Here is a 115,343-nt window from a genome sequence, read left to right on the forward strand (position 1 = left end):
TCCAATCAATTCGTACACAGCATACTAAGTGAACGCAATTTTCCTTCGTAGATATAATAGGAAATAGTAGCGAAGGGGAAATATGGAGACTCCTCGAAAATGAAAATACACATTTTCTTCGTGCGATGCCTTGCTGACGATGCTTTCCTTGTGCTGCGGGAAGAGAGGCCTAGATGTGACCCCGGAAAGCGGAATATTTCCCCGTAGCGGTGATTTACGCTGCCTCTATATTCTAAGTTACGTCGCAGTATATCTCTTTTGCGAATTAATGAGTAACCCAAACATATATAGTAGAACATTAAAAAAGCCATGCTCCTTAGAGAAGCATGGCTCTTGATTTATATTTTTGATTTACTCTTTTTACTTTCTATTCGCTTATCATGCTCTGAGATAATATAAGCACAGGTTGCGTCCCCGGTTATATTCAAGGAAGTTCGCAGCATGTCCAATAATCGGTCAACACCAATAATTAGAGCAATACCTTCTACAGGAAGACCAATTTGCTTTAATACCATTGAAAGCATAATTAAACCCACCCCTGGTACACCAGCAGTTCCGATACTTGCTAGTGTTGCAGTTAGAATGATCATAAGAATATCATTGAAGCCCAAGGAAATGGCATATACTTGCGCAATAAACACCGTAGCAACTGCCTGCATAATTGCAGTGCCATCCATATTAATTGTCGCTCCAAGTGGCTGAACAAAGCTACTAATGGACTTTTTTACACCAAGTCGTTCTTGGGCCATCTTCATGGATACAGGCAATGTAGCACTGGAACTCGACGTACTAAAGGCAACAGACATTGCCGGGAAAAATTCCTTATAAAACTTTAGTGGACTAGCCTTACCAATTCCCTTGATTGCCAGGCTGTATGTAACTGCACCGTGAATAATCAAGGACAAAATTACTGCAACCATATACATAAACATGGAACCTAGTGCATCTAATCCTGCATCACCAATTGCTGATGCAATAAGCGCAAACGCACCATATGGAGCCGTTCTCATAATACCATTAACAAGGAAAATCAAAATATCATTTGCTTGCTCAAATAAACGATAAATGCCTGCCGTTTTTTCTCCCAGAACAGCAAGGGCAACCCCAATGAATATGGCAAATGCAATAATTTGCAGCATATCTCCAGATGTCATCGCTTCTAGTGGATTCGATGGAATAATATTAACCAAGGTCTCCATAATTGGCGGCGGGGATTCTGCTGAATAATCCGCATTACTTGTGTCAAAAACACCTGCTTTTCCTGGTTCCAGCAAATAACCTACTCCTAAGCCAATACTTAAGGCGATAGCAGTGGTAACAAGGTAGAATACAATTGTTTGCATACCTATTCTTCCTAGCTTTGCAGGATCACCAAGCCCTGCAGTACCTAAAACAATAGACACAAATACGATAGGTACAACAATCATCATGATGAGGTTTAAGAATATCTGGCCAACAGGCTCAAGTGCATATTTATTTACTCCGTGAAATAGATCTGGAGAAGAAAAGCTTAGACCGATCCCTACAATTACCCCTAAAGCGAGAGCAATTAGTATCTTTTTAGTTAGACTCATAGCTGCAATCCTTTCTATTTGTAGATTAGTAGATTAAAAAAACGAAAGGTAAATCTTTTGTATTGGGTAGGATGGTTGGGTAACTGGTTGGAAGTACGTATTGGAATTGGCGCCCCCGGCAGGATTCGAACCTGCGACACACGGTTTAGGAAACCGATGCTCTATCCCCTGAGCTACGGGGGCTTATATTAGATGGTCCATTAAATCAGAGAAGGATGCTGCAATTTTATCAGCACTATTCATTATACAAAAAGGTGACATAAAAGAAAAGAGTAATCTTTACCAAATGGTATCTAGGACTTTTATATGTTAAAATAATTTACATCTGTTTTTAATTTTGGATTGGATTGGAGGAGTCTGTATGACAGGAGTTCCCTTTATGGCAATCGAAGGGCCGATAGGTATTGGGAAAACCTCCCTTGCAAAAAAACTTTCTGTTCATTATGATGTCCATTTATTAAGAGAAATTGTCGAGGAAAACCCATTTCTCGGTAAATTCTATGAAGATATAGATGAGTGGAGCTTTCAAACGGAAATGTTCTTTTTATGCAATAGATTTAAACAATTGGAAGATATAGAGAAAAAGTATCTCAAAGAGAATAAGGCAGTTATTGCTGACTACCATATATCAAAAAATATGATATTTGCAAAACGAACGCTTCAAGCTGATAAAATTGATAAATACGAACAAATTTATCATATTCTTACGGATGATATGCCTGTTCCAAATATGATGATTTATTTACATGCAAGTCTTGATACCATTTTGGACCGTATTCATAAGCGTGGTAGGGATATTGAACAAAATATTAAGCCTTCCTATTTAGCACAGCTGGCACAGGATTATGAGGATTATATGAATGAATTTGAAATTCTCCACCCCGACATTCCAGTTATTCGTATTAATGGAGATGAAATAGATTTTGTCCAAAATCAGAATGACCTCGAGGCAATCATCTCACTTGTTGATAAAAATATGAACAAAATGAATACCCAAAAAATGAAATAGTAATAGACCGTCCTAATTTTAATTAATCCTATTTTTTAGTAAAAGGAGAACAAAAAATGAATTTGAGAGATAAATACCTCATTCCAAATGACAGCATTATCACCATTGCTGGAACAGTAGGTGTAGGTAAATCAACGATGACTAATGCCTTAGCTGATGCATTGCAATTTAAAACTTCCTTTGAAAAGGTTGAAACTAATCCATATTTGGAGAAGTTTTATGCTGACTTTGAACGTTGGAGTTTTCATCTGCAAATCTATTTCCTTGCAGAACGTTTTAAAGAACAAAAGAAGATATTTGAGTATGGGGGCGGCTTTATCCAGGATCGTTCCATTTATGAGGACACGGGAATCTTTGCTAAGATGCATTATGATAATGGGACAATGTCACAGACAGATTATGAGACCTATACAAATTTATTTGACGCGATGGTTATGACACCCTACTTCCCGCATCCAGACCTGCTTATTTATTTAGAGGGTTCATTTGATGAAGTGATGCAACGCATTCAACTGCGCGGAAGGGAAATGGAAAAGAATACACCTATAGCGTATTGGGAAGAAATGTATACCCGCTACCAAAATTGGATTGACAATTTTAATGCCTGTCCTATTCTTAGAATAAATATATCTGATTATGATTTAATGAAAGAGAAAAATTCCGTAGAACCAATTCTCGAGAAGATTGGCCATTTTATTCAACAATCCAGACGCTGGAAAACACGGGAAAGCATACGATAAAAAATGGGGCATTGGCATGTAGATTTTTAGTAGTTGGAGGAAACTGCAAACTAGTGTGGGGAAAATCTGCCGGAGAATAGATTAATCGGCAATAGAGCTGGAATATCCGCTGGAGGATAGATTAATCAGCAGCAGAGCTGGAATATCCGCCGGAGAACAAATTAATCAGCAGCAGAGCTGGAATATCCGCCGGAGAATAGATTAATCAGCAGTAGAGCTGGAATATCCGCCGAAGAATAGATTAATCGGCAGCAGAGCTAGAATATCCGCCGGAGAATAGATTAATCGGCAGCAGAGCTGGAATATCCGCTGGAGGATAGATTAATCAGCAACAGAGCTGGAATATCCGCCGAAGAATAGATTAATCAGCAATAGAGCTGGAATATCCGCCGAAGAACAAGATAATCGGTAGGAGACATTCGCAAACTAGCTACCATACGTTTTTTCCCGAATTACTAAATCACTGAGCAACTCCAATATATATATTAGAACCACTAAGTAAAACTAAAAATCTCTTATAAAAAAGCTGTTTGATGCACAGGGAAAATCCAGTTACATCAAACAGCTATTATTATTTATCATCTTTTGAATTTGAAGTATCGTCTTTAACATCCTTCTTTTCCTTGCTATTCGTCTCGTCATCGCTCATTAAGTCATTGGCTGAATTTTTAAACTCACGCAATGTCTGACCTGCTGCTTTTCCGATCTCTGGTAACTTTTTTGGACCAAAGATGATGAGAGCCAAAACAATAATAAGAATCAAGCCAGGAACACCTATACTGCCTATTCCCATTGCTTTCACCTCCATTAGTAGACCAGTCTTATTAAAACGTATCATTACAAGACCAAAAATTATTAACTAATAAGCATAGTCTATATTTGTATTGTATCATGGTTTAATAGGACTAGCATACCCCAAATAAAGAAAATAAAAGCACTTATTATTCCGTATAACTTACGAATGAGAATACAAATAATTTAATGAAAAACATTTTTATACTGAGATGATTATTTTTTTAGAAGCATATTACCTTTGCACCTTCAGCATCTTATTTTTCTCTAACGTTATTTACTTTTCCCCAGCTCAATGGATCGATCATGTGCGCTTTTCACACATTCCATTACAGCGCGTTGAAAGTCATTCCGTTGTAATGCTTCAATCCCCGCTTGAGTCGTTCCTGCTGGACTCGTAATTTTCTTTCTCAATACTTCCGCTGATTCCCCAGAAGACTTTAACATTTCTCCTGCTCCTAAAACAGTTTGGGTAATTAACGCTTTAGCAGTGGAAGGATCTAATCCCGACTCTACTGCAGCTTTTTCCATTGCTTCAACAAGAAAATAAATATATGCAGGCCCACTTCCTGAAATACCTGTCACAATGTGCATTTCATCCTCTTTTACAATTGCTGTCGTGCCTATCGTTGCAAAGAGAGCCTCTGCTTCTTTGACATGACTTTCTGTAGCATGGTTACCCGCAGCAATTGCAGTTGCTGAAAATCCGATAGATGCAGATGTATTCGGCATTGCACGAATTACCGGTGCGTTTTTACCGACCAATTTACTAATATAGTCCGTAGATATGCCGGCAATGACAGAAATAATGACTTGCTCTGGTTGAATATAAGGTCTGATCGACTCTACCGCCGCTTCCAAGTCATATGGTTTGGTTGCCAGAATAATGATATCTGTCCCCTCAATTACCCTTTCTTTATCTGCAATACTTTGGATTTGATATTTTTTTTCTAATCGTTCCATGCGTTCTTTATTATTTTTGTTTGTCACGATTACATTCTCTTTATTAAATATATTTGCTTTAACAATACCAGATATAATAGCTTCTGCCATAGACCCGGCTCCGATAAATGCTATTTTTTTCATAATTTGCCCTCCTGATTTTAAAATAAAAAAAATCCCTTCATCCCTCAATATAAGGACGAAAAGATTTCCGCGGTACCACCTATTTTGGCATGCGTAAACATGCCCGACTTTTATTGATAACACAGCTTACTGTGGTTAGGTTTAATCTAACAACTCCCAGGTAGGTTCATACATGTCTATATCGATGGAATCTTTCAGCCGATGAATTCCAATCTCTTTCGATCGAACAATGTATTACTGGTCTGATCATCGTTTGTTTATTTACTTGTATAAGTATGTAATATAAGCGTTGTAATTAAAAATGTCAAGCATGCATGCAAATTTAGATGAAATAAGCTACTATAGAGGAGAAAAGTAACATGGAATGGAAGAGGCGAATACGAATGAGTGATCAAAACCTCCAGCAACTAATAAACGTCAAAAATGAAATGACTCGTTTTATGATGACATATAAGTTTGGCATGGATGAGATGAATACGAAGCTGAATATATTGAAGGAAGAATTTCAGCACTTTCATGAATACAATCCTATTGAACATATAAAAACAAGGCTTAAATCTCCTGAAAGTATTTTTAAAAAAATGTACCGAAAAAACTTAGAGATTACCCTGCTATCTATTAAAGAGAATATCCAAGATATTGTTGGCATACGAATCGTATGTTCATTTATTTCTGATATATATAGAATCAGTGAAATGTTAAAGCAACAAAAAGATATTACGTTTATCAAATTTAAAGATTACATAAAGCATCCGAAGTCAACTGGCTATCAAAGCTTGCATATCATTGTTTCTATTCCTGTCTATATGTCTGATCGAAAAGAAGAAGTTTTTGTAGAGATTCAAATTCGGACAGTGGCCATGGACTTTTGGGCAAGCTTAGAGCATAAAATTTATTATAAATATAATAAGGAAATACCAGAAAGATTAACAAAGGAGCTTGTTGATGCAGCAAGGGTGGCTTCAGAGCTTGATCACAGAATGGAACAGTTGCATAAAGAAGTAAATCATATTAAAGAAGCAGAACAAGAACGTGAGCTGCAAGTACTTCAAGTGAACAACGAAAATTTCCACCTTCCCATGGGATTATTAACATCTTTTATAAAGGAAGAGGAATAGAAGATTGCTATCCTTTTTCTTATTTGGCTAAAAAGGATCTATGGCAAATGTTGAGGTAAAACGTATTTTGTTCTTTCATAGTTGAAGGTAGAAGATACTTCTCCAATTATTAAATACCTTTAATCAATTAATACCATATACCAATTGATGGGGATGGAAGATGGCAATTTAAGAACGCAACGTCCTGGGGCTGGGGCTGCGCTTACTCGCCCCACCAACCCCCTCTGTGGAACGATTGCATGACCAACGTCCTCGAAAAAGAAAACCACTTTTTCATCGTGCGATGTTTCTCTTAGAAGCTTTCCTTGTCCTGTTAGCCCACGAAATAGCATGAGCTGAAGACACTAAACGGAGCGAAGTGTATTTCCCGAATCACTGAATAACCACAATATATATTTAAACACTAAAAAAACCGTTACAAATGTAACGGTTTTTCATATCTCCAAAATTTATGCGCTTAGTTAAAATGGAGGAGGTAGAGGGATTCGAACCCCCGCGCGGTTTGACCCGCCTGTCGGTTTTCAAGACCGATCCCTTCAGCCAGACTTGGGTATACCTCCGTGACGACAAGATATAATATATCATGCATCATTTTTACTGTCAATTATTTTTGTAGATTTTTTTATTCATAAGTGAAAGTCTTAATTTTCTTTATAGTTAAAGAGATGGAATATGAATACTTCCATCCCTTTATTTGTAAACTAATGCCTAATTTACTTCGTGCGTTTATCAAATTCTTCTTTAATTTTAGGGTAGATTTCCTTATTCGTAAGTAGCTCAAGAATTGTCAGCGCAATTGCTTTTGCACCAGTAATTAAAGCTTGATCACCCTTTTCTGATCGTGCAGCTTCCCTAAATTCCACTGTATGTCCAATTAAGTCACTAGAACCAATTTTAATGTGAGGATGAATTGTCGGAACAACTTGACTTATATTACCTGCATCTGTGGAACCGAGGGCTGTTTTTTTCTCTAATTTAACCTTTTCCCCTAATCCTTCAACCACTTCTTTGAATACCTGATCGAAAGAATCGTTAAGAATAAAGTTGTCTACCTCGTTTTGAAAGGCCGTAACTTTTACAGTCGCACCAGTAGTCAAAGCAGCTCCTTCGGCAATTGCCTTTACCTTTTTAGTTACTTCATCTAATACTGGTCTGGAGGCTGCCCGCAAATAAAATTTTGCTTTCGCATATGCTGGTACAATATTAGGAGCATCCCCTCCATGTGTGATAATGCCATGGATGCGTACATCTGATGGTAAATGCTGGCGCAGTGCATTAATACCGTTAAACAACTGTAATACACCATCTAATGCATTAATCCCTTTTTCCGGGTGGGCAGAAGCATGAGCAGGTTTCCCAAAGAATTCAAAGTCCAATGGATCAACAGCCAGGGTAGGGCCAGTCAGACTTGTATCAGCCCCTGGATGGAGCATAATAGCTGCATCCAGGTCTTTGACTAAACCAGCTTTAACAAAGCTTCCTTTTGCACTTCCATTAGGACCTCCTTCTTCTGCGGGTGTACCAAGTACGACAAGCTCTCCTCCTATTTCATCAATAACCTTACTTAAAGCAACAGCGGCTGCCACACTCGTTGTACCAATAATATTATGGCCGCAAGCATGCCCTATTTCCGGTAAGGCATCATATTCAGCTAGGAAACCAATTGTCAGACCATCGAGTATTCCTTTTTTTCTTGCCAGAAAAGCAGTTTCATGACCAGCTACACCTTTTTCAACCAGAAATCCTTCTTCAACAAGAATGTTAACTAATTGTTCTGAAGCAAAATATTCTTCATTACCTATTTCAGGCCGATCATGAATGGCATGACTTGTTTGAATATAGCGCTCTTTATTTTCCTCAATATTTTCAGAAATACGTTTTTTGATTTCTTCTAAACTCTTAGCTATTACTGTCATTTTTTTCACCTCTACCTTTTCTTTTAAATTAATGTCCGATTTCACTTAATGGAACAAAGGTTGGAATGGAATTACCATCACGCTCTTCAATGATAAAATCTGCTACATCCTCTGTTTGATATATCTCAGCTAGTTTTTTAAGTGTTTTATTATCTTTGTCTTTTTCCTGAACAGCAATAATGTTAATGTATGGTGTCGCTGTCTCATCCTCATGGTAGATGGAATCCTCCAATGGACTGTAACCTGCATCTACAGCAATACCGTTGTTTATAATAGAAGCGTCTACATCTGGTAGTACTCTCGGTGTTTGCCCTGCAACCAACAATTCAAAATTTAAGTTTTTAGGATTCTCAACAATTTTATCAAGGGAGCCATTCCCATCGAAGCCTTCTTCCAACTTAATTAAACCTGCATCCTGTAATAACAGTAATCCACGACCCATGTTCGTTGCTTCATTTGGTAATGCAATCGTTCCTCCCTCAGGAATACTCTCAACACTATCATGCTTTTCAGAATACAATCCCATTGGTGCAATAACCGTAGTGGCTATAGGTGTTAAATCCAATTCATGCTCTTTAATAAATGCATCAAAATAGGAAACGGTCTGGAAAGCATTTGCATCAATTTCTCCTTCAGCTAGTGCCATGTTTGGTTGCACATAATCAGAGAAACGAACAATTTCAACATCTATCCCCTCCTCCTTGGCTTTTTCAGCAACATAATCCCAAATAGTTGTATCTGAACCACTAATACCTACCTTTACTTTTGTAGCAGCCTCGCCGCTTGAGCAAGCGCTAATAACAAGGGTTACGAATGAAAGTAATAAAAATAGACCAAATTTCTTCATGTTTGTTCTCTCCTTTTATGTTTATCTTCTTCTTATTTTTTTTGATAAAATGTTTCCTGATGACTGTAATCCTTGAACCATAACGACAAGAATACCAACCGTAATCAGCATGACTGTTGTATCAAATCGCTGATAACCAAACGTTATTGCCAAATCTCCGAGACCGCCACCACCAACAGCTCCAGCCATGGCCGATGCACCTACAAGACCGATGGTTGCAATGGTGATTCCCAGTAATAGCGAGCTTAAGGCTTCCGGAATGAGAAAGCGTGTGATTATCTGTCTAGGTGTGGCGCCCATTGCCTGTGCTGCTTCCATTACTCCTGGGTCAACCTCCAACAATGAATTTTCAATTAACCTGGCTATATATGGCCCTGCATAAAGCACCATCGGGACAATTGCAGCAGCAGTACCTATGGAAGTGCCTACAACTAAACGGGTAAATGGGATAACAGCTACCATCAGAATAATGAAAGGGATGGATCTAAAAATATTTACGACTGCGTTTAATAGATTAAATAATTGCTTATTTTCCCATAGATGGCCTTTTCGAGTAATAACAAGTAAAATGCCAAGAGGTAAACCAATAACGACAGAGAAAAGTAAAGAAAAACTCACCATTGCTACCGTTTCCCATAATGCTTCTATGATTTGTTGCCAATCAACTAACATTACCCAACACTTCCTTTACAGTTACTTTTTGTTGATGAATATGCATAATCACTCGCTGGATTTCCTTTTCCTCTCCCGCAAACTTAACAATTAAATTTCCAAACGGGGTCCCTTGTAATTCTGTAATACTACCGAATAATACATTTACCTCTACATCATATTGCTTTGCTATTTGTGATAGTAGTGGAGCTCCGGTAGCTTCACCAACGAATACGATCCGATAGATTTGATGGGACTCATCCTGTGCTCGAATAAGCTGATATACGGATTCTGGAATATCATCATGCATAACCGAGCTTACAAAATTGTGAGCTACTTCGGTTTTTGGCTGTGAAAATACCTCAAAGACGGATCCCGCTTCAACTACTTTCCCTCCATCAAGTACAGCTACTTTGTCACAAATCTCTCGAATAACGCCCATTTCATGGGTAATAATTAAAATGGTAATGTTATATTCCTGATTAATTTTCTTTAAAAGCTTTAATATCGAATTCGTCGTTTCCGGATCAAGTGCTGAAGTAGCTTCATCACATAACAGCACGGAAGGCTGAGTTGCTAAGGCTCTTGCAATTCCCACTCTTTGCTTCTGCCCACCAGATAGCTGATCTGGATAACTTTCTGCTTTGTCTTCTAAACCGACAAACTCTAATAATTCACTAACCCGTTTTTTAACCTCTTCTTTCGGTGTATTGGATAAAAGTAACGGCATTGCTACATTGGTAAAAACAGTTTTGGAGTTTAATAGATTAAAATGTTGAAAGATCATCCAATATTCCGTTTTGCTTCCCTCAGCTCTTTAGGCGAAAGTGAAAGTAAGTCCTGGCCGTTCACAGTTACCTTTCCTGAAGTTGGGCGTTCCAATAAGTTTACACAACGGATCAGCGAGCTCTTTCCAGCACCACTAAAACCAATAACTCCGTAAATTTCTCCCTTTTCAATATGTAAATTGACATCATCTAATGCCTTAATTTCCTGTGCTGTACCATCATAAATTTTTGTCACATGTTCAAATGTAATCATTTTTTTCCTCCTTCTAAAAATATAAAAATGCCTCTTCTTAGAAAGATAAGAAGAGGCATTTAGGAACATGCTCTTCTTATCTTTCAGGCATACGCCTGCTGGAATTGGCACGGTACTTAATCAGTCCGTTGCCGAGGTATCAAAGGGCCAGTCCCTCCACCTCTCTGGATAAGAAGTATAACTATTTAATTTTTTACTATGCGTACCACACATCGGGCATCCATCACATTACTCTAAAAAAACAAAAATCCCTCCTTATGAAATAAGAAGAGATTTGTATATAACGAACCAAAACTCTTCTTATTTACCAAGCTGTTGCTTGTTGGATTTGGCACAGTACTATAAAAGTCCGCTGCCGAGGTATCAAAGGGCCAATTCCCTCCACCTCTCTGAATAAGAAGTTTTTTTATTATTTAATTTAGTATGGTATTGACTTTACTATCAATTTTAAAATTTGTCAAACATTTTTTTATTTAATTATTTCTTTTCCACCCATATAAGCACGTAAAGCGGTAGGTACAATAACAGAACCGTCTTCCTGCTGGTAATTTTCTAAGATCGCTGCAACTGTGCGGCCAATTGCCAGACCAGAGCCATTCAATGTATGAACATATTCTGGCTTACCATTTGCGTCTCTTCGAAAACGAATACCTGCACGTCTCGCCTGGAAATCTTCAAAGTTAGAGCAAGAAGAAATCTCTCTGTACGTATTCTGGCTCGGAATCCATACTTCAATATCGTATTTTTTAGCGGCTGTAAATCCAAGGTCACCTGTACACATACTCATCACGCGATAAGGTAGGTTTAATAGCTGTAACACCTTCTCCGCATTTCCAGTAAGTGTCTCCAAGGTTTCATAAGAATCCTCCGGTTTTGCAAAGTGAACGAGTTCCACTTTATTGAACTGATGCTGACGGATTAATCCACGTGTATCGCGTCCTGCAGATCCAGCTTCAGAACGGAAACAGCTGCTGAAAGCTACATATTTCTTAGGTAGCTCTTCTGGTTTAAAAATCTCATCACGATGGAAGTTGGTTACCGGCACCTCTGCTGTTGGAACCATAAAATAATCCCATTCTTCCAGTTTAAATGCATCTTCTTCAAACTTTGGAAGCTGGCCTGTGCCTGTCATGCTTGTACGGTTCACAATTTTCGGTGGAAGCATTTCTTCATAGCCGTGCTCATCTGCATGCAAGTCCATCATAAAATTTAATAATGCACGTTCCAATCTGGCGCCTAGTCCTTTGTAAAATACGAAACGGCTTCCAGTTACCTTTCCTGCTCTTTCAAAATCAAGTATATCCAAGTTTGTCGCAATATCCCAGTGTGCTTGTGCATCAAAGTCAAAATCCTTCACTACACCCCAATTACGTACTTCAATATTGTCCTCTTCGTCTTCTCCAACCGGCACACTTTCATGGGGGATGTTTGGAATAGATAGCATCATATGTTGCAATTGTTCCTCAATTTCTTTCAGCTGTTTATCAAGTTCAGAAATCTCATCCCCAACCTTACGCATTTCTTTAATGGCAGGCTCTGCATCTTTCTTCTCTTTTTTTAATACAGAAATTTGTTTGGTAGCTTCATTCCGCTTGGCCTTTAGTTTTTCTGTTTCGGAGATTAGCTCTCTACGCTTCGTATCAAGCTCTTCAAACTTATCAAGCTCCGTTAAATCCTCTCCACGATGTGCCAGCTTTTCTTTTACTTGTTGAAAATTATTTCTTAAATACTTCATGTCTAACATAATTAATTCCTCCTTTATTTGTATAGGTATACTATTGAAATATATTCTTATTGGACAAAACTGCTGGGATTCTTGCTCGGTTTGTCCATTAGACTCGCTCTATTGGACACATTTGCTGTGATTCTGCTGTTTTTGTCCATTAGACTCGTTCTATTGGACATATTTGCTGTGATTCCTGCTCGGTTTGTCCATTAGACTCGCTCTATTAGACACATTTGCTATGATTTCTGCTGATTTTGTCCATTAGACTCGTTCTATGGGACACAGTTGCTGGGATTCCTGCTGGTTTTGTCCATTAGACTCGCCTCATTACTCAAAATCAAAAACAAAAAACTCCCGTCCCTATAAATAGGGACGAGAGTATAATTCCCGCGTTGCCACCCTTGTTGAAGAGAAAAACTCTTCCGGCTCACAGTTCGTAACGGTACATAGCCGGGTCTACTTACTTACGGACGCGCCGGGTTCCATAGACCAGTTCAAGGATGGATTCATAATACTCTTACATCGATTTTCACCAACCATCGACTCTCTAAAGCAAGCGATATTATTACTACTTCCTGTCATTACTTTTTATATTAACTATCATCATATCCAATTTCATATTAGGATGCAAGTGTTTGTATTGATTGTTCCACCATAGCAACAAAATATGCAATAAATCGGTTATCATCTGTTAGTTCCGGATGAAATGCTGTACAAATATAATGCCCTTGTTGTGCTGCAACAATACGTTCATTATACCTCGCGAGCACATGAACATCTGATCCAGTCTCGACAATATAAGGTGCACGGATAAATACAGCGTTGAAATCTTCTGCCACATCAGTTATAGCCAATTCTGCTTCGAAGCTGGCTACTTGGCGGCCAAATGCATTGCGGGCAACCTTCATATCCATTAGCCCAAGATGTGCTTGGTCCTGGTTTTCTATTTCATTAGCCATTAGGATAAGTCCAGCACACGTGCCGAAAATTGGTTTTCCTTTTTCACCAAATTCCTGAATAGCATCAAAGAAGCCATAGCTGTCAATCAATCGGCGCATCGTTGTGCTTTCCCCGCCCGGAAGTATTAAGCCATCAATGGTATCCAGCTGTTCTGTCCGTTTTATTTCCACAGCGTGTGCTCCACATGCTTCAATAGAACGAATATGCTCCCGAACGGCTCCTTGTAGTGCAAGTACTCCAATTGTTGCCATCATACATTCCTTCTTTCTATTCGCTGCGATCCTGCATACGATCATGTGCGGCAATAGTACTCATTTCAAGACCCTTCATAGCAGTTCCTAATCCTTTGGAAAGCTCTGAAATTAACTTATAATCCTGAAAATGTGTTGTTGCCTCAACAATAGCTTTTGCAAATTTCTCAGGGTTGTCCGATTTAAAGATACCAGAACCAACAAATACTCCATCTGCACCTAGCTCCATCATTAGTGCAGCATCACTAGGAGTGGCAATTCCACCTGCTGCAAAGTTAACTACAGGTAAACGTCCCTCTTCGCGAATTTGAATTAACAATTCAAATGGCGCACCAATTTCCTTAGCAAATGTCATTACTTCATCTCTTGACATAGCAGTTAACTTGCGGATTTCAGATTGCACCTCACGCATATGGCGTACAGCTTCTACAATATTCCCTGTACCTGGTTCCCCTTTTGTACGAAGCATGGAAGCTCCTTCTCCAATGCGTCGTGCAGCTTCACCCAAATTACGGCATCCACAAACAAAAGGAACTGTATAGTCGGATTTATTGAGGTGGAATATGTCATCTGCAGGTGTTAATACTTCACTCTCGTCAATATAATCAACACCCATTGCTTCCAACACACGTGCCTCCACAATATGTCCAATACGGGCTTTAGCCATTACTGGAATGGAGACTGCATTTAATACTTCTTCTGTAATAGTTGGGTCAGCCATTCTGGCAACCCCGCCTGCTGCACGAATATCAGAAGGCACTCTTTCTAAAGCCATAACAGCGACTGCCCCTGCTGCCTCGGCGATTTTTGCTTGCTCGGCATTAACTACGTCCATAATGACGCCGCCTTTTTGCATTTCAGCCATTCCTCGTTTAACTCTCTCTGTACCTGTATTCGTCATGGTAATTCCCCCTGTAAAGTTTTATTTTTTATATTAAAATAACCCTTTAATCCAATCAACGACAGTTGTAAATAAATCAACAAAGAAATCGCCAATTGCACCTAAAGTTAGCATAAACCAGTTTGACTTCTCAACAGCTTCATTTGTAACTAAATCAATGGTATTACCTTTATCTTTAGTAATATAGCCATAGTCTTTATCTCCTTTAAAGACTACTTCAGCAGTACCTATCTTTTCACCTTTCTTAATAGGTGCCAGGAGTTCTCCTTCTTTATTTAACTTATCTTTATCAAGATTATATTTAATGCTATATTGTTTTTCCTGCCCTGATTTCACAGGAATAGTAACAGATTTATTTGTAGAAATATTTACCTTTTCTTCTTTACCTTTTGCAACAGGTAAGGTGGTCTCATCCTTTAGCTGATACCCTTCTGGAAATAGTTCTTTGGTTTCAAATTTAGAAAAACCATAATCAAATAGCTTGGCTGTTTCCTGGAATCGCTCTTCTTCACTTCCAGTTTTCATAACAACAGAGATCAGACGGTTACCGTTTCGTTCTGCTGAACCAGTGAAACAGTATCCAGCTAAATCGGTATAACCGGTTTTCAGCCCGTCCACACCTTCATAGAAAAACTGCTTTAAAAAAGTTGTGTCATGTGGCAACATATGGTTCCAGTTACGTATTTTCTGACCATCAAAATCAGTTACGGGAATACTGGAAATATCCAAAGCCTCCGGATAATCCTTAATAAGCTTGTACGCAAGCAATGCAGCTGATTCAGCTGATAATAAATTGGTTGCATTAGGATCTGTGCCTTCTGGATAATTATCACCTAGAGAGGCATTATCCAATCCTGTCGAGTTAACGAATTTAAAATCCGGCAAGCCCATTTCCTTACCTTTTTTATTCATCATTTTAACGAATTCGCCTTCGGATCCCGCTATTAATTCAGCAAGCGCGATTGTTGTTGCATTGTCCGAATTAATGGCCATCGCTTTATATAAATCTTTCACAGTATAGTCTTGACTCTGCTTTAAGCCCACTCCAGAGAAAGAAGTATTTGCAGAAATACTGTATGGGTAATCACTGATTTGCGTAGTTGTATCCCATGATATGTCGCCTTTTTCAATCGCTTCCCACACTAAATATTCTGTCATCATTTTCGTCATACTAGCTGGAGGAAGTGCTTGGTCCGCATTTTTTGAATACAAAATTTTACCTGTTTCCACATCAACTAAAATGGCGGAATCTGCTTTGATGTCCAATGTCTCTGCTGCTTTTGTCGAAAATGGCTGAACCATTATTGTTATCACTGCTACCATAACTGCAAGGATGAATGATAACCCTTTTTTAAAATTGTGTTTCAACTTTCTGTACCTCCAACTTGTATTTTATCTATTTTATGTACATCTCAAAGTATGCACTTCATCATTTTACCACATAAAATATTAAAAAAATAGACAGGGAATAGTCCCAGTCTACATTTTTTTCAGTTAAGAAAAATTCCCTATTTAATTTTTGAAAGCAGTTCTTTTCCTTCCTAAAAGAAGAATACGAGACTGGGACATAACTAACATAGCGCTATTCTAAAGACGAACGTTCTAAATTGTGGAAGCCCCGCTCCGGAAAAACGCTCCGCTAATTTCTTGCAAAAGAAATCCGAACCATCATTCATTAGTAGTACGAATCGGTTCGGATTTTCATTGTATAAAATTTCTTTTATTTCAGCCTCTAAAAATTAAACAGAATAGTTTGGTGCTTCCTTCGTTATTTGTACATCATGTGGATGACTTTCGCGAAGACCTGCATTTGTAATTCGAATAAATCGTGCATCGTTACGTAAGGCGTCAATGGTTTCTGTTCCACAATAACCCATACCTGCACGTAAGCCACCTAATAATTGATGAACAGTGTCAGCTAGTGGGCCCTTATAAGCAACTCTTCCTTCAATGCCTTCTGGTACAAGCTTTTTAGCTTCAGAAGATTCCTGGAAGTAACGATCTTTAGAGCCTGCCTTCATAGCTCCAACTGAGCCCATTCCGCGGTACACCTTATATTGTCTGCCTTGGAAAATTTCTGTTTCACCTGGGCTTTCACTCACACCAGCAAACATACTTCCAAGCATTACTGCATGAGCTCCAGCCGCCAATGCTTTTACAATATCTCCAGAATATTTAATTCCCCCATCGGCAATAACCGGTACACCATAAGAGGAGGCTGCTTCTGCACAATCATGAACAGCAGTAATTTGTGGCACACCAACACCTGCCACAACACGTGTTGTACAGATGGAACCAGGTCCAATACCTACTTTTACAATGGAAGCACCAGCTTGAATCAATTCCACTGTTGCCTCAGCAGTAGCTACATTTCCTGCAATAATATCCAAGTCCGGATATGCTTTACGTACAGCTTTTACCTGCTCAATTACTCCTTGGGAATGTCCGTGAGCTGTGTCAATTACAATAACATCTACACCAGCATCTACAAGCTTTTCAATCCGTTTCATGGCATCTCCAGTAACACCAACGGCTGCTCCTGCTAATAATCTGCCATGGACATCTTTCGCAGAGTTAGGAAATTCAATGACCTTTTCAATATCCTTAATGGTAATTAACCCTTTAAGTACATTTTGCTCATCCACTAATGGCAATTTTTCAATTTTATATTGTTGGAGGAGTTTTTCTGCTTCCTCTAATGTTGTTCCTACAGGAGCAGTGACAAGCTTTTCACTCGTCATTACTTCGGAAATGGCGATAGAATAATCTTGAATAAAACGAAGATCGCGATTTGTCAAAATTCCCACCAATTGCTGTTCCTCAAAAGAATTCACTATAGGAACGCCAGAGATACGGAATTTGCCCATTAAATGTTCTGCATCATAAACTTGATGTTCAGGGGTTAAGAAAAATGGATTCGTAATAACGCCGCTTTCTGAACGTTTTACTCTATCAACTTGTTCTGCCTGTTCCTCAATGGACATATTTTTATGAATAATGCCTAATCCACCCTGGCGTGCCATTGCAATCGCCAATTCAGCTTCCGTTACTGTATCCATTCCCGCACTAAGCAATGGCATATTAAGTTTAAGGTTTGCAGTTAAACTAGTACTTACCTTTACATCCTTTGGAAGTATTTCTGATTTAGCTGGCATTAGTAAAACATCATCAAATGTTAGACCTTCTTTTGCAAATTTGTCTGCTCTCATAATTATCCTCCTCCATCATAATAATACTGTTTTAAATTTCCCCAAAATGTTGTAGATGTATGCTGTTTATAAACTGGGTAAAACTAAGTCTGTAATGGTATTTTTATATACAATACGCGAACATACTAGCTTTTTCAACAACATAACGTTCAAAAATTAAAGTAAATAGATTCTGAATAATGTAACAAAAAAGTAAGTGTCTTTAAGGACGGCAGGATAGTTTCGCCTTATCCTTGGGATGCCTGACTGACTACACCTTGCAGGCATCCAATAAGCTTATCAGGTAGGTACAACTCATATATTATATTTTCAAGCTGAGAGGGTCTTATAATGAATGAAATAAATACTTTTTTAACTTATTTGCAATCACAGCAGACAGCCCAGAAATACTTACACCACTGTTATCAGCATTTGGAAGATACAGATGCACAGAATAGGAGCTATGAGAACTGTAATACATTTATTTATTATTTAGATCATGGCCAGCGATTTTATGAAAATGGGCGCAAGGCAGATGCCTTGTTACAACCCGTTTTGTATTTTTATGGAATGGTACATTTAGTAAAAGCCTGTTTGTTAACAAAGAGACCCTATTATCCAGAATCTGCTGCCTTATTGGCACATGGGGTAACCGCAAGAAAACGCAAAAAGAAAAATTACTCCTTTTTAAAAGATGAAGTAAAAATACAGCATAATGGCTTGTATCCTTATTTCTCCGAGCATCTCTTCTCTCATAAAAAACATCCGTTTGAGAAAAGGAGCATGGAATCATTACTTGCCTTATTACCGGAAATGATTCCTTTATTTGATTTACAAAAAAAAGTAGAGCTTTTCCCTGTTGGAAAACTCTACTCCAATTTATTGCAATTTCCGACTACCATTTTGGATAGCTATCATTTGACGGAGAAGGCTTTTATAAATAAGATTTCCGGCTATGTACCTGATATGAAATATGTCGATACAGATGATAACTATATTCGTATTGAACTAACCGCTCCTATAAAAGAAGCCAATGGGCCGTTTTATGCCAATAGGGCGGATTCCCAGCTTTTCTTCCCCAGCAGAAGAGAACAATTTCTGCCTATACCAGAAGTAATGATTCATTATCTGGTTTTATATAATCTAAGTATGTTATGCAGATATGAAGCAGAGTGGTGGGGTGATTTATTTTCAACAAAACCGGAAATCGATTATCCTTTTATTCGCTGTTTTCTCCAGTTGACAGCAGATAAAATCCCTTTTCTCCTAGGAAAATATCTTTATGCATTACATTAAAAAGCTAAGATATAGTTTTATTACTTAGGATAGCTTGTATATAGAGGGAGGGGTTATTCTGTAATGAAATTAATTCCTCCGTACCATCTATTTTTATGATTGGGCGTGTAGGCTGATTAGGCTCAATAAACACAATTTCACCTGTTCGTAAATCAGATAATTGAACTCTGGATCCATTCGAAAAGTTAGCTATCCCCTCCATAAATGTATGTACTACTCGGGGGTCAAGCTTCAAATACTGATCCTTTTGCAATTGCTCCACAACATGGAAGGAGGATTGGCTACCCTGATATGGACGGGAACAGGTCATTGCATGATATTGATCTGCAACTGCAATAATCCTTGCATACATATGGATTTTCTTTTGCGTCAGGCCAAGCGGATATCCACTTCCATCCATTCGTTCATGATGTTGCAAAATAGCTAATTTCACTTGTTTTGTAAGCATAGAGCTATTCTCAACAAAGCGATAGGAGTAAGTAGGGTGCTTCTTGATTGAAGCCATTTCTGCATGTGTTAGTGACCCTTTTTTTACTATGATAGCTGGATCTATCTTTGCCATGCCGCTATCACTTAAAAAACCTGCCAATCCAATTTGCAGATATTCCCCGTGACGGTATCCCATTTTTCTGCCTATATAGGCAGAAATAATCCCAACTGCAACACAATGATGATAGAAATAATCCTTGCTTATCGCCAGATTGCTGAGAGAGAAGACCTCATTATCCCACTCATCCAAGCGTTCCAACAGTGGAATCATTAATTTACGAACTGCAGGGAGATCAAGTGGAACACCATTCTGCCAACCTGAAAATAATTTCTTGAATTCTTCTACAGTCTGGTTATAAAGATCTTTAACAGAAAGCTTTGTACTATTTTCTATATTACTTGCTTTTTCTTTTGCTGGTCCTTCTTGTCTTAAAATAGAGGATGGCTCAAACATTTCGCCAGTCGCAAGCTTTGCAGCTACTTCTACTGACGGGACAAGGAATTTCTTTAATACGGTAATATGTTCTTCTGTCAATGTTGTTTTTTGTGGTATGAGATCCTTGCTTGTTTTACCTTTTACCCCTTTAATTAAGACACAACCTGGCACCAGCTGAGTTGGTTCTACTCGCATATAATTGCCCCCAATTATAGTAAATATAGGAAAAGCGGAAGCGCCTTGACCGTTCAGGCATACGAACAAAATATGGCCAAAACTTTATCGTTTCCTAAGAGATAAAAACGCCCGCATAGCCATGACTACAGGTGGAATTCGTTTCTCCCCTTCGTACGCTAATTGCGGGCGCTCAAACGGGATGTAACTGGATAAGTCTTTATCTTAGTTGTACATCCTATTTTATATAACCAATGCTCTATTATTCTTCTGTATTCTCATCTGTTTCAGCTGTATTTTCTTCTGTTGCTTCGGCTTGATTCTCTGTATTTACATCTGTTGTCTCTTCCAGATTCTCTACAGACTCTTCTTCCTCTTCATCGGCATCCACTCTTGCTACAGTGGCAACCTCCTCATTTTCTTGTAAACGAATCAGGCGGACTCCCATTGTATTTCTACCTGTTTCAGATATATCTTTTACCGGAATACGAATCAGAACTCCCGCAACCGTAATCATCATCAAATCCTCATCACCAGATACAGCCTTTACAGCAACAACAAGACCCGTTTTTTCTGTTAAATTACAAGTAAATACCCCTTTACCACCTCGATTGGTTCTGCGATATTCACTTTCAGGTGTCTGTTTACCGTATCCTTTATTTGTAACATGTAAGATGTTCGAATCCTCTTGAAGTATTTCCATAGAAACTACTTCATCCCCATCACGTAAAGAAATACCTTTAACACCTGCAGCTGTTCTCCCCATGGAGCGGATTTGTTCCTCTTCAAAGCGGATAAGATATCCATTTTTCGTAGCAATCATAATATCCTGCTTACCATCTGTCAGACGAACAGAGATTAATTCATCTTCATCACGCAACCCAACAGCGATTAAACCACCTTTGCGGATGTTTGCAAATTGTGTAAGTGTTGTACGTTTTGAAATCCCATACTTAGTTGTAAAGAATAGGTAGTTATCATCACTGAATTCATTTACAGAAATAACAGCATTGACCCATTCTCCCTTTTCTATTTGCAGCATGTTAATAATTGGAATTCCTTTTGCAGTTCGGCTGAATTCAGGAACTTCATACCCTTTTGCTTTGTAGACCTTTCCTTTGTTCGTAAAGAAAAGCACTGTGTCATGGGTAGAAGTAGATACTAAATGTTCCACAAAGTCATCTTCATTTGTCCCCATTCCCTGAATTCCACGACCACCTCGTTTCTGTGTACGGTACGTAGAGGAAGGCAGACGTTTAATATATCCTTGATGTGTCAACGTGATAACAATATTTTCTTCAGGGATAAGGTCTTCGTCTTCAAAGAAGTCTGCTCCACCTAATACGATATCCGTCCGGCGTGGGTCGTTAAATCGTTCTTTAATTTCAGTAAGCTCTTCACGAATGATTTCCAATACTTTCTCTTCATCCGCTAAAATTGCCTTTAGCTCTTCAATTAATTGAAGCAATTCATTATATTCATTTTCAATTTTTTCACGTTCAAGACCAGTCAACCGTTGTAAACGCATGTCCAGAATTGCCTGTGCTTGCTTCTCCGATAATTCGAATTTCTCCATAAGTCCATTACGTGCAACATCAGCTGTTTTAGAATTACGTATTAATGAAATAACCTCATCCAAATGATCAAGTGCAATACGCAGTCCTTCCAGAATATGTGCACGTGCCTCTGCCTTACGAAGTTCAAACGCAGTTCTGCGCTTGATAATGACAATCTGGTGATCCAGATAATGTTCCAGACACTGTTTAATTGTCAGTACTTTTGGTTGTCCATCAACTAATGCCAATAAATTTATTCCAAAAGAAGTTTGCAGTGCCGTATGTTTATATAGATTATTAAGTACTACATTGGCATTTACATCACGACGTAATTCCATGACAACCCGTAAACCATTTCGATCTGATTCATCTCGTAAATCGGTAATCCCATCAATCCGCTTATCACGAACAAGCTCAGCAATCTTTTCAATCAGTTTTGCCTTATTAACCTGATATGGTAGCTCTGTTGCGATAATAGTAGATTTCCCATTCGGCCTTTCTTCAATATGAACTTTTGCACGAATCGTAATCGAGCCTTTGCCAGTTTCATATGCTTTCCGTATTCCACTGCGGCCAAGGATCTCACCAGATGTTGGAAAATCCGGTCCATGAATATAATCTTCCATCAATTCATCAATGGTGATCTCCGGATTTCTGCTGACTGCCAATACAGCATCAATCGTTTCGCCTAGGTTATGTGGTGGGATATTTGTCGCCATCCCAACAGCAATCCCTGCAGCTCCGTTCACAAGCAAGTTAGGGAAACGAGCTGGAAAGACAACTGGCTCCCGCTCTGATCCATCATAATTATCCTGATAGCCAATTGTATCTTTATTTATATCTCGTAAAAGCTCCATAGAGATTTTAGACATTCTTGCTTCTGTATAACGCATAGCTGCAGCTGAGTCACCATCTACAGAACCAAAATTACCATGCCCATCCACGAGCATATTCCGGTAACTGAAATCTTGAGCCATACGAACCATTGCTTCATAAACCGCTGAGTCACCATGGGGATGGTATTTACCAATAACCTCTCCGACAATACGGGCAGATTTTTTGTATGCTTTATCTGCATGCATACCTAAATCGTTCATTGCATATAATATTCTACGATGAACGGGTTTTAAACCATCACGTACGTCTGGCAAGGCACGCGATACAATAACACTCATCGCATAGTCCAGAAAAGATGTCCGCATTTCCTGACTAATATTAATTTCTTGTACATTTGGACGCTGTTGATCAGCCATTGACTTACTACCTCCTAACAAAAGCGCAACCCTCTTAAACGGAAGCGCATTTGTTTAATCAAAAAAGAATCGTACTTTGCTTTTTATATATCTAAATTCTTAACATATTGAGCATTGTCTTGAATGAAATTCCTGCGAGGCTCTACCTTGTCCCCCATTAGTACATCAAATACCTGGTCTGCATCAATGGCGTCGGATAAATCAACCTGAAGTAACAGACGGTTCTCAGGATCCATTGTAGTTTCCCAAAGCTGGGAGGCATTCATCTCCCCAAGACCTTTATAGCGCTGTAAGCCAGGCTTTGGAGCTTTTGGCAACTCATCAAGGATACGTTCCATTTCTTTATCATTATATGCGTAATGTACAGCCTTCCCTTGTTGCACCTTATAAAGAGGTGGTTGAGCAATATAAATGTAACCATGCTCAATTAAAGGACGCATATAGCGATAGAAAAAGGTTAATAACAATGTCCGGATATGGGCCCCATCAACGTCAGCATCAGTCATTATTACTATTTTATGGTATCTGGCTTTTGTAATATCAAAGTCTTCTGCTATTCCAGTCCCAAGCGCAGTAATCATTGCTCTTACTTCATTATTGGAGAGGATTTTATCCAATCGGGCTTTCTCCACATTGAGGATTTTACCTTTTAACGGGAGGATCGCCTGAAAATGACGGTCACGCCCCTGCTTAGCAGACCCACCTGCTGAGTCACCCTCAACAATATAAAGTTCACTGATTTTCGCGTCCTTGGAAGAACAATCAGCAAGCTTACCTGGTAGATTGGATATTTCTAAAGCACTTTTCCTCCTTGTTAGTTCCCTGGCTTTTTTAGCAGCCATACGGGCTCTTGAGGCCATCAGCCCTTTTTCCACAATGATCTTTCCAACTGTAGGATTTTCAAAAAGGAATTTAGAAAATGTTTCACTGAATATGGAATCTGTTACAGAACGAACTTCACTGTTACCAAGCTTTGTCTTTGTCTGTCCTTCAAATTGCGGATCCGGGTGTTTGACGGAAACGATCGCAGTTAAACCTTCCCGCACATCTTCACCAGATAAGTTAGGGTCGTTCTCTTTAAATAAATTGTTCTTTCTTGCATAGTCATTGATTACACGGGTAAGTCCTGTACGGAATCCTGACTCATGCGTACCACCTTCATACGTATGAATATTATTGGCAAAAGAGTAAAGGTTGCTGGAAAAACCATCGTTATACTGAATGGCTACTTCTACAGCTATCCCTTCTTCCTCACCTTCCGAATAAAACGGGGCATGAAGTACTTCTTTTGTACGGTTTATATACTCTACATACGAACTGATTCCGCCTTCATAATAGTAGCTGACTGGCTCTTCACCCGTACGCTTGTCCTCAATAGTTATCGTAATTCCTTTATTTAAAAATGCCAGCTCTCTCAATCGCTGGGCCAATATATCAAATTGATATTCAGTTGTTTCAGTAAAAATCTCTGGATCAGGTATAAAATGGACGGTTGTGCCAGTTACATCTGTTTCGCCGACAACTTCAATTTCCCCTTGAGGAACTCCTTTTTCAAATGCTAGAAAATGGATTTTGTTATCTAAATGTACGTGTACCTCCATACGAGTCGAAAGTGCATTAACTACAGAGGCACCAACACCATGTAGACCACCAGAAACTTTGTAGCCGCCACCGCCAAATTTACCACCTGCATGAAGTACGGTCATAATAACTTCAAGAGCAGGTCGCCCTGTTTTTTTCTGAATACCAACAGGAATTCCGCGCCCATTATCTTTTACCGTAATACTGTTATCTTCTTCAATGATAACCTGAATATGGTCGCAATAGCCTGCAAGAGCCTCGTCAATACTGTTATCAACAATTTCCCATACGAGATGGTGAAGCCCTTTTTCACTAGTTGAACCGATATACATACCAGGTCTTTTACGTACTGCTTCCAAGCCTTCTAAGACTTGAATTTGATCCGCATCATATGCTTGTTCATTCATAATTTTGTCTTCCATTGACATGATTTCACATCCATTTCTTTTACTAAGACATCTATTGGATAATCTTCCAAAGATATGTTTAAAGGTTTCATCGCTGTATAGGCTAACAATCAAATTACAGACTAAATTGTTTTAAAATCAATCTTCATCTAACTCTAACTCTTTGATTTCATCTGAAAAATCATCAACTTTACTAATTGTTGAGATCATACTTGCTCGTTTTTTTAGTGTAGAGACAGATAGAGAACTATAGTAAATTTTGTTTGTCGTAATCATGACCGATTTTGCCTCTGAAACTGGCCCACTGACTATTTTGTGTTTAGTGGCATGATCCATCATTTCTTCCATAATGGTTGAAGAGGAAATTAGATTAAAATCTATGATTGCTACTACTTCCTCTGATCTAATAACCGTATCATTACCTAAATGTATAAACATGGTATTTCCTCCCAAAATTATGTGTCTACTATACCGTCTCTAACCTTAAATAATTCTGCCTTCTCCAATGTTTGATGGTTAATTCCATCAACACTTGTTGTAGAAACAAAGGTTTGTACCTTACCTTGAATTGTATTCAGTAAATGGGACTGTCGATAATCATCCAATTCACTTAGTACATCATCCAATAGAAGAACGGGGTATTCACCGACCTCGTTGTATATTAATTCAATTTCTGCCAATTTTACAGATAAGGCTGTGGTTCGCTGTTGTCCTTGGGAGCCATATACTTGGACATTTTTCTTATTCACGTAAAAGAGGAGATCGTCACGATGCGGCCCAATTAATGTGGTCCCACGTTCAATCTCTTTTTCTTGTATTTCATAAAACTTCTCGAGATATGCTGTTACTATTTTCTCCCTATCAGCAGCTTCTGATACTTCTATTGTTGGAGAATATCTTAATTCTAACTCCTCCAGTTGTCTGCTAATGCCATGATGGATCGGGCTTGCCCATTTTTGTAATAAATCTATAAAAACAAACCTTCTCTCCAATAGGGTCGCGGCGTGTTCTACCAATTGCTCTGTCAACACTTGCAGCATCGTTCTATCTTGTTCCTTCCTTCGCTGCAACTGCTTTAATAAATAGTTTCGTTGCTTCAGGACTTTTTGATACTGCCCTAAATGATAGATATATTTAGGCTGAATTTGGCCTAACTCCATATCGACAAAGCGTCTGCGGATTTGAGGGGCACCTTTGACCAGACTTAAATCTTCCGGAGCAAACATGACTACGTTCAGAGCGCCAATATAGTCACTTAAACGTTTTTGCTCTAAACGATTTAGCTTGGCCTTTTTACCTTTAGAAGAAATAACGATTTCCAGAGGAAACGAGCGATTTCGTTTTGTAATCCTACCTTCTATTTTAGCATATTCCTGCTCCCATTGGATTAATTCTTTTTCTCTGGGAGTACGATGTGATTTAGTAAAGGCTAACAAATAGATGGCTTCCATTAAATTTGTTTTTCCTTGGGCATTTTCGCCGATGATAACATTTATCTTGTCATCAAATTCGATATCTAATTTATCGTAATTCCGAAAATTCCTTAATTGTAATTGGTCTATATGCATTATTCGCCCTCTTTTACCACGATATAAGAGCCGATCCCTTCAATTTCCACAACATCGTTGGGATAAAGCTTCCTCCCTCGTCTATGTTCCTGCTCGCCGTTTACTAATACACCTTCTTCCTGAAGATATGATTTCACCATTCCGCCGGATTCCAGAATGTTGGCAAGCTTAATAAATTGCCCTAATGCAATATATTCCGTTTTTATTTCAATTTGTTCATGCATATATCTCACCAAATCTCTATATTATTTTTACTATTATCAACAAGTATTACCTTTATTTCATTTATAAACCTATTTTACTAAAGTTTTTGCAATAAGGGAAGGTAAGACCCTTAATTACCTCAAAAAGGCCTATTCGGGCTTAAATTTGGCTTTTTGGATGTCTACAGCACCAAATTACTCCTTGGCATCCAGAATTTTTGGGATAGCGAAAAGACAATCTAACGAAAATTTATTAATTTAGGAAGAGTGGAGGATTAAATAATACACATGGAAACTTTTATGTTTAATTAACAAGCAAATATTGATTAAAAACTTTATTTTATCTACTTTCATTTTTTAAGAGCCGGCGTAAAATGCGAACTAAAGTATATCTCATTTTGAGCAAGAGGATGGACCCCATTGATTTCCGCTGCAGGGGGACGCTTTCACACCTCCGCTACGCTCCGTTTAGTGTCAACTTCCTTAGTATTTTATTATCTAACCACTTTACCAGTGGAGGAAAAACACGAAGACTCCTGTGGGAAAAGCAACAGCTGAAGATCCCGCAGGAAGTGATTTTCTTCCGAGGAAGCTGAAGCGTTGCCCACGGAAAGCGAAGTGTATTTTCCGAAACGGTCATTTACAAACAAATAAGTTAGTTCGCTTTATCTATAAGTGGAATTAATGAATAACCCAACATCTATTTATAGTTAAGTTCATACTAAAAAAGCTTATCCACATGTGGATAAGCTTTTTTACTGGTTAAAGACTAGTTTAACTGATTAAAACGTACGTACTGGTAAGATAAGTTGTAAAATTGGATCTTCATTTGCAGGTCGAATAATGAATGGGCGCATAGCTCCTGTAAACTCTACTTTTACTTCTTCATACTCAATTGCTTTTAGTGCATCAATCATATATTTGGAGCTGAAAGAAATTTTTAATTCTTCGCCTTCCATGGATTGTACCACGATTTCTTCTGAAACAGTACCTACTTCCGGGGAATTCCCTGTAATATTAATTACATGATCCCCTTGAGTGTTTAAACGAACAACATTATTTCTTTCTTCTTTGGCTAAAAGAGATGCACGATCAATCGTGTTTAGTAATTCTTTTGTTTTAGCATACAATACCGTTTTACTTTGCTCCGGAATTAAGCGAGAAGTTTCCGGGTAGTTACCATCTAATAAACGTGAGAGAAAATTAAGGTTCTTTGCACGGAAAAGAATTTGGTTATTTGTCACACTTATTTCAACTGGTTCTTCCGTATCATCGAGAATTTTATTTAATTCATTAAGGCTTTTACCAGGAACAACTACTGAAGGAAATGCTGTGTTCGAATCACTTACTGGTACTTCGCGGGAAGCAAGACGGTGACTGTCTGTAGCAGTAAATGTTAAATTTCCTTCTTCCAGTTTAATATGAACCCCTGTTAAGATGGGCCGTGTTTCCATTGTTGAAACAGCGAATACAGTTTGCTTTATTAAACTTTTAAGTAAATCTGTTGGTAATTCAAAGCTATCATCTGTTTGCAGTTTAGGAAGCTGAGGATATTCCTCTGCATCTTGTCCATTAAGATTAAATTCAGCTTTACCAGAGCGAATAGTGACCTTTAAGTTTTCATCAGCCTCGATCTCAACTGTTTTTTCTGGTAATTTACGAACAATATCAGGAAAATATTTTGCTTGTAAGACAATACTGCCTTCTTCAATTTGCTCTACATTTACATTTCCATCTTCCTCAGCTGGTATATAGGATTCAATGGATATATCAGAATCACTTCCTGTTAGTGTAATTCCATGTTGTTTCACTTCAATTTTCATTCCAGTTAATATCGGTACAACTGTTCTTGAAGATATTGCTTTCATTACATCCTGTATGCTTGCAATTAATTGATCACGTTGAATAATAAATTTCATTAATAAATCCTCCTATTGGAAGTTCTTTATATATATTTTATTTATAAAAATATAGTAATAACAGTAATAAGGCCTGTGTTTATGTGGATAAGTTAAATTTGAGTATGTCACTGCTAGTTATACACATGTGGACAACATGTTCACAAAGTTGCACCTTTTTACACACTATTCACACGTGTATAAACCTTTCATTTCGAATTAAAACTTCTATTATTGCTTAAAAAGATTTTAATTGCTCTTTAAGTTCTTCAATTTCCCTCGTTAAATTTGCATCGTTTTCCATCATTTTAGAGATTTTCTCATGTGCATGAATAACAGTTGTATGATCACGTCCGCCAAACTCTTCACCAATTTTAGGCAAAGAGGAATCTGTTAATTCTCTTGAAAGGTACATTGCGATTTGTCTTGGAAATGCAATTGATTTAGTACGTTTTTTTGCAATAAAGTCTTCCATCCGCACATTATATTTCTCTCCAACCATCTCTTGAATACTTTGAATGGTAATAAGTCTCGGTTTGCTGCTAGGGATAATATCCTTTAAAGCATCAGCTGCCAATGATGCGTTTATATCCTGATTAACAAGAGAAGAATAGGCTACAACTCGGATCAGTGCACCTTCTAATTCCCGAATGTTTGTATCAATTTGATTTGCAATATAAAGCATTACTTCATTTGGAATATCCAGACCTTCCGCTTTTGCTTTTTTCGACAGGATTGCAATTCTTGTTTCCAGATCTGGGGGAGTAATATCCGTAATCAATCCCCATTCAAAGCGAGAGCGTAATCGATCCTCCAATGTAGGTATTTCCTTAGGTGGCCGATCACTGGAAATAATGATTTGCTTACTTTCTTCATGTAGTGTATTAAAAGTATGGAAAAATTCCTCCTGGGTTGATTCTTTTCCAGCAATAAACTGAATATCATCAATTAGAAGAACATCTACATTTCGATACTTATTTCGAAAGTTCACTGTTTTATTATCCATAATTGCATTAATAAATTCATTGGTAAACTTCTCAGAGGACAAGTAAACTACTTTTGCATTGGGATCATGTTCTCGAACATAATGGCCAATCGCATGCATTAAATGTGTTTTACCAAGACCTACGCCTCCGTAAATGAAAAGGGGATTATAGGCTTCAGCAGGTGCTTCCGCAACAGCTAAGGAAGCTGCATGAGCAAAACGGTTTCCAGCTCCAATGACAAAGGTATCAAACGTATATTTAGAATTGAGCATTGATTTTGGCATGTCATTCGAATTTGCTGCTTTTGGCGCAGGTTTTGGTGTTGCATCTACCTCATTCTCCGCCCCCGCCGTATCTGGAATAATAAATTTTGTATCTAATTTGGACCCGGTAATATCCAGGATAATATCAGAAATTAACTGTGTATATTGATTCTCCAGCCAGTCTCTCGCGAAATCGTTTGGTGCGGAAATAATTAGCGTATTTTCTTCAATAGCAACAGCTTTTGTATTCTTTAACCAAGTATCAAAGCTAGGTTTACTAATTTTTTCTTCAATTTTTTCTAATGTAGCCACCCATAGCTCGTTAATATTTTCCAATCTGGAGTTCACTCCTTTCTACTTTTAGTGATATAAAAAGCCTCTCTCAATCTATGTAGACGGAAAGGCAACACATTTTAATTAATTTTGGTACATTATTCTATTTTTTATTGTGGATAATAAATGGAAGTACTATCAAGTATATAGTAGACTTATAAACCTTATCCACAGTTATGTTTATAACCTTATGAAGAAGGTGTGGAATAAGTATCCACATCTTATCCACAATCTGTGTATAAGTAAAATTTGTTTTTCATTTTTGGATGAGTTAAACACAAATATAATACCAAATAGAAGCAGGAAATGCAATGGTTTATCGACACTTATCCACAAATTCAACCTGTTGTATACAATTTCTATCCACACCCCTATATTTTGTGATTTTCTTGTCGATAAATGATGTGGATAATAAAAATGGCTCGAAAATTAGCGAACAAGTACTGTGGATAAACTTTTTTTGAAAGTAAGTTGACAGATTGCCGTTTTATTACGTATAATTACAAAGACTGTCTACTGGATTAGTTTTAATTTGGATATTTCATCCCTTGGGGAGGTGCAAGATAAAATGAAAAGAACGTTTCAACCAAATAATCGTAAACGGAAAAAGGTACACGGCTTTAGAACTCGCATGAGTACTAAAAACGGACGTAAAGTTTTGGCTCGTCGCCGTCGTAAAGGAAGAAAAGTATTATCTGCATAGGCCACTGAAGCGTCAGTGGTCTTTTTTTCAATATAAGATCGATTGTATGTTTACATAATTTCTTCAGTTGGATCTGTGTCTGGAAAAAGCCGTGAATACATAAATTTTTAGGACAAGCTTGTGTTGTACTAGTAGTAAAGGTGATAGAATGAAAAAGGAATTTCGGATTAAAAAGAATGAAGAGTTTCAATACGCATTTAAAAGAGGTAAATCTTTTGCCAACAGACAGCTTGTCATCTATTATGTTGAAAAAAAAGATCAACAGCATTTCCGAATAGGACTATCCGTAGGTAAAAAAATTGGTAACGCCGTTACGAGAAATAGAATTAAACGATACTTACGGCAATCTTTCCAGGAGCTGGAAAGCAATATTAAATATCCTTATGATATTGTAATTATTGCGAGGCAGCCTACTAAAGACATGGAATATATTGAAATAAAAAAAAGTTTAACACATCTATTATATAAAGAACGTTTATTGAAAAAAGTATAGCTTGATTGCATATTTTAAGTTAAAATAACATGGAATAAGACTACTTCTTTAGGGTTAGCGTGAAGCGCGCTTTGTAGTTAGGAGGAAACATTTTGCGTAAAAAGTATTTATTGCTGGTTGCCTTAGTAGGCTTACTTGCTGTACTATCCGGGTGTACCCAGATCGACCAGCCAATAACAGCAGAGAGTGAAGGATTTTGGAATAGTTATTTTGTGTACCCATTATCCATGGTAATCACTTACTTTGCCGAATTATTTAATGAAAATTACGGACTGGCAATTGTAATTGTTACAGTGATTGTTCGTTTAGTATTACTACCTTTAAACGTAAAACAATTAAAAAGTTCTCAAGCAATGCAGGATATCCAGCCTGAATTGAAAGAACTTCAAAAGAAATACAGTTCCAAAGATGCGAATACACAACAAAAGCTTCAGCAAGAGACGATGGCTTTGTTTCAAAAGCATGGGGTGAACCCACTTGCAGGGTGTTTACCGATCTTTGTTCAGATGCCAATTCTGATTGCAATGTACCATGCAATTATGCGTACAGGAGAAATCAGTTCACATAACTTCCTTTGGTTTGAATTAGGATCACCTGACTATATTTTACCGATCATTGCCGCAGCTGCTACTTTCCTTCAACAGAAATTAATGATGGCAGGTAGTCCGGCAGCTCAAAATCCACAAATGATGGTTATGCTTTATGTAATGCCACTCATGATAGGTGTATTTGCATTCTTCTTCCCGGCAGCCCTAGCATTATACTGGGTTGTAGGTAATATCTTTATGGTAGCACAGACAATATTTATTCGTAAGCCTATGATGAAGAAAGGTTCAGATACTGGAGGAGACAAAAAGTGAGAGAAATAACTGCTAGCGGCCAAACAGTTGAAGAAGCGGTCCAGTCAGCATTAGAGCAGTTAAACACAACAAGGGACCAAATAGAAATTAATGTAATTGACGAAGGAAAAAAAGGACTTTTGGGGCTATTTGGTTCCAAACGTGCATTTGTTAAAGTGACAATGAAAAAAGATCTTGTTCAAGAGACTGAAAACTTTATTAAGGACATCACTCAACAAATGAATGTGGAGATTGATGTTATAACAAAAGTTGAAGGTAAGCATGTCACGTATGAATTGCAAGGTGATAATATCGCCGTTCTTATTGGGAAACGTGGTCAAACATTAAATGCATTGCAATACTTGGTAAATCTCGCTTTAAATAAAGATAGTGATCAATTTTATTCAGTAACTTTAGATGCAGAAGGCTACAGGGGTCGAAGGAAAGAGACATTGGAGTCTTTGGCAGAAAAAATGGCGGCTAAATCTATTCGCCTTAATAAAAAGGTTGCTCTTGAGCCAATGCCAGCATTTGAACGAAAAATTATCCATAGTGCATTGCAAAAGAGAAAAGATGTATCTACATCCTCCCATGGTGTAGAACCACATCGACATATTGTGATACAACCTGAAACATAATTAAATCCGCTTGGTTCATATTTGAGCCAAACGGATTTTTTATTTGAAAAATAAGATAATTAATCTATTCTGTGGCGGATAGCCACACTTTAGACTATTAATTTGATTCCTTTGAACTATGTATAATTCTTCTTCCGGATATAAATTCTCATTTTTCAGAATAAAGAAGGGATAAATTAAATTTTATCGAACTTAATCTAAAATGAGAAAGGGAGTGGAATTATTTTATGAAACTTTTTAAAAAGGCGAGTATGGTATTCCTGTTATGTTTACTAATCGCTACACCAGTTTATGCTTCACCAGCCGGAGGCGCAGACCAAGCATTTGATAATAAGATTGTGAAGCGCGTAAAGACAGAAAATATTTATGATCATGTTGCATACTTATCTCAAGTAATTGGTTCTCGTGGGGCAGGCACAGAAGGAGAATTAGAGACTGTTGATTATCTGGTGGATCAGTTTAGAAGCTATGGCTATAAAGATGTTAAGGTACATGAGTTTACATTTCCTTCGGGAGGCAAAAATATTACCTCCTATAACGTGGAGGCTGTAAAAGAACCAATGAAAAATCACAATAAAGGTCAAGAAATTATTGTCGGTGCACATCATGATTCTGTGCCATGGGGGCCTGGAGCCAATGATGATGCGTCTGGAACAGCTGCATTGTTAGAGCTTGCCAGGGTGTTTGCCGATACGCCAACAGATACAACTATTAAGTTTGTTGCTTTTGGTGCAGAAGAGTATGGTCTTTGGGGCTCTCGCAGATATGCTGAAGAAATGACGAATCAAGAGGTAGATAAAACTGTTGCTATGTTCCAAATGGATATGGTAGGCAGTGCAGAGGCTGGAGATTTAGTTATGTTCACAGCAAACGGTGAAAAAAATACCGTAACTGATCTTGGAGCGGCAGCAGGCTCGCGTGTTAGTGAGTTAGTTCCGTATAGTGAATTAGGGCGTAGTGATCATGTACCTTTTCATAACCTGGGAATTCCTGCAGCATTGTTTATTCATACACCACTAGAACCTTGGTATCATACGGAAGACGATTTACTAAAATATATTAGTAAAGAGAAATTAAAGGACGTGTCTAATATTGTTGGATCTGCTATCTACCAAATAGCCAGAAAAGACACTCCAGCATTGGAAAAATCACAGGTAGCTCCAGTACCTGTGGATTACTATTATAAAGAACCTGAATTGTAAAATTACCTTAAAAGCCGGTTATTCACAGTGTGGATAACCGGCTTTTTTTGTGAGATAAAATATTTTTGTGGATAACTTTATTTTTGAAGTAATTTGTGATATTCTATTAAGTTAGTGACGATAAAATATTATCATTCGTTATTAACATAGATATATTATTCATGTTGGAGGTGAAAGCGATGGAAACAGATACAATTACTGCTATATCAACCCCAATTGGTGAAGGAGCAATTGCTATTGTGAGGTTGAGTGGCCCAGAGGCAATTTCAATAACTAATCAACTATACAAGGGAAAAGATCTCGGTGAGGTAGATTCTCATACGATTCATTATGGAAAGATTATTGACCCAGAAACAGAGGAAGTTGCTGAGGAGGTAATGGTTTCCGTAATGCGTGCGCCGAAGACATTTACCAGGGAAGATGTTGTGGAAATAAATTGCCATGGTGGGATGGTCTCCGTTAATCGCGTATTAGAGATTGTTCTTAGTAAAGGTGCCCGCTTAGCAGAGCCTGGGGAATTTACCAAGCGTGCTTTTCTGCATGGACGAATTGATTTGTCGCAGGCAGAAGCCGTAATGGATTTAATCCGGGCAAAAACAGATAAAGCAATGTCTGTGGCACTGAAGCAAATGGATGGAAGGTTATCTGGATTAATTCAGCGTCTAAGACAGGAGCTGCTGGAAACCGTTGCTCACGTGGAAGTTAATATAGATTATCCAGAATACGATGATGTGGAAGAGATGTCCCATGAAATGATGCGCCAAAAGACAAAAGAGGTCAATAAAGAAATAGTAAACCTACTTGAAGTAGCAAAACAAGGAAAAATTTTGCGTGAAGGATTGGCTACTGCGATCATCGGCAGACCAAATGTAGGGAAATCTTCCTTAATGAATGCATTGGTTCAGGAAAATAAAGCAATTGTAACAGAGATACCGGGTACTACCCGTGATATTATAGAAGAGTACGTGAATGTCCGTGGGGTTCCACTTCGTCTCGTCGATACGGCGGGGATTCGGGAAACAGAGGATATTGTCGAAAAGATTGGTGTAGAACGGTCCAGACAAGTACTGAAGGAATCAGATTTGATCCTGTATGTATTGAATTATAATGAAGCTCTTACAGATGAGGATCGAAAGCTGTTTGAAGCTATACAGGGACTTGAGTATATTGTAATTATCAATAAAACAGATTTGGGACAAAAGCTTGATTTAAATGAAGTAAGGAATTTAGCAGAAAATAACCCAGTCGTTACGACTTCTTTAATTGAAGAAGAGGGCATAAATGAATTGGAAGCTGCAATTGCGAAAACATTTTTCGCCGGGGATATTGATACAGGTGATTTAACATATGTATCCAATGTAAGACATATCCAGTTATTAAAGCAGGCTAAGCAAGCATTAGAAGATGCAGTGAATGGTCTGGAAATGGGAATGCCTTTGGATATTGTACAAATTGACGTGACTCGTACGTGGGAGTTTTTAGGCGAAATCATTGGTGATACAGCTAGTGACAGTTTAATTGATCAGTTGTTCTCGCAATTTTGCTTAGGAAAATAACAATAGATAAAATTAGTAGCAGTGGTGTGTGCTCAGGGGATATTTTGTTAAAATAATAATAACTATTCAGCCCTGTGGCATACACCTGTGCTTTTTATATAGAAAGGATGAAATACTATGACATACAATGCTGGCCATTATGATGTGATTGTTATTGGAGCAGGACATGCTGGCGTAGAAGCAGGTCTTGCAGCAGCGAGAATGGGTGCAAAGACATTAATGCTGACATTGAATCTGGACATGATCGCTTTTATGCCATGTAACCCTTCTTTAGGCGGCCCTGCAAAAGGTATTGTTGTACGTGAAATAGACGCCCTTGGAGGAGCAATGGCGAAAGTAATTGATAAAACGCATATTCAAATGCGTATGCTAAACACTGGTAAGGGACCGGCAGTGCAAGCATTACGTGCCCAAGCCGATAAACCATTATATATAAAAGAAATGAAAAATATTATCGAAAATGAGCCTAATTTGACATTACGCCAAGGTATGGTTGATGAGTTAATTGTCGAAGATGGGGTATGTAAAGGTGTAATTACGGAAACAAAAGCAGCTTACTCTGCAGGGACGGTAATTATAACAACTGGTACGTTTATGCGTGGAAAAGTGTTAATGGGAGATTTGGAGTATGAAAGTGGTCCAAATAACCAACGCGTATCCATTAAACTTTCTGAACATCTGGAGGATCTTGGTTTTGAACTTACAAGGTTTAAAACAGGAACACCACCACGAGTGAATAGCCATACAATTGATTATTCCAAAACAGAAATTCAACCAGGTGACGAGAAGCCGCAAAGCTTTTCTTATGAAACGACAGAATATATTACGGATCAAATTCCTTGTTGGTTAACCTATACCAATGAGTTTACCCATCAGGTAATCAATGATAATTTGTCGCTTTCAGCCATGTATTCCGGTATGAAGCGGGGAACAGGACCTCGTTATTGTCCTTCTATTGAAGATAAAATTGTGCGATTTAACGACAAACCACGTCACCAAATCTTTTTGGAGCCGGAAGGAAGAGATACAGAAGAGGTATATGTACAGGGCTTATCAACTTCTTTACCGGAATCTATTCAACATGAAATGGTACGTAGTGTAAAAGGGCTTGAAAATGCTGAAATTATGCGTGCAGGCTATGCAATTGAATATGATGCCGTCGTACCTACACAGCTTTGGCCGACATTGGAGACAAAGAAGATTCCTGGTTTGTTTACGGCTGGACAAATTAACGGTACCTCAGGTTATGAAGAAGCAGCAGCTCAAGGGATTATGGCAGGTATTAATGCAGCTGCAAAAGTGCAAGGTAAAGACCCGGTAATTCTTGATCGCTCTCAAGCTTATATTGGTGTATTAATAGATGATTTAGTGACAAAAGGAACAAACGAGCCATATCGTCTTCTTACCTCACGAGCAGAATATCGTTTATTATTACGTCATGATAATGCCGACCTTCGTCTAACTGAGGTTGGACATAAACTTGGAATCATATCAGAAGAACGTTATGCAAAATTCCTTGAGAAAAAGCGCCTTGTAGAAGAAGAGAAAAAACGTCTAAATAAAATTGTTATTAAACCAAATGAAGATGTTAACAATATCATAACGAATGCTGGTGGAACACCATTAAAAGAAGCATTTAAAGCTTATGATTTAATGAAGCGTCCAGAGCTTAGCTATGAATTGGTTGATCAAATGCTTCCAGAGCATGCGAACCTTCCTGTTGATGTACAGGAACAGGTTGGCATTCAAATTAAGTATGAAGGGTATATTAATAAAGCAAAAGAACAAGTTGCCCGCATGTTGAAAATGGAAGACAAAAAAATTCCAGAGGATATCGATTACGATGCAATTAGCGGTATTGCAACTGAAGCGCGAGAGAAGCTTAAAAAAGTTCGCCCTCTATCTGTAGGTCAAGCATCACGAATATCTGGTGTAAATCCGGCAGATGTTTCCATATTACTTGTGTATATTGAACAAGGGAACATTGCAGGGTAGCAAATTAGGCTTCGAATACATGATGCTTTACAGAGAGAAAATGCTTTATTAGAATTTTAAGAGGCTGCCATAAAGGTAGTCTCTTATCCCATACATAAATAAGGAGATAAGTCTTTATGAATCCAGAACAATTTACGCTTGCATTGATGGATAAAGGTATTGAGTTAAATGATCACCAAAAAAAGCAATTTTCTATTTATTATGAGACATTAATTGAGTGGAATGAAAAAATTAATTTAACTGCACTTACAGATAAACAGGATGTTTATTTAAAACATTTTTATGATTCTATTTCTGCAGCATTTTATGTAGATTTTAATACAGTAGAAAATATATGTGATGTTGGGGCAGGAGCTGGTTTTCCAAGTCTGCCATTAAAAATTTGCTTTCCGCACTTACAAGTAACTATTGTTGATTCGTTAAAAAAGCGAATTGGTTTTTTAAATGAATTAGCAACAAAATTGGAAATAGATAATGTGGCATTTTATCATGATCGTGCTGAGAACTTTGGCAAGCATACACAGTTTAGAGAAACATTTGACATTGTTACAGCAAGAGCTGTAGCTCGAATGTCCGTTTTGAGTGAATTATGTCTCCCTTTAGTTAAAAAAGGTGGCAGTTTCGTAGCAATGAAGGGTGCACAGGCGAAAGAGGAAATATCTGTTGGAGCTTCTGCCATTGAATTATTAGGTGGTACGTTACGTGAAACTTATACCTTTACCCTTCCAAATGAAGATAGTGAGCGATCCATTGTAATCGTCGAAAAAACGAAAAAAACCCCAAAAAAATACCCAAGAAAAGCCGGCACACCAAACAAAGATCCAATAGAATAGTTTAATAGGTGTGGAGAAAGAAGCAACAATATATTTACTGATTTAATACTTTTATTCTAGTAAATGTGGTAAAATGGTAATAGGAACAGACGAAAAAATGAACTACGCAACAGGTTTGTTGTTGCGTTTTTTCTTATTAATTGTTTTTAATTAATTATTTATGTGATTACGTCTATTCATAGAAAATGTTTCACGTGGAACATTTTCTATTTTATACATAGATTGATAGTTTGTTAAAGTATATAAAGGTGGTGTCTTATAGTGGTAAAGCCTTTTAATAGAATCTTTGGTTTGGGAGACAACAAGGCAGATGCTGAACCGGAAGAGGTAGATTTTCATCCAGATGAAGTGGTTCAATTGCCTGTACAAAATATTGAACCAAACCGTTATCAGCCAAGGTCTATCTTTAATGAGGAAAAGATAAAAGAACTTGCCCAGACTATTCATACACATGGGATGATTCAGCCCATTGTGGTTCGTAAGATAGAGGATGAAGAAAATAAATATGAATTGATTGCAGGTGAGCGAAGGTGGCGTGCCGTTCAATCACTTGGTTGGGAAAATGTTTCAGCTATTATTCGGGAAATGACGAATGCTGAAACAGCCTCTGTAGCATTGATTGAGAACCTGCAAAGGGAAGAATTAACTGTTATAGAAGAAGCAACAGCTTATGGGAAATTACTGGAGTTGCATGGGATTACACAGGAGGCTTTAGCTCAGCGTCTTGGTAAAAGCCAATCTACTATAGCGAATAAGATTCGGTTATTAAAACTCCCTGAAGAGGTACAGCAATCTATTTTAAATAAAGAAATTACTGAGCGACATGCTAGAGCACTAATCAAATTGGGAGATCCAGAGAAGCAATTAAAAGTATTGAAGGAAATCCTGGAAAATGATTTAAATGTAAAGCAAACAGAAGAGAAAATTGCTAAAATGAATGAGCCTCAGGCTGAGCCGAAAAAGAAAAAAACGAAGTTAAAAGGCTTTAACAAAGATATTCGGATCGCAATGAATACCATTCGCCAATCCCTAAGTATGGTTTCGGATACAGGTGTAGAAGTAGAATCAGATGAACAAGAGTTGGATGACTGTTATCAAATTACAATTAAAATACCTAAGAAGAAATAATTTATCTTATACTTCATGTTCAACGCCCATCTTAGTTAAGGTGGGCTTTTTGCCAATAAATATTAAGTGAGAGAAGTATGAGTGATATAAGGACTTCAAAAGATCTACTATGTTTAAAATAACTTAATGATTAAATGAGATTAATAATGAATTACAATTCGCATTTTATTCGGCATTTTTTCTTTATTAATGATAGAATAATATGTATATAGTTTAGGTAGGTGTCAACATGGGAAAAATAATGTCCATCGCAAATCAAAAAGGTGGCGTAGGGAAAACAACTTCATCTGTTAATCTGAGTGCATGTCTTGCACATTTGGGCAATAAAGTATTGCTTGTAGATACAGATCCCCAAGGAAATGCAACTAGTGGGGTAGGAGTTAATAAAGCAGATGTAAAGCATTGTATTTACAATGTACTTGTAGAAGATATGCCAGCAGAGGAAGTATGTATCCCGACAAGTGTAAACAACTTAGATATTATTCCGGCAACCATTCAACTTGCAGGTGCGGAAATAGAACTTGTACCTACAATTTCAAGAGAAATTCGCTTGAAGAAATCATTAGAAGAACTGAAAGAGACGTATGATTATATAATTATAGATTGTCCACCATCCTTAGGGCTACTAACCTTGAACGCTTTGACCTCCTCGGACACAGTGTTAATACCGGTGCAGTGTGAATATTATGCGTTGGAAGGGTTAAGTCAGCTTCTAAATACCATCCGTTTAGTCCAAAAACACCTCAATAAGCAATTAATGATTGAGGGTGTATTATTAACAATGTTAGATGCTAGAACAAATCTTGGTATCCAGGTTATAGAAGAAGTAAAGAAATATTTTCAGGATAAAGTGTATAATTCCATCATACCTAGAAATGTAAGGTTAGGCGAAGCACCCAGCCATGGACAACCGATTATCACATATGATCCAAAATCAAGGGGCGCAGAAGTATATTTGGAGTTAGCAAAGGAAGTGATGGCCAATGGCGAAAGGGTTAGGTAAAGGGATTAATGCTTTCTTTCCAGATATTGAAGAAAAAGAGGATGACATCATTCAAGAAATTGCAATTACTGAGTGTAGACCGAATCCATATCAACCAAGAAAGACATTTCATGCAGATGCAATTGAGGAATTAAAGGATTCCATTCTTGAATATGGGATTATTCAACCTCTTATTGTCAGAAAGAGTATTAAAGGCTATGAAATTGTAGTCGGTGAGAGACGTTTTCGAGCAGCAAAGGAAGCAGGGCTTGATAAGATCCCTGTTGTCATCAAGGAATTAACCGATGATAAAATGATGGAACTGGCTTTACTTGAAAATTTACAGCGTGAGGATCTAACACCAATTGAAGAAGCACAAGCGTACGCTAATTTGATGACAGAATTGAAGGTTACACAGGAAGAATTGGCGAAAAAGTTAGGGAAAAGCCGTTCTCACATTGCAAACATCGTCCGTCTTCTCTCTTTGCCTGAACAGGTAATTGCATATATTAATAATGGAGAATTATCGATGGGGCACGGCAGAGCTTTGTTAGGTTTGAAGGAAAAGGATAGAATAATTCCTTTTGTAAACAAAATCCGTCATGAAAAACTAAATGTGCGACAGGTTGAACAACTGATTAATCAGCTAAATGAAAGACCTGTAAAGAAAAAAGAGAAACCGAAAAAGGATATATTTTTACAGGAAAGAGAGTCGATCCTTAGAGAGAGGTTTGGCACATCTGTAAATATTCATCGAGGTAAAAGAAAAGGGAAAATCGAGATTGAATTTTACAATGATGAAGACCTGGAACGTATCATTGAAACACTTGAAAAGTAAATAATGCTTCATTTTTTGGACGATTATCTTTAAAAAAGCGTTAGAGCTGGAACTGAACAGGCTCCTGCTATTAAGCTTTATGTAGTTCAAAATCTTATAGTTTTTAATGGAAGGACTGGCGTAAGAGATCGTCAGTCCTTTATTATCATTTTATATAGGGGGAAGGCAAATGATATATTTTGATCAGGCTGCATCCTCATTTCCGAAGCCACCACAGGTTGTTGAAGCAATGGTCCGTGTAATGACCACGACAGGTGCTAATCCAGGAAGAGGCGGACACAAAATAGCTAGGGAAGCAGCCGATATCATTCGTAGAACAAGAGAAAAAGCAGCAAATATCTTTGGTTGTACGGATCCTAAAAAAGCGCTTTTTTATAATAATGCGACGGTAGCCTTAAACCAGGCAATTAAAGGGTTAAGCTGGGAGCATGGAGATCATGTTATTTCTACTTCCTTGGAGCATAACTCTGTAAGAAGACCTCTTGAATACATAAAAGAAGCATTTGGTGTAGAGATAACTTATATACCGTGGTCCCCAGATGAAGAACAATTCACAAAAGCAATTCAGCAAGAGATAAAGGGAAAAACAAAATTAGTAGCACTGACACATGCCTCGAATGTGACTGGTGCAGTACTCCCTATAGATAAAATATTAGATGTAGTGAGAAATAAAGGAATTATTACATTAGTGGATGCATCACAAACTGCCGGCCATATCCCTATCCATATGAAAGAGCAAGGGATTGATATGCTTGCTTTCCCGGGGCACAAGGGCTTACTTGGTCCACAAGGTACAGGAATGCTTTTGTTGGAAGGTGATATCACTTTAAATCCTTTACATCATGGTGGGACAGGCAGTTTTTCTGATACCCCACATCAACCAGAAAACTTACCGGAAAAATTGGAGAGTGGCACGTTAAACACACCTGGAATTGCGGGGCTTTATGCGGCCTTGGAATGCTATGAAGAGCGAAAAGGTGAAAATGTTCCACGTGAAACAATCTTGATTAGAAGGTTGGAAGCCGGGTTAGAAAAGATCCCGGGAGTAATTTGTTATAGTGTGGATGGCGATCAGCTGAAAATGCCAATTGTTGCTTTTAACATTCAAGAGGTTAACTCACAAGAAATAGCAACCATTTTAGATTCACATTACCAAATTGGAGTACGTGCTGGTTTACATTGCAGCCCGTTAGGCCATGAAACTCTAAACACGCATGGGCAAGGGGTTGTCCGTGCAAGCTTAGGTATATATAATACGGAAAAAGAAGTAGACACTTTTCTAAATGCAATAAAAGAAATAGCAATGGCTTACGCAGATTTTGATTAATTGGAGTTGGGTTGAATGGTTTTATATGGAACATTGGTAAATGGGCTATTAATTATTGTAGGAAGTCTGTTAGGATTATTTTTTACGAAAATTCCTGAAAGATATAAAGAAACTGTTATGCACGGGATAGGGCTTGCTGTTATTCTAATTGGATTACAAATGGCATTTTCCACCGAAGTTATTATTATTGTGTTATTAAGTTTATTGACGGGGGCTGTGATTGGGGAGTTACTACATGTGGAAGAAGGGTTAAATCGTCTGGGTTCCTGGATTGGAAGTAAATTTGCCAGTGATACAGGTGATGGATTCAGTGTGTCTCAAGGATTTGTTACTGCCTCCCTTATATTTGTTATTGGTGCTATGTCTGTCATAGGTGCCTTAGACAGTGGGCTTCGCGGAGATCATGAGATTTTGATTACAAAAGGGGTTATTGACGGTTTTGTTGCACTTGTGCTTACAACGACACTGGGCTATGGAGTTATCTTCTCTGTTGTTCCTGTAGTTGTATACCAAGGGGGAATTGCTTTATTGGCAACACAAATAGATAGATGGTTACCAGAAGCGTTTTTAAATGGTCTTATCGTGGAACTGACCGCTGTAGGTGGACTATTAATTCTGGCGATTGGTCTAAATCTATTAAAAATAACGAATATACGGATAGGGAATCTATTACCATCTATCTTAACAGTAGCTTTTATTTATTACATTTATCAGTTTTTTATTTAAATCCCTATTTACATGCAAAAAATGCTGTTGAAAAAACCAGACTCATTCTATTTTTTAGCTAAAATTAGAATGAGTCTGGTTTTTTAGGTTCTAATATTTATTGGGGGTTATGCAATGATACGGAGAATAGAAAAAATACGAACAAACTAAGAATATAGAGGCTGCATAAATCACCGCTACGGGGAAATACTCCGCTTTCCGCGGTCGGCTGATGAGCCTCGGGCCAACACGATGTTGGTCATGAAGGCGTTGCGACAGGACGTCGCGACTTTAGCCTTCCAACCCCTATAACGCGTTCCGGGGTCTCACCGAGGCCTCTCCTCCCGCAGGAGTCTCCATATTTCCCCTTCGCTAAGAATTGCTTTTTAGAAATAAATGACTTTAGTTTTAGGAGAAAAAAGCTCGTTTAACATCTTAAAAGACAAGTGGAAAGACCACTCCGCATCTGAATTTTGAAGATGATACAAAATGATTGGAATGGAAGATGGCAATCTATGAATGTCACGTCCTGGGACTGGGGCTGGGGCTGCGCTAACTCGCCCCACCGAAAACATTTGGGATTGCGTTTCCTCTTCCTGCCAAAAATAACTTTGGCACCGATTGCATGACCAACTTCCTCGAAAAAGGAAACCGCTTTTTAGGGTGGCGTAATACTTATAGTAGTTTTCACTAGTTTGCAGTTTCCTTCTAACTATGAATAAACAAAATACGATTGTATCCTGTCATTTGCAGCATAACCGTTTTTATAAGTATGTTAGCTAAAGCAAGGTGCTTCCACTTACATCGTTTTTTCTTTGTTTATTGGTAACACAATTGCAGGCTGGGTGTGTTGATAACAAAGCCGCTGATCTATATATGCCAATAACTCGGAAATTTTTGTTGCCATATCCATTACGATTGATAATCTGGTATTTTGTAATACAGCATATTCCATAAACCCACTTATATTAACTACCCCAGTCACATGAATATCTCCCACATCAGGTAGACGCTTATTTAAGGCGGCTCCGGGGCTAATTGGGCCTGTCCCAGCTATAAGCTGACCAATGGATGTGTTTTTGCCGAGGCAGGCATCTATTGCGATAATAAAGGGGTTCCTGTGTTTTGACTTTATTTTATCCAGATAATCTTGCAGGTTAGTTGCATGTACAGGTTGATGCAACGTACCATAGATTGTTAAATGTTTCGGATTGAGCGAGGAGAACAAGGAACCAGCCAGTGGACCAAGCGCATCTCCTGTAGATCGATCTGTTCCAATAAAAACAACAATATAATCTCGTGGAGTTGTGGGAAACCAGGAGATTAATTTTTCTCCTAAAGAAGTTTTTAGCTCTGCTTCCTGGTAAAACATACGAAAACTTTCATTTTTATTTTTGAAACGATTTATAAGACTCATAGCTTATCCTCCAGAAACATATTGGTATAGTATACGGAAATTTTCAAAAATCTATACATGGATTCTAAAATATTGGAGGAAAAGTAATGATACGTGCGGGGCTAAAATGGATGTTTTTAATTATAGGAACAACGATTGGCGCAGGATATGCATCGGGCAGGGAATTATGGCAATTTTTTGGGCATGAAAGTGGACTTGCTATTCTGTTGTTCATTGTTTTCTTTTCTATTTGTTGCATGGTAATTATGGATATAAGTCACAAAAAAGAATCTACGCAATACTTGCCTGTCTTAAAGGAAATTGTTGGAATAAAATTAACCGGTGTATATGACGTCATGATTTTTTTGTATTTATTTACAACTACTGTAGTAATGATTGCGGGGAGTGGGGCAACTGGAAGAGCGTTTAATTTTCCATATATTTGGGGAATAGGTATTATGATATTTGCCTTGATTATTTTATTTATTAAGGATATAAATGGATTATTATCAGTTAATCAATTTGTGTTGCCTCTATTATTAGGTGGGCTGTTATTTGTATTGATCATGTTTACGTACGATCAGAATCTTTCTCTATTTTCCCATTGGCATGAGCAACGAAATTGGACGGCAGCATTTCCTTTTACAGCGTTAAATATTTTACCGTTAATTGCTGTGCTTGGGGCGATTGGAAATAAAGTTAAATCAAAAGGTGAAATTGTAATAGCAAGTGTTGGAAGTGGCTTGATTTTAGGGATTATTACATATATATATAATAATAGTCTTATACAGATTGCGGACGAGATCCTCGTGTATGAAATTCCTTTATTCGCCATTTTAAAGCACTATCCATTGGAAATGCTTATCTTCATGAGTATCTTACTATGGTTTGCTATATTTACAACAGCAGCCTCGGGTGTGTTAGGCATTGTTACAAGGGTACAGGAATTTTTTCGGTTACCATTATGGCTCATTGTTGTTATAACACTAATCACTATGCTGCCATTGACTGCATTTGGATTTTCAACTTTGGTAAGTTATTTGTATCCTATCTATGGGATACTAAATTTATATGTACTTGTCCGATTATTGCTATTTCCATTGTGGAAAAGAACAGATTCCCCTCCCACCTCATAAAAAACAACACACATAGAATTACTATAGAAAAGCACCAGGGAACATAGGAGGTATAAGCATGGCTACAAAAAACGAAGTAGATTTAGGTGAAGATATAGAAAAAGTTAATGAAGATATAGGGCATTTATGGGATTTTTTGTTCTCTCCCGACCTGTGGATTTCCATTGGAATTGCCGCATTGAAGATTTTCTTCATTGTAATTGTTGCCTTAACATTTGTTCGTATATCCAGAAATCTGGTTGACAGACTGTTTAAACGGCGGGAAAAGGGGCCGATTCGGCTTACAGAACGACGCGAGAATACGTTAAAAAAATTAATTAAAAACGTTGTGGCATATGTCGTTTACTTTATTGCGATTATGATGATCCTGGATAATGTGCTTGGATTTCAAGTTGGAGCTCTATTAGCAGGGGCAGGGGTTGCCGGCTTAGCTATTGGTTTTGGAGCGCAGAATCTCGTTCGTGATATTATTTCCGGCTTTTTCATTATCTTTGAAGATCAATTTTCTGTAGGAGACTATGTCGGTGTAGCCGGAATAGAGGGCACTGTAGAAGAGATTGGACTACGTACTACAAAGGTGCTTAGCTGGACAGGTGAAATGAATATTCTACCTAATGGGAACGTCACCCAGGTAATCAATTATTCGGTACACAATGGGTTATCTATAGTAGATATAAATATTCCTTATGAAAGCAATGTGGCGGAAGCGGAGCCGCTCATTGAGGAAATCGTGGAAACCTTACCAGATAAATATGACTTTATTGTAGGTAAACCGGAAATTATTGGGGTACAGAATTTGGATGTATCTCACTTTGTAATTAGAGTTATTGCAGAAACACTTCCAGGCTTCCAATGGGCAGGTGAACGGAATATCCGCAGGGAAATTCAACATAAGCTATATCAGGAAGGAGTCGAAATACCATCACCACGTATTGTTATGTATTCCGGAAATGAAAAAGATAATATTTTAGACAAAAACAGAGAGCGTGGCCAATAACTTTTGTTATAATGAGAGTAAAAAAAGGAGAAAGAGTTATGGCGGAAACTGAGTTTGGACTAAATGATGTTGTACAAATGAAAAAACCTCATCCTTGTGGAGAAAACAAATGGAAAATTATTCGCATGGGGATGGATATTCGAATTAAATGTTTAGGCTGTGGCCATAGTGTTATGATTCCGCGCAGAGAATTCACAAAAAAGCTGAAAAAGGTTATTGAAAAGGCGGAGCAGGAGTAAAAAGAAGCCACCTGTACTTACACTTCAAATCCTAATGGACCGAGCTTAAGAACTGATGAAAGAGATAGCTAAATAAATAATAAAAAATAGACGAAAGAAACGATTTAATGGTACGATAGGAGCAGAACGGTTAAATTCGTAGATTTGGTCGGTGAAAAAGCAAAAACAGGCCTTTGGATAGCGCCTGTTTTTGCTTTTTGTTAACTTGTCAATTTGAAAGCAAGTATCTATAATTAGGATGACTAACGCGTTCATATGAATGAAATCCTTAAGGAGTGAAAGTTGCATGGCATTAACAGCAGGAATCGTCGGGCTTCCCAACGTAGGAAAATCAACACTTTTTAATGCTATTACACAAGCTGGTGCAGAGGCTGCAAACTATCCATTTGCTACCATTGACCGAATGTGGGAATTGTTGAAGTGCCTGATTATCGTTTAAATAAATTAACAGAACTAGTAAAGCCAAAAAAGACAGTACCAACAGCATTTGAGTTCACAGATATAGCTGGTATTGTGAAAGGCGCAAGTAAAGGGGAAGGATTGGGGAACCAATTTTTATCTCATATTCGCCAGGTTGATGCAATCTGTCAGGTGGTACGTTGTTTTGAGGATGAAAACATCACCCATGTGTCAGGAAAGGTTGACCCAATAGAAGATATTGAAGTAATTAATTTAGAGCTAATTTTAGCAGACTTAGAAACTGTTAATAAACGGCTCCAACGTGTAGAGAAACTTGCCAGACAGAAGGATAAAGAAGCAGTTGCTGAGCAGACAGTCCTTGAAAAGATAAAGGAAGGGCTGGAAGAAGAAATTCCAGCTCGTGCATTGGAATATTCAGAAGACCAATGGAAGATTGTAAAAGGTCTTCATTTACTAACAAGTAAACCAACCTTGTATGTAGCAAATGTAAGTGAGGAAGAAGTAGCCGACCCTGAGGGCAATACTTATGTCCAACAGGTGAAGGAATATGCTGCAAAGGAAAATGCTGAGGTTATCGTGATATGTGCAAAGATCGAAGAGGAAATTTCTGAACTTGATCAAGAAGAAAAGGAAATGTTCCTGGAAGATTTGGGTATTACCGAGTCCGGCCTGGATAAATTGATCAAAGCTTCCTATAACCTACTTGGGTTGGCGACTTATTTCACAGCTGGAGAACAAGAAGTACGTGCATGGACATTTCGTAAAGGAATCAAAGCCCCTCAGGCAGCGGGTATTATTCATACAGACTTCGAAAGAGGTTTTATCCGTGCGGAAACAGTTTCCTATGGAGACCTAGTGGAAGCAGGCGCCATGCTCAGGCCCGTGAAAAAGGGAAAGTCCGCTTAGAAGGTAAAGAGTATATTGTGCAAGATGGAGATGTCATTCATTTCCGTTTTAATGTGTAAGGACTAGCAAGGACGTGACAAGAAAAATTAGTATATTGCTCTAAGTTAACAAATTATAAACGATCTTAGACCAAGCAAAGGTACAAGCACCTTGCCAAACAAATGATGAAGTTTTATTAAAAGGTTAATAACGTAAAAAAGGATCTCTCGAAGGCTTGTTATTTTAAAAAAGATTTGGTATAATACAACATTGTGAGTAATTAAATTTACGATTACTCCTTGCTCTCATGAAATATTGGGAGCCGTTAAGACCAAAAGGAGGTGTAACGGATGAGAAAATACGAAATCATGTACATCATCCGCCCAGACATGGAAGAAGAAGCTCAAACAGCTTTGATTGAGCGTTTCAATGGCATTTTAACTGATAATGGGGCGGAGATTGAAAAAGTTGATGAAAAAGGCAAGAAGCGTCTTGCTTATGAAATCAATGATTACCGTGATGGATACTATGTTATCATTAACTTCAGCAGTGATGAAAAAGCAATCAATGAATTTGATCGTTTAGCTAAGTTCTCTGATGATATTATTCGTCATATTGCAGTTCGAGAAGATGATCAATAATAAGGAGTGGTTCTGATGTTAAATCGTGTCGTACTTGTCGGCAGGTTAACGAAGGATCCTGATTTACGTTATACACCAAACGGAGTTGCAGTAGCTAACTTCACCATAGCAGTTAATCGACCTTTTTCAAATCAGCAGGGCAATCGCGAAGCTGACTTTATTAACTGTGTTGTTTGGCGTAGACCGGCAGAAAATCTCGCTAATTTCATGAAAAAAGGTAGCATGATTGGTGTAGATGGCCGTGTACAAACACGTACATTTGAAGGACAAGATGGTAAAACTGTTTTTGTTACAGAAATTGTGGCAGACAGTGTACAATTTTTAGAATCAAAAGGCTCGTCTCAGGATAGAGGTCAGGGTGCATCAGGATTCCAGCAAAACAGTAACCAGAACCAATTTCAACCGAATCAGAACCAAAATCAAAACCAGAATCAACCTCAAGAGGACCCTTTTAGAAATAATGGGGAACCTATCGATATATCAGATGATGATCTTCCTTTCTAAGAAGGAAGCGTAAATAAATTGAAGGAGTGATATAAATGGCAGCTCGTCGCGGACGTGCAAAGCGTCGTAAAGTGTGTTATTTCACTGCAAACGGTATTACCCACATCGATTATAAAGATGTTGACTTGCTAAGACGTTTCATTTCAGAGCGTGGGAAAATTCTTCCTCGTCGTGTAACTGGAACTTCTGCAAAATACCAACGTAAACTTACAAGAGCAATTAAACGTGCTCGTACAATGGCATTATTGCCTTTCGTAGCAGAGTAATAGTATAAGGTTATTCTAAATAACTTAAACGTAACCCGGATCATGGATAATGATTCGGGTTATTTTATGTTCCTCTAATTTTGATTTTGCAGTTTTAGATGGAGACGTTCTAATGACCCACAACCTACACTAAGAACTAACTTTTGGTGAAATGGTAAACAGGGTTGTTGGAAAATAACGTATGGTAAGCAAACTATAGCTAATTCTTAAATATCTCCGGCAGATACGTCCACTCTGCAGCTGATTAATATCATCTTCGGCAGATACATAAGATTGCTCCATCCTTTAGTTCGCAATTATCTCCTACTATGAATGTACCACAAGAAAAAACCTTCAAATTGGCAAGACAGCCATATTTGAAAGTTTTTTTAAACAGTAGAAAATAATAATGTTTTAATTCTTTTTTCTGCGTTTCGGATATATAGAAATAATGGCAACTAAAAATGCAAAGGAATAAATAAAAAATAAGCCAAGATAGCTGTCATTCACTTTGAATAGTAAGGCGAGTACCGTGTATAACAGAAAAGGAATGGTTGTTGTAAAAGCCGTCATTTTCCAAAGGATAGCGAAGCGTAATTTTCGGTCCATCAGCTTAGCTATTCCTGTCCCAATATAAGCTATAACAGAAATCATAATGAAAACGAGAACAGTCATTGGTAAGTAATAGAAAATAAAAAAGTAAATAAACAGAAAAAATATATTTAATTCTGCACTAATCCCCTCCGCAGATGTCAGCCTGTCAACAAGGGAAGGCACAGAGACAATAAACAAGAGTAAAAACATGTAGATGACAGCAATGTCCATTCCAATTCGATTGAGCCAGAATGTTGCCTTTTTGGATGGCAGTTTGATACTATGGAGAAACGTTTGCAAAAAAATCAATGGACTTCATCCTTTAATGGTAAATAATTAAGATAGAGTAGTTTTTAATCAATAAAATAAGATGCTGTTCCAGGTGTAACAAATGATGCTAACAACACAACCAAAAACTAGAAATTTAATATGTTGCCAACGTAGTATTTTGTAGTTGGCGGTCCTTTCTATTATAATTGATAAGAGTGAATAAAAACTGCTTTAGCCATGAATAATCCATGACAATTTCATGTGCTGGGCACGATATGTCGCTATATTATAAAAGGTAATATATTCCCTGGAAAATAGTTATTTCCACCAATTTCGACACCCTTTTCGGGGGAAATCATGTTATCATATTATAATGACATAAATATAGAATGTAGTCGAGGTGCTTTATGAATCAGTCAAAACGATTAACAGAAGGGGCACTTTTAACAGCTATTTTCATTGTATTGATATTAGTTAGTGTATTCGTTCCTGTTCTATCTTTTTTCGCAATGTTTGTATTGCCAGTTCCCTTTGTGATCTATGCATCACGTTATGACTGGCGGCCATCATTGATCATGCTTGCTGTTTCCATGTTATTATCTATCCTGTTTGCTACCTTATTTTCATTACCAGTTACACTTCTAATGGGGTTAGGCGGGATTATGATTGGAAGTGCAATCTATCGTAAACTAACTCCATATGAGACTTGGGCACGAGGAACATTTGGGTTTATTATTGGTCTATTGTTTGCTTTCGTTTTTACGCAATATGTATTTGGTGTGAATTGGGTAAATGAACTTGAGAATATGATGAATGAATCGATGGATATGACGATAAATACGTTTGAACAATTTGGAATGGGTGAACAGACAGAGGAAGCCCGCGAAATGCTGGAAGCTTCTTTAGATATGCTTGTAAATCTGTTACCTGTATTTATTGCTCTAATTGCAATAGGATTAGCTTTTCTTAGCCAATGGGTAAGCTATAAAATAATTCGACGGTTGGATAATAAAGAGATTAAGTTTCCACCATTTCGCCACTTGCGATTTCCCGTATCGCTAATATGGGTATATTTCTTTGCTTTGATTATCACACTAATCGTTTCAGAGCAATCAAACATTTTTCATTTAGCGGCAGAGAACTTACTTGTGTTGACAGGGGTCCTCATGGCAATTCAAGGATTTTCATTTATTTTCTACTATGCGCATCATAAGAATATGTCTAAAGCGATTCCGATCCTAATTGTTGTACTTACGATCCTATTTCCTATGCTGTTTTTCTATCTCGTACGGATTTTAGGTATTATTGATTTGGGATTCGGGTTAAGAGATCGTCTTTCAAAGAAAGAGTAGTGATGGAAGAGAAAAAAGGCGTCAATTCGTAGGGAGCTGAATTTTATGCAAGACCTAAAAAAGAAGCCAACATTTCGGAGCCATTTATGGGTGATTTATTTATTATCCATTCTCCTGTTATTTGGGATTTGGTATTTTCAATGGATTCTTGGCTTGATTATGACCCTGTTGCTTGCTGCTTCTTTCTACTACAGTATAAGGTCAGAAATTATTTTACAAAATGAAGCAGAAAAATATATAACCACTTTATCTCATCGGATAAAAAAGGTGGGGGAAGAGGCATTGCTGGAAATGCCTTTTGGTATCGTTCTGTATAATGAGGATTATAAGGTGGAATGGACCAATCCATATATGAATCAATTTGCCGAGGACGATACATTAGTTGGTAAGTCTCTACATTCCCTTGGGGATGAATTAATTCCGATGATTAAAGAAGACAAGGAAGAAATATGGTTCGAGCTGGAGGGCTATAAGTTTCAGACAACCGTAAAAAAAGAAGAGCGTTTGCTATACCTTTTTGATCGTACATCCCAGGTAGAGCTGCAAACACTTTACTATAACGACCAAACAGTGCTTGCAATTATCTTTTTGGATAATTATGAGGAAATCACGCAAAACATGGATGATACGACGAAAAGTCAGTTGAACTCACAAGTAACTTCAGTGTTAAATGAGTGGTCGAAAAGCTATGGTCTATACTTGAAGAGAACATCTCAGGAGAGATTTCTTGCGGTTGGCTCAAAGGAAATTTTAAAGAAGCTGGAAAAGGTTAAATTCGATATTTTAGATGAAGTACGTGAATTAAACGGGGAGCAAAACAATCCTGTGACACTAAGTATTGGAGTGGGTGCAGGCAATGTAGAGCTACCTGTACTTGGACAATTGGCTCAATCAAGCTTAGATTTAGCACTTGGCCGTGGTGGTGACCAGGTTGCCATCAAAGATGAAACAGGGAAGGTTCGATTCTACGGTGGTAAAACCAACCCGATGGAAAAACGGACCAGAGTACGTGCGCGTGTTATCTCCCATGCGTTGAAGGAATTGGTGAAGGTTAGTGATAATGTCATAATTATGGGACATAAATCACCTGATATGGATTCCTTAGGCGCAGCAATTGGGATTTTAAATATCGCTAAAGCAAATGGCGTAGAGGGCCATATTGTGTTCGATCCGGATGATGTAGATACAGGTGTATACCGATTAGTGGAAGCAATTAAAGAAGATGAAGATGTCTGGCAGTATTTTATTGATCCAGATCATGCAGAGGCAATTACCGGAAATAGAAGCTTGGTAGTCGTCGTGGATACGCATAAACCTAGTATGGTAGCACATGAACCATTGCTCCATCTATCCGAATATAAAGTTGTCATTGACCATCATCGGAGAGCTGAAGAATTTATTGAAAATCCTACCCTTGTTTATATGGAACCATATGCTTCCTCTGCTTCGGAGTTAATTACAGAGCTATTGGAATACCAGCCGAAAGCATTAAAGTTAAAAATGCTTGAAGCAACGGCTTTATTGGCAGGAATTATTGTCGATACGAAGAGCTTTACATTGCGTACAGGGTCAAGAACCTTTGATGCAGCCAGTTATTTGCGAGCTAAAGGTGCGGACACTGTATTAGTCCAGCAATTTATGAAGGAAGACCTTGATATTTACGTTAAGCGTAGTAAATTGGTGGAACGTTCGGAAGTATATCGTGGACATATAGCTATTTCGAAGGCCGAGGAAGGCCAGGCTTATGGACCTGTACTAATAGCACAGGCGGCAGATACGCTACTTACCATGAGTGGAATTGATGCTTCATTCGTTATTTCAGAAAGAAAAGATGATAGAATAGGAATAAGCGCACGTTCCTTAGGTAACGTGAATGTGCAGGTTATTATGGAAAAAATGAATGGTGGCGGGCATTTGACGAATGCAGCTACTCAAATAGAAGATACAACTATAGAAGATGCAGCAAATTTATTAAAAGATATACTTGATGAGTATTATGAGGGGAGAGAAACAGAATGAAAGTAATTCTATTAAAAGACGTGAAGGGCAAAGGAAAAAAAGGGGAAGTAAAGAACGTTTCTGATGGCTATGCACGTAACTACCTTTTAAAAAATAATTTAGCTGAAGAAGCAACAGCTGGTAATTTGAAAGCATTAGAAGCTCAACAGCGTAAGACAGAGCAGTTGGAACAGGAAGAAAAAGAGGAAGCAATGGATCTGAAAGACACGCTTGCAGATCTAACTGTTGAATTAAAAGCTAAATCAGGCGATAATGGCCGACTTTTTGGCTCTATTACAAGCAAGCAAATAGCCGAAGCCTTGCAAAAAGAGCATGGACATAAAGTTGATAAGCGGAAGATTGAACTGGATGAGCCAATTCGTGCATTGGGGTACACAACAGTACCTGTGAAATTGCATCCAGAGGTTTCCGGCTCTATTAAAGTTCATGTTTCAGAGAAATAAGGACAACGATTATCTTATTTGCAATTTACGACGTTAGAAAAATTGGGAAGGCGGGCTCACTTTTTGGTGAGCCTTCTTCTATCCTCAAGGGAGGGGGCAGCAAATGAGTGAAGTATGGAGTGATCGTACACCACCGCATAATTTGGAAGCAGAGCAATCCATTTTGGGAGCTGTATTTTTGGATCCGGAGGCATTTTCGACTGCATCGGAATCTTTAATACCGGAAGATTTTTACCGTGCAAGTCATCAGCGGATTTTTTCTGCAATGATGAAGCTTGCTGATCGTGGTGAACCAATTGATGTTGTTACTGTTACATCCTTTTTGCATAATGCAAAGCAATTAGAAGAGATTGGTGGCGTTTCTTATCTATCTGAGCTTGCAGAAAGTGTGCCGACAGCTGCCAATATAGGGTACTATTGTAAAATCGTTGAGGAAAAAGCTCTCTTACGGAGACTTATTCGTTCAGCAACAGACATTGTTACATCAGGATTTGAGCGGGAAGATGAAGTAGAAGATGTTTTAAATGAAGCAGAGAAGTCCATTCTGGAGGTTTCCGGACGGAAAAATTCCGGAGCATTTAAAGCAATTAAAGATGTACTTATAGATGTATATGATAATATTGAACAGCTTCATCACCAAAGTGCCGACGTAACCGGGATCCCTACTGGTTTCCGTGATCTGGATAAGATTACTTCCGGTTTCCAGCGAAATGACTTAATTATCGTTGCTGCAAGGCCATCTGTTGGTAAAACGGCATTTGCCTTAAACGTTGCTCAAAACGTCGCTGTTAATACAGATGAAAATGTAGCGATATTTAGTTTAGAAATGGGAGCTGACCAACTGGTACAACGTATGCTTTGTGCAGAGGGGAATATTGATGCACAGCGCATGCGTAATGGTCAGCTGCAGGCCGATGACTGGAGTAAGCTTACGATGGCAATGGGAAGTCTATCAAATGCAGGTATTTACATTGATGATACACCGGGAATCCGGGTTGCTGATATTCGCTCAAAGTGCCGTCGTTTGAAACAGGAACATGGGCTTGGAATGATTTTAATTGATTATTTACAGCTCATCCAAGGTAGTGTTAACTCAAAGGAAAACAGACAGCAGGAAGTATCTGAGATATCACGTTCCCTTAAAGGTCTGGCTCGTGAATTGAATGTGCCATTAATTGCTTTATCTCAGCTTTCCCGTGGAGTAGAATCACGTCAGGATAAACGTCCGATGATGTCTGACTTACGTGAGTCAGGAAGTATTGAGCAGGATGCGGACATTGTAGGATTCTTATATCGTGATGATTATTATGATACAGAATCAGAGAAACAGAATATTATAGAAATCATTATTTCCAAGCAACGTAATGGTCCTGTCGGTAATGTAGAGCTTGCCTTCGTTAAGGAATACAATAAATTCGTTGACCTGGATCATCGATATTCAGAAAGTGATGTCCCTCCAGCACCAGTGCAAGTATAGATAACAGCCTTTTATAGGGCTGTTTTTTTGTGTTTTATTTTTCGGGATCGGGAGCTAGTTCATGAAAAATAAAGTAGCTATTCCTTCAAAGTCAGACACTATATAAGGTGCTGGGGATACTTAGGCTCTGCAGCGGATTATTCTCGTCTATTGCGAATAGACACTCTTTACAATGAATAGCCCCTACTTACTGCTAATTAAAACAACCAATAACATAGCTATAAATCTCTCGCTCCCACTTCCTTTCAACTATCCTATTAACTTACGGTTCTGTAGCTCAGCCAACTGAATAACCATTAACCTTCTATTAATCTATGAAAATAACCGAACAATAAAATTTTATAGTAACTTATTGTTCGCATTTGGGATTGACGGGGCAAGGAGATACTGGTAAAATAACAGTTGTGATTATTAAAACCATATGATTTAGATAAATTCAGTGGAGGTGCGCTATGTCCTCAGTAGTAGTAGTTGGAACACAATGGGGCGATGAAGGGAAAGGTAAAATTACTGACTTTCTATCGCAAAATGCCGAGGTGGTTGCTCGTTATCAAGGAGGAAACAACGCCGGGCATACAATTAAGTTTGATAATGTGACATATAAATTACATTTAATTCCTTCAGGGATATTTTTTGACGATAAAATCTGTGTCTTGGGTAACGGAATGGTTATTGATCCCAAAGCATTTGTAGAAGAGGTTGCCTATTTACATGAACGCAATGTATCTACAGACAATTTACGTATAAGTAATCGAGCACATGTTATTTTACCTTATCATTTAAAATTGGATATCTTGCAGGAAGAGGAAAAAGGTGTCAATAAAATTGGGACAACCAAAAAGGGAATTGGTCCTGCCTATATGGACAAAGCAGCACGGATGGGCATACGGATTGCTGACTTGTTGGATAAAGATGCTTTTCGGGAAAAACTCGAGCAAAATCTGAAAGAAAAGAATCGCTTGTTTGAAAAAGTGTACGAAGTTGATCCCCTGCATGTGGAAGATATTTTAGAAGAGTATTATGAATATGGCCAGCAAATGGCTCCATATGTTTGTGATACGTCCGTTGTATTAAATGATGCGCTTGATGAAGGACGTCGTGTGTTATTCGAGGGAGCACAGGGGGTCATGCTTGATATTGACCAAGGAACATATCCGTTTGTAACATCCTCCAATCCAATAGCAGGTGGGGTTACTATCGGATCAGGTGTTGGTCCGACTAAAATCAATCATGTTGTAGGTGTTTCGAAAGCATATACTACACGTGTGGGCGATGGTCCGTTCCCTACTGAGCTTCATGATGAGATTGGTGATCAGATTCGTGAGGTCGGACGAGAGTATGGAACAACTACTGGGAGGCCGCGAAGAGTTGGTTGGTTTGATAGTGTAGTTGTACGCCACGCACGTCGCGTCAGCGGGATTACTGATTTATCTTTAAACTCTATTGATGTACTTACAGGAATTGAAACATTGAAAATCTGTGTTGCCTATAAGTACAAAGGTGAGGTTATCCATGAGTTTCCGGCAAGTCTATCCGCTCTTGCTGAATGTGAGCCGGTGTATGAGGAAATGCCAGGCTGGACAGAGGATATTACCAATGTGAAAAGCTTGGACGAATTACCTGCGAATGCGCGTCATTACCTTGAGCGTATTTCTCAGCTGACACAAATTCCATTGTCCGTCTTCTCTGTAGGTCCAGACCGCTCGCAGACGAATATAGTAAGAAGTGTTTATAGCTCTTAATATAAAATTAACCTAAAAAGGGGTTGTCTCTATCTAGTGGAGATGACCTCTTTTTGTAATTGGTTGAGATCTGTTATGGCGTTTGCGTTTATGAAAGACATTGCTGTGGGATTTCACGCGCTCCATGTCCGTCATCGCCCTTATGAAAGACATTGCCGCATGATTTTGTGCTCGCAATGTCCATCATGCCACTTATGAAAGACCTTGCCGCATGATTTTGTGCTCGCAATGTCCATCATGCCACTTATGAAAGACATTCCGCTTCGATTTAGCGCGCGCAATGTCCGTCACCCCACTTATGAAAGACATTCCCGCATGATTTCGCGCTCTCAATGTCCGTCATCCCACTTATGAAAGACATTCCCGCCCGATTTCACGCGCTTAATGTCCGTCATCGCCGTTATGAAAGACATTCCCCCCGGATTTAGCGCGAGCAATGTCCGTCACCCTACTCATGAAAGACATCCCCCAAGCCCCCAACATGAGATAAAACTATATTTTTCCTTTTGCTAATACACGCCAATGAAAGACATTTACCTGAAAGTACGATAAAATAAAACTTAGTAATATGTTAAAGTAAGAGTTAGATTGTAATTAATAAAGGATGTGTCGAAGATGGGTCAAAAGATATTAGTTGTAGATGATGAACAACCAATTGCAGATATATTGAAATTCAACTTAGAAAAAGAAGGTTATGAGGTTGTATTAGCACATGATGGCGATGAGGCAATTGAGGTTGCTGAAGCTGAAAAGCCGGATTTAATTTTATTGGATATTATGCTTCCCAATCGTGATGGCAATGAAGTATGCAGGGAAATCCAGAAAACACAGTCCATGCCAATTATTATGCTGACAGCCAAAGATTCGGAAATTGATAAGGTGCTTGGTCTTGAGTTAGGTGCAGATGATTATGTGACAAAGCCTTTCAGTAACCGGGAGGTAATTGCACGTGTGAAGGCGAACCTGCGTAGACAGCAAGCTGTTCCGGACGATAAAGTAAAAGCTACAAAGGACATAGAGATCGGGGCGCTTGTTATTCATCCTGATGCATATGTAGTATCACGAAATGGGGTTCAGATTGAGCTTACCCATAGAGAATTCGAGCTGCTTCATTATTTAGCAAGACATATGGGACAAGTAATGACGCGTGAGCATCTATTGGAAACTGTGTGGGGTTATGATTACTTTGGCGATGTGCGGACTGTTGACGTAACAGTAAGAAGACTTCGCGAAAAAATAGAGGAGAACCCTAGTAACCCTACGTGGATCGTTACAAGAAGAGGTGTGGGCTATTATTTACGCAATCCTGAGCAGGAGTAATTGCTAATGAACAAAGTCGGTTTTTTTCGCTCTATACAATTAAAGTTTATAATTATTTATATTTTATTATTACTTGTGGCGATTCAGGTTATTGGATCTTTTTTCACCAATGAATTGGAAGCAGAGCTCCGGGAAAACTTCTTTACGTCCATTAACGATCGTGTGCAGCTCTTAAGCTATAATTTGGAGCAAGCATTTAATAGGGAGCGAATGGAGGATGGGGAAGGACCCACATTACAGCAAGAGGTTCAAAGCATTATTTCAGATGTTGGGCCAGATGATATTACGAGCCTGCAAGTAATTAATAACCAAAGCCGGATTATTGCTACAAATGATTATAGTTCGCAGGGAGATATCGGAAAGAAAACAACGAGAGATATGGTACAGCAAGCATTGGTAACAGATTCTGTGCAGTCAGGGGAAATGTTTGATCAGGCAACCAGGCAGCAGGTTTTTGTCCTTGCCCAACCTATTTTAGATAGTGACGGTGTGGCCGTTGGGGTCATTTATTTAAAGGCATCTATGGAAGGTGTAAATGAACAGCTGCAAAATATTAATGAAATTTTTCTTAAGGGCTCCATCCTTGCAGTAACAGTGTCTGCTTTTATAGGTATATTGGTAGCAAGGACGATTACAAAACCGATCATTGAAATGCGGAGACAGGCCCAGACAATGGCTAGAGGCGATTTTACCCAAAAGGTAAATGTGTATGGTCGAGATGAAATTGGTCACCTGGCAGAAACCTTTAATGATTTGAACAGCCGATTAAAACACTCCTATGCAACGATTGAAGAAGAGCGGCGAAAGCTAAGCTCGGTTCTATCCAATATGTCAGATGGTGTAATTGCTACAGACAATGTCGGGGCTGTTACGTTAATGAATGAAGCGGCAGGAAGATTAATTGGTCATAATCCGGATGAAATTATTGGAGAAAATCTGCTGGATATCTTTCAATTAGAAGAGAAGATCGTTGATATAACAGAGCTTCATGACAGTGGATCGATTATTATTGATTTAAGTACAGAGGAACAAGAGTCACTAGTACGTGCTAACTTCTCTACAGTGCTGGATGATGAGGACGAGCTTACCGGGTTTATTACCGTAATCAGTGATGTAACAGAGCAAGAGAAAATTGAACAGGAACGCCGTGATTTCGTATCCAATGTATCTCATGAGCTGCGTACACCATTAACCACAATGCGAAGTTATATTGAAGCATTGACAGATGGTGCATGGGAAGATAAGGAAATTGCTCCTAAATTCCTTGGTGTTGCACAAAATGAAACGGAGCGTATGATTCGCATGGTAAATGATCTGTTACAGCTTTCTAAAATGGATGCAAAGGAACATCCGTTAAAGAAAGAAAGGACAGAATTCATTAATTATTTTCATGGGATAATTGATCGCTTTGAAATGAACGTACCTGAACATATTTCACTAAAACGCGAGCTTCCGAAAGGGAAATTCAATGTTTGGCTCGATCAGGATAAGATGACACAAGTGCTTGATAATATTATATCCAATGCGATTAAATATTCACCAGAGGGTGGTAAAATAACACTCCGTGTGGAAAACAGGCGCCATCATATTCTTGTCAGCATCCAGGATGAGGGTATGGGAATTGCTTATGATAAACTTGAAAAGATTTTTGAACGTTTTTATCGGGCAGATAAGGCCAGAACACGTAAATTGGGTGGTACTGGATTAGGACTTGCCATTGCAAAAGAGCTGGTAGAAGCACATCACGGTAAAATCTGGGCAAAAAGTAAAGAAGGTAAAGGGACAGCAATCCTCTTTACACTTCCGCTAATGAATCAGAAGCGGAGGGGATTATAATGAAACTGGAAACAGCTAAGTCATTTGCTCTGGTTGTATTGGTCGGTGTCAGTTTGTTATTAACCTTTGGTTTATGGACATACCAACCCAATCAAACCCCAGTAGGCGGACCAGATTTGTTGAAGGAAATTGATATTGGTGGGATGAAAGAAACTAAAAAATCTTTAATTGAACCGATAAGTGTTATTTTTCATACAAATGGGGCACATTTTGGTTATGATGAGCCTGATAAGCGCCAAGGGTTTTACAATGAGCTGCAATCTACGGTTCTCTACGATTTTAGAGCTGGGGAGAAAAAAGGTGATATTCAACCATATGACATCGAGATGATCTATCCAGATGATCTCCCTATGGAAATTTTGCCGTATTTATTTTCTTTTAAAGACGATATAGAGGAATTTCCTACATGGTCCTTTGACCGCATGTACTTTACGTTTATAGAAGAATCCTCTTCGTTAAAAATACAATTTATCTCCATTGATAACAGACATAAAGCAACAGCTGTAATTAATGATTCACAAATCTATAGTAGGCTATGGAAAACGATTGATTCACAAAAGAATCTTACAGAATACCTTGTCTTTAAGGAAGGTAAAAGAGATATCTTTTTTCCAAGCGGAAGCCCTGATGTAAAAAAATGGTCTTTATCTGTAAGTAGTATTCCGGCAACAAAGCTTGTAAATGATTTATTCCTGGATCCATCCAGAGTAAGTCGTTCCATTGCATCCTCTATTACGGAGGGAGAAGTATACTTCACGGATGGGGTACGAGAACTCAGTGTGGATCACAATGGTAATAGAATGGAGTTCTTTAACCCCATTACATCTCAATATCAGCAGAAGAATCCCTTGGAATTATTAGACAGCAGTATTGAAAAAGTTAACGGACATAAGGGCTGGACAGAGGAATTTAATTTAATGGATATCGAGCCATCGATAAATAAAATAACATATCAAATGTTTTACAGAGGATATCCGGTCTTCAATAAGTATAATATGGCTTCCATTAGCCAAGAATTCCGAAATCAAGATCTATACCGTTATCAACGCTCTTTGTTTAAATTAAATAATTCATTAGGAAAAGAATCCGTATATATTTCGTCAGGTGAAGAAGTATTAAAGGAAATTGAGGGTATGGATAGTCAAAAGAAGCAAAACATTTTGGACATCAAGCTAGGATATGAGCTTAAATATCAAGAAAATGACCTTAGTGATTACGTGACGCTCGAGCCCACTTGGTATGTAAACTATAATGGGGCATGGGAGCAAATAAATACCACTGGTAATAACAAAGCGGAAGGAGGAAGTTAAGGATGCAGTGGAATCAAATAAAAACACTATTTATCCTTTGCTTTCTAATTCTGGATGTTTATTTACTAATGCAATTTATGGAAAAGCAGGAACGGGCAGATGTTGGTGTGTTGACCAGTCAGGAAGAGACTTCCTTTGAATCTAAGCTGGAACAAGAGGATATTACCATTAGTGATAACGAAGTAGAAATTGAAAAAGATTCTTATATTTCTGTACTAAGGAGAGAATACAGTGATAAAGAATTAAGCCAACTAGCAGATTTGGATAAACAGGATGTTGAAGTAATTGATAAAAACTTGATTGTTTCCAAATTTGAAGAGCCGATTGCTATTCCTGATAAAGCACAGTCTGCCGATATTAGTAAACTGGTGAAGAGTCATATTATCCACCCGGAGGATTTTACGTTTTGGGGGTGGAATAAAGATAGAAATGCATTGCTTTTTTTTCAGGAAAAAGAGAATAGGCCAATTTACTTTAATGAAAACGGCATGCTCCTTGTTTATTTAAACAAGGATAATGAGATGGAATATTATACCCAGACAATGCTTGGCGAAGCAGAGGAACAAGGGGATTTGCGGACACTTACGAAACCAATGAAAGCAATTGAAATATTGTATAATGCGAATGAGTATATGCTGAGGATAATATTACCAATACGGAGATTGGTTACCATACAAGGATTCCGTTAGCCAATGGCAAGCAAGTGTTTGCGCCAACCTATAAAATAACCGTGAATGACGAACGCAATTATTTTATTAATGCGATTGAGGGACATATTTTCGCAAGTAATGACACCGAGTTTATTGGCGATGCCATTCAATCGACGTTAAGTAAGATCAAGAAATTAGAGGATGAGGTAGAATGGAAAGATAGCATTCTACAGCTTTTAAATCAAAAATTGCAAGTAGAAGGTAGTAGAGGTGAGGAGTAATGACATTGCGTTTTAGTGTACTGGCTTCTGGCAGTACAGGGAATGCATTTTATATAGAATCAGAAAAGGAAAAAATTCTTGTAGATGCTGGCTTGAGCGGGAAGCAAATCGATCGTTTATTTCAAGAAATCAACATCGACCCATCCAAGCTGACAGGAATTTTGGTTACTCATGAGCATAGTGATCACATTAAAGGCTTGGGGATAGTGGCTCGCAAATATAACCTACCTATTTATGCCAATGAGAAAACCTGGAAAGCCATGGAGCGCTCAATTGGAAAGCTTACGACAGACCAAAAATTTCATTTCGGTATGGAGGAAGTAAAAACATTTGGTGACATGGATATCGAATCGTTTGGAGTATCACATGATGCCGCGGAACCGATGTTTTATACTTTTCATCATGATAATAAGAAGGTTGCGCTTGTTACAGATCTTGGGTATGTATCTGAACGGATCAAAAAAACCGTCGAGGATGCAGATGCTTATATTTTTGAGGCAAATCATGATGTAAGTATGCTACGTATGGGAAGATACCCTTGGAATGTAAAAAGACGTATTCTTGGTGATTCAGGTCACGTATCCAATGAAGACTGCGGCCTCGCATTAACAGATATTATTAGTAATCGTACGAAACGTATCTACTTGGCGCATTTAAGCCTGGATAATAATATGAAGGATCTTGCCCGCATGTCTGTGGAAAGTGTGCTGCAGGAGCGGGGCATTAAAATTGATTTGCATGATACTGATCCAAATTCCCCGACATCCTTATATGAAGTAGTATAATTGGTAGGTGCTATTTACTTTGAAAACAGCGTTTCATTAAAGAAACGCTCCCTTTTCTTAGTTTAATTTTTCATAAATAAGGAATAACTATATTGATTATGTTTATTTTTTAGGATAGGGGTTGGATATATGGGATACTACGATCAAAATTACAGACCAAATCCGCATAGAAAAAAATCCGGCGGGTGGTTAGTCCCCGTTTTGCTAGGAATAATTATTGGTATATTATTAGTTGTTGTGGTTATGCCATCCATTCAGGAATCAGGGTTATTACCTGGTAATGAAACTGCTGGAGATTCCTCCAGTTCAGGAGTGAAGCAAGATGGCGATTCAGTAAATTCCACAGTTAATGTGGATGTAAATACTCAAATAACAGATGTAGTTGAAAAAGTATCCCCGGCGGTAGTTGGTGTTGTGAATCTTCAACGGCAAGGTGATTTCTGGCAGCAGCAACAAGAGGATCAGGAAGCGGGAACGGGTTCTGGTGTTATTTATAAGAAAAAAGATGGAACCGCCTTCGTTGTAACAAATCACCACGTAATTGAAGGTGCGGATACAGTGGAAGTAGTACTTGCAGATGAGACAAGTATTAAAGCGGAAATAGTCGGAAGTGATTTATTTTCAGATTTAGCTGTATTACGCATGGATGGAGCGGATGTGGATCAAGCCATTGAAGTGGGCTCATCTGGTGATGTGAAAGTGGGAGAACCTGCTATTGCAATTGGTAACCCACTTGGCCTGATGTTTTCCGGATCTGTTACACAAGGGGTAATTAGCGGTAAAGAACGTACCATTCCACAGGATTTTAACCAGGACGGGCGTGCAGACTGGCAGGCAGAGGTTATACAAACAGATGCAGCCATTAACCCTGGTAACAGTGGTGGAGCGTTAATAAACATAGACGGCCAGCTTATCGGTATAAACTCGATGAAAATTAATCAGACAGCTGTAGAGGGAATTGGTTTTGCTATCCCTATCGATTCAGCTATGCCGATTATTAATGAGCTCGAAACACAGGGAGAAGTGACTCGACCATATATTGGCGTGGAGATCTATTCATTGGATGAAGTGCCACAGTCGGAATGGAGAAACTCTCTTAATTTACCGAAAGAGATTGAGGGCGGCGTATATGTGTGGAGCGTGGAACCATTGTCTCCAGCAGATAAGGCCGGCTTAAAACGTCTTGATGTTATTACAGAGCTTGATGGAAAACCAGTAATGAATATGATTGATTTACGTAAGATTCTTTATCAGGAAAAGAAAATAGGTGATGAAGTGAAAATCACTTATTATCGTGATGGAGAGAAGAAAGAAACAACGTTAAAATTAGGAGAGCAATAAAACGAAAGCTATCTTTCACCGTTTAGGCGGAAGATAGCTTTTATTATCCACAGAATTATAAAGTTATGCACAGTTTGTGGATATAATTAAAGTCGAAAATCAATATATGGTGTCGAAATTTTGTGCGGTAACAAAATAGCTACGAACATTTGTGCATATGTGGATTAAATTGTGGATAACTAGTAGATTTTAACATATAAAAGATGCTTATCCACTGGTTTTCAACAGAAAATGGTTAGTTTCCAAAAGTTATGCACATTATACTTTTACGCGTACTTGCTGCCAGATAACTAATAAAAGAATAAGCATGACAATATCCAATCTTGCTTCAAAAGCAAAGGAAAGGAATCCTTCTGTTAGTAAGACTGGGATTTTTGTTAAATATAATGCGCCAAGCATAATTAAAATTAAAGGTGGTACTGCTAGATGAACATACATCCTCCCGACAAGAAGCATTCCACAAACCACCTCCGTAATGGCTATCAAAAATAAAGTTGCTTCAGGAAAAGGAATACCAAGATTGTGAAAGACCCCTCTAAAATCACTTACAAGCAATGCAACAATCCCAGAAGTAATAAAAACATAACCAACAGCATAGCAAATCCAAGGGTATGCCTGCATATGAAATTGTATTTTTTTCATTCGTTGTCCCTCCTTAAATAGTTAATTAACTTATGTATATGTTAAGGAAAGGACAACCTTGACAAGCATTTCAAAATAGATGAAGGAAGTAGGCTTGAAGGGAAAACAATTTCTACTTACTAGGAGGGAGGGGGGCCATGTCTAGTGCTTCGAGTCGATCTTCTTGCTTAACACAGAGCAATAAACTTATAATCTACTGTAGTCTTCAGAAAATAATGTAAAGGAAGTACATAGATGATACGACGATTTTTCTCTTATTATAAGCCACATAAACGCTTATTTATTATTGATTTCACTGCTGCAGTCATAGTGGCTATTTTGGAACTGGCCTTCCCGGTTGCAGTCCAAAGCTTTATTGATAAATTACTGCAAGAGAAAAACTGGGATGTAATTATTACCGTTAGTATTTTATTATTACTGGTTTATTTATTAAGCTCATTCCTACAATATATTGTTACCTATTTAGGTCACAAACTTGGGTTAAATATTGAAACAGACATGCGTCAGGATCTGTTTAAGCATGTGCAGAGTCAATCGTTCCGTTTTTTTGACAATACAAAAACCGGTCATATTATGAGTCGGATAACAAATGATTTATTTGATATAGGTGAACTGGCACATCATGGACCGGAAGATTTTTTTATTTCCATTATGACTTTTATTGGTGCGTTTATTATTATGTTTACAATTAATATGAAGCTCGCCTTTATTATTTTAATTGCAGTACCCATTCTTATTTTTCTTATTGCCTTTAGTAATATAAAAATGAATAAAGCGTGGCGAACGATGTATGAGGATATTGCCAGTGTAAATGCAAGAGTAGAAGATGCGGTTTCTGGTGTCCGTGTCGTTCAGTCGTTTACCAATGAAGCTTTTGAAATGGAGCGGTTTACAAAAGATAACTATAAGTTTCGAAGGGCAAAGGCAGGAGCATATAAAGTAATGGCAATTGTCCATTCCAATATCTATATGCTTATGCGGCTCATTACGCTGCTCGTACTTGTTGTTGGAGCTTGGTTCACATACACTGGGCAGCTTTCTACGGGAGAACTGGTTAGTTTTGTACTTTTTGTAAATGTGTTATTTAATCCGATTCAAAAAATAACCGCCCTATTGGAATTGTATCCAAAAGGGATGGCTGGATTTAAACGATTTACTGAATTACTTGATACAGAAGCAGAGGTACAAGACCAACCGAATGCTAAGCAAATAAGCCATCTAAACGGAGATATTTCATTCAATAAGGTGACCTTTGGTTATGAGAAAACACAAGAGCCTGTACTAAATGCGTTGAGTTTTTCTATCCAAGCAGGAGAAACCATTGCCTTTGTTGGTCCATCAGGTGCTGGAAAAACAACTATATGTTCCTTAATTCCTCGTTTTTATGATGTGGAAAGTGGGAGTATTACAATTGATGGAGTAGATCTTAGAGATATGACAAAAGAGTCGTTACGTAAGCAAATCGGGATTGTCCAACAGGATGTGTTTCTGTTTACAGGCACGCTGAAAGAAAATATTGCTTATGGAAATAGAGATGCTACAGATGAGGAAATTAAGCATGCAGCAAGACAGGCACATATGGAGGAATTTATTAATGAACTGCCTGATGGATACGAGACACAGGTTGGAGAACGAGGACTTAAGCTTTCCGGAGGGCAAAAACAGCGAATTGCTATTGCACGAATGTTTTTAAAGAACCCTCCAATTCTCATATTAGACGAAGCTACATCTGCGCTTGATACAGAGACAGAAACGATTATTCAGAAGGCGTTAACTGAGCTGGCAAAAGAACGTACAACACTTATAATTGCCCACCGGTTAGCAACAATTAAAAATGCGGATCGGATTATGGTCGTTACAAAATCAGGTATTGAAGAAGAAGGCAGTCACGAAGAATTACTTCAGCGTGACGGTATTTTTGCTCATCTGCATAAGGTACAGATGAAATAAAGTGTTTACTTCTATTCAGGAAAGGGAAAATAACTGAATTACATTATTTTCAGAAAAATTATACACATTTGCTTGTGCATAAATGTGGATAAGTAGTTAAAATAACTTCAAAATTTGTCGATATTTCCCGGGAAATACTGAGTAAAAAATGAAAATAATTAAGTATTATAGTTGTTTTAAAGGGTGGATATTTTTTGAGCTGTTAATGCAGCGAAGCCGGAGATGGTTCAGAGATGTATTGCTGGAGGGTATTTCTCTGGTAATAAGTATTTTTAACGTCATCTGTATTTCTTAAAATTGGATACTTATTTTTTTTGAATTTCATGCTGAATTTCCAGCTTTAGCGGGAATAATAAAGGTAGAAGGAGTGGAAAGATGAAAAAAGTAGTAATCGCGATACTCATTATGCTTTTACTTTCGGCATGTATGAGTAATACGGAGGAAAATACAAAAAAGGAAAATACGGATGGGACAGGCTCTATTACGTTTGAGGAAACGGGGATTACCGAAGATACCTTGCAAAAGTTTCCTGAGTATAAAACCTTTAAGAAAAATATAGATTTACAAACATATCATGCCCAAATGAAGGATGAAAGTAACGAAAAACGTGTGATTGTCTTTTTGAATGATAAGCAAAAAGAAATTTATAAAAGTGTTTATCTAAAAGGTACAAAAAGAGTGAAAATTATTAAGCTAAGTGAGGATGAAGTGATGGTTAATAAAGTGCTTAGCTAGGGAATAGCTGTTTTCAGATATTAATGCATAGAAGAAGCAGAGATAACTCGAACGTAAATAAAATAAATAATAAAAAGAAGCACGCAGCTTAAGAGCAACGTGCTTCTTTTTATTAGGAGGATGTCCATGCTCCGCCATTAATGTGAATAGCTTGTCCGGTCATATAAGAGGATTCATCCGCAGCGAGCATAACATATGGCCAAGCATGCTCGGATGGTTGACCTGGTCTTTCCATTAAAGTATCCTGTCCAAAGTTTTCTACTCCGTCTTCATCAAAGGAAGATGGGATAAGCGGTGTCCAAACAGGACCGGGTGCAACTGAATTTGCACGAATACCTTTTTTGGCCAGACTCTGAGCAATACTTCTTGTCCATGCTGTAATAGCGCCTTTTGTAGCAGAATAATCCATGAAAATTGGATTACCTCGATAAGCATTAATGGAAGAAGTGCTAATAATAGAGTCTCCTTCCTTCATATGTCGTACAGCAGCTTTTGTTAAATAAAACTGTGAAAAGAAGTTAGTCCGGAATACTTCCTCAAATTGCTCGCTGGAAATCTCCAGAACATCTTCTCGTACATATTGAATTGCTGCATTATTAACTAATATATTTATCTTACCAAATTCCTCTACTGTTTTTTCCACGAGGTCAATACAATGTGACTCATCCTTTATATCACCAGGGAGAAGTAAACAACTAGCACCTTCTTTTTCAACTAGCTTCTTTGTTTCTTCCGCATCATCATGTTCATCGAGGTAAGATATTGCTACATTCGCACCCTCTTTGGCATAAAGGATGGCAACCGCTCTGCCAATTCCGCTATCCCCACCTGTGATGAGCGCTGCTTTCCCTTCTAATTTATTACTTCCCTTATAGTTCAATGGTTGCGCAGGCTGAGGATTCATTTTCGATTCTATTCCAGGCTGCTTCTCCTGTTTTTGTCTAGGTGTACTTCCTTTTTGCATTTCTCTTGGATCCATGTTTAGCTACCTCCTTGAAGTTTTTAAGTCTATGTTGTATGTTAGTCTATTCCACAGCTGGGGGAGGCCAAAACCTTATTTCAAAAGACGATATACTGCTCAGAAATCAAACCCTCAACAAGTATTTTAAAGCCAAATAAAAAAGAAATTCCCTGACAGTAGGAATTCCTCAACTTAATTAATTCTGTTTTCTCTTAGTAGGATCGCAATCTGGATACGCTTGGTCGGTGGATTCGGCTAGTTTAATAAGGTAATAGCATTCCTCTCTAGCCATATGATCTGCCATTAATGCAGAAAATGTACTTAGCACCGTGTTGTTTAATTCCATTTCTTCAATCTCTCCAAGAAAAGTACGGAAAAGGTTCATTTCAATTTCTACGTCACTATTAAAACGATCGAGTGCAGGAAAGGACTGGATGTTGGCACGTAGATAGCCTGTCAGCTCTACAGCCTTCAGGTAAAAATCACTAAAATGGTTCGTAAATTCCTTACTTTTTTCTTTTAATCTTTTTTCCACTCCATCAAGTTCATCATTTATCGCCCCAGCATGACCATAGGCATCTGCCAGCCAAAGCAGGTGGTGATGCAGCTCATGGAAAATGGGAGGTGAATCACCTTGCTTCAAATACTGGATTACCCGTTCATATTCCTCCAGTTCATTTACCATATGGTTAATAAATGTAGGGGATAAATGAATTCCAATCTTTCCAACTAACTGTCTTCGGATGAGGGAAAGTTTAAACTTTTTTAATTCTTCTACAGCTGCTTCCGCTTCTTTTGTGAAAGTAATGGCATTGGAGTTGGACAAGGAATTGGTGTTCTTTAATAGTTGCTCAAAAACCACAATAAAATCCTTGGCAATTTGAATATCTTTTTTTTCGGTTGGGTAAAGAGAGTCCCGAATAAAAGTTGCATGGTCGCCTAATACCTGCAGCCAAAATTGATGTTCAAATGTAGCATCTTTCAAGTAGTCTGCCAATAACGCTCACTCCTTAAAACATTTCATCGATTTAATGTATTCCGTTAATGATGAAAATAGTAGTATTAATTTAAAATAGATTTCATAGCAGAGTGAGAGAATCCCCTGTATCTATCGAGGAACTAAGCCTATCATCCATTATTTTCCGAAATGGCTTTTTACTGTACTATCAAGTTACTTGGCAGTTCACCCTTTTTGCGCATCATAGGAAGACACCTTAACATCCTTGTAGAGCAAAAAAAACACTGGGGATGTTTGTTATCATCCTCAGTGCTTTTTTACCCGAATTTACTTTTTAGTAGCCGACTTCAACGGCGGCATTTACCATATACATTAAGTCATTTTCGTCATTTTTGTCTTTCAGCAAAATTCCGCTGGATGTAGCCATGCCTCCATCGGTTACATCGACGGTAACAACACCATAAGGAATAGCTTCTTTTACTTTTTCAATATCCAGTTTTTCACGATCAAGCGGGACTGCTAGTCTGACATTCACCTTCATACTTTCAAGTCGCTCACCTGGAAGATTTTTTTCAATGCCAGGCATTGAGTTAGATAAAATCGCGTTTTCCACAGCACGAACAGCTGCCTTCGTCACATTTTGCCCGTGCACATCGATCCCTGTTCCTGTTTGTATAAATAAAACTTGATCCATGGATAACACTCCTTTATGCTTTTGGATCTTTCTATAAAAACACTTCCCAATCTGAGATTGTATAAAACATCGGCCGAGAAAACAAAAATTACTTAAGAGTGATTCATTTTATCAAGCTGATTCAGTAGTTCGTCCAACTTCTTTGATAGAATTAGAATATCTTCATAGTTTTGTTCTTTTTTATAAGCATGATACATTTTATTCCTTACATGTTCCACTTTTATTTCTATTTCTTTTTTTGTAGGCAAAATATTTCACTCCAATTCTCATATCCATTGATACCCGTATACGAATATTTAAAACACTTTATTTCATTTAAGGCTAAAATGTCAACTAATTATAAAATTTGTATAGTAGTTGTAAAGGAAAGACTTACAACTGGGAAAATATGTTAAACTGAAAAATATGATCTATTATGAAAGGAGGAGCAAAATGTTCATTTTATTCCTAAGTGGGCTTGTTTTAGGATTGGTTATTCATGCAGTAACGTATCTTTTCCGTAAAAGATGGGGCGATAGACAAAGGGCAATGGTCGTAGGAATTTCCGGAGCTGTGTTATTTATGGTTAGCATAACTGTGATTGGTGGTTTTGCAGGAATGCCTTTTGGTGTTATAAGCGCAGGGATTTTTAGCGTTGCAATTTTAATGGTCATTTTTAAAAACAATACCTTATGGAAAAAGGTAGTATACACTTCCGTCATAACGACAGTGCTTGGTTATTCCGTATTTCTCTATTTCACCCAAACAGATTATTGGGTAATAAAAAAGAGTCAGTATTACCTAGGTGATGAGGTTGGGGCGTACTTTCAAAAATTGCAGGAAAATCCTACTATTGAGGGTTATAAAACATTTACTATTTCAGAAGGAAATAAAAGCATTATCCTTTCCTTAGGTGAAGAGATGGCAGGAAATGATATTGAGGTGCTTGATGTGGAAGAACAGTCAAACACGACAATTGTGAAAATAAGAAGCTACTATAATCAATCTTCTGAAAAGAATCCGGTGATTGGTATTGGTCTGGACAGGTTAAAGGAAAATATTGTGATTATGGATACAAATGGTACGGTGTATGAAGAGGTGGAATAGGGCAATCGATGTCCTCCACCTCTTCGGGAAATTAACTAAAATTGAGATTCATAATTTCCGTTTTGATAGACTTTATATAGCCCAACTGTTCCGGAGCCACCATTTTTCTGCATCGACTTAGAAATGAGTTCCACACGATAATAGGCCCCTGACTCATCTGTATGTAACGAACCACCCATGTCATCAAAAAGAATACCTTCTTCTGTCTCCATGTCCAGTTCCTTTTTTAAGTAAGAAACGGCTGCTTCCCCACTCATAATTTTCGTCTGATCTGCGGGACTTTCTTTTTTCTCAGGATGCTCTGTGTTTTGTGAATGAGCATTTTCTTGCTCTTTCTCCATATTATTACCCTGTACTTGCTGCTCTGCTTGGGTGTTATCCGATTCTTTTTTCGCATGTTCAGTCTGTTCCTTGTTATTTTCTCCCTCATTGGGTTCGTTTTCTGTGCTAGATTGCGATGGAGCTTCTTTCTTTTCTATCAGCTTCTCCTGTCCTTTGTGTTCAGCTGCATGTGAATCTGTAGCATCATCGCCACAAGCAGCAAGTAAGCATAGAGTGATCCAGAGCATGGTAATTAGTAAGGCTACTTTTCTTTTCAAATGTTTTTCCTCCTTGCATTGTGTTGATTTTATAGATAAATCCAAAAAAATCGTAACATAATTAGGAATAGAAGGACAATGACCCTCAACTAGCATGATATAAATACATAATTCTATTTACTTTCTCGCGAAAACTGTCGATAATAAAAGTGGAATGTATTTTAATACATCATGATGGAGGAATCAGCATGTTTAATCAGCCTGAGTTATCTGGCTTTAACATCATAGAAGGGGACTATTCAAGCTCTATTATTATTTTATCTATCATTATAGCTATTTTTGCTTCTTATACAGCGCTTGTTATGAACCAACGAGTCCGTCAGAATAGTTTTTTCAATAAGCATCTCTGGTCAGTACTTGCTGCTTTTTCGATGGGCGTTGGGATTTGGTCCATGCATTTTATTGGGATGAGTGCGATGATGTTGCCGGTCCATATGCATTATGATCGGGTATTAACCATTGTTTCCATTATTCCAGCGATTGTGGCAGCATTTATTGCTTTTCATGTTGCTAATAAACCTCAGCCAACAAAGCGATCTCATTTTCTAGGTGGTTTATCTATGGGGGCGGGGATATCGCTCATGCATTACATTGGAATGGACTCCATGCACATGGAGGGTGTGTCATATTATTATCACCTGCCACTTTTTACACTTAGTATAGTCGTTGCTATAATCGTTTCTTTCGTAGCCTTATATGTCTTTTCCGTTTTGCAAAATCAGATGAAAAACTGGCTGCAACGGTTAATTGTGGCTGTCATAATGGGGATTGCCATATCCAGCATGCATTATATCGGCATGGCTGCTGTTGTTTTTTATGTACCAAAGGATTTTACTTTTGTAACACATATGCAAATGGAGGATATGCATTTTTTGCTGACCTTAATTATCAATGGCTTGGGAATAACGCTGCTATTATTTCTTTTAATGGAATTATTTGATCGGTTTGTTTCGAATAGAATAAATTATTATGACTCCATGACGAAGCTACCGAATTACAGGGAGTTTGAACGAAGGTTTTCTACTTCTACTTATTCTGCTATTGCCTTAATTGATATGGATAAAATGGATAAAAGAGGTTCCTTACATGGCTATATGGCTGTAGATGAGCTGATGAAAAAGGTCGCTGCCCGGTTATTGGAGCACAAGCCATCATCCATGGAGATTTATCGCATGGAAGGTCGTAAGTTTGCATTTGTCAGCCATAAATGGGTGGACAAGGATAAATTGGCAGCTTCCATGCAGAAAATGGTTGAAAGTCTATCTGCACCTTTTCCTCTAAAAGATAGGAATGTTACTATCTCTACTGTTTGTGCGATTGCAATGCAAGAGGAGGATAACAAGAGAAATTCGCTCTATGCTAATGCACTTGCTATTCTCCAAGATCCTAACATCCAATATACCAATCAGCTGGTTTTTTATGATGAAAATGTGCATCGGTATATGTTTGAACAGGGAATTTTACAAGATGTAGATAAAGCCTTTGCAGAAGATCAATTTTTTATTGTATATCAGCCAAAAATGAATATGCTGGATGGACATATGGTCGGTGTGGAGGCATTACTTCGATGGCAACACCCCGCGCAGGGGTTGATTAGCCCAGGGGTGTTTATCCCAATCCTGGAAAAGAATCATCGAATACAGGATGTAACACGCTGGGTTATAAAAGAAGTTTGTAAGCAGCTACAGCAGTGGCAGCTGGATAGTAAAGTGAATTGTCCTGTATCCATTAACATCCCAGGTGAATGTCTCACATCACACTCCTTGGTGAACTATTTAAAGGAAATGACAGAGACATATCAGATAGACCCGAAGTGGATTGAATTAGAGATAACAGAAACAAGCTTTGTAGCATCTATTCAACAGGCATTACGGGGAGTTGCTGCTCTTCGGAAAGAAGGATTTTCCATTGCACTTGATGATTTTGGTACAGGTGTTTCGTCGTTGTCATATTTGAAGCAAATGCCAATCAGTACGTTAAAAATAGATAAGTCATTTTTGGATGATGTACCACATTCGCGAAAGGACGCATCAATTATTCAGTCCATCATTTCATTAGGAAGATCATTGGATTTGAATATTGTCGTTGAAGGTGCGGAAACAAAGGAACAAATTCATTTCCTTGCCGATTTCTGTGATAACCCTATTATTCAGGGATATTATTATTCGAGGCCATTGCCTGCACTCGAGCTTTCTGAATGGTATAGCAGGTTTACACAGCCAGAAATCGTATAATGTTTGAACGAGCAATCCAGAATAACAACAGCTGGGTTGCTTTTTTGGTTATCATTCTTCTTAAAAGGGTACTAGCTTCATAGAGGAATAGAGAGGAAGGGGAGATCGGTATGGCAAATACGAAGCCTGTTGTGGCAATAGCAGGAGCAAGCGGCTATATTGGACAGAATTTAATTGAAAAGTTAGAAGGTCGGGTAAATATTATTGGCTTATCAAGAAATGGGGACAAGCGTGAGGATACGGATTCCGTTACATGGCGCTCTTGTGATTTATTTTCCTTAGCTGATGCAGAGAAAGGATTAAAGGGAGCAGATATTGCTGTTTACCTTGTACATTCAATGATGCCCTCTGCTAAGCTTACGCAGGGTGATTTTGAAGATATGGATGTTATCCTTGCAGATAATTTTGCCCAAGCAGCTAAAAAACAAGGAATAAAAAAACTAATCTATTTGGGTGGAATTATTCCAGACCATGCTCCTAAACTATCCAGGCATTTAAAAAGTCGTCTGGAGGTAGAGAGAATCCTCCGGGCTTATGGGACACCAGTTACCGCATTAAGAGCAGGGCTGATTGTAGGGCCAAAGGGATCCTCCTTCCCAATTCTAGCAAAGCTTGTGAAGCGGTTGCCTAGCATGATTTTACCCAAATGGACGAGAACAAACACACAGCCTGTTGCCCTCCCGGATGTTATGAACTCGCTAGGAAAACTTACAATGGAAGAGGAGCCGCAAAATAGATCCATAGATATTGGCGGACCTGATGTGATGACATATCGATCGATGATGGAGCAAACAGCAGAAATAATGGGGAAAAAGCGCTATATGTTTAATGTCCCATTCTTTTCCGTCAGTTTATCCCGTCTATGGCTGCGCCTTGTCACGCAAACCCCTAAAGAGATTGTTTACCCGCTTGTGGAAAGCTTGGAACATGAAATGACGGTTCAGGATAGCCACTTTGTGGAAGGGATTAGCCAAGGAAGCATCTCATTTAGGGAGGCTGCAGCATATGCCATGGAGGCAGATAACCAGGAGAACAAGAAACCAACAAAGAAAAAGCCGATCATCACTCCGCTCAAGCAAGATGTGCGGTCCGTACAGCGTGTGTGCTTGCCGGAGGGTTGCAGTGCCGACTGGGTGGGCAGATATTATGTGAAATGGCTGGAGGTTTTTCTGAATCCATGGATAAAAACGTCTACAGATGAGAACTTAAATTGTAAGATAGGTTTTCTGGGTAATAAAACCTCTATGCTGGAATTATCTTATTCGGCAGAGCGGAGTACAGAAGATAGAGCACTCTATTATATTACCGGTGGTTTTTTAACAGATCGCAAAGAAAATGAGCGAGGTAGAATGGAGTTCCGTAAAATCCCAGGAGCCAATGAGGCAATCATTGCAGTACATGATTTCACCCCAGCATTGCCGTGGTTTATCTACCATTACACACAAGCGAATATGCATTTATTTGTTATGTATGCCTTCCGTAAACATATGAAGAAGTTAAGTGAAGGACAGGCCTCTGAACAGGTCCAGCTATATGTCTAACAAGCTTCTCATAGAATTCTAATCCAATTCACAGGATTATTTCATAGGAGAGGAGTATACTAACTTTAGTAACATGATAGAAGAAGGAGAGAAACATCAATGAAAAAGCTTATCCTCCTAGCTGGCTTGTTATTTATTATAATTGCATTAGCAGCATGTGGAGACAATGAACAATCAACAGATACAGCAGATAACGAAGGAAACGAATCAACGGCAACAGAAGATGAGAATCAAAATTCGGATACAGAAAAGCCTGAAGATAAGGAAGTAACCAACGGAAATACGGAAAATAATGAGGAGGCAGCTGATATCGATCTAACAAAACTGCCAGAATACTCGCCAATTAAAAACCATATTGATTTAGATGCACATCACCCTGTAGTTGTGGAGGATAATGAGGGAAAACGAATTATTCTGTTCCGCAATGAGAAAAATCAGGAAAAATATAAAAGCATTTTTATAAAAGAAGAAGAGCGTGTGAAGATTATTGACCTGGATAAAGGAGAAATTTTTAACGGCTTGCTAAAATAGAAATGAGCGGGTAGCTATTGTTTAGCTGCCCGTTTTTTTTATGGCAGATTTGAGACAAAGCTGCTGCTCCCCGCGACAGGAGTGGCGCCATCCGAGACAGCGCGCACCACACCCGCGACAAGGAGAGCGCTATCCGAGACAGCTCGCACCGCACCCGAGACAAGAGGGGCGCCATCCGAGACAAGCAAGCCCTCAACCGCGACAACATCATCGCTATCCGCGACAGCCCACTCCTCAACCGAGACACACAATAACCTATCCTCTCCCCCCAAACCCTCAATTGACTAAAAATTATAACAATTATATACTAAACCTACAGTCGAAAGGAGGACTCTTTTTGAAAAATATTGGTAATCACATACAGTATCAGATTTATATGAACATGCACGACCCCGATCCAAACAGACTGCCAGTTGTATATGAAGAGTGGGAAAGGCTAGCCCGAGAAAAATTAGAGGATGGGCCGTATTACTATGTTGCAGGTGGAGCTGGCGGAGAAAATACAATGAACGCAAATTTGAAAGCGCTTAACCAATGGAAGATACTTCCACGCATGCTGCGAAATGTAGAGGATAGAGACTTATCCGTTTCGCTGTTTGGAAAGACTTATTCTTTTCCTGTGATGCACGCACCAATTGGTGTACAATCTATCATTCATCCAGAAGGTGAGATTGGCTCCGCACTTGCTTGTGCAGATGTAGGAGTGCCTTATATAGCAAGCTCAGCTTCTACCATTCCCATGGAAAAAATAGCAGAAAGTATGGGTGAGGCGGACAGATGGTTTCAATTATATTGGAGCAAAGACCCGGACATTACTGCAAGCTTTCTTCGTAGAGCGGAGGCTTCCGGTTATTCTGCAATTGTAGTCACATTGGATACACCGATGATGGCATGGCGCGAATATGATTTAAAAAATGTGTATTTACCATTCCTCGCTGGTGAAGGTGTTGGCAATTATTTTACAGATCCAGCATTTAACGCCAAGCTGGATAAATCCCCGAAGGAAGACCCACAGGCTGCTATAATGCATTGGACACAAATCTTTGGAAATGCCGGATTAACCTGGGAGGATATCGATTTTTTTAAAGCAAATACAAGCCTCCCCATTATTTTAAAAGGAATTCTCCATCCGGATGATGCGAAATTGGCATTGGATCACGGTGTAGATGGCATTATTGTTTCCAATCATGGAGGAAGACAGGTCGATGGAGCAATAGGTGCGTTGGAAGCACTCACTCTTGTATGTGAGGTAATTGATGGCCGGATACCCGTACTGATGGACAGTGGAATCCGAAGAGGTGCAGATATCATTAAAGCAATGGCATTGGGAGCCAGCGCTGTCCTTATTGGCAGACCACTCATGTATGGACTTGCTGTTGCGGGCCAGCAGGGAGTAAAGGAAGTTATGCAAAACATGATTGCAGATTTGGATATTACGTTAGGGCTCACAGGAGAAAAAGCTGTCCAGGATTTGAATACAAGCATAATGAAAAAATCTGTCGCAGAATAGCGGCATAGAGGAGAAAAAGTCATGGAATATGATGTAATTGTGGTCGGTGCAGGTCTGGCAGGTTTGGTAGCAACCGCAGAAATAGCGGATGGTGGGAAGAAGGTTCTTCTATTGGATCAAGAACCGGAAGCATCTCTTGGCGGCCAGGCCTGGTGGTCCTTTGGGGGATTATTTCTGGTTAATTCCCCTGAACAGCGGCGAATGGGGATTAAGGATTCCGAAGAGCTTGCCTGGCAGGACTGGTTGGGAACTGCTGGTTATGATCAAGAGGATGACGCAGATTACTGGGGGAAAAAGTGGGCAGAGGCCTATGTTAATTTTGCAGCAGGAGAGAAGCGCGAATGGTTGACGAACATGGGCGTGAAATTCTTTCCAGTTGTCGGTTGGGCAGAACGAGGCGGTTATCATGCTGGTGGTCACGGTAATTCCGTTCCCCGCTTTCACATTACATGGGGAACAGGACCAGGAATCGTCGACCCATTTGTACGACGCGTCAGGGAGCATATAAAAACAGGGAAGGTGATCTACAAACCACGTCATCGGGTTGATGAATTGATTCAAGAAAATGGCCGGATTACAGGTGTTCAGGGCTCCGTGCTTGTTCCAAGTATGGCATTACGCGGGGAGAAGAGTCCACAGGATGTGGTGCGCGTGTTTGAAGCAAAAGCAGAAGCTGTCCTCATAACAAGTGGTGGGATTGGAGCCAATTTTGACCTTATCCGGGAAAACTGGCCAGCACGACTGGGAACCCCTCCAGAACAAATGTTGTCAGGAGTACCTGCCCATGTAGATGGACGTATGCTGCTAATTTCAGAGGAAGCGGGTGGGCGAATCGTAAACAAGGATCGCATGTGGCATTATACCGAGGGAATAAAAAACTGGAATCCGATTTGGGAAAAGCACGGAATCCGTATACTCCCAGGGCCATCTTCTGTTTGGCTTGATGCTACAGGGCATCGACTTCCTTCTCCTAATTTTCCTGGTTTTGACACACTGGGGACATTAAAGGCGATTAAGGATACCGGCTATGACTATTCCTGGTTTATCCTTACTAAGAAGATTATCGAAAAGGAATTTGCTCTTTCCGGCTCGGAACAGAATCCTGATTTAACAGGAAAAAGTATCTCCAAAGTACTTAGTCGAATCCTACCTGGTGCCCCAGCCCCTGTTCAGGCATTTCTTGATAAGGGCGAGGGCTTCCTTACTGCCGATACAATTGATAACCTCGTCATAAAAATGAACAAATTTACTGGAGCGAATCGATTGGATGCGGATCGGGTGGTAGAGCAGATCCGCGCCCGTGACAGAGAAATCGATAATACTTTTACAAAAGATCTACAAATCACCGCAATGCGTGGGGCGCGAAATTATCTTGGTGATAAACTAATCAGGGTGGCCAAGCCACATAAAATCCTCGATTACCGAAATGGACCATTGATTGCTGTTCGCCTGCATATTATTAGCCGAAAAACACTTGGAGGATTGCAAAATAACTTATCAGCACAGGTGCTGGATGAGCAGGGTGAGGTCATTCCTGGACTCTATGCAGCAGGAGAAGTAGCCGGCTTTGGTGGAGGAGGGCTGCATGGCTATCGCTCTCTTGAAGGCACGTTCCTCGGAGGCTGTTTGTTTTCCGGAAGGGTTGCTGGAAGAGCGATTGTGTCGGATTTAACATAGATATTGAACTTGTTTAAGGATTGCTTTCCACTTTTCCACATAGGATATAGAAACAATGCTTTAAGAGGTGATGCCGCATGTACAAAGATACGAAAAAAGCAATTAAAATAAATCTATGGATCGGGGGAATCACCCTTCTATTCTTTGTTATCCTATCGATGGCTACGGATCAATGGGGCTTCTTCTTTTGGGCGCTTTGGAGTGTCTTTCTTGTATTTGTGATTAGCCTTTCGCAAATTAGAAAACATGAAAAAGCGAATAACCCCAAGCCCCCACCTGGTTGAACAATAGACCTTAACTTTTTGTCCAGCCGAAAAAAGGGAATAGAAAACGAGGAGGGATCGTAATGAAATACAAGACAGAAGATGAATATGAAATGATACCAGTAGAGGCGGATCGGCTGACTATGGAATTGGAGAAGCTGCCTGAATGGGAGCAGATTGATGACAAATGGATTGCCCGAAAGTATAAATTCGCCAGCTATATGGATGGAGTGCAATTTGCCAATCAGATTGCCGAATATGCAGAAAAGCGGCAGCATCATCCCTTCATTGCCATCGATTACAAAAAGGTCACGTTGAAAATATCCTCTTGGCGGGCAAAAGGAGTCACCGAATTGGATTTAGAAATGGTTCGTGACTTTGATGAAATATATACAAAAGAAGGGAAATGATCTCTTTATAGATAAGGACAAAGCCCGATTTTAGACTATTTCGGGCTGATCCTAATTTTTGTTAACGTAACAAACTTTCACCCCACACTTAAGAAAAACGTGCCAGTAGAAGTTCAAGCTCTTCCCTTTGCTCCTCTTCTGTTTCCAAATATTCTCCCGTGATGCCCTCCGTTTTTGTGCCGCCATTTCCGCTTGCTTCCTCTTATTCTCGATAAACCAATCAGGTATTTCCTCCTGTCTTAATTGTTCAAAAAGGTTCGCCTTTTGTTCTTTCTCTTCTTTGCGAACACGGTAATTATTCTCTTCCTCTTTAGCAGCAGCTACATCTTCAATACCTTTATTTCTCCATGCATGCAAAATAGCCTTCACATATCCCCAATGACTTTTTCCCTGCTCTAATGAACGCTTCATTGCTTGGATAACAAGCGCATCTCCAACATCATCTATCCAATAAATAAGTTCTTCTGTAATATATGTATTTGGTTCACCGAAATTATCGAAGTAAAATAATTTTGCGCCTGTAGCAGCTTCTTCTTCTTGTTTCTTTTTTATTTTTGTTTTTTGTTTATGTTTAATTAATGGGCTCAACTTGTGGCTCAGTTTTTGGTCCGGAGTGTAGTCCACTTTCTCTTCATGTGGTTCCATTTCAGAAGATGTATCGGCATATAATTGGACCACATGGTAGACCGCAGCTTGATTTCCACCTCGGGAAGTCACTTGAATAAATCCGTTTTCTTCTAATTCTATTCGAGCTCGCTTAAAACTACTTGCTGATAATCCAGCTTTATCCTGCAGCTTGGAAGCAGCTACGGTAAACGTTTTTTGCCAAAGCAGTTTATTATTGATGTCGTTCAATGTTAGCCAAAGGGATCTGGCGTGTATTGAAATCGGCTCCAGATCAATTTTCAAATGGAAAGCATTCATTTGTTTAATATAATTCATCTTGTCTTCTCCTTTAAAAACCTCTTTAAAACTACTATCGAAGGAGAAAGATAAAAGGGGGCATCCAAAAGATAATTTTTATTCTAAAAGATAAATTTCCCGTCTGTCAGGTGAAAATAGATGGACAAGGAAGATTAAAATAGTCACCATTTCAATGGAGCCACCGTGTATAGGTGAAAAGGTTGTTGTGCTTCTCCTGATAGAACAAAGAAGCACACAACAGCCAGTAAACACAGTAAATTAATCTCTCGCCAGCCCTCTTTCAAATGCTGCCAAGTGATTAACAGAGGCATTACGTAATTGGGTGAAAACTGTCCTGACATCTGCAGGGGGTTCCATGGATAAAAATCGATCGTACATGGAAATATTATCAATTTCTCCATCAACTCCAGCAGCAAATGCTTCTTTCAAATTTCCGGGTGTAGTTACGAAAGCCTGAGCTGTATTTTCTGGCAGAGGAATTTGGTACATATCAAACAGTGGGAGTAACGCGTAAATATGTCTTAATTCTGCTTCTTTTATTTGGGAAAATGTCCGAACGTCGCCAAAGGTCTGGAGAATATTATCATACCTTGCTTGTGCCAGAAATTCGTCTTGCAGAGCATAAGTGAGCATTTGAGGTAATGTTAGTGTAGTCGCGTTTAATGCACCTTTTGCTCCAAAGTCGGGGATCTGGCGAGTGTGACTTTTTCCATTATAATTGGCTAACATAAAATACATAAACCACACCGCATGATTTTGCTCATCTACAGCTACACGACGGAATTTCTCTTTTATTGTTGGATCTTCCGCCCGATCAGAAATACCCAAATAGAAATCAACCGTATTTTGTTCATCCTGAAATGCATAATCAATTCCAGCCAGGTAGTCATCTGGGCATCCTTCCATTAAAGTGTGGGATGGCTGCATACCGGTTAGCTGCATATAAATGGAGCTGAATATCTGAAGATGCCGGCCTTCATCCCGCTGTATTTCTTGAATTCTTTTTCGTTCCCATTCCGTAGGTGCTAATTTTGCCAATTTGCCATAGCAAGAAATGGCGCTATATTCACCGTTAATAGCTTTTTGAATGTCTTCTATAAGCGAAGCATCCTGTGAAGGACGGTTAGTATGGTTGTAGAAATCATTGGAATACATAGTCTTCCTCCTTAAAATTTACCTCTTATCCATGTTATGCATAAGGATTGGGCAAGAGTGCTTGTTCAGTTTCTTGAAAAGAATATAAGGTTCTTACTAAAGGAGGCTTGAATTTGATAAAATGAATGTAGAATGAAAAACAAAGGATGAAAACAATGAAAATAACCATCGTGTCGGTAGGGAAGCTAAAGGAAAAATATTTGAAGCAGGGTATCGCGGAATATATGAAACGACTCAGCGCCTATGCGACTGTAAATATCATGGAAGTACCAGATGAAAAGGCACCTGAAAACATGAGTAAGGCAGAGGAAGAGGAAGTAAAGCGCAAAGAGGGACAACGCATTCTCTCCCATCTTAATCAGGACACGTTTGTTATCACACTGGAGATTGAAGGCAAGATGCTGACATCCGAACAGCTTGCGGCTAAGCTGGATGAGCTAGCCACTTATGGGAAAAGCAAAATAGCTTTCGTAATCGGGGGATCTCTTGGGCTAAGTGAAGAAGTTACCAAACGAAGTGATCTTGCTCTATCTTTTTCAAAAATGACATTTCCACACCAGCTTATGCGGATGATTTTATTGGAGCAGGTGTACAGGGCGTATCGGATAAATAAGGGACAGCCATATCATAAGTAGCAGAAACAACATGTAGACATGTCCGCCAATGAGGATTTTTAAATCGCAGGTGAGGGTGAAGCTATATGGAGAAAGCCAAAAAGAAAACCCCCTTTCAAGGGAGTAATCGTGAGTTATTTTATGTAGGTTATATTTTGCTCGTATCATTACTTTCTAATATCCTGCCGTTTCATGTGAAATATGCATTTATCCCGTTACTTGTAGTTTTGGCGGTCAATATATACGTACATACGGAGCATTTTGTGAAAATGAAGCTAGCTTTAGTGATTGGGTTTATTTTACTCATTTTACTGATTTGAAACGTCTTTGTAAGCACATCTCCCTGTTGCTTCGTAACACTCTCGATAAATACTCCACTGACAGCCAACCCCCGCCAGATGTTATAATTTCAGCTAACAGGGTAAAGCCATAGAGATACATATTTTTTTAAAAAATTTCTATGGTCTAAAATAGTGCAAATATCCTCATAAATTGGGGGTTTCTGTCGAATAGTGTATAGATAAGAACCTTTAAATAAAACGGAATGTAGTAATGGAACAAGTATAAGAGGAATAAGAATAGATGTACGCTTAAATAACCCGATTTATAGAGTCATAAAAATATATAATGTGAGGGATTATCGTGACGACGGAAAACAGACGAATTAATAAATCCTATTATCAAACGATTTTAGATAAAAGCAAACAAGGGCACCCAGTAAGCATATTGGGCGATATGTACATGGAAGAAATGCAAAAACAGTGGCCAGACCTTTCTTCTATTCGCTATGCCCAGGGAGAAATTTATTACCAGAATAACGATTATGAAGCAGCGATCTTTAAATGGCAGCAGCCACTGGAAGAGGAGCTTATTCCATGGGCACAGAAGAATATAGCTGATGCACATGTAGAGTTGGGATTGTTGGAGGAAGCAGAAGGACTTTATTTGCAGGTTGATTCGCCATCCCTTGTATTGAAGTCGGAAGTATTAATGCAGCTATTCTCGCTATATGTACAGCAAGGCAATCAGCGAAAAGCAGTTAGTACGATAAAGGAAGCGGTTAGTTTAAATCCTGATTATTCCCGTGTAACAGAGATAGCCCAGACATATTTCGAGGATATTGGTGAGTGGGATCATGCAGTGGAACTCGCAGTGAATGAAACGATCCGAACTAAAACTAGCTATTGGATGGGAGTTTTATCAGGCTATGTGCAGCAAGGGCTAACGGTTGGTTACAGACCGGATTATTTCAATGATCTGCTTGTACATATACTTGCAATGGATCGAGACCGTTTTGAAGACATGACAGAGGTGTTATGGAATAGCTATCGACAAAGCCCGTACTATATAGAGTGGTTACGTGTGATTAACCAGCTTCTCCTGGAAGCTCATGAGGAGCTGCCATATGTTTGGAGGAAGCTTCCAGCATTATACCAAGAGGCTTACTTCGACTTGATTAATGGCGATTATTTAATCAGAGAGATTTCGGACTTAATCCAGCAACACTTAACGAATTGGTTGGATATAACAGCAGAATCAGATGCGTTGGCTTCTTCCGCTGCTATACTGGCATGGGATAAAACGATCCCTTCGATGCTTGATGAACAACTTGTCAGCAAAGCCGAATATCAATTTGAAACCACAACACCACAGCAGCATGATTCAAAGGATGGCATGATCCTATTCGAAGCCATTAAAGCATGGGCTAAAAAAGAAGGATTGCTCCATGATTTAACAGAAGTCACAGATCCTATTCTACGTAATTCCGACATGGAAGCGGCGAGTCCGTCGAGCATACGTGAGGTATTGAAAGTATCCATTGAATTTCTTCTGGAACAAAGAGTCGAATTGGAAAAAGGTATCGAGGAAGAGATCGAATGGAATGAAGCATTACTGGCAAGCTTGCAGAATATCCATCAACAGCTCGGAGATATGGAGCAAGAAACTGCCGAGCATATGACAGAATCCTTCCGTACGATGAAAAATAACCTATCCAACGCGTTATGACTGAACTGCCGAAGCAATTACAAAAAAGTGCCAGTATCATTCAGGATGATAGTGACTTTTCCAAGATCAATGAGGAACTAAACGAGGAAATGAACAGACGAATTGTCGTCTTTATGAAAAACTTCGTCCATCATGATGTGAAACAAGCGGTACAGCAATGGATTAATGAATGTAAAAGAGAATTCCAGGAAAATCAGGCAGCATGTAACGAATTCAGCCAGACGGTTAATCAGCAATACAACGAAGAGAAGATTGACCTGCAGGCCGATTTTAAAGTGCTTGAGGATTGGCAGAGGGATTTGGAACGGATTTCCCGCGGTATGCTACGCTTTGAAAAAATGAATATTTTCATGCGTAATACACCATCCCAGTTATTTTTAAAGGGGGCAGGCAAGCTATTCAGTTCCATTTCCAAGAACAATGAAATGCTTCATAGCAGATATAAAAATTATATTGAAAATGAGGATTACACGCCAACAGCAAAGGAAATTATCGACCCGTTCATGCAGCAATTGGAATTATTTGAAGGATCGATTGAGTGGGATGTAAACAGGTTCTTCGCCAACCCTGTAGATATTGTGAGCCAGGAAACGGAGAAGGTAGAAGCAGATATTGAAAGCCATACTGCTGACTTACAAAAGATGCATGACAAACCAGAAACCTATCGTGATCCATTAACCTTGTTTGAAGTGAGACGCCGTCAATACGAATTGACGAATACAATCAGCAAGGTCTAGAGCCAAAAAGCGATCTAAAATCTGTAATCAACTATCATCTTTATAAATTTTCATCATATAATTTTTAGAGGTGATAAATATGGCAAGAGTAGCATACACAGAGAATGACGTGAACTTAGTGGCAAGGATGATGCGGGCAGAGGCTGAGGGAGAAGGGCAGCTGGGGATGCTGATGGTTGGTAATGTCATCGTCAACCGTTTAGTTGCCAATTGCCTAGACTTTCGAGATTTACGATCCATATACGACGTAATTTTTCAAATACAGGGAGGCAATTACTCTTTCGAGGCCGTCCAAAAAGGCAATGTTTTTTACAACAGAGCACGTGGTGTTGAAAAGAGATTAGCCAAAAGAGTGTAGATTCCTGGAGAGAGCACCCATCCAGGTTTGCGCTATGGTATTTTAATCCATATGCTCCATGCCCTCCAACGTGGTATGGTCAGCCATTTACAGGACAATATAAGCTTCATTGCTTTTACGAACCAGCGGCGAATACTTGTGAAGGTGTGTATATGGGGTAGGTGGATGGAAGCCTTGTGTGAGGGGGACTCATGCAGGGCTTTTTTTCTTTGGTTTTATGTATATGCAAGGAGTTAAGCAATGATATACAATAAAATAAACTAGATTTGATTAAAAATCGCCGTTTCGGAAAATCCACTTCGCTTTCCGCGGGCAACGCTTCAGCTTCCTCGGAGGAAAACCACCTCCTCCGGGATCTTCAGCTGTTGCTTTTCCCGCAGGATAAGGAAGGCTTCAGCGAATTGTGCATCGCACGAAGGAAAAATGTTTTTTCTTTCCGAGGAGTCTACGTGTTTTTCCTTCACTGGTAATGTGGTTAGAAAATAATTCGCTATATAGAGTAATCCAAACCAATAAGTCAATCCACTACAGTTCGTAACGTTCCTTCTACAATAAAGGGATGAAATAACCTTGTATCCAATATCTGCAATAGATACTATGATTGTGAGATAAAAAGAAATACCCCCCAGCTCCTTTTGAGGAACTGGGGTTATTTTTGTTAGAGCGACTAGTTGATGCGTTTGTTTATCCTAGGTGTTTTGGTACTATGCAATTACATGTCTCTGGCGGTGTCCAGTGTTAATCTAACCAGGTTTCCATTTGCATCACCCAAAAACGATAAGGCAAAGGCAAATGGAAGCACAAAAACATACATATTTAGTTTCACCCATTTTCGCAACAATAGCACCCCTCCTTCTTATGATTAAGTATAATCGGAAAGAGATAAAATATTCAATTATTTGTTCGCTTTTGGGTAGTTTTATTCTGTATTTAACTGTTTCACCCTTTGGGAAGCTTAGAATTTTAATTTAATTTGGTAGAATAAAGATAGAACATTTTGGAAATTAACAAACAATACCGGTGGGGAGGATGAAAAATGAGTGAAAAAGACATGGATCAGGTGGTCAGAGACTTAACACTAATGCTTCTTTACTTAACTTCTTGGGAGGAAGAGGGCATTGATGGGGATTACCACCGAGCTTGGAAAGGCTATCCATTTGAAGTGTTGGATCATCTAAGAGATGAAGAAGAATTAATTTCAGGAAGCAATCGTTCAAAGTCAGTCTATATGGGAAAAGAAGCAGTGGGGGAAGCACAGCGTTTGTTGGAGAAGTATGGGGTGAAGGAGTAGAAGACAGGTGTTTTAGGGGACATTAAATTGGTAATAATTTACCATAATTATCCTATATTTATGGTAAAATGGAGAAGAGAGTTATTAGGTGGAGTGCTTTAATATTTGGAGGATTGTAATTGGTATCTTTTGAAAAGATATTAAATGTTCGGAAAGTGACAATCACCAATACAAAGGGATTGAAATATAAACAGGCAACAGAATCGAAAAGTGAATATAGGTTATATCAACAATGTCAGGCATCCTTAGGAGAAGTTAGGTAAAGGAACTTTTTTATGGATGACTGGCATTTTTGTGTTTGTGAGTTACTGTTCCTATGTTATAGGACAGATTATCTCAAATATACATTTAAAAATTTAAGGAGGTGATAAAGGTGGCTGTTAAACATACACCAACTGGAATTGTGCATAGTGGGAAAAAAGGTGGAAGTACTGGTTGTGGATTTAATACGAAGGAAAGTTCTGGTCACTGGGTAAGTACTAGTTCCAAAATAACTTGTGACAAAAATGGTTGTAAGAACTAGCTCTACAAAATAAAGTGACATACTTCCAAAAGAGTCAGGCAATTTAACTTACAATACTATTTACTTTGCTTGTAATTGAATGATAGAGAGAAATAAATAACGACCCTGCACTTGGTCTGGGTCGTTATTTATAACCTTGGTTTTGTTCTATAATATTTGTTCCTATTTTAACTTAAAAAGCATTTAATGAGCCAAATCAACTACTAATCTCGAAGAAAATTCTGGGGTATTGTACTTAACTCCTTCTTTCTTCAAATCTAATTCAGCAATGAACGATTCATTTTTAACATAATAGTTGATACTTGAGACGATAGGGCTTTTATCGATTTTAACTATACCACCTTCCCTATCTAAGTCCCCTCCAACTTTACCGTAAGGAATTTTTAGAAATAGCTTGCCATTTTCCTCCTCAATGGAATAATCGTTGACGTCATTGTTTAGGTAGAGCACGACTCTTGTTGAGTCTGAATGAACACCATACCGAATATTTTCTATATATGGTACAGAAACAGTTACATCACGACTTGCTATAAGATTTTTATAGGTAGCTATAACTTTCCCTTTACCTTCTTTCGTAGGTTGAAAAATTCCATCATTTATTTTTCCAATATTGTTTGTAACCTCCCAGTTAATTGAAGACGGGTTAATTTCAATTTTCTTCCCCTCTTTATCAAATCCCTGTACTTTTAAATCAACACTTTTTCCAGGGGTAATTGATATATCTAACGGTAATATCCCTAAATAACTTCTCTCCTTATAAGGACCTGTCTTTTTTGGGAATGGAGCATAAAGAAGGTATTGGTTGCGAACTTCTGTTACCCACCTATCTAGCTTGGATTGCCAAGAATCTATTATTTTATTAACAGGTTCATCATTTTTTATCATATTAGGTACTTCTGGATCACCAATTAGATTTGCATAACTTGACGTCATTTCAAATTTATCCGGGTTTTGATCTCTCATAGCATCAACTAAATTTAGCCCTAATTCTACTAAATTTATTTTTGTAGGTTCTTTTATATGAACCTGAACACCTCCAACTCTTTCCCCGCTATACTTACCAAACATAGGAGTATAATAGGCTGGGCGGAAGGTAACGCCATCAATATTTCGTTTTTTCATTTCTTGAGCTAAAGCTTCGCCATCCACCCATGGAGCGCCTACTAACTCAAATGGTTTTGTTGTACCTAATCCAACGGAAAGGGTAGTATCATCTAACAATTCTGTTCCAGTATATAAATAAGCAGACTCCTTTGTTGGTATGTTTGGTGAAGGTTGGACCCAAGGCAGGCCAGTATCTTCGTAATGCATCGTTCGTTTCCACCCCTTCATTTTGGAAACCTTCAAATTCACTCCCATGCTATATTCGTGATTCCACATGGTAGCTAATTCCCCTACAGTCATTCCGTGTCTTACTGGTAGCAAAAATCTTCCCATAAAACTAACCGTATCTTTCGAACGAAGTGGCCCTTCAACTTTTGCTCCACCTATAGGGTTTGGCCGATCTAGCACGATTAGTTCTTTGTCAAATTCAGCTGCTGCTTCCAAGGCGAAACCTAACGTATAAATATATGTGTATACATTCGATCCAATATCTTGTATGTCAAACAGGAGTACATCAACATCTTTTACCATATCCTTTGTAGGTTTCCAGGTAGGACCATATAAGCTATATACAGGTAAACCAGTTTTTTCATCAACATATGATTCAATATATTTTCCTGCTTCCTGGTCCCCTCTTATTCCATGCTCTGGCCCAAATAAAGCTGTTAAATTTACGTCAGGATGCTCAAATAATAGATCAATATCACTTTTAAGGTTAGTATCGACCCCAGTGGGGTTTGTTATTAAACCGACTTTCTTACCCTTAACCCAATCAACGTGTTTATCTAAAAAGGTTTCAATACCTGGAGTGACTTTCTTGCCTTTTTTCTTTGCTTCAGCCTCAGTCCCATTAGTATATAGCACTAATCCCAATATAGTCAGGAATATAAAAGTAAGTTTACCTAATTTCATAACTACACCTCACAAAATTTTGTCAACATTCGCCTTAATTTTACTTCATTTCTATCCTCTTTATTACCTTTGATAATTGATTAATCTTTTGTTCCGTTTCTATTTGCCTTTTATACATCTCAATCATTTCTTTAATAAGATCTTTTTCAGAGATTACCGTCATTAGATGATCTTGCGCATGCATTAACAATACTTGTAGATTCTTTAATTCACCATTTGAATCTTGTTGCAAGAACTTGGTTTGAATTTTATGAGCCGCTAGTAATTCATCCGATGCAAGTTTAATTTTTTCATCTGTTCCCTCAAATTCACCATTCCTGGCATCGGCTAAGGCTTCATGTAAATAAACTTTGGCATTCCCAGCATGCATTATAATCGACATAGAAAAGTTATCAACGTTCATTTATATCCCTCCATAGTGCACGAGTTGTACGTTTTGCTCGTCTAGACATTTTCTAATTCTGTTGCTTACTAAGATTTCAACCTCTTTCATTCTCATTTGTTGATAACTGCTTGTCTTGGTTAACCAGGTATCTAAAAAGCCGGGATGGCACATTATTTCAGAGGTACCTTCATCTAGATTGATAATCATGTTTATCAAGTATTCTTCTGTTAAATTATTCTCACCATAAAAATTAAAATGGAAATAATCTGTCCTCGGCACTGTTGCTGTTATTGTAGTATTAGTAAAGACTCTTACAGGTAGTTTATAATGATGAGCTACCTCGTACACTATCTCTAGCGCACCGGGAATATGCAGATGCATATGATGATGACTATCAATATGTGTCACATCTATCCCCCAGGAAAGGAGGAGTTCTAGTTGTCTTTTTAGCTCTTCTTTAATGTCAGTTCCTTTTGCATTTTCGATTAAGTCCTTGCCTTTAAGAAAGTTATTTTTATTATCCGTTAAGCTAGGTACTGAAGGAGAAAGAGGTTGGCCTGCATCTAAAACAAAATGCAAACCAATTCCTAAATGAGAATAGTGTTTAGCTTCCTGCAAACAATCCTTTGAAAATCTTGTAGTAACCATGGCAGTCGTGCTGGAAACAAGCCCATATTGATGGGCATATAGAATTCCAGCAGTTACGCCAGGGCTCAATCCAAGGTCATCTGCATTTATAATTAATCGACGTTGTTTAAGATCCATATAGAGTCACCTGCTTTATTTTGCTTTCATCATCTTCTCGGGAGTCTCATCACTTTTTGTTTCACTTTCTTCTGCCAGTAATTGCTTATCATACAAACGGAAAAACGGATAATATATTGCCATTGCAACAAAAATATTAATCATCATTAGTACACCGCCACGCCAGTCACCAGTTGTTAATATTCCTGAGAATGGCGGAGGAGTCGTCCATGGTACAATGACATAAGGCTTTCCAACGAAGCCGAGAGTCATGGAGAAATAAGTAATCATACCAACTGCTAGTGGTGCCAATATAAACGGAATAACAAGCAGAGGATTCATTACCACAGGTGCTCCAAAAATAACCGGCTCACTAATATTAAACATACTAGCCCATATAGATCCCCTTCCCAATCCTTTTAAATGCTTCGAACGTGCACGCCAAACGAATAATATGGTTAAAGCTAAGGCCATGCCTGATCCACCCACAGCCCACCAAATCGCCATAAATGGTTGCCCTACTACGTGAGGCAATGCCTCTCCCGCTTGATGTGCTGCAACATTTTGATCTGTTAGACTATACCAGATTGGAGCCATGATACTGGCAACAACTGAAATTCCGTGAATACCAAACGACCAGAGTAAATGAATAAGAATGATAGCAACCATTGCACCCCAGAAACTTCCTCCAACCATTTGTAAGGGTTCTCTTAGAAGTGCCGCAACTACTCCGTGGAGCGATAAATCTAGTGAAGTTTTTAAAATGACATCCACACCCCATACAATAAAAACAATTACTGCACCCGGTATTAGTGCTGTAAATGCTCTCCACACAGAGGGAGGGACTCCGTCTGGCATACGGATAATAATGTTCTTTCGTTCAAAAAGGCGGTATACTTCTACCGTGAATATAGCTAATACGATTGCTATAAATAAGCCTTCACTTCCCATTAAATTAAGCGGAATGTTACCCTCTTCTGTCATAGGGGTAGCAACAAAAAAGGCAGCTATACTCAGCACCCCTGCTGATAGTCCATCCATTCCGTAACTTTTCGCAAGATTATAAGCTATGGAGAAAACGGCTATTAAACCCAAAAGTCCAAATGTCGCATTTACAGGAATATTTAGTGTCGGAGCATAAGGTTTCATGTATTCCGCCCAAGAAGGCACAGGCGGTGAAGATATAATAAGAAAGATACTACCAATAATCAGCAACGGCATTATTGCAATAATGCCGTCTCTTATTGCCTTTAAATGACGCTGCTCAGCCAATTTTCCGGCAACTGGCATAAAGTAACGTTCCATAAATGAATTAAATCGTTCCATCATTGTTAATCCTCTCCTTTAGATTAATCCCAATGCTTGATCCAACACTTTCTCACCGTCGGTTGTTCCATAGGCTCTCATTTCTATAATGTCGATGGGGACCCTTGCGGAATCAGCCTTTTTGAATAACTCATTCTTTTTGTAACGGATCTGAGGACCTATTAAGACAACATCAGCGCTCTTTAATTGTTCATCAATATCATCTACAGAATGAGCTTCAATTTCTACGTCTAGTTCTCGTTTTCCAGCAGCTTCCTTCATCCTTTCCACAAGCAAACTAGTACTCATTCCTAATGCACACAGTAAAGTTATTTTCATTTGTATTAACTCCTTTATAGCGTGAAATTTATTTTAATGAAATGCGGGTAAATAATGCTCATTAACCTCGAGCATTTCATTAAGAACTTTTTTAGCTACATCAGTAGATGGTAATAGTGGATGCATGGCTAAGGCTTGAAATGCAAGGTTCCAGCTCCCCTTCACAGCAGCCTCTATCGTTAATTCTTCATATGCTTTTACATGCTGAAGCAATCCTCTAATTTGGGGACCAACATCTCCTACCAACATTGGTGTAACCTGGTGCTTTTCTACAACACAATTCACTTCAATACTTACGTTATCCGGCAAACAAGCTATTGTTCCGTTATTTCGTACATTAAGGGTGTGTATATTGCCAGTATTGAGATGGAGAGAGCAGATCAAATTTATAGCAGCTTCTGAATAAAATGCGCCACCCCGCTGATCAAGTTCCTTTGGTTTCTGAGTTAAATCAGGATTTTTAAATAACTCAAATAGCCCTTTTTCTATTTCTTGTACCTGATCTGCTCTTGTTTTATTTTCTTTGTATTGTTCAAGCTGTTCTTTTAAAATTTTATCTGTCTGATAGTAATATTTATGATAACCACAAGGTATGGCCCCTAATGATTGCAAGAAGTCAACATCCCAACCAAAATCAGGGATATTTTTAGCCTCGTAACTCTGTGATTTTCCTGTAAGGATATCATCTATTTTTGACTCGCCATTTATAAAAAGACCAGTGATCCATATCAAATGATTAATTCCAGTGAAATTGATGCTAACTTCTTCTATTGGCACATGATAGATGTCTGCAAATTTTTTATAGAAATTTATAGGATTATTGCATAAGCCGATCACCTTTACTGAACTGTGTTTTAGAACTGCTTCCGTTATAATGCCTGCAGGGTTTGTAAAGTTTAGTAGCCATGCATCTGGCGCAAGTTCTTCTATGTCTTTACAAATATCAAGGATGACTGGTATGGTTCTTAGCGCCTTCATAAAACCGCCAGCGCCAGTAGTTTCTTGTCCAATAACGCCATGTTTAATAGAAATATATTCATCATATTTTCTCATTTTCAATTGGCCTACCCTGATTTGAGTAATAACATAGGACGCGTCTTTAATGGCCTCCCTTCGATTTAAGGTTGCGACTATTTTAATTGAAGTGTGACTTTCTTTAACCATTCTATTTGCAAGTTTTTCAATAATAGCAAGCTTTTCTTCACCCTCTTTAACATCAACCAACCAAATTTCAGAAACGTTTAGGATGTCTTGATTCTTCAAAATGCCTTCAATTAATTCTGGTGTATAGGAAGATCCTCCTCCCACAACGGTAAGCTTAATGACACTCACCCTCCTTTAAAATAGATTTATTGCTATATACCTATATTATTTTGTAAGCGCATTCATTAAAAGGCAGTATTTTTCCGTTGGCAAAGGAAATTAAATAAATAAAAAAAGCAAAGGAGTTTCCCTTTGCTTTTAAAGTTGCTGTACTACCTTACACACCTCGTGGTATGTGTTGCAATCAAGCAACTGATGTACTGTTGATCTATTATCAACCAATCTTACCAGAGAGTGGAACATAGGCTTCAAATCTTCTTTTTTACTTTTATTTACGTTTAGTAAAAAGACGACTTGAACAGGTTTATCACCCCAAACAATTGGTTTTTTTAATGTCATCAAACACCAAAAGGTTTTATCGGTTTTTTGCTCAATGGGATGGGGTATAGCTACTAAGTTACCAAAACTAGTGGGAGCGTAACTTTCTCTCTCAAGGACAGAATCAATGTAATCTTCTCCTACGAGCCCTCTTTCCACCAGATGATTCCCAAGGAATGTAATAACCTCCTTTGGTGAACTAAGATCATAATTTATAAAGGTATGCTCTTGTTCCAAATACCATCTATCCTTTTTCTTTTCTCCATCTATAGCGGTTTCAATTTGTTTAATATCCGTTTCTCCAAGAATGGTGCTCACATAGATGAGAGGAATACTAGTTTGCATATCAATTGGTACGGTAGTAATTATAAAATCTAGGTCACTGGGTATCGTATTCTCCAAGTTATATAGTTCCGTAGTGCCAATGATTTCTAATTGATCACTAAATTGATTGGTAAGTTTATAAGAAAGAAGTTCGGCACTACCCATTCCTGATGCACACACAATTAGGCAACGCTTTTTGCGAACATTTCTCGTTTTTAACCGTTCTTGGGCAGCTTCGATATGTAGAGCCAAAAAACCAATCTCATCCTCATTTAGTTGAATCTCCAATACCTCAGCAAGTACTTTGGAACCAATTAAAGCAGCTTCAAAAGAAAGTGGATAAGATGTTTTAATTTCCTCCAGCATGGGATTATAAATATTCATGTCTTGTTTGTATCGATTAATTGCCGGTTGTAAATGTAAGCATAAGTTAAATAATAATTTATTATCTCCAGCTAAATGTAAAGAACACTTCTCTTCTATACGCTGAATCATGCTTTGAGCTAATTCTACTATTTTCGTGTCTATTATTTTATTTAAATCAGTTCGAGTGCCATCTAAATTATTCGATAGTTTCGTTCCCTTTAAATGTAAAGCTAAATATGCTATTTCCTTTTCCGGGAAGACTATATCTATGTCTCTCTCAATATCCGTTAGAATTTTCCGTCCAACTTCATATTCTTTTGTGTCTCTTAGTTCAAGATAGTCTTCGCTATTTATATCAAACATATTACTCTCTTTAATTCTTCTGCATGCTAGAACAATATGAGTAAATAGATTTTGTAAACAAACATCTGCAACCACTATATGATGTTTCCGCAAATTATTTACTAAATGAGTATAAATTAAATTTGTTTCCTCAGAAGAAAAGTTACCCAATTGACCTACGTCGTACTTTTTCCCATCTAATTTCTCACGCAAAAGATAGGCAGAGATACAAAAGCGAATCTGTTTTTCATCCCCTTTGACTATCACTCCGTAATTTGGTTTGTGTTCCAGTTGCAAACTATAGCTATCAAGGATGCCACGTACTTCCTTCAAGTCAGTTTGCAATGTAGATCGACTAATAAACAGCATATCGGATAAATCATCTAACTTAACATAGGATGAATTCATTAATAGAGTTTCCAGTATAAATTTAATTCTGGATTCCGGTTCTATGGGGACATTACTTCCAATCTTATTCCACTTTCCTAAGAGGTCTATGAAATGACGTTTATCTTGCTTAAGTGAAAAGCCCTTCCCACGGATGGAAGTAATACATAAATTTTCCGTTTCTAAACTACGGTTAATCTCTTTTATATCATTTCGGATGGTCTTAGAACTCACGTTTAATGTCGCAGCAAGTTCACTGCTTGTTACATCCGTATCAACTTTAATAAGATATTGTATAATCTTTATCCATCGAGAATTCATTTTCATCCCTCGTTATTAGAAAATTATATATATTATAACATAATGAGGGAGAATGGTTGAGTTTAGAGAGTAATAGGGAATTTATTATAGGTGGGAAGAGTACTGTATTGTTATTTGGACATGATACTGACTATATATTACCAAAATTATCCTAAATTTATGATAGAATAAAGAAGGGGTTAATTGCTCAACGACTGTTGAGTTAAGTAATGGATTCTTAATAACTATTCATAGACAAAACATTACAAAAAGCTGGAAGTTGCAGGAAGTGCCAGGCACTTAAATTAGTTAGTAAGGAACTGGAAAGAAGGTTATTTATAATAATAATCTTATAAATCTAAAAAATTTAACTACTACAACAGGGCATGACAATTTAGAAAAGGAATATTTATGTGGTTGGAGTTATTATAGTTGATATTAACTTATCATTTCTAGAGTTTTATTATTATCCAAGAAGGATGGTAGAATGGTGTGAACATACTGGAAAATATAGTAACTGAGTTAACTCCAAAAGAATTTGAAGTTTACTGCTTAGAACTATTGAAAACTACTAATGTAGAATTAGAAAATTGCACGATCAAACACAATCAAATTATTAAAACAAATGATGGAAGTTATCAACTTGATGGTTTAATAGAATTTAATCATTTTGGTGTAAATTATAAGACTGTGGTCGAATGTAAAAGATACAAAAGTAAAATTAAAAGGTCACAGATTCAAATCTTACATGACACAATTCAAAGAATTGGAGCAAACAAAGGTATCTTCATATCAACATCAAGTTTTCAACAGGGGGCAATGGATTATGCTAGAATACATGGAATAACTCTATTACAAATTGTAAATAGCTCCATAATGACAATACAAAATTCACTATCACCTAGGAAAATAATGGATTTTTCTTATCCTAAGTATACTTTTGCAATTTATGATTTAAAATTACAATGTCCCACTAACTTTGCATATTATGGAAATGCAGAACCATTAGTAAATTTGTTATTGGAATAGATATCTGAGGAGAATATGTTTATACCATAAGCGTAAAATAGTCCCTATCCTATAATTAGATGGGGACGAATGTTATGTTTTATTTAGTTTTATTAGGAATCCTACATTCTTCAGGAAGCGTCGGTGACCTAGGGAGAAACTGATTTAAATCTTCAATTTTTGTGTTATTCATATTGGGAAGTTCCTCAAGTAAGTATTCCGGATAATGAAATGGGTTCACTCCTTTTTCCTTTGCCGTTCCCACAATACTATAGACAATTACACTTGAGGTTGCACCTTTGGTTGTATTACTGAACAATTAGTTTTTCCTTCCTATAAAAAAATGTTTAATGGGTCGTTATCCACGATTGTTATCACTTCCAAACGACCATTTTTAAGGAATCCTCCTAAACGATCCCATTGTTACCACAATACTTGATTGCTTGATCTAGAGCGCTTTTGGGCAGAACACATGGTGTCTGTTCATGTAGCTATGTTTAAAACCCCCGCACTGGCTGGCTACGCTATAATCATTTTTTATAACGTTCTTCGACACTGACATCCTTTAATTCTCTTTCAATGCTAAACTTTCTAACGCTTCGGTTCTCTTCTTGGAATATTCGATTGATTTATTGTTGTTCGTTCGTTTTCATATAATAAGTATATGAAAACGATTCCAACTTGCTTATTCGGATTCTTGTATTTATATATTTAATTTTTTATAGAATGGTAAATTAGCATTAATTATGTAGAAGATGCATGATATCGAATAGTGAGCCCATATCAGTTTCTAGTCGTACTTCTACCGAGAGAGAATCCTGAATAAAAATTAGTCCTTGTCCATCTGAAGGAAGGGATTCTTCTTCCAATGGAAGGCTCCGGTTCCTATGTGTCTTTTGTTTAACCTACAAACCTGTAAGGTGAACCGTACCACAACTAATAATAAACGGGAGTTACTAGGATAAGCATCTACTCCCATCCCCCTCTCACAACTAAAAAAAGACCGCTCCCCTACCAAGAACGGTCTCCTTCATATTTCCATCAACCCATCACCAACTTATCCCTTAACCGTCCCTGCATCTGCGGGATGAACGCCATGACGATAGTAATCTTTATACTCCGGCTTCATAGGTTCGCGTCCAAGAATAATATCAGCTGCTTTTTCTGCCAGCATTAATACCGGTGCATGGATATTTCCATTGGTTGTAGTTGGCATGGCGGATGCATCTACTACTCGTACATTGTCCAGCCCATGAACTTTCATGGTATTTGGGTCTACGACAGCCATTGGGTCAGAGGCTGGTCCCATTTTGGCTGTGCATGATGGGTGAAGTGCCGTTTCCCCGTCTTTTTTGACCCACTCCAGGATCTCCTCATCTGTTTGGACAGATGGCCCGGGTGAAATTTCACCAGTGGTGTAAGGTTTCAATGCCGGTTGGGAGAGAATATCGCGTGCAACACGGATTGCTTCCACCCACTCGCGACGATCCTCTTCGGTAGATAAATAGTTACATACAATACTTGGATGCTCAAATGGATTGCGGGAACGGATCTTCAGGCTTCCTCTGGAGTTGGAATACATTGGTCCAACATGTACCTGGAAGCCGTGTTCCGTATCTGCTTTTTGGCCATCATATCGCACTGCTAACGGCAGGAAGTGGAACATGAGGTTTGGATAGTCCACTTCATCATTCGAACGCACAAACGCGCCGCCTTCAAAATGATTGGATGATGCTGGTCCAGTACGTCCGAGTAACCATTGCAAGCCAATCCAAGGCATTTTAGCTTTATTTAAGCTTGGTTGCATGGAAACTGGCTGTGGGCATGCGTGCTGGATATATACCTCGAGATGATCTTCCAGGTTTTCCCCTACTCCAGGCAAGTGAACAATCGGGTCGATGCCTAATGAGCGTAAATGCTCTGCGTCTCCTACACCAGACAATTGTAATAGCTGTGGTGTGTTGAATGCACCACCAGAAAGAATGACTTCTCCTGCGTTAACATGATAGGTTTTTCCATTCCTTTGGTATGTTACTCCTTGCGCTTTGGTACCATCGAAATTGATGCTTGTAACAAACGCACGTGTCTCTACAGTAAGGTTTTTGCGGCGCATCGCTGGGCGCAAATAGGCCCGTGAGGCAGAAACCCGTCTGCCATTATGCACTTGACTGTCAAATGGGCCAAAGCCTTCTTGACGAAAACCATTAACATCTGGTGTTCTTGCATAACCAGCTTCTACACCCGCCTCAAAAAAGGCTTGGAATAAAGGGTTTTTTGCAGGTCCACGCTTTAATTTTATTGGACCATGATGCCCGCGGTAGTCATCCGTAGAATCAGATCCGAAGGCTGCCTCCAGACGTTTGAAGTATGGGAGGCAATGGGCAAAATCCCAATTTTCCATCCCTGGTTCCGAGCCCCATTTCTCATAGTCCAATGGATTTCCGCGTTGATAGATCATACCATTGATGGAGCTTGATCCTCCAAGCACCTTGCCTCTTGCATGGGCAACACGTCGTCCATCCATATAAGGCTCTGGATCCGTTGAATAAATCCAGTCATAAAAGCGATTACCTGATGGGAACATTAGAGCTGCAGGCATTTGAATAAATAGATCCCAAAAATAATCATTTCTTCCTGCTTCCAGAACAAGGACACTCTTACTCTTATCTGCACTTAGGCGGTTCCCGAGTACAGAACCTGCACTGCCACCGCCAACAATTACGTAATCATATGTTTGATTCATGTGAAATACCTCCTTGAAGATAGTTAAATAGAATTCAGCAATCTAACAAACGTTATCTTCCATTTATTTTCATTAAGTTTATTTTATTTATTAAATATAATTTTAACGAATTGACCAAAAAGTAATGCACCATGAAATGAATCATGGCACAGCTTTTCTTTTTGGAAATCCGCCAAAACGTATGGCTGAAATACTTTATATAGCTTCTAAACCTTCCTGCCTAAGAAGAGTTAGAGCTATTATTCTATTAAAATTTTAGTTAAACCATTGAACAGGCTCCGGCTGTGTATTGCGATAAATATGTTTTACCTCAGTATATTCCTCCATGCCTTCACGGCCAAGTTCACGGCCAATGCCTGATTGCTTATAACCACCCCACGGTGCTTGGGCAAAATATGGATGGAAGTCATTAATCCACACGGTACCCATTCGTAAGCGTGCGGCAACAAAATCCGCTTTACTCAAATCCTGTGTCCAAACAGCACCAGCCAAGCCATAAATTGTATCGTTTGCTAGTTTGACAGCTTCCTCTTTGGTCTGGAATGTTTCTACTGTTAATACCGGCCCAAATACCTCTTCCTGGACAATATGCATATCGCTTGTGCAGTTTGTAAATATGGTAGGTAAATAGAAAAAGCCATTTTGCAATGCAGGATCATCGGGACGCTTTCCGCCAACAACCAGTTTGGCACCTTCTTTTTTGCCTATTTCCACATAGTTTTCCACTTTTGCACGGTGTTCAGCTGAAATCATTGGACCACTTTGTGTGTTTTCATCAAAACCATTGCCTAATTTGATTTGTTTCGTACGTTCAATCAATGCTTCAACGAATTCATCATGGATGCTTTCTTCAATTAAAAGCCTTGATCCGGCAGAGCAAACCTGTCCTGCATGGAAAAATACCGCATTTAATGCCTGGTCAACAGCTGTTTCAAAATCAGCATCGGCAAAGACGATATTCGGATTCTTTCCGCCAAGCTCGAGGGCAATTTTTTTCACATTATGGCTCGCTTCCTGCATGATAGTTTTCCCTGTTTCAATGCCACCTGTGAATGAAATTAAATCAACGTCAAGATTGGCAGCTAATTCAGCGCCAGCAGATTTTCCGGAACCAAGTACTAAGTTGGCGACACCTTTTGGTACACCAGCCTCTTCGATTAGTTCAAAAACTTTTACGGTCGTTAATGGTGTAATCTCACTCGGTTTCATCACAAGGGTGTTCCCTGCTGCCAAAGCCGGGGCAAGCTTCCATGCGGCTTGGAGTAATGGATAATTCCATGGTGTGATTTGGCCACAGACACCGACAGGCTCACGAACAACCTTACTTTCACTGTTTGGTATCGGGGAGGCAATGACTTCACCACCATCTTTATCTGCCAGACCCCCAAAATAAAAGAATACATTCGCAATGTCGGCCATATCTGCACGACTTTCTTCGACTGTTTTGCCTGTATCCAATGTCTCGAGTTCAGCTAATTCCTCCAGATCGCGCTGGATTAATGCACCTATTTTATAAACGATCTCACCACGTTCGCTGGCAGGTAATGTACTCCAGCTGCCTTCATCAAATGTAACCCGTGCAGCTTGAATGGCTGCTTTTGTGTCTTCCGCATTTCCTTCTGCAGCTGTTGCAATAACTTCTTGATTATAGGGGTTAATGATATCACGTGTTTCTCCGGATTTGGCATGAAGCCATTCCCCATTTATATACATCTTCTGTAATTTCACATCATCACTCCTAAGCGATTCTATTGTTAAATTTGTTAAATAAAAATTAAACGTTATTAATACATTAATACTAACAATACTCTCGTTTACTTGTCAAATAAACGTGGAATGGGCTTTTGTTGCATTGGCAGCGCTATTTCATTCTAAAGAAATACCATTGGTTAAATTTTTATTCATCTTGAAAAAGTGTAAAATTGTTTCATTACCTATATAGCAACAAGGAAAGAAGCTAAATAAATTATAGCGATTTGACAAATCAAAATTTTTCTTTAATGTATTAGATATAGATTTTTTTGTTAAAAAAAATATTTAATAAATTTATTTTATTTAATAAAAGGGGGCGAGACAACGTATCATCTCATGTAATTTAAATACACACTTGGAAAAAAGGTGTTTTTTACTGGATGTTAGCTAAAAACTAAAAGGGAAAGGTGTTTATAATTAATGAATTTTAAAAGAATAGGTCAATTATTTTTAATTACTACACTAATTTTTGTACTTACAGCATGTGGATCAACTAGTGAAGGTGCAGATTCGGATAGCAGCTCTGATGAATCAAAAGATAGCAAAGGGACAATCACGATCGGGCAGATTAATTGGCCTGAAAATATTGCAGTTACAAATTTATGGAAGACTATTTTAGAAGATAAAGGATATAATGTTGAATTTAAACTGCTGGAAATGGGTCCACAGATGGCTGCATTAGCATCAGGAGATTTAGATATCGCACCGGAAATTTGGTTGCCGGTCCAGGATAAGAGTTATTATGAACAGTTTAAAGATCAAGCCAATTTCTTTGAAGAGCCGTGGTATGAAAATGGTAGAGTTGGATTGGCTGTTCCAACATATATGGAGGATATAAATAGTATTGAGGACTTGAATAAAAATAAAGATAAATTCAATGGGGAAATAATCGGCTTTGAGTCTGGAGCAGGAACTATGTTGGTTACACAGGATGTTATTGATGAATATGGTCTTGAGTATGAATTAACAGCGAGCAGTACAGCGGCAATGATTTCATCTATTAAGAAGGCGGTTAAAGATGAGGAACCGATCGTTGCTCCACTATGGAAGCCACATTATATATTCTCTGAAGTGGATCTGAAGTTCTTAGAAGATCCGAAAAAAACCTTTGGTGAGGTAGAGAAAATTTATATGGCAACACGGGAGGAATTTGATGCAGATCATGAAAAGGTTAGTAAATGGCTGACAAACTTTAAACTGAGTGATGAGCAGCTTGGTGATTTAATGATTAACATTCAAGAAAATGAAGACAATCCGATTGAGGGCGCCCAAAAATGGGTGGAAGAAAATCAGGATGTCATTGACAAGTGGATGAAGTAAACAGAGGCAAAGAGACGATACTCGATAAGGGGATCGTCTCTTTTGTGAAGGAGAAAGCCTTTAAGGCAGGATAAAACTGGTGCCGAATTTCATTTGCTTCTTTGCCATACTAATTATAAAATAAAAGAAACGTTTAATTTATTATAAACGAACTAAATAACATGTCGCTATTTTACGATAGTAACTATTATAATAGAAGCTTCCTGACTCGCATGAAATAAGGCAAATGCAATCTACAAAAAAGAGGTGCCACCATGGAAGGAAAACAGAATAATTTACCCAATGGAAATGCTAAAGAAAAGATTGACCAGGTTGAACACATGATGATTAATACAATCTCAGAAACAATGGATTTGTATGGCGTTACTCCTTCAGTAGGACGTTTGTATGCAACCATGTATTTTAAACATGAACCGATTACTCTCGATGAAATGAAAGACGCACTCGGTATGAGTAAACCAAGCATGAGTACTTCCGTCCGTAAGCTGCAAGAGATCAATATCGTTCAAAAGGTATGGCAGAAGGGCTCGCGAAAGGACTCCTTCATAGCTGAAAAGAATTTCTTCAATTACTTTACTCAATTTTATGGTATGAAGTGGGAACGTGAAGTGAGTATGTATTTGACTAGTCTGAAGAAGGCCCAGGCACTACTTAAAGAGGTAATCGAGGATAGTGAGACAGATGAAGCATCAAGAAAAAAGGCTGAATTGGATTATCAGCAACTCGCAGATGCCATGGTCTATTATCGTTGGTTGGACAAGCTTACAAAGCTTACCAAATCCGGTGAAATATTTGATTATATACCTGTAGATGATGCGGATGAAGTGTAGTTATGGTGCGTGTCACTCACCGAATATAAACCTTTAAACTATTAAGTTAGTTTGGAGGGTTTTGTTTTTAGTTTTTATATTGATAAAGCAGCAACTTATTGAAGAGAAGAAACTGGGTGAAGAGGCAGTTGTCAAGGCTTACTTGACAACTGCAAAAGATAGGAAGAATTACAAACCAAGGACTACGTGAATTGATAATTAATCAATTAAAAGTGTTTTTTACATGTTACAACAAGTAATAGCGTTTAACCCCACCCCCAAAAGAGGAACTAACCAGTAATACAACCAAAATCAACAAAGGAGCGATTATCATGTCTATTTTTTCCAACCAAGCACTAAAAAACGAGCATGCACTCATCACTGGAGCAACTGGTGGCATTGGTGCGGCTACGGCAAAGACGCTTGCAGGGATGGGGGCTGCTGTGACGATTACTGGTAGGAATGAGGAGAAGCTGGAAAATGTTGCGGACGATATTCGAAGCACACATCCTGATGCGAAAATATGCAAGCAGCTTGCTGACCTAGGAAAGGATAGCGATCGGGAAACACTTGTAGAGCAGGCGGAGAAGGCTTGTGGGCCAATTACGTTACTTGTGAACAATGCCGGAATTGCGGGTGGCAGTACAGTGGATGAGCTGACGAAAGAAAAGCTGGAGAGCATCATGGATATTAATTATACATCGACCGTTTTACTGACACAGCTTGTTTACAAGAAGATGCTGGAGAAGAAGCGTGGCGCGATTGTTAATGTATCCTCCCTGTCCGGTTTGCGTGGGACTCATGGGAATACTGCCTATGCAGGTTCCAAATTTGCGCTGATTGGCTTTACGCAATCGATGGCTGTGGAGGCGATTGAACATGGCATCCGAGTAAATGCAGTATGCCCGGGATGGGTGGATACAGCGATGGGTCAGCAGTCTGTAGAAAATAAAGCGGAACGTACCGGTACTTCTGTGGAAGAACTGCTTCAGTCCTCTGTTCCTTCTGGTCGCATGTCAGAACCAGAGGAAGTGGCTAATACGATAGCTTTCTTACTGACAGATGCAGCGGCGAATATTGTGGGTGAATCTGTGAAAATCTCTGGTGGTACGGTAATGCGCTAGCAGGCCATCCGTATTGGTTTTGTTCGCAAATCATTAATGCATTCGATACACTACAAGTTACTAGGCTATTTTGAATAATGGATATAAACGTAAAGACCTGGGTCTCACCTCGGGTCTTTGATATAAGGCTTTCTTTTCTTATTGGACACAGAGGAAAAGTCCCCTCTATTCATAGGGTAGAGATTTAACTAACTTGTGTCCATCCATCTTTACTAGCACCAGTGATAGCAAGCTATTCTGCTTAATTTAATTATTTAGTATGAAGTAACAATTGATTTAAATCCATTATTTTAATTTTCTTTTTCGGTAACTGTTTAATCAATCCTCGTTCTTCCAGAGTAGTAAATTTGCGGCTGATTGTTTCTGGTGTTGTACCAAGATACGAGGCTAAATCCTTTTTGGACATTGGTAAGGTAACTGTGGGACTATTGTCATTGCCCTTTTCAACATTTTCAGCCAAAAAAGATATAATCCGGACTTCTACATTTTCGATCGCTACTTGAGTAGTTTGTTTTTCAGAATCCATCAAGCGTATTGTTACTTCTGAAAGTAGTTTTAATGAGATCTGGGGGTATTCCATTAAATATTTCTGTAAATCCTCTCGTTGTATTAAACAAATAGATGTATTTTGTAGTGCTTCCGCATAATTTCCATGAATACTTCCAGAATGAAAAATGGCCAATTCCCCTGTGAAATCACCCGGATTTAGAATGCGAACAAGTTGTTCTTTTCCAGAATCAGATAAGTGGTAAATTCTAACTTTCCCTGAATTGATAATATATAAGGCATCATCTTCCTCATCTGCACGGAATAATATTTCCCCTTTATGCAGATGAAGTGTCTTGGCAGATTTCGCAATTAAATCCATTTGTGAACCTTCTAGATGATTGAAAATGGGAACGCTTCGAATACATTCTAAATGCCCTTGTTTGTGATGAGAACATTGATTTTGTTCCAAAATAATCTCTCCTTTCTATCTGAAGCCTAAGATAGTTTCTTAGGCTTCAGGTTCGATTCTTTTTATTCAATTAAACGGGTTTAACCTTTGATTTTACAACTGGGTATCCTAGATTTTCAATTGCCTTTTCGATCTCGTTAATGGAGGTTTTTTCTGAATCAAAATCTGCTTTTACTTTGCTGGCATTGAATAATACTTTTAAGCTATCTTGATGAACTCCGTTTATTCCCTTCACCGCGTTTTCGATCTTTTGAATACACGATGGACAAGATAAGGTTTCTAATTGAATAACTGCTTTTTCCATGAAATATTTCCCCTCTCATCTTATATTTAATTGTATTGTTTTTCGTCTTCTTCTGTACAACTTTAGTATAGCTCAGATTCAACGGAATTTAATTGACGCAAATCAAGTTTTAATAAAAAAGGGGATTATTTTGTCCTTCCCACCTAAATAATCCACCTATATCATTTGTTAAGAACGCGTTCTGTTAAAATCATCTTCTCTACGGTATCGAAGCAATCTCATACCATTTAAGATAACTACTAAGATACTTGCTTCGTGAACTAACATTCCGATTGACATATTCATCCATTCACTAAATAGTAAACTTGTAAGTAAAATTAATACTACACCAATTGCTATTGTAATGTTCTGTTTCATGTTTCTTGAAGTTATTTTTGTTAAGCCTAATGCGTGTGGTAAACGACTAAAGTCAGAATTCATTAAAACGACATCCGATGTTTCAATTGCTACGTCTGTCCCACTTCCCATAGCAATTCCGATATTCGCTAAGGCTAATGAAGGACTATCATTTACTCCGTCACCAACAAAAGCAACGATTTGGCCTTTTGCTTGTAAATTTTCGATATATGCCGCTTTTTTTTCGGGAAGCATGTGGCCGTGTGCTTCTGTTAACTTAAGATCTCGAGCAACTAAATCCACAGTCCCTTGATTGTCTCCTGAAAGTACGACCAGATTTTTGACCCCAAGCATTTTTAAGCTTCGAAGGACTTTTCTAACACCTGGACGGATTTGATCTCGAATGCCCATCAGAATTTTTAATTCTCCATCGATCGCAGTTAGCACAAGGGAATCCCCGTTTTTTTCAAAGAGTTCAACATCTTTTTTAGCTTTTTTGCTTAATTTTACATTTTCTTTTTCCATTAAAGCTACATTACCAACAGCGATACGATGAACCCCTATTTTTGCTACAATTCCTTCCCCTTTAATTACTTCTGTTTTCTCAACAGTAGAGAAAGTTGTCTTGCCAATATCCTGAAGGACAGCTTTGGCTATTGGATGGTCCGATTCACGCTCCACACTTGCTAAGTATCCTAGAATTTCTTCCGTATTGTCTCCATAAAATTCTTTTTCAGCAACTTCAGGGTTTCCTACTGTCAACGTTCCTGTCTTATCAAAAACGATCGTATCTACTTTGCTGAAGTCATTGATAACTTCACTACCTTTTAGGAGGACACCATTTCGTGCACCGTTTCCAATACCGGCAACATTGGATACAGGTACCCCGATAACTAATGCACCTGGACAACCTAATACCAAGATAGTGATCGCCAGCTCGCTATCACGACTGAACAGCCAAACAATGAAGGAAAGCACTAAAACAGCTGGCGTATAGTATTTTGAAAAGCGATCAATAAACCGTTCTGCTTCTGATTTTGAATCTTGTGCTTCTTCAACTAATTCAATAATCCTACCAAACGTTGTATCTTCTCCTATACGGTCGGATCGAATTTGTAGCGTTCCATTTTCTAAGATTGTGCCTGCAAAGACTTCAGAATCAACCCTTTTTCTTACTGGGACAGACTCTCCAGTAATGCTTGCTTCATTTATGTGCCCTTCCCCTGTTAATACGGTTCCATCTACAGGGACTTTTGCTCCCGTTTTGACCAATAAAATGTCACCTTCATCTACATCATTGACATTAACTTCTTCATACTCTTTATTTTCCATTTGTTTTAAAGCATTTTCAGGCGCCAGATCTGTTAATTCTTTAATGGCAGAACGTGTTTTATTCAAGGTGCGTTGCTCCAAGTAAGAACCAAATAAGAATAAAAAGGTAACGATAGACGATTCTTCATAGTTTTGAATTAATAATGCACCAAGTACTGCAATGGTAACTAAAACATCAATACTGACAACTTTTACTTTTAATGCCTGATATGCTTGGATCATAATTGGCGCTACACCAAGTATAGATGCAACAATGAGCGACCAATTAAAAATAATCATGTTGTCTAAGACAAATCGTCCAGAAAATGCAAATACAATTAAAATTGCAATAATCATTGTAATGGAATTCTTTTTACTTAATATATATCTTTGCATGTTGATCCCCCCAATTTTGTTTTCATTTTTATCCCTCGTTGTTGACTCTAGTATAGGAGGTTTTTATGAAATAAAAATTGATTCGGATCAAGTTGTATTTTAAAAGTGAAAGATTATAAATCTAATCCAGAGGCTCCAGAAGAAAGCAGGTTAGTTATAAGTAACCCTAACACTTATAGAAATGCACAGTAGAAGTTTCAATCACTTCCCTTTAGTAGAGAGTGACTATAATTCAAAATAAACAAGTTTGAATAAAACAGCTTTAGCGTAATTATATCAACTCCCACTCAAAATATTACGCTTCATGTTAAAATGTTTATGAAGAAGGAAAAATGCATTAAAGCGTACCCTCTGAGTATGATTTACAAGTTCTAAATGAAGTTTCAAAAGAATTAAAAAGCAATCCAGAAGTTTAGCCTCATCCCCAAAAGACGAATTAACTAATAAAATAATATTTGTGAATAACTGAATATAACTAAGAAGCCCAATTAGGAGGTAAGCCTGTGAACATATTACTACTAGGATCAACGGGGCGGGTTGGAAGTGCCCTGCTGGAAAAAACGCTGCAGGATGGCCATGAGGTTGTAACGCTTGCCCGATCACCTGAAAAAATAACATTTGATCACCCGCATTTGCATGTGGTCACGGGAGATGTACTGGATGCGGAGGCATTGGAAAAAGCTATGACGCGTCTTTCTGTAGAAGCGGTAGTAAGTGCATTAAACACAGATAAAAATAATGTACTCTCCCGCTATACACCAGCACTTATTCAGCTTATGAACCAATATCACATCAAAAGGTATATTGCCATTGGAACGGCAGGTATTTTAAACAGCAGGCAAAATCCTGACATCTATCGTTTTCAGTCCAATGAGTCAAAACGAAAATCAACGACTGCAGCAGAGGATCATTTAGCTGCATATCAATTTTTACAGAAATCAGATCTTGACTGGACACTTGTTTGCCCAACCTATTTGCCTGATGGAGAAGAAATAGGGAATTATCGTATGGAAGCAGATGTGCTACCAGTGGATGGCAAGAAGATTTCGGTACAAGACACAGCTGCGTTTGCTTATAAACAGCTGACAGAGGACAAATTTATCCGAAAACGTGTCGGAATTGCTTATTAGATTCCTATATCTCGAAAAAGAGGTTACGTGCTAATCAAAAGATTAGAAGGAAACAAGATGAGCAATGGAAGACAGTTCCCACCCTACCACAATTTTTTGCAAATAGAAGGAGGAAGACAATGACATACTGGCTAACAAATGTACGCTTAGAAACCGGCTTTCATAAAGAGAATGGACAAGTGATTGGCACCGAAGCTGAATTAAAGCATGTGGTGATTGACGAAGGAAGCATTAGTAGAATCGTAGACCTAGAGGAGCCGATTCCGGCGGATGTGGATGTGAAGGACGCGGAAGGAATGCTGTTACTTCCTTCTTTTATTGAGAAACATGTCCACCTGGATAAAACCTATATGGGAGATAAATGGAGAGCAAGCAGACCGGCAAGTAGTGTCTTGGAAAGAAGTACGATTGAAAAAAATACGTTAGCTTCCATGCACACAACTACTGAGGAGCGAGCCAATGCGTTGTTGGAAGTTCTAGTAGCTGCAGGCTCGACACATGTAAGGACACATGTGGATATATATCCAGAGGTAGGGCTGCAAAATCTCGAAGGTGTTAAGCGGGCACTTGCTAATTTTGGCGGTAAAGTCAGTTCAGAAATAGTGGCGTTTGCCCAGCATGGATTATTGAGCAATGGCACGGAAGAGTTAATGCGCGAGGCTGTAAAGAATGGTGCAGGTATTGTAGGCTCTGTGGATCCGGCGACAGTGGATCAGGATATAGAAAAATCATTGGTAACATTAATGGATATTGCAGTGGAAGGGAATGCGGCGATCGATATCCATTTGCATGATCCGGGACATCTGGGGAACTTCACGATGAAGCGACTTGCCTATTTAACCAAGCAAGCCGGATGGCAAGGAAAGGTAGCTGTGAGTCATGCATTTGGCTTGGGAGATGTTTCCGAAGAAGAAGCGAGAGATATGGCCCATATTTTAAAAGATGCAGGTATATCTATCATTACAAGTCTACCTATTGATCGAGGGGTTCCTGTACCTTTACTAGATGAGGTTGGAGTCGAAGTAGCCGTTGCGAATGATAACATTTTTGATTCCTGGTGGCCAACGGGCAATGGGGACTTACTTGAAAGAATCGGTCGCCTTGTTGAGACAAACCGGTGGACAGATGAAGTGGCGCTTTCGCAAGCCCTACGTTATATAACAGGAGGTATTACTCCATTGAATCGTGATGGCAATCAAGCTTGGCCGAAACCGGGAGTGGAAGCAAATATGGTCTTGGTTGATGCAAGCTGTTCAGCAGAAGCAGTTGCAAGACGTGCTGAGAGGAAGGCTGTGTTTTATCAAGGTAAGCTGGTTGCTGGAGAGTTGGGTAAGCTATAACATACCAAGGGGAGCTAGATAGAATGGTAAAGCTATTACTACCTGTTTTATGTATCGCGTTGCTACTAGGCTGTCAGACTAACGATCAATCGACAGAGAACACCAAAAACCAGGAGGCAGAGGAGGAAAGCAATATGAAAGAACAATACTTTCAAGCGGCTGAGCAGGGGGATGTTGCAAAGCTGAAAGAGGTAATCGAGGCTGGGATAGACATTAATGTTACAGATGATGAAGGACGGGCAGCGGCAATGATTGCTACTTATGCGAACAAACCGGAAGCGGTTAAGCTCCTTATAGAAAAAGGAATTAATATTGATCTCCGGGATAATATGCAAAACAATCCATTTCTTTATGCAGGTGCAGAAGGTTATTTGGAAATTCTGAAGCTAACAATAGAAGCAGGGGCAGATCCAAGCTTATTAAATCGATATGGTGGTACAGCTTTGATTCCTGCCGCAGAACATGGTCATATTGATGTCATAAAGGAGTTAGTAGAAAACACGGAAGTTGATGTAAACCATTTAAACGATTTGGGTTGGACAGCCTTATTAGAAGCGATTATTCTCAGCGATGGAGGAGAAAAACAACAGGAGACCATTCAATTATTAATCCATCATGGTGCAGACGTGAATATCCCGGATAATGACGGCGTAACACCACTTGCACATGCTAAAACTAAAGGATATACAGAAATAGTTGAAATACTTCAACAGGCCGGGGCAAAATAGATTTTTTTAAAAACGTACCCATAAGACTCAACACGGATATTTAGATAGTAATCGATTTGATTATTATCTAAATATTCATTATAATAAAAGTGGTTAAACATCCTCCGTACAGTCCTCACTTCGAAAAAGGAAGTGTTATAAATGCCCCTGAATATACCTTTACAACTAAACTCCTCATCGTTAACAGTAATGGAAGACGCTGGTTTTTATAAGCAAAAATCAGCAAACCAAACTGAAAGAGAAAAATTATTGAAACATGTTCCTCTGGAAAAGTTAATGGATTTGAAAGTAGACTATGCTTTTAAACAGTTATTTGGAAGTGAAAAAAATAAGGATATTACTGTTATATTTTTAAATGCCATTCTAAAAAAATCCGGTCGAAAAGTCATAAAAGAAATAGCATTCACCAGCACGGAATCCGGAGGTGAATATGTAGATGACAAGCAGTCAAGGCTTGATTTCCTCGCAATAACAGATGAAAATGAACGAATTAACGTTGAAATTCAGTTTACCAACAAATATGACATGGTAAAACGATCTATCTACTATTGGGCAGGCATCTACCGTAGTCCGTTGCAAAAAAGGATGAGCTACAAAGAACTACAGCCAGTAATTGCCATTAATATAATGAATTTCAATTTATTCCAACAGACCGATCGGTTTCATACGATGTATCATTTATATGAAGATGAGGAAAAATTTAAGCTGACAGATGTCATGGGTTTTCATTTTATTGAGATGCCAAAGTTAATAAATGATTGGAAGAATGGTAATCTGGATCCATGGAACGATGTTTTAGTTAGATGGCTCTTAATGCTTGGTATGGTGGATTATCGAAATAAAAAGGTTTACGATGATATTTATCAAGAGCTGGAGGCGATTGCTATGAAGGATAAATCTGTGCGTGCTGCTTTTCAAAACTGGGAGCAACTCAGTATGACCCAGGAAGAATATTTTGCTTATGAATCGCGTTTAAAGCAAATTAATGATGAAGAAGCGGCCCAGCGTGAAGCAGAGCTCAGGCTGCAGGAAGCGAAAGAGAAGGCAATTAGGGAAGGAAGAGAAGAAGGTTTTGTCAAAGGATTAGAAGAAGGAAAAAAAGATGGCAGAGTGGAAGGAAGACAAGAAGGATTAGCTAAAGGAATTGCGGAAGGAAAAGCGGAAGGAAAAGCGGAAGGAATCGCTGAGGGGATAAAAGAAGGAGAGAAATTCACAAAAGAGAAAATTGCGCGACGTTTATTAATGAATGACATGGATAGTGAAACCGTGGCAGAAACAACTGGGCTATCCATTGAACGAGTTATTCAACTTCAACGTGAAATATAGTCTAACTGTGAGTTAAATGTAAAAAGGAAATGAAATCTAATTAAGAATCTATTTCCTTTTTGTGTTATAAAAGTAAGCTGCCACATCTCAATTAATCTATATATCAGAAGATCTAGCTCGCCTTTTTCTAGTACTAAAGAAGGATATTGTATCTTTTTGTCGAATATAAAAAAGACACTAGATAAAAGGGGAATGGAGAATGAGTTGTGATATTTGTGCACCACAAGAAAAGGGATATACCGTATGTTTTTCAGATAAGCAAGATGCACAGCGACTTTTAAGTTATTTTAATAGCCTTCCAACAGTAAATTGGAAGAGGATAGATCCTGCAAACGTGTGGATGATCGAGTCCATCTTTTTTGACTTTATAGATTATGCGGAGGCGCATCTAGGTGAGAGACATATAGTTGCCGCTTTGGCAGATGTCCGCAAGCCGTTAAAGTATAAAACCCCTTTGAAACCAATTGCTCAATTTAAACAGGAGCGTGAAGCGAGCTGGATAGATGATGTAATACAAAACGAATCGATCGCTACCCATTATCAGCCAATCGTTAGTTGGACAACTGGTACATTAGAAATCGTAGGCCATGAATTATTGTCGCGGGGCTTGGACAACGAAGGGAAGATTATTCCTCCTTTTAAAATGTTTGAGGCTGCTAAGATTAGAAATCGTACATTCTCCTTGGATAGGGCATGCAGAATTACTTGTGTAAAAAATGCGGAAGCTGTGGGAGATAAGCTTATATTTATTAATTTTATACCTACAGCTATTTATGTACCGGAGCATTGCCTGGCAACTACGATTAAATTAATTGAAAAACTGCATATAAAGCCTGAACAGGTCGTTTTCGAGGTCGTTGAAACAGAACAGATAGATGATGTGGCGCATTTAAAATCGATCTTAAATTATTATCGGTCACACGGGTTTAAGTATGCGCTGGATGATGTGGGAGTAGGCTATAACGATGTTGAGATGTTATCCAATATGGAGCCTGACTTTGTGAAGTTAGCGATGGAGTATACAAATGGAGTGAGTCAGGACGCGCAAAAACAACATGTGGCAAAGTCTGTGTTGACAATTGCACATAATATGGGCGCAAAGGCATTGGCAGAAGGTGTAGAGCAGGAAGAGGACTTATTGTACTTAGCTGATATGGGATATGATCTATTCCAAGGCTATTATTTAGGAAAGCCAACTGCAACCCCTGCAACAAGGATAGGAGAAAATGCAGTAAGCTAACATTTAATATAAAAGCTAGGTAAGACCAGATGTCTTGGCTAGCTTATTTCTTGCTAATCGCATCTCCTATATTTGCATTCTTCTTTTCTATTAGGGAAGGCTTCGCTCACCCCCATACTGTTTACATTTAAATCACTTTCAATCCCAGCAGTGTATTCAGCATGCCCGTTTACTGTTCCGTCAATTGCTATACCACCCATTTGACTCACATAAATATCGTTAATCTCCACTGATTTAATGTCTTCAAAGTTTTTAAAGAGATAATCTTCTACATTTTTCTTTGCTTTGTCTACATTAATCTCATCCTCAATTTCATTACCAGAGTTCAAATTACAGCTAGCTAATAGTATAACAAATGCTATAATAAAAAATATTTTTTTCATGTTATCCCTCCCAACGCTACTCCCTTTTAGAAAGGAGTAAAAAGATGACTATGAATGATAAACATTGAGGTAGCAGGTCACTATTGGTTACATCGAACAATTGACAGCAAACCTATAAATCTATGGTGTAGAAATCTTTAATGAGGGCATGGGAATGTCAATTGATAATGTTACCACTGAAAAAACTTGTACGTTCATTGCGCGCAACATCGTGGAAATGG

Annotated in this window: 106 protein-coding genes, 2 tRNA genes, 3 pseudogenes, 2 riboswitches and 2 other annotated features; of the genes and pseudogenes, 63 read left to right on the forward strand and 48 right to left on the reverse strand. The window is 38.5% G+C overall.

The features are described from left to right. Positions 1-338 precede the first annotated feature (338 nt). Positions 339-1,574, reverse strand: coding sequence for a dicarboxylate/amino acid:cation symporter (locus JCM12304_RS03380; protein WP_019377795.1), 1,236 nt, complete (start codon positions 1,572-1,574; stop codon positions 339-341). Between the two features lie 107 nt (positions 1,575-1,681). Then, positions 1,682-1,757 (reverse strand) — tRNA-Arg (locus JCM12304_RS03385). A gap of 178 nt (positions 1,758-1,935) precedes the next feature. On the opposite strand from JCM12304_RS03385, the gene JCM12304_RS03390 reads away from it, so the two are divergent. Together JCM12304_RS03390 and JCM12304_RS03395 are read left to right on the forward strand one after the other, a co-directional pair. Continuing rightward, complete coding sequence (locus JCM12304_RS03390) at positions 1,936-2,583, forward strand: deoxynucleoside kinase (protein ID WP_019377796.1); 648 nt, start codon at positions 1,936-1,938, stop codon at positions 2,581-2,583. 56 nt (positions 2,584-2,639) lie between these two features. Further along, positions 2,640-3,323, forward strand: coding sequence for a deoxynucleoside kinase (locus JCM12304_RS03395; RefSeq protein WP_019377797.1), 684 nt, complete (start codon positions 2,640-2,642; stop codon positions 3,321-3,323). Positions 3,324-3,894: 571 nt separating this feature from the next. On the opposite strand, the gene tatA is transcribed toward JCM12304_RS03395, so the two are convergent. Further along, positions 3,895-4,116 (reverse strand): twin-arginine translocase TatA/TatE family subunit, encoded by a 222-nt coding sequence (gene tatA / locus JCM12304_RS03400; protein WP_019377798.1) that lies wholly within the window; start codon positions 4,114-4,116, stop codon positions 3,895-3,897. 272 nt (positions 4,117-4,388) lie between these two features. Next, a complete protein-coding gene (gene proC, locus JCM12304_RS03405; RefSeq protein ID WP_060678545.1) occupies positions 4,389-5,201 on the reverse strand; it encodes a pyrroline-5-carboxylate reductase in 813 nt (270 codons plus the stop codon). Between the two features lie 48 nt (positions 5,202-5,249). Further along, positions 5,250-5,460: a binding site (T-box leader), on the reverse strand. Positions 5,461-5,560: 100 nt separating this feature from the next. On the opposite strand from proC, the gene JCM12304_RS03410 reads away from it, so the two are divergent. After that, positions 5,561-6,319 (forward strand): GTP pyrophosphokinase, encoded by a 759-nt coding sequence (locus JCM12304_RS03410; protein WP_082387965.1) that lies wholly within the window; start codon positions 5,561-5,563, stop codon positions 6,317-6,319. A gap of 467 nt (positions 6,320-6,786) precedes the next feature. Here JCM12304_RS03410 and JCM12304_RS03415 read toward each other — a convergent pair. From JCM12304_RS03415 to guaB, 10 genes and pseudogenes are all read right to left on the reverse strand, one after another. Then, positions 6,787-6,879 (reverse strand) — tRNA-Ser (locus JCM12304_RS03415). 153 nt (positions 6,880-7,032) lie between these two features. After that, on the reverse strand, positions 7,033-8,235 hold the full coding sequence (locus JCM12304_RS03420) for a M20 family metallopeptidase (RefSeq protein ID WP_019377801.1): 1,203 nt from the start codon (positions 8,233-8,235) through the stop codon (positions 7,033-7,035). A 28-nt stretch (positions 8,236-8,263) separates the two neighbouring features. Continuing rightward, positions 8,264-9,082 (reverse strand): MetQ/NlpA family ABC transporter substrate-binding protein, encoded by an 819-nt coding sequence (locus JCM12304_RS03425; RefSeq protein ID WP_019377802.1) that lies wholly within the window; start codon positions 9,080-9,082, stop codon positions 8,264-8,266. A 21-nt stretch (positions 9,083-9,103) separates the two neighbouring features. After that, positions 9,104-9,754, reverse strand: a complete 651-nt coding sequence (locus tag JCM12304_RS03430; protein ID WP_019377803.1) for a methionine ABC transporter permease — start codon at positions 9,752-9,754, stop codon at positions 9,104-9,106. Next, a pseudogene (locus JCM12304_RS03435) lies at positions 9,744-10,774 on the reverse strand (methionine ABC transporter ATP-binding protein). The gene JCM12304_RS03430 and the pseudogene JCM12304_RS03435 overlap by 11 nt, the downstream one beginning before the upstream one ends. 73 nt (positions 10,775-10,847) lie before the next feature. Beyond that, a riboswitch (SAM riboswitch) is annotated at positions 10,848-10,949 on the reverse strand. Between the two features lie 122 nt (positions 10,950-11,071). Next, a riboswitch (SAM riboswitch) is annotated at positions 11,072-11,174 on the reverse strand. Between the two features lie 69 nt (positions 11,175-11,243). Beyond that, positions 11,244-12,518, reverse strand: coding sequence for a serine--tRNA ligase (gene serS / locus JCM12304_RS03440; RefSeq protein WP_060678546.1), 1,275 nt, complete (start codon positions 12,516-12,518; stop codon positions 11,244-11,246). A 347-nt stretch (positions 12,519-12,865) separates the two neighbouring features. Further along, positions 12,866-13,091: a binding site (T-box leader), on the reverse strand. A gap of 29 nt (positions 13,092-13,120) precedes the next feature. Beyond that, positions 13,121-13,711 carry a pyridoxal 5'-phosphate synthase glutaminase subunit PdxT gene (pdxT, locus tag JCM12304_RS03445; RefSeq protein WP_060678547.1) on the reverse strand — a complete coding sequence of 197 codons (591 nt, stop codon included), beginning with the start codon at positions 13,709-13,711 and terminating at the stop codon, positions 13,121-13,123. A 16-nt stretch (positions 13,712-13,727) separates the two neighbouring features. Continuing rightward, positions 13,728-14,612, reverse strand: a complete 885-nt coding sequence (gene pdxS / locus JCM12304_RS03450; protein ID WP_060678548.1) for a pyridoxal 5'-phosphate synthase lyase subunit PdxS — start codon at positions 14,610-14,612, stop codon at positions 13,728-13,730. Positions 14,613-14,645: 33 nt separating this feature from the next. Continuing rightward, entirely contained in the window at positions 14,646-15,980 is a 1,335-nt protein-coding gene (locus tag JCM12304_RS03455) for a serine hydrolase (RefSeq protein ID WP_019377808.1), read from the reverse strand. Positions 15,981-16,351: 371 nt separating this feature from the next. Continuing rightward, a complete protein-coding gene (gene guaB / locus JCM12304_RS03460; RefSeq protein ID WP_019377809.1) occupies positions 16,352-17,821 on the reverse strand; it encodes an IMP dehydrogenase in 1,470 nt (489 codons plus the stop codon). Between the two features lie 330 nt (positions 17,822-18,151). Between guaB and JCM12304_RS03465 the strand changes: the two genes are divergently transcribed. Then, positions 18,152-19,096 carry a YaaC family protein gene (locus tag JCM12304_RS03465; protein ID WP_060678549.1) on the forward strand — a complete coding sequence of 315 codons (945 nt, stop codon included), beginning with the start codon at positions 18,152-18,154 and terminating at the stop codon, positions 19,094-19,096. 4 nt (positions 19,097-19,100) lie between these two features. Here JCM12304_RS03465 and JCM12304_RS03470 read toward each other — a convergent pair whose 3' ends face one another. The 8 genes from JCM12304_RS03470 to dnaA all read right to left on the reverse strand — a co-directional run bounded on the left by JCM12304_RS03470 (position 19,101) and on the right by dnaA (position 30,246). Then, positions 19,101-20,216, reverse strand: coding sequence for an HD-GYP domain-containing protein (locus tag JCM12304_RS03470; RefSeq protein ID WP_060678550.1), 1,116 nt, complete (start codon positions 20,214-20,216; stop codon positions 19,101-19,103). A gap of 241 nt (positions 20,217-20,457) precedes the next feature. Next, positions 20,458-23,004, reverse strand: coding sequence for a DNA gyrase subunit A (gene gyrA, locus JCM12304_RS03475; RefSeq protein ID WP_060678551.1), 2,547 nt, complete (start codon positions 23,002-23,004; stop codon positions 20,458-20,460). Between the two features lie 83 nt (positions 23,005-23,087). Further along, the gene (gene gyrB / locus JCM12304_RS03480; RefSeq protein ID WP_019377814.1) at positions 23,088-25,013 is read right to left on the reverse strand and encodes a DNA topoisomerase (ATP-hydrolyzing) subunit B; all 1,926 of its coding nucleotides are present in this window, start codon (positions 25,011-25,013) and stop codon (positions 23,088-23,090) included. Positions 25,014-25,130: 117 nt separating this feature from the next. Beyond that, positions 25,131-25,430 (reverse strand): extracellular matrix regulator RemB, encoded by a 300-nt coding sequence (gene remB, locus JCM12304_RS03485; RefSeq protein ID WP_019377815.1) that lies wholly within the window; start codon positions 25,428-25,430, stop codon positions 25,131-25,133. Between the two features lie 17 nt (positions 25,431-25,447). Then, the gene (gene recF / locus JCM12304_RS03490) at positions 25,448-26,560 is read right to left on the reverse strand and encodes a DNA replication/repair protein RecF (protein ID WP_019377816.1); all 1,113 of its coding nucleotides are present in this window, start codon (positions 26,558-26,560) and stop codon (positions 25,448-25,450) included. Then, positions 26,560-26,784, reverse strand: a complete 225-nt coding sequence (gene yaaA / locus JCM12304_RS03495; protein WP_060678552.1) for a S4 domain-containing protein YaaA — start codon at positions 26,782-26,784, stop codon at positions 26,560-26,562. The genes recF and yaaA overlap by 1 nt, the downstream gene beginning before the upstream one ends. Before the next feature lie 761 nt (positions 26,785-27,545). Continuing rightward, positions 27,546-28,682, reverse strand: coding sequence for a DNA polymerase III subunit beta (gene dnaN / locus JCM12304_RS03500; RefSeq protein ID WP_060678553.1), 1,137 nt, complete (start codon positions 28,680-28,682; stop codon positions 27,546-27,548). Positions 28,683-28,899: 217 nt separating this feature from the next. Then, entirely contained in the window at positions 28,900-30,246 is a 1,347-nt protein-coding gene (dnaA, locus tag JCM12304_RS03505) for a chromosomal replication initiator protein DnaA (RefSeq protein WP_019377819.1), read from the reverse strand. Positions 30,247-30,811: 565 nt separating this feature from the next. On the opposite strand from dnaA, the gene rpmH reads away from it, so the two are divergent. From rpmH to JCM12304_RS03570, 13 genes are all read left to right on the forward strand, one after another. Then, complete coding sequence (rpmH, locus tag JCM12304_RS03510) at positions 30,812-30,946, forward strand: 50S ribosomal protein L34 (RefSeq protein ID WP_019377820.1); 135 nt, start codon at positions 30,812-30,814, stop codon at positions 30,944-30,946. A gap of 148 nt (positions 30,947-31,094) precedes the next feature. Next, the gene (gene rnpA / locus JCM12304_RS03515) at positions 31,095-31,439 is read left to right on the forward strand and encodes a ribonuclease P protein component (RefSeq protein ID WP_019377821.1); all 345 of its coding nucleotides are present in this window, start codon (positions 31,095-31,097) and stop codon (positions 31,437-31,439) included. A 92-nt stretch (positions 31,440-31,531) separates the two neighbouring features. Continuing rightward, positions 31,532-32,299 carry a YidC family membrane integrase SpoIIIJ gene (spoIIIJ, locus tag JCM12304_RS03520; protein ID WP_019377822.1) on the forward strand — a complete coding sequence of 256 codons (768 nt, stop codon included), beginning with the start codon at positions 31,532-31,534 and terminating at the stop codon, positions 32,297-32,299. Further along, positions 32,296-32,916 (forward strand): RNA-binding cell elongation regulator Jag/EloR, encoded by a 621-nt coding sequence (jag, locus tag JCM12304_RS03525; RefSeq protein ID WP_060678554.1) that lies wholly within the window; start codon positions 32,296-32,298, stop codon positions 32,914-32,916. The genes spoIIIJ and jag overlap by 4 nt, the downstream gene beginning before the upstream one ends. Before the next feature lie 227 nt (positions 32,917-33,143). Continuing rightward, on the forward strand, positions 33,144-34,118 hold the full coding sequence (locus tag JCM12304_RS03530) for a M20/M25/M40 family metallo-hydrolase (RefSeq protein WP_060678555.1): 975 nt from the start codon (positions 33,144-33,146) through the stop codon (positions 34,116-34,118). 179 nt (positions 34,119-34,297) lie between these two features. Further along, entirely contained in the window at positions 34,298-35,674 is a 1,377-nt protein-coding gene (mnmE, locus tag JCM12304_RS03535; RefSeq protein ID WP_060678556.1) for a tRNA uridine-5-carboxymethylaminomethyl(34) synthesis GTPase MnmE, read from the forward strand. Between the two features lie 117 nt (positions 35,675-35,791). After that, positions 35,792-37,669 (forward strand): tRNA uridine-5-carboxymethylaminomethyl(34) synthesis enzyme MnmG, encoded by a 1,878-nt coding sequence (gene mnmG, locus JCM12304_RS03540; RefSeq protein WP_060678557.1) that lies wholly within the window; start codon positions 35,792-35,794, stop codon positions 37,667-37,669. A gap of 116 nt (positions 37,670-37,785) precedes the next feature. Then, positions 37,786-38,502 carry a 16S rRNA (guanine(527)-N(7))-methyltransferase RsmG gene (rsmG, locus tag JCM12304_RS03545; protein WP_060678558.1) on the forward strand — a complete coding sequence of 239 codons (717 nt, stop codon included), beginning with the start codon at positions 37,786-37,788 and terminating at the stop codon, positions 38,500-38,502. 261 nt (positions 38,503-38,763) lie between these two features. Then, positions 38,764-39,630, forward strand: coding sequence for a nucleoid occlusion protein (gene noc / locus JCM12304_RS03550; RefSeq protein WP_019377828.1), 867 nt, complete (start codon positions 38,764-38,766; stop codon positions 39,628-39,630). A gap of 229 nt (positions 39,631-39,859) precedes the next feature. After that, on the forward strand, positions 39,860-40,633 hold the full coding sequence (locus tag JCM12304_RS03555; protein ID WP_019377829.1) for a ParA family protein: 774 nt from the start codon (positions 39,860-39,862) through the stop codon (positions 40,631-40,633). Continuing rightward, positions 40,614-41,450: a ParB/RepB/Spo0J family partition protein gene (locus JCM12304_RS03560; RefSeq protein ID WP_019377830.1), complete on the forward strand. Its 837-nt coding sequence runs from the start codon at positions 40,614-40,616 to the stop codon at positions 41,448-41,450. Before JCM12304_RS03555 ends, JCM12304_RS03560 begins: the two co-directional genes overlap by 20 nt. Before the next feature lie 169 nt (positions 41,451-41,619). Continuing rightward, complete coding sequence (locus JCM12304_RS03565; protein WP_060678559.1) at positions 41,620-42,777, forward strand: aminotransferase class V-fold PLP-dependent enzyme; 1,158 nt, start codon at positions 41,620-41,622, stop codon at positions 42,775-42,777. A 15-nt stretch (positions 42,778-42,792) separates the two neighbouring features. Next, positions 42,793-43,503, forward strand: a complete 711-nt coding sequence (locus tag JCM12304_RS03570) for a DUF554 domain-containing protein (RefSeq protein WP_060678560.1) — start codon at positions 42,793-42,795, stop codon at positions 43,501-43,503. A gap of 778 nt (positions 43,504-44,281) precedes the next feature. Here the strand turns inward: JCM12304_RS03570 and yyaC are convergent. Then, positions 44,282-44,899: a spore protease YyaC gene (gene yyaC, locus JCM12304_RS03575; protein ID WP_019375772.1), complete on the reverse strand. Its 618-nt coding sequence runs from the start codon at positions 44,897-44,899 to the stop codon at positions 44,282-44,284. A gap of 86 nt (positions 44,900-44,985) precedes the next feature. Here yyaC and JCM12304_RS03580 point away from each other — a divergent pair, with 86 nt between their 5' ends. The 7 genes and pseudogenes from JCM12304_RS03580 to rpsR all read left to right on the forward strand — a co-directional run bounded on the left by JCM12304_RS03580 (position 44,986) and on the right by rpsR (position 49,966). Further along, positions 44,986-46,014: a YkvI family membrane protein gene (locus JCM12304_RS03580; protein ID WP_060678561.1), complete on the forward strand. Its 1,029-nt coding sequence runs from the start codon at positions 44,986-44,988 to the stop codon at positions 46,012-46,014. A gap of 58 nt (positions 46,015-46,072) precedes the next feature. Beyond that, positions 46,073-47,011 carry a mechanosensitive ion channel family protein gene (locus JCM12304_RS03585; RefSeq protein WP_077358997.1) on the forward strand — a complete coding sequence of 313 codons (939 nt, stop codon included), beginning with the start codon at positions 46,073-46,075 and terminating at the stop codon, positions 47,009-47,011. Between the two features lie 38 nt (positions 47,012-47,049). Beyond that, positions 47,050-47,250, forward strand: coding sequence for a DUF951 domain-containing protein (locus JCM12304_RS03590; protein WP_019375775.1), 201 nt, complete (start codon positions 47,050-47,052; stop codon positions 47,248-47,250). A gap of 286 nt (positions 47,251-47,536) precedes the next feature. Then, positions 47,537-48,635: pseudogene (gene ychF / locus JCM12304_RS03595) on the forward strand (redox-regulated ATPase YchF). A 270-nt stretch (positions 48,636-48,905) separates the two neighbouring features. Then, on the forward strand, positions 48,906-49,196 hold the full coding sequence (gene rpsF, locus JCM12304_RS03600) for a 30S ribosomal protein S6 (RefSeq protein WP_019375777.1): 291 nt from the start codon (positions 48,906-48,908) through the stop codon (positions 49,194-49,196). A 15-nt stretch (positions 49,197-49,211) separates the two neighbouring features. Beyond that, positions 49,212-49,700 (forward strand): single-stranded DNA-binding protein, encoded by a 489-nt coding sequence (gene ssb / locus JCM12304_RS03605; protein WP_019375778.1) that lies wholly within the window; start codon positions 49,212-49,214, stop codon positions 49,698-49,700. Between the two features lie 35 nt (positions 49,701-49,735). Further along, complete coding sequence (gene rpsR / locus JCM12304_RS03610; protein WP_019375779.1) at positions 49,736-49,966, forward strand: 30S ribosomal protein S18; 231 nt, start codon at positions 49,736-49,738, stop codon at positions 49,964-49,966. A 393-nt stretch (positions 49,967-50,359) separates the two neighbouring features. Here rpsR and JCM12304_RS03615 read toward each other — a convergent pair whose 3' ends face one another. Beyond that, positions 50,360-50,848 (reverse strand): DUF1189 family protein, encoded by a 489-nt coding sequence (locus JCM12304_RS03615; RefSeq protein ID WP_060678562.1) that lies wholly within the window; start codon positions 50,846-50,848, stop codon positions 50,360-50,362. A gap of 368 nt (positions 50,849-51,216) precedes the next feature. On the opposite strand from JCM12304_RS03615, the gene JCM12304_RS03620 reads away from it, so the two are divergent. From JCM12304_RS03620 to JCM12304_RS03675, 12 genes are all read left to right on the forward strand, one after another. After that, on the forward strand, positions 51,217-52,161 hold the full coding sequence (locus JCM12304_RS03620) for a YybS family protein (protein ID WP_019375781.1): 945 nt from the start codon (positions 51,217-51,219) through the stop codon (positions 52,159-52,161). A 45-nt stretch (positions 52,162-52,206) separates the two neighbouring features. Further along, positions 52,207-54,180, forward strand: coding sequence for a DHH family phosphoesterase (locus JCM12304_RS03625; protein WP_060678563.1), 1,974 nt, complete (start codon positions 52,207-52,209; stop codon positions 54,178-54,180). Then, on the forward strand, positions 54,177-54,623 hold the full coding sequence (rplI, locus tag JCM12304_RS03630) for a 50S ribosomal protein L9 (protein WP_019375783.1): 447 nt from the start codon (positions 54,177-54,179) through the stop codon (positions 54,621-54,623). Before JCM12304_RS03625 ends, rplI begins: the two co-directional genes overlap by 4 nt. Positions 54,624-54,726: 103 nt before the next feature. Next, the gene (gene dnaB / locus JCM12304_RS03635) at positions 54,727-56,100 is read left to right on the forward strand and encodes a replicative DNA helicase (RefSeq protein ID WP_019375784.1); all 1,374 of its coding nucleotides are present in this window, start codon (positions 54,727-54,729) and stop codon (positions 56,098-56,100) included. A 452-nt stretch (positions 56,101-56,552) separates the two neighbouring features. Further along, positions 56,553-57,842, forward strand: coding sequence for an adenylosuccinate synthase (locus JCM12304_RS03640; protein ID WP_019375785.1), 1,290 nt, complete (start codon positions 56,553-56,555; stop codon positions 57,840-57,842). A 615-nt stretch (positions 57,843-58,457) separates the two neighbouring features. Beyond that, positions 58,458-59,162, forward strand: a complete 705-nt coding sequence (gene yycF, locus JCM12304_RS03645) for a response regulator YycF (RefSeq protein WP_060678564.1) — start codon at positions 58,458-58,460, stop codon at positions 59,160-59,162. Positions 59,163-59,168: 6 nt separating this feature from the next. Continuing rightward, on the forward strand, positions 59,169-60,998 hold the full coding sequence (gene walK / locus JCM12304_RS03650) for a cell wall metabolism sensor histidine kinase WalK (RefSeq protein ID WP_060678565.1): 1,830 nt from the start codon (positions 59,169-59,171) through the stop codon (positions 60,996-60,998). Beyond that, positions 60,998-62,308, forward strand: a complete 1,311-nt coding sequence (locus JCM12304_RS03655; protein WP_060678566.1) for a YycH family regulatory protein — start codon at positions 60,998-61,000, stop codon at positions 62,306-62,308. The genes walK and JCM12304_RS03655 overlap by 1 nt, the downstream gene beginning before the upstream one ends. A gap of 2 nt (positions 62,309-62,310) precedes the next feature. After that, positions 62,311-62,997, forward strand: coding sequence for a two-component system regulatory protein YycI (locus tag JCM12304_RS03660; protein WP_060678567.1), 687 nt, complete (start codon positions 62,311-62,313; stop codon positions 62,995-62,997). A gap of 41 nt (positions 62,998-63,038) precedes the next feature. Then, positions 63,039-63,239, forward strand: a complete 201-nt coding sequence (locus JCM12304_RS03665; protein ID WP_172675246.1) for a hypothetical protein — start codon at positions 63,039-63,041, stop codon at positions 63,237-63,239. Further along, positions 63,239-64,024, forward strand: a complete 786-nt coding sequence (locus tag JCM12304_RS03670; RefSeq protein WP_019375791.1) for an MBL fold metallo-hydrolase — start codon at positions 63,239-63,241, stop codon at positions 64,022-64,024. The genes JCM12304_RS03665 and JCM12304_RS03670 overlap by 1 nt, the downstream gene beginning before the upstream one ends. Before the next feature lie 129 nt (positions 64,025-64,153). Further along, positions 64,154-65,365, forward strand: coding sequence for a S1C family serine protease (locus JCM12304_RS03675; protein ID WP_060678569.1), 1,212 nt, complete (start codon positions 64,154-64,156; stop codon positions 65,363-65,365). A 258-nt stretch (positions 65,366-65,623) separates the two neighbouring features. Here the strand turns inward: JCM12304_RS03675 and JCM12304_RS03680 are convergent, their stop codons facing one another. Then, positions 65,624-66,007 (reverse strand): DoxX family protein, encoded by a 384-nt coding sequence (locus tag JCM12304_RS03680; RefSeq protein ID WP_019375793.1) that lies wholly within the window; start codon positions 66,005-66,007, stop codon positions 65,624-65,626. Positions 66,008-66,241: 234 nt separating this feature from the next. On the opposite strand from JCM12304_RS03680, the gene JCM12304_RS03685 reads away from it, so the two are divergent. Beyond that, on the forward strand, positions 66,242-67,957 hold the full coding sequence (locus tag JCM12304_RS03685; RefSeq protein ID WP_060678570.1) for an ABC transporter ATP-binding protein: 1,716 nt from the start codon (positions 66,242-66,244) through the stop codon (positions 67,955-67,957). Positions 67,958-68,332: 375 nt separating this feature from the next. Next, a complete protein-coding gene (locus JCM12304_RS03690; RefSeq protein ID WP_060678571.1) occupies positions 68,333-68,692 on the forward strand; it encodes a membrane lipoprotein lipid attachment site-containing protein in 360 nt (119 codons plus the stop codon). 112 nt (positions 68,693-68,804) lie between these two features. On the opposite strand, the gene JCM12304_RS03695 is transcribed toward JCM12304_RS03690, so the two are convergent. From JCM12304_RS03695 to JCM12304_RS18940, 4 genes are all read right to left on the reverse strand, one after another. Further along, complete coding sequence (locus tag JCM12304_RS03695; protein WP_019375796.1) at positions 68,805-69,671, reverse strand: SDR family oxidoreductase; 867 nt, start codon at positions 69,669-69,671, stop codon at positions 68,805-68,807. A 178-nt stretch (positions 69,672-69,849) separates the two neighbouring features. Further along, the gene (locus tag JCM12304_RS03700; protein WP_060678572.1) at positions 69,850-70,650 is read right to left on the reverse strand and encodes a DUF2935 domain-containing protein; all 801 of its coding nucleotides are present in this window, start codon (positions 70,648-70,650) and stop codon (positions 69,850-69,852) included. Between the two features lie 295 nt (positions 70,651-70,945). Beyond that, positions 70,946-71,305, reverse strand: a complete 360-nt coding sequence (locus JCM12304_RS03705; RefSeq protein WP_019375798.1) for a Lin0512 family protein — start codon at positions 71,303-71,305, stop codon at positions 70,946-70,948. Positions 71,306-71,397: 92 nt separating this feature from the next. Next, a complete protein-coding gene (locus JCM12304_RS18940; RefSeq protein ID WP_082387966.1) occupies positions 71,398-71,553 on the reverse strand; it encodes a Spo0E family sporulation regulatory protein-aspartic acid phosphatase in 156 nt (51 codons plus the stop codon). 184 nt (positions 71,554-71,737) lie between these two features. Here JCM12304_RS18940 and JCM12304_RS03710 point away from each other — a divergent pair, with 184 nt between their 5' ends. After that, positions 71,738-72,391: a YesK family protein gene (locus JCM12304_RS03710; RefSeq protein ID WP_060678573.1), complete on the forward strand. Its 654-nt coding sequence runs from the start codon at positions 71,738-71,740 to the stop codon at positions 72,389-72,391. 35 nt (positions 72,392-72,426) lie between these two features. On the opposite strand, the gene JCM12304_RS03715 is transcribed toward JCM12304_RS03710, so the two are convergent. After that, on the reverse strand, positions 72,427-72,990 hold the full coding sequence (locus JCM12304_RS03715) for a hypothetical protein (protein ID WP_060678574.1): 564 nt from the start codon (positions 72,988-72,990) through the stop codon (positions 72,427-72,429). A 188-nt stretch (positions 72,991-73,178) separates the two neighbouring features. On the opposite strand from JCM12304_RS03715, the gene JCM12304_RS03720 reads away from it, so the two are divergent. The 7 genes from JCM12304_RS03720 (at position 73,179) to JCM12304_RS03755 (ending at position 81,156) form a co-directional block, all read left to right on the forward strand. Then, positions 73,179-75,224 (forward strand): bifunctional diguanylate cyclase/phosphodiesterase, encoded by a 2,046-nt coding sequence (locus tag JCM12304_RS03720; protein WP_060678575.1) that lies wholly within the window; start codon positions 73,179-73,181, stop codon positions 75,222-75,224. Positions 75,225-75,334: 110 nt separating this feature from the next. Beyond that, positions 75,335-76,765: an NAD(P)H-binding protein gene (locus tag JCM12304_RS03725; RefSeq protein WP_060678576.1), complete on the forward strand. Its 1,431-nt coding sequence runs from the start codon at positions 75,335-75,337 to the stop codon at positions 76,763-76,765. A gap of 99 nt (positions 76,766-76,864) precedes the next feature. Next, positions 76,865-77,296, forward strand: a complete 432-nt coding sequence (locus JCM12304_RS03730) for a hypothetical protein (protein WP_060678577.1) — start codon at positions 76,865-76,867, stop codon at positions 77,294-77,296. A gap of 337 nt (positions 77,297-77,633) precedes the next feature. Continuing rightward, positions 77,634-78,806, forward strand: a complete 1,173-nt coding sequence (locus JCM12304_RS03740) for a lactate 2-monooxygenase (RefSeq protein ID WP_157360419.1) — start codon at positions 77,634-77,636, stop codon at positions 78,804-78,806. A 21-nt stretch (positions 78,807-78,827) separates the two neighbouring features. Next, complete coding sequence (locus JCM12304_RS03745; protein WP_060678579.1) at positions 78,828-80,483, forward strand: FAD-binding dehydrogenase; 1,656 nt, start codon at positions 78,828-78,830, stop codon at positions 80,481-80,483. A 77-nt stretch (positions 80,484-80,560) separates the two neighbouring features. Beyond that, the gene (locus JCM12304_RS03750; protein ID WP_060678580.1) at positions 80,561-80,767 is read left to right on the forward strand and encodes a hypothetical protein; all 207 of its coding nucleotides are present in this window, start codon (positions 80,561-80,563) and stop codon (positions 80,765-80,767) included. Between the two features lie 62 nt (positions 80,768-80,829). Further along, positions 80,830-81,156, forward strand: a complete 327-nt coding sequence (locus JCM12304_RS03755; RefSeq protein WP_082387967.1) for a 4a-hydroxytetrahydrobiopterin dehydratase — start codon at positions 80,830-80,832, stop codon at positions 81,154-81,156. Between the two features lie 51 nt (positions 81,157-81,207). Here JCM12304_RS03755 and JCM12304_RS03760 read toward each other — a convergent pair whose 3' ends face one another. Together JCM12304_RS03760 and JCM12304_RS03765 are read right to left on the reverse strand one after the other, a co-directional pair. Then, on the reverse strand, positions 81,208-82,098 hold the full coding sequence (locus tag JCM12304_RS03760; protein WP_060678581.1) for a DnaD domain-containing protein: 891 nt from the start codon (positions 82,096-82,098) through the stop codon (positions 81,208-81,210). Between the two features lie 240 nt (positions 82,099-82,338). Then, a complete protein-coding gene (locus JCM12304_RS03765) occupies positions 82,339-83,235 on the reverse strand; it encodes a ferritin family protein (RefSeq protein WP_060678582.1) in 897 nt (298 codons plus the stop codon). Positions 83,236-83,390: 155 nt separating this feature from the next. Here JCM12304_RS03765 and rlmH point away from each other — a divergent pair, with 155 nt between their 5' ends. The 5 genes and pseudogenes from rlmH (at position 83,391) to JCM12304_RS03790 (ending at position 87,112) form a co-directional block, all read left to right on the forward strand. After that, positions 83,391-83,870: a 23S rRNA (pseudouridine(1915)-N(3))-methyltransferase RlmH gene (gene rlmH / locus JCM12304_RS03770; RefSeq protein WP_019375812.1), complete on the forward strand. Its 480-nt coding sequence runs from the start codon at positions 83,391-83,393 to the stop codon at positions 83,868-83,870. Positions 83,871-83,935: 65 nt separating this feature from the next. Continuing rightward, on the forward strand, positions 83,936-84,169 hold the full coding sequence (locus JCM12304_RS03775; protein ID WP_060678583.1) for a hypothetical protein: 234 nt from the start codon (positions 83,936-83,938) through the stop codon (positions 84,167-84,169). A gap of 322 nt (positions 84,170-84,491) precedes the next feature. After that, positions 84,492-85,856, forward strand: a complete 1,365-nt coding sequence (locus JCM12304_RS19890) for a tetratricopeptide repeat protein (RefSeq protein ID WP_060678584.1) — start codon at positions 84,492-84,494, stop codon at positions 85,854-85,856. Next, positions 85,853-86,593 carry a hypothetical protein gene (locus JCM12304_RS19895; protein WP_060678585.1) on the forward strand — a complete coding sequence of 247 codons (741 nt, stop codon included), beginning with the start codon at positions 85,853-85,855 and terminating at the stop codon, positions 86,591-86,593. Before JCM12304_RS19890 ends, JCM12304_RS19895 begins: the two co-directional genes overlap by 4 nt. Before the next feature lie 79 nt (positions 86,594-86,672). After that, positions 86,673-87,112: pseudogene (locus tag JCM12304_RS03790) on the forward strand (cell wall hydrolase). A 551-nt stretch (positions 87,113-87,663) separates the two neighbouring features. On the opposite strand, the gene JCM12304_RS19900 reads toward JCM12304_RS03790, so the two are convergent. Beyond that, positions 87,664-87,792 carry a hypothetical protein gene (locus JCM12304_RS19900; protein WP_019375827.1) on the reverse strand — a complete coding sequence of 43 codons (129 nt, stop codon included), beginning with the start codon at positions 87,790-87,792 and terminating at the stop codon, positions 87,664-87,666. A 195-nt stretch (positions 87,793-87,987) separates the two neighbouring features. Here JCM12304_RS19900 and JCM12304_RS03795 point away from each other — a divergent pair, with 195 nt between their 5' ends. From JCM12304_RS03795 to JCM12304_RS19265, 3 genes are all read left to right on the forward strand, one after another. Continuing rightward, positions 87,988-88,242: a DUF6429 family protein gene (locus JCM12304_RS03795; protein WP_060678586.1), complete on the forward strand. Its 255-nt coding sequence runs from the start codon at positions 87,988-87,990 to the stop codon at positions 88,240-88,242. 119 nt (positions 88,243-88,361) lie between these two features. Further along, a complete protein-coding gene (locus tag JCM12304_RS19260) occupies positions 88,362-88,505 on the forward strand; it encodes a hypothetical protein (RefSeq protein ID WP_157360420.1) in 144 nt (47 codons plus the stop codon). Between the two features lie 110 nt (positions 88,506-88,615). Then, a complete protein-coding gene (locus tag JCM12304_RS19265) occupies positions 88,616-88,765 on the forward strand; it encodes a hypothetical protein (RefSeq protein ID WP_019375830.1) in 150 nt (49 codons plus the stop codon). Positions 88,766-88,948: 183 nt separating this feature from the next. Here the strand turns inward: JCM12304_RS19265 and JCM12304_RS03800 are convergent, their stop codons facing one another. The 7 genes from JCM12304_RS03800 to JCM12304_RS03830 all read right to left on the reverse strand — a co-directional run bounded on the left by JCM12304_RS03800 (position 88,949) and on the right by JCM12304_RS03830 (position 96,935). Beyond that, entirely contained in the window at positions 88,949-90,781 is a 1,833-nt protein-coding gene (locus JCM12304_RS03800; protein WP_082387968.1) for an exo-beta-N-acetylmuramidase NamZ domain-containing protein, read from the reverse strand. Between the two features lie 40 nt (positions 90,782-90,821). After that, positions 90,822-91,184, reverse strand: a complete 363-nt coding sequence (locus tag JCM12304_RS03805) for a PTS sugar transporter subunit IIA (RefSeq protein ID WP_019375832.1) — start codon at positions 91,182-91,184, stop codon at positions 90,822-90,824. Continuing rightward, entirely contained in the window at positions 91,185-91,931 is a 747-nt protein-coding gene (locus JCM12304_RS03810) for a ChbG/HpnK family deacetylase (RefSeq protein WP_060678587.1), read from the reverse strand. It lies immediately after the preceding gene. A gap of 15 nt (positions 91,932-91,946) precedes the next feature. After that, the gene (gene celB, locus JCM12304_RS03815; protein ID WP_026041297.1) at positions 91,947-93,236 is read right to left on the reverse strand and encodes a PTS cellobiose transporter subunit IIC; all 1,290 of its coding nucleotides are present in this window, start codon (positions 93,234-93,236) and stop codon (positions 91,947-91,949) included. 18 nt (positions 93,237-93,254) lie between these two features. Next, positions 93,255-93,554: a PTS sugar transporter subunit IIB gene (locus JCM12304_RS03820; RefSeq protein ID WP_019375835.1), complete on the reverse strand. Its 300-nt coding sequence runs from the start codon at positions 93,552-93,554 to the stop codon at positions 93,255-93,257. A 33-nt stretch (positions 93,555-93,587) separates the two neighbouring features. After that, positions 93,588-94,886 carry a 6-phospho-beta-glucosidase gene (locus JCM12304_RS03825; RefSeq protein ID WP_060678588.1) on the reverse strand — a complete coding sequence of 433 codons (1,299 nt, stop codon included), beginning with the start codon at positions 94,884-94,886 and terminating at the stop codon, positions 93,588-93,590. Positions 94,887-95,015: 129 nt separating this feature from the next. Beyond that, positions 95,016-96,935 carry a BglG family transcription antiterminator gene (locus JCM12304_RS03830; RefSeq protein WP_060678589.1) on the reverse strand — a complete coding sequence of 640 codons (1,920 nt, stop codon included), beginning with the start codon at positions 96,933-96,935 and terminating at the stop codon, positions 95,016-95,018. Between the two features lie 471 nt (positions 96,936-97,406). On the opposite strand from JCM12304_RS03830, the gene JCM12304_RS03835 reads away from it, so the two are divergent. Continuing rightward, a complete protein-coding gene (locus JCM12304_RS03835) occupies positions 97,407-97,943 on the forward strand; it encodes a restriction endonuclease (RefSeq protein ID WP_060678590.1) in 537 nt (178 codons plus the stop codon). Between the two features lie 79 nt (positions 97,944-98,022). Here JCM12304_RS03835 and JCM12304_RS19905 read toward each other — a convergent pair whose 3' ends face one another. The 4 genes from JCM12304_RS19905 to betB all read right to left on the reverse strand — a co-directional run bounded on the left by JCM12304_RS19905 (position 98,023) and on the right by betB (position 102,378). Continuing rightward, the gene (locus tag JCM12304_RS19905) at positions 98,023-98,187 is read right to left on the reverse strand and encodes a transposase domain-containing protein (RefSeq protein WP_369813130.1); all 165 of its coding nucleotides are present in this window, start codon (positions 98,185-98,187) and stop codon (positions 98,023-98,025) included. A gap of 475 nt (positions 98,188-98,662) precedes the next feature. Beyond that, complete coding sequence (locus JCM12304_RS19910) at positions 98,663-98,791, reverse strand: hypothetical protein (protein WP_256200752.1); 129 nt, start codon at positions 98,789-98,791, stop codon at positions 98,663-98,665. Positions 98,792-98,979: 188 nt separating this feature from the next. Beyond that, positions 98,980-100,665 carry a choline dehydrogenase gene (gene betA / locus JCM12304_RS03850; protein WP_060678593.1) on the reverse strand — a complete coding sequence of 562 codons (1,686 nt, stop codon included), beginning with the start codon at positions 100,663-100,665 and terminating at the stop codon, positions 98,980-98,982. A gap of 255 nt (positions 100,666-100,920) precedes the next feature. After that, positions 100,921-102,378 carry a betaine-aldehyde dehydrogenase gene (gene betB / locus JCM12304_RS03855; protein WP_060678631.1) on the reverse strand — a complete coding sequence of 486 codons (1,458 nt, stop codon included), beginning with the start codon at positions 102,376-102,378 and terminating at the stop codon, positions 100,921-100,923. Between the two features lie 459 nt (positions 102,379-102,837). Here betB and JCM12304_RS03860 point away from each other — a divergent pair, with 459 nt between their 5' ends. The 3 genes from JCM12304_RS03860 (at position 102,838) to JCM12304_RS03870 (ending at position 105,670) form a co-directional block, all read left to right on the forward strand. Beyond that, positions 102,838-103,737, forward strand: coding sequence for a glycine betaine ABC transporter substrate-binding protein (locus JCM12304_RS03860; protein ID WP_060678594.1), 900 nt, complete (start codon positions 102,838-102,840; stop codon positions 103,735-103,737). Positions 103,738-103,991: 254 nt separating this feature from the next. After that, the gene (gene cudC / locus JCM12304_RS03865; RefSeq protein WP_060678595.1) at positions 103,992-104,567 is read left to right on the forward strand and encodes a choline uptake/conversion transcriptional regulator CudC; all 576 of its coding nucleotides are present in this window, start codon (positions 103,992-103,994) and stop codon (positions 104,565-104,567) included. 311 nt (positions 104,568-104,878) lie between these two features. After that, positions 104,879-105,670 carry an SDR family NAD(P)-dependent oxidoreductase gene (locus JCM12304_RS03870; RefSeq protein ID WP_060678596.1) on the forward strand — a complete coding sequence of 264 codons (792 nt, stop codon included), beginning with the start codon at positions 104,879-104,881 and terminating at the stop codon, positions 105,668-105,670. 250 nt (positions 105,671-105,920) lie between these two features. Here the strand turns inward: JCM12304_RS03870 and JCM12304_RS03875 are convergent, their stop codons facing one another. The 3 genes from JCM12304_RS03875 to JCM12304_RS03885 all read right to left on the reverse strand — a co-directional run bounded on the left by JCM12304_RS03875 (position 105,921) and on the right by JCM12304_RS03885 (position 108,975). Continuing rightward, entirely contained in the window at positions 105,921-106,628 is a 708-nt protein-coding gene (locus JCM12304_RS03875; RefSeq protein WP_077358957.1) for a Crp/Fnr family transcriptional regulator, read from the reverse strand. Between the two features lie 70 nt (positions 106,629-106,698). Beyond that, entirely contained in the window at positions 106,699-106,932 is a 234-nt protein-coding gene (locus JCM12304_RS03880; RefSeq protein WP_060678598.1) for a heavy-metal-associated domain-containing protein, read from the reverse strand. Positions 106,933-107,100: 168 nt separating this feature from the next. Then, a complete protein-coding gene (locus JCM12304_RS03885; protein WP_060678599.1) occupies positions 107,101-108,975 on the reverse strand; it encodes a heavy metal translocating P-type ATPase in 1,875 nt (624 codons plus the stop codon). Between the two features lie 503 nt (positions 108,976-109,478). On the opposite strand from JCM12304_RS03885, the gene JCM12304_RS03890 reads away from it, so the two are divergent. From JCM12304_RS03890 to JCM12304_RS03910, 5 genes are all read left to right on the forward strand, one after another. Continuing rightward, complete coding sequence (locus tag JCM12304_RS03890) at positions 109,479-110,105, forward strand: NAD(P)-dependent oxidoreductase (RefSeq protein ID WP_060678600.1); 627 nt, start codon at positions 109,479-109,481, stop codon at positions 110,103-110,105. A gap of 119 nt (positions 110,106-110,224) precedes the next feature. After that, complete coding sequence (locus JCM12304_RS03895; RefSeq protein WP_060678601.1) at positions 110,225-111,445, forward strand: amidohydrolase; 1,221 nt, start codon at positions 110,225-110,227, stop codon at positions 111,443-111,445. Positions 111,446-111,468: 23 nt separating this feature from the next. Then, positions 111,469-112,173 (forward strand): ankyrin repeat domain-containing protein, encoded by a 705-nt coding sequence (locus JCM12304_RS03900; RefSeq protein ID WP_256200753.1) that lies wholly within the window; start codon positions 111,469-111,471, stop codon positions 112,171-112,173. A 141-nt stretch (positions 112,174-112,314) separates the two neighbouring features. Then, positions 112,315-113,499 carry an Rpn family recombination-promoting nuclease/putative transposase gene (locus JCM12304_RS03905; protein WP_060678603.1) on the forward strand — a complete coding sequence of 395 codons (1,185 nt, stop codon included), beginning with the start codon at positions 112,315-112,317 and terminating at the stop codon, positions 113,497-113,499. Between the two features lie 199 nt (positions 113,500-113,698). Next, complete coding sequence (locus JCM12304_RS03910) at positions 113,699-114,739, forward strand: EAL domain-containing protein (protein WP_060678604.1); 1,041 nt, start codon at positions 113,699-113,701, stop codon at positions 114,737-114,739. 53 nt (positions 114,740-114,792) lie between these two features. Here JCM12304_RS03910 and JCM12304_RS03915 read toward each other — a convergent pair whose 3' ends face one another. Next, on the reverse strand, positions 114,793-115,122 hold the full coding sequence (locus JCM12304_RS03915; protein ID WP_060678605.1) for a membrane lipoprotein lipid attachment site-containing protein: 330 nt from the start codon (positions 115,120-115,122) through the stop codon (positions 114,793-114,795). Positions 115,123-115,343: the final 221 nt, after the last annotated feature.

The sequence above is a fragment of the Virgibacillus halodenitrificans JCM 12304 genome (genome assembly GCF_001310895.1).
Classification (GTDB): Bacteria; Bacillota; Bacilli; order Bacillales; family Amphibacillaceae; genus Virgibacillus_Q; species Virgibacillus_Q halodenitrificans.

Coding starts and splice junctions, on each gene's coding strand:
- rsmG (WP_060678558.1), top strand. CDS start 37,786: ATGAATCCAGAACAATTTACGCTTGCATTGATGGATAAAGGTATTGAG.
- JCM12304_RS03745 (WP_060678579.1), top strand. CDS start 78,828: ATGGAATATGATGTAATTGTGGTCGGTGCAGGTCTGGCAGGTTTGGTA.
- JCM12304_RS03705 (WP_019375798.1), bottom strand. CDS start 71,305: ATGGATCAAGTTTTATTTATACAAACAGGAACAGGGATCGATGTGCAC.
- betB (WP_060678631.1), bottom strand. CDS start 102,378: ATGTATATAAATGGGGAATGGCTTCATGCCAAATCCGGAGAAACACGT.
- JCM12304_RS03765 (WP_060678582.1), bottom strand. CDS start 83,235: ATGTATTCCAATGATTTCTACAACCATACTAACCGTCCTTCACAGGAT.
- walK (WP_060678565.1), top strand. CDS start 59,169: ATGAACAAAGTCGGTTTTTTTCGCTCTATACAATTAAAGTTTATAATT.
- dnaN (WP_060678553.1), bottom strand. CDS start 28,682: ATGAAATTTATTATTCAACGTGATCAATTAATTGCAAGCATACAGGAT.
- JCM12304_RS03470 (WP_060678550.1), bottom strand. CDS start 20,216: ATGCGAGTAGAACCAACTCAGCTGGTGCCAGGTTGTGTCTTAATTAAA.
- JCM12304_RS03680 (WP_019375793.1), bottom strand. CDS start 66,007: ATGAAAAAAATACAATTTCATATGCAGGCATACCCTTGGATTTGCTAT.
- JCM12304_RS03775 (WP_060678583.1), top strand. CDS start 83,936: ATGGAGAAAGCCAAAAAGAAAACCCCCTTTCAAGGGAGTAATCGTGAG.
- JCM12304_RS03910 (WP_060678604.1), top strand. CDS start 113,699: ATGAGTTGTGATATTTGTGCACCACAAGAAAAGGGATATACCGTATGT.
- serS (WP_060678546.1), bottom strand. CDS start 12,518: ATGTTAGACATGAAGTATTTAAGAAATAATTTTCAACAAGTAAAAGAA.
- JCM12304_RS03725 (WP_060678576.1), top strand. CDS start 75,335: ATGGCAAATACGAAGCCTGTTGTGGCAATAGCAGGAGCAAGCGGCTAT.
- yycF (WP_060678564.1), top strand. CDS start 58,458: ATGGGTCAAAAGATATTAGTTGTAGATGATGAACAACCAATTGCAGAT.
- JCM12304_RS03425 (WP_019377802.1), bottom strand. CDS start 9,082: ATGAAGAAATTTGGTCTATTTTTATTACTTTCATTCGTAACCCTTGTT.
- JCM12304_RS03760 (WP_060678581.1), bottom strand. CDS start 82,098: ATGAATTATATTAAACAAATGAATGCTTTCCATTTGAAAATTGATCTG.
- JCM12304_RS03410 (WP_082387965.1), top strand. CDS start 5,561: ATGGAATGGAAGAGGCGAATACGAATGAGTGATCAAAACCTCCAGCAA.
- JCM12304_RS03820 (WP_019375835.1), bottom strand. CDS start 93,554: ATGAAAATAACTTTACTGTGTGCATTAGGAATGAGTACTAGTTTGCTT.
- JCM12304_RS03675 (WP_060678569.1), top strand. CDS start 64,154: ATGGGATACTACGATCAAAATTACAGACCAAATCCGCATAGAAAAAAA.
- yyaC (WP_019375772.1), bottom strand. CDS start 44,899: ATGAGTCTTATAAATCGTTTCAAAAATAAAAATGAAAGTTTTCGTATG.
- guaB (WP_019377809.1), bottom strand. CDS start 17,821: ATGAGAGCAGACAAATTTGCAAAAGAAGGTCTAACATTTGATGATGTT.
- JCM12304_RS03685 (WP_060678570.1), top strand. CDS start 66,242: ATGATACGACGATTTTTCTCTTATTATAAGCCACATAAACGCTTATTT.
- yaaA (WP_060678552.1), bottom strand. CDS start 26,784: ATGCATGAACAAATTGAAATAAAAACGGAATATATTGCATTAGGGCAA.
- mnmG (WP_060678557.1), top strand. CDS start 35,792: ATGACATACAATGCTGGCCATTATGATGTGATTGTTATTGGAGCAGGA.
- JCM12304_RS03905 (WP_060678603.1), top strand. CDS start 112,315: ATGCCCCTGAATATACCTTTACAACTAAACTCCTCATCGTTAACAGTA.
- JCM12304_RS03625 (WP_060678563.1), top strand. CDS start 52,207: ATGCAAGACCTAAAAAAGAAGCCAACATTTCGGAGCCATTTATGGGTG.
- celB (WP_026041297.1), bottom strand. CDS start 93,236: ATGGAACGATTTAATTCATTTATGGAACGTTACTTTATGCCAGTTGCC.
- recF (WP_019377816.1), bottom strand. CDS start 26,560: ATGCATATAGACCAATTACAATTAAGGAATTTTCGGAATTACGATAAA.
- pdxS (WP_060678548.1), bottom strand. CDS start 14,612: ATGACGAATACAGGTACAGAGAGAGTTAAACGAGGAATGGCTGAAATG.
- JCM12304_RS03395 (WP_019377797.1), top strand. CDS start 2,640: ATGAATTTGAGAGATAAATACCTCATTCCAAATGACAGCATTATCACC.
- JCM12304_RS03755 (WP_082387967.1), top strand. CDS start 80,830: ATGAAATACAAGACAGAAGATGAATATGAAATGATACCAGTAGAGGCG.
- rlmH (WP_019375812.1), top strand. CDS start 83,391: ATGAAAATAACCATCGTGTCGGTAGGGAAGCTAAAGGAAAAATATTTG.
- JCM12304_RS03620 (WP_019375781.1), top strand. CDS start 51,217: ATGAATCAGTCAAAACGATTAACAGAAGGGGCACTTTTAACAGCTATT.
- JCM12304_RS03885 (WP_060678599.1), bottom strand. CDS start 108,975: ATGCAAAGATATATATTAAGTAAAAAGAATTCCATTACAATGATTATT.
- JCM12304_RS03420 (WP_019377801.1), bottom strand. CDS start 8,235: ATGACAGTAATAGCTAAGAGTTTAGAAGAAATCAAAAAACGTATTTCT.
- JCM12304_RS03590 (WP_019375775.1), top strand. CDS start 47,050: ATGGCGGAAACTGAGTTTGGACTAAATGATGTTGTACAAATGAAAAAA.
- JCM12304_RS03805 (WP_019375832.1), bottom strand. CDS start 91,184: ATGAACGTTGATAACTTTTCTATGTCGATTATAATGCATGCTGGGAAT.
- JCM12304_RS03530 (WP_060678555.1), top strand. CDS start 33,144: ATGAAACTTTTTAAAAAGGCGAGTATGGTATTCCTGTTATGTTTACTA.
- betA (WP_060678593.1), bottom strand. CDS start 100,665: ATGAATCAAACATATGATTACGTAATTGTTGGCGGTGGCAGTGCAGGT.
- JCM12304_RS03860 (WP_060678594.1), top strand. CDS start 102,838: ATGAATTTTAAAAGAATAGGTCAATTATTTTTAATTACTACACTAATT.
- JCM12304_RS03800 (WP_082387968.1), bottom strand. CDS start 90,781: ATGAAATTAGGTAAACTTACTTTTATATTCCTGACTATATTGGGATTA.
- JCM12304_RS03720 (WP_060678575.1), top strand. CDS start 73,179: ATGTTTAATCAGCCTGAGTTATCTGGCTTTAACATCATAGAAGGGGAC.
- JCM12304_RS03690 (WP_060678571.1), top strand. CDS start 68,333: ATGAAAAAAGTAGTAATCGCGATACTCATTATGCTTTTACTTTCGGCA.
- JCM12304_RS03750 (WP_060678580.1), top strand. CDS start 80,561: ATGTACAAAGATACGAAAAAAGCAATTAAAATAAATCTATGGATCGGG.
- remB (WP_019377815.1), bottom strand. CDS start 25,430: ATGTTTATACATTTAGGTAATGATACGGTTATTAGATCAGAGGAAGTA.
- gyrA (WP_060678551.1), bottom strand. CDS start 23,004: ATGGCTGATCAACAGCGTCCAAATGTACAAGAAATTAATATTAGTCAG.
- JCM12304_RS03695 (WP_019375796.1), bottom strand. CDS start 69,671: ATGGATCCAAGAGAAATGCAAAAAGGAAGTACACCTAGACAAAAACAG.
- dnaB (WP_019375784.1), top strand. CDS start 54,727: ATGAGTGAAGTATGGAGTGATCGTACACCACCGCATAATTTGGAAGCA.
- pdxT (WP_060678547.1), bottom strand. CDS start 13,711: ATGGCAACAATTGGAGTACTTGCACTACAAGGAGCCGTTCGGGAGCAT.
- JCM12304_RS03795 (WP_060678586.1), top strand. CDS start 87,988: ATGAGTGAAAAAGACATGGATCAGGTGGTCAGAGACTTAACACTAATG.
- JCM12304_RS03430 (WP_019377803.1), bottom strand. CDS start 9,754: ATGTTAGTTGATTGGCAACAAATCATAGAAGCATTATGGGAAACGGTA.
- tatA (WP_019377798.1), bottom strand. CDS start 4,116: ATGGGAATAGGCAGTATAGGTGTTCCTGGCTTGATTCTTATTATTGTT.
- JCM12304_RS03730 (WP_060678577.1), top strand. CDS start 76,865: ATGAAAAAGCTTATCCTCCTAGCTGGCTTGTTATTTATTATAATTGCA.
- rplI (WP_019375783.1), top strand. CDS start 54,177: ATGAAAGTAATTCTATTAAAAGACGTGAAGGGCAAAGGAAAAAAAGGG.
- JCM12304_RS03640 (WP_019375785.1), top strand. CDS start 56,553: ATGTCCTCAGTAGTAGTAGTTGGAACACAATGGGGCGATGAAGGGAAA.
- JCM12304_RS03900 (WP_256200753.1), top strand. CDS start 111,469: ATGGTAAAGCTATTACTACCTGTTTTATGTATCGCGTTGCTACTAGGC.
- rpsR (WP_019375779.1), top strand. CDS start 49,736: ATGGCAGCTCGTCGCGGACGTGCAAAGCGTCGTAAAGTGTGTTATTTC.
- gyrB (WP_019377814.1), bottom strand. CDS start 25,013: ATGTCAATGGAAGACAAAATTATGAATGAACAAGCATATGATGCGGAT.
- JCM12304_RS03555 (WP_019377829.1), top strand. CDS start 39,860: ATGGGAAAAATAATGTCCATCGCAAATCAAAAAGGTGGCGTAGGGAAA.
- JCM12304_RS03810 (WP_060678587.1), bottom strand. CDS start 91,931: ATGGATCTTAAACAACGTCGATTAATTATAAATGCAGATGACCTTGGA.
- proC (WP_060678545.1), bottom strand. CDS start 5,201: ATGAAAAAAATAGCATTTATCGGAGCCGGGTCTATGGCAGAAGCTATT.
- JCM12304_RS03670 (WP_019375791.1), top strand. CDS start 63,239: ATGACATTGCGTTTTAGTGTACTGGCTTCTGGCAGTACAGGGAATGCA.
- JCM12304_RS03390 (WP_019377796.1), top strand. CDS start 1,936: ATGACAGGAGTTCCCTTTATGGCAATCGAAGGGCCGATAGGTATTGGG.
- JCM12304_RS19895 (WP_060678585.1), top strand. CDS start 85,853: ATGACTGAACTGCCGAAGCAATTACAAAAAAGTGCCAGTATCATTCAG.
- JCM12304_RS03915 (WP_060678605.1), bottom strand. CDS start 115,122: ATGAAAAAAATATTTTTTATTATAGCATTTGTTATACTATTAGCTAGC.
- rnpA (WP_019377821.1), top strand. CDS start 31,095: ATGAAAAAGGAATTTCGGATTAAAAAGAATGAAGAGTTTCAATACGCA.
- JCM12304_RS03585 (WP_077358997.1), top strand. CDS start 46,073: ATGGCTACAAAAAACGAAGTAGATTTAGGTGAAGATATAGAAAAAGTT.
- JCM12304_RS03830 (WP_060678589.1), bottom strand. CDS start 96,935: ATGAATTCTCGATGGATAAAGATTATACAATATCTTATTAAAGTTGAT.
- ssb (WP_019375778.1), top strand. CDS start 49,212: ATGTTAAATCGTGTCGTACTTGTCGGCAGGTTAACGAAGGATCCTGAT.
- JCM12304_RS03655 (WP_060678566.1), top strand. CDS start 60,998: ATGAAACTGGAAACAGCTAAGTCATTTGCTCTGGTTGTATTGGTCGGT.
- mnmE (WP_060678556.1), top strand. CDS start 34,298: ATGGAAACAGATACAATTACTGCTATATCAACCCCAATTGGTGAAGGA.
- JCM12304_RS03880 (WP_060678598.1), bottom strand. CDS start 106,932: ATGGAAAAAGCAGTTATTCAATTAGAAACCTTATCTTGTCCATCGTGT.
- JCM12304_RS03560 (WP_019377830.1), top strand. CDS start 40,614: ATGGCGAAAGGGTTAGGTAAAGGGATTAATGCTTTCTTTCCAGATATT.
- rpsF (WP_019375777.1), top strand. CDS start 48,906: ATGAGAAAATACGAAATCATGTACATCATCCGCCCAGACATGGAAGAA.
- JCM12304_RS03570 (WP_060678560.1), top strand. CDS start 42,793: ATGGTTTTATATGGAACATTGGTAAATGGGCTATTAATTATTGTAGGA.
- JCM12304_RS03565 (WP_060678559.1), top strand. CDS start 41,620: ATGATATATTTTGATCAGGCTGCATCCTCATTTCCGAAGCCACCACAG.
- JCM12304_RS03895 (WP_060678601.1), top strand. CDS start 110,225: ATGACATACTGGCTAACAAATGTACGCTTAGAAACCGGCTTTCATAAA.
- JCM12304_RS03580 (WP_060678561.1), top strand. CDS start 44,986: ATGATACGTGCGGGGCTAAAATGGATGTTTTTAATTATAGGAACAACG.
- JCM12304_RS03870 (WP_060678596.1), top strand. CDS start 104,879: ATGTCTATTTTTTCCAACCAAGCACTAAAAAACGAGCATGCACTCATC.
- JCM12304_RS03465 (WP_060678549.1), top strand. CDS start 18,152: ATGAATGAAATAAATACTTTTTTAACTTATTTGCAATCACAGCAGACA.
- JCM12304_RS03710 (WP_060678573.1), top strand. CDS start 71,738: ATGTTCATTTTATTCCTAAGTGGGCTTGTTTTAGGATTGGTTATTCAT.
- rpmH (WP_019377820.1), top strand. CDS start 30,812: ATGAAAAGAACGTTTCAACCAAATAATCGTAAACGGAAAAAGGTACAC.
- cudC (WP_060678595.1), top strand. CDS start 103,992: ATGGAAGGAAAACAGAATAATTTACCCAATGGAAATGCTAAAGAAAAG.
- JCM12304_RS03660 (WP_060678567.1), top strand. CDS start 62,311: ATGCAGTGGAATCAAATAAAAACACTATTTATCCTTTGCTTTCTAATT.
- JCM12304_RS03380 (WP_019377795.1), bottom strand. CDS start 1,574: ATGAGTCTAACTAAAAAGATACTAATTGCTCTCGCTTTAGGGGTAATT.